This window comes from Knoellia koreensis (assembly GCF_013041615.1).
Lineage (GTDB): Bacteria > Actinomycetota > Actinomycetes > Actinomycetales > Dermatophilaceae > Pedococcus > Pedococcus koreensis.
This window is the reverse complement of the sequence record NZ_JABEPQ010000001.1, coordinates 709,483-821,609: the sequence shown is the minus strand read 5'-3', so window position 1 is coordinate 821,609 and position 112,127 is coordinate 709,483. Positions and strand designations below refer to the sequence as shown.

At 70.8% G+C, this 112,127-nt stretch carries 110 protein-coding genes, 4 tRNA genes and 1 pseudogene (2 of these 115 only partly in view); 64 read left to right on the top strand and 51 right to left on the bottom strand.

Going from position 1 to position 112,127, the window contains the following annotated elements; translation table 11 throughout:
- Positions 1-84: the 5' end (the start) of a septation protein SepH gene (gene sepH, locus HJG52_RS04110; RefSeq protein WP_171242245.1), read on the bottom strand. The gene continues 1,122 nt to the left of window position 1, outside the view; the window shows 84 of its 1,206 coding nt (coding positions 1-84); it begins with the start codon at positions 82-84; its stop codon lies off the left edge, out of view.
- Positions 85-195: 111 nt separating this feature from the next.
- Between sepH and HJG52_RS04105 the strand changes: the two genes are divergently transcribed.
- Genes HJG52_RS04105 through HJG52_RS04095 form a run of 3 tightly spaced genes read left to right on the top strand, consistent with a single transcriptional unit; the run spans position 196 to position 2,858 of the window.
- Positions 196-831 (top strand): trimeric intracellular cation channel family protein, encoded by a 636-nt coding sequence (locus tag HJG52_RS04105; RefSeq protein WP_171242244.1) that lies wholly within the window; start codon positions 196-198, stop codon positions 829-831.
- A 10-nt stretch (positions 832-841) separates the two neighbouring features.
- Positions 842-2,002: a ferrochelatase gene (locus HJG52_RS04100; protein ID WP_171242243.1), complete on the top strand. Its 1,161-nt coding sequence runs from the start codon at positions 842-844 to the stop codon at positions 2,000-2,002.
- A gap of 1 nt (position 2,003) precedes the next feature.
- Positions 2,004-2,858, top strand: coding sequence for an inositol monophosphatase family protein (locus tag HJG52_RS04095; RefSeq protein WP_346767558.1), 855 nt, complete (start codon positions 2,004-2,006; stop codon positions 2,856-2,858).
- 13 nt (positions 2,859-2,871) lie between these two features.
- On the opposite strand, the gene HJG52_RS04090 is transcribed toward HJG52_RS04095, so the two are convergent.
- Entirely contained in the window at positions 2,872-3,057 is a 186-nt protein-coding gene (locus tag HJG52_RS04090) for a hypothetical protein (protein WP_171242242.1), read from the bottom strand.
- 342 nt (positions 3,058-3,399) lie between these two features.
- On the opposite strand from HJG52_RS04090, the gene HJG52_RS04085 reads away from it, so the two are divergent.
- The 5 genes from HJG52_RS04085 to HJG52_RS04065 are packed head-to-tail and all read left to right on the top strand — an operon-like array spanning position 3,400 to position 6,176.
- Entirely contained in the window at positions 3,400-3,699 is a 300-nt protein-coding gene (locus HJG52_RS04085; protein ID WP_171242241.1) for a DUF4193 domain-containing protein, read from the top strand.
- A 39-nt stretch (positions 3,700-3,738) separates the two neighbouring features.
- On the top strand, positions 3,739-4,230 hold the full coding sequence (dut, locus tag HJG52_RS04080; RefSeq protein ID WP_171242240.1) for a dUTP diphosphatase: 492 nt from the start codon (positions 3,739-3,741) through the stop codon (positions 4,228-4,230).
- Positions 4,231-4,239: 9 nt separating this feature from the next.
- Positions 4,240-5,103 (top strand): DUF3710 domain-containing protein, encoded by an 864-nt coding sequence (locus HJG52_RS04075; protein ID WP_171242239.1) that lies wholly within the window; start codon positions 4,240-4,242, stop codon positions 5,101-5,103.
- A 7-nt stretch (positions 5,104-5,110) separates the two neighbouring features.
- On the top strand, positions 5,111-5,494 hold the full coding sequence (locus tag HJG52_RS04070) for an OB-fold nucleic acid binding domain-containing protein (protein WP_171242238.1): 384 nt from the start codon (positions 5,111-5,113) through the stop codon (positions 5,492-5,494).
- Entirely contained in the window at positions 5,484-6,176 is a 693-nt protein-coding gene (locus HJG52_RS04065; protein ID WP_171242237.1) for a DUF3159 domain-containing protein, read from the top strand. Before HJG52_RS04070 ends, HJG52_RS04065 begins: the two co-directional genes overlap by 11 nt.
- Here the strand turns inward: HJG52_RS04065 and HJG52_RS04060 are convergent.
- Together HJG52_RS04060 and HJG52_RS04055 are read right to left on the bottom strand one after the other, a co-directional pair.
- Positions 6,139-6,819 carry a potassium channel family protein gene (locus HJG52_RS04060; protein WP_171242236.1) on the bottom strand — a complete coding sequence of 227 codons (681 nt, stop codon included), beginning with the start codon at positions 6,817-6,819 and terminating at the stop codon, positions 6,139-6,141. The two genes, HJG52_RS04065 and HJG52_RS04060, sit on opposite strands and share 38 nt — an antisense overlap.
- A gap of 15 nt (positions 6,820-6,834) precedes the next feature.
- The gene (locus HJG52_RS04055; RefSeq protein ID WP_171242235.1) at positions 6,835-7,503 is read right to left on the bottom strand and encodes an NAD-binding protein; all 669 of its coding nucleotides are present in this window, start codon (positions 7,501-7,503) and stop codon (positions 6,835-6,837) included.
- Positions 7,504-7,594: 91 nt separating this feature from the next.
- Between HJG52_RS04055 and HJG52_RS04050 the strand changes: the two are divergent.
- The 3 genes and pseudogenes from HJG52_RS04050 to acnA all read left to right on the top strand — a co-directional run bounded on the left by HJG52_RS04050 (position 7,595) and on the right by acnA (position 13,848).
- A pseudogene (locus HJG52_RS04050) lies at positions 7,595-9,604 on the top strand (APC family permease).
- A complete protein-coding gene (locus HJG52_RS04045; protein ID WP_171242234.1) occupies positions 9,601-10,935 on the top strand; it encodes a class I SAM-dependent RNA methyltransferase in 1,335 nt (444 codons plus the stop codon). The pseudogene HJG52_RS04050 and the gene HJG52_RS04045 overlap by 4 nt, the downstream one beginning before the upstream one ends.
- Before the next feature lie 129 nt (positions 10,936-11,064).
- Positions 11,065-13,848, top strand: a complete 2,784-nt coding sequence (gene acnA, locus HJG52_RS04040; protein WP_171242233.1) for an aconitate hydratase AcnA — start codon at positions 11,065-11,067, stop codon at positions 13,846-13,848.
- 110 nt (positions 13,849-13,958) lie between these two features.
- On the opposite strand, the gene HJG52_RS04035 is transcribed toward acnA, so the two are convergent.
- The 5 genes from HJG52_RS04035 to HJG52_RS04015 form a co-directional block, all read right to left on the bottom strand.
- Entirely contained in the window at positions 13,959-14,330 is a 372-nt protein-coding gene (locus HJG52_RS04035) for a nucleoside triphosphate pyrophosphohydrolase (RefSeq protein ID WP_171242232.1), read from the bottom strand.
- Positions 14,331-14,469: 139 nt separating this feature from the next.
- Entirely contained in the window at positions 14,470-15,405 is a 936-nt protein-coding gene (locus HJG52_RS04030) for an SGNH/GDSL hydrolase family protein (RefSeq protein WP_171242231.1), read from the bottom strand.
- 265 nt (positions 15,406-15,670) lie between these two features.
- Positions 15,671-17,689 carry a vWA domain-containing protein gene (locus HJG52_RS04025; RefSeq protein WP_171242230.1) on the bottom strand — a complete coding sequence of 673 codons (2,019 nt, stop codon included), beginning with the start codon at positions 17,687-17,689 and terminating at the stop codon, positions 15,671-15,673.
- Positions 17,682-19,115, bottom strand: a complete 1,434-nt coding sequence (locus HJG52_RS04020; RefSeq protein WP_346767556.1) for a magnesium chelatase ATPase subunit I — start codon at positions 19,113-19,115, stop codon at positions 17,682-17,684. The genes HJG52_RS04025 and HJG52_RS04020 overlap by 8 nt, the downstream gene beginning before the upstream one ends.
- 43 nt (positions 19,116-19,158) lie before the next feature.
- A complete protein-coding gene (locus tag HJG52_RS04015) occupies positions 19,159-19,725 on the bottom strand; it encodes a DinB family protein (protein ID WP_171242229.1) in 567 nt (188 codons plus the stop codon).
- A 90-nt stretch (positions 19,726-19,815) separates the two neighbouring features.
- Between HJG52_RS04015 and HJG52_RS20565 the strand changes: the two genes are divergently transcribed.
- Positions 19,816-20,274, top strand: coding sequence for a hypothetical protein (locus HJG52_RS20565; RefSeq protein ID WP_240977161.1), 459 nt, complete (start codon positions 19,816-19,818; stop codon positions 20,272-20,274).
- 24 nt (positions 20,275-20,298) lie between these two features.
- On the opposite strand, the gene HJG52_RS04005 is transcribed toward HJG52_RS20565, so the two are convergent.
- The 4 genes from HJG52_RS04005 to HJG52_RS03990 form a co-directional block, all read right to left on the bottom strand.
- The gene (locus tag HJG52_RS04005) at positions 20,299-21,150 is read right to left on the bottom strand and encodes a carbohydrate ABC transporter permease (protein WP_171242228.1); all 852 of its coding nucleotides are present in this window, start codon (positions 21,148-21,150) and stop codon (positions 20,299-20,301) included.
- The gene (locus HJG52_RS04000; protein ID WP_240977160.1) at positions 21,147-22,220 is read right to left on the bottom strand and encodes a carbohydrate ABC transporter permease; all 1,074 of its coding nucleotides are present in this window, start codon (positions 22,218-22,220) and stop codon (positions 21,147-21,149) included. Before HJG52_RS04000 ends, HJG52_RS04005 begins: the two co-directional genes overlap by 4 nt.
- 121 nt (positions 22,221-22,341) lie before the next feature.
- Complete coding sequence (locus HJG52_RS03995) at positions 22,342-23,586, bottom strand: sugar ABC transporter substrate-binding protein (RefSeq protein WP_171242227.1); 1,245 nt, start codon at positions 23,584-23,586, stop codon at positions 22,342-22,344.
- On the bottom strand, positions 23,583-24,677 hold the full coding sequence (locus HJG52_RS03990; RefSeq protein WP_171242226.1) for a substrate-binding domain-containing protein: 1,095 nt from the start codon (positions 24,675-24,677) through the stop codon (positions 23,583-23,585). Before HJG52_RS03990 ends, HJG52_RS03995 begins: the two co-directional genes overlap by 4 nt.
- 180 nt (positions 24,678-24,857) lie before the next feature.
- On the opposite strand from HJG52_RS03990, the gene HJG52_RS03985 reads away from it, so the two are divergent.
- Together HJG52_RS03985 and dxs are read left to right on the top strand one after the other, a co-directional pair.
- Positions 24,858-26,918: an amylo-alpha-1,6-glucosidase gene (locus tag HJG52_RS03985; protein WP_171242225.1), complete on the top strand. Its 2,061-nt coding sequence runs from the start codon at positions 24,858-24,860 to the stop codon at positions 26,916-26,918.
- Positions 26,919-26,958: 40 nt separating this feature from the next.
- Positions 26,959-28,827 (top strand): 1-deoxy-D-xylulose-5-phosphate synthase, encoded by a 1,869-nt coding sequence (gene dxs, locus HJG52_RS03980; protein ID WP_171243060.1) that lies wholly within the window; start codon positions 26,959-26,961, stop codon positions 28,825-28,827.
- On the opposite strand, the gene HJG52_RS03975 is transcribed toward dxs, so the two are convergent.
- From HJG52_RS03975 to HJG52_RS03950, 6 genes are all read right to left on the bottom strand, one after another.
- Complete coding sequence (locus tag HJG52_RS03975; protein ID WP_240977159.1) at positions 28,799-30,733, bottom strand: helix-turn-helix domain-containing protein; 1,935 nt, start codon at positions 30,731-30,733, stop codon at positions 28,799-28,801. The genes dxs and HJG52_RS03975 overlap by 29 nt on opposite strands.
- Positions 30,718-31,494 carry a 3-hydroxybutyrate dehydrogenase gene (locus HJG52_RS03970; RefSeq protein WP_171242224.1) on the bottom strand — a complete coding sequence of 259 codons (777 nt, stop codon included), beginning with the start codon at positions 31,492-31,494 and terminating at the stop codon, positions 30,718-30,720. The genes HJG52_RS03975 and HJG52_RS03970 overlap by 16 nt, the downstream gene beginning before the upstream one ends.
- Before the next feature lie 257 nt (positions 31,495-31,751).
- Complete coding sequence (locus HJG52_RS03965; protein WP_171242223.1) at positions 31,752-33,857, bottom strand: 3-hydroxyacyl-CoA dehydrogenase NAD-binding domain-containing protein; 2,106 nt, start codon at positions 33,855-33,857, stop codon at positions 31,752-31,754.
- Positions 33,854-35,071 (bottom strand): acetyl-CoA C-acyltransferase, encoded by a 1,218-nt coding sequence (locus tag HJG52_RS03960; RefSeq protein WP_171242222.1) that lies wholly within the window; start codon positions 35,069-35,071, stop codon positions 33,854-33,856. The genes HJG52_RS03965 and HJG52_RS03960 overlap by 4 nt, the downstream gene beginning before the upstream one ends.
- Positions 35,072-35,201: 130 nt before the next feature.
- Complete coding sequence (locus HJG52_RS03955) at positions 35,202-36,485, bottom strand: ribonuclease D (RefSeq protein ID WP_430413323.1); 1,284 nt, start codon at positions 36,483-36,485, stop codon at positions 35,202-35,204.
- Between the two features lie 58 nt (positions 36,486-36,543).
- Positions 36,544-37,128 (bottom strand): DUF3000 family protein, encoded by a 585-nt coding sequence (locus HJG52_RS03950; protein WP_171242221.1) that lies wholly within the window; start codon positions 37,126-37,128, stop codon positions 36,544-36,546.
- Between the two features lie 83 nt (positions 37,129-37,211).
- Here HJG52_RS03950 and HJG52_RS03945 point away from each other — a divergent pair, with 83 nt between their 5' ends.
- On the top strand, positions 37,212-38,036 hold the full coding sequence (locus tag HJG52_RS03945; RefSeq protein ID WP_171242220.1) for an EamA family transporter: 825 nt from the start codon (positions 37,212-37,214) through the stop codon (positions 38,034-38,036).
- A 135-nt stretch (positions 38,037-38,171) separates the two neighbouring features.
- The gene (gene hemE, locus HJG52_RS03940) at positions 38,172-39,131 is read left to right on the top strand and encodes a uroporphyrinogen decarboxylase (protein WP_240977508.1); all 960 of its coding nucleotides are present in this window, start codon (positions 38,172-38,174) and stop codon (positions 39,129-39,131) included.
- Here the strand turns inward: hemE and HJG52_RS03935 are convergent.
- Positions 39,118-40,143 (bottom strand): DUF4349 domain-containing protein, encoded by a 1,026-nt coding sequence (locus tag HJG52_RS03935; RefSeq protein WP_171242218.1) that lies wholly within the window; start codon positions 40,141-40,143, stop codon positions 39,118-39,120. The genes hemE and HJG52_RS03935 overlap by 14 nt on opposite strands.
- Before the next feature lie 115 nt (positions 40,144-40,258).
- On the opposite strand from HJG52_RS03935, the gene hemG reads away from it, so the two are divergent.
- Genes hemG through HJG52_RS03920 form a run of 3 tightly spaced genes read left to right on the top strand, consistent with a single transcriptional unit; the run spans position 40,259 to position 42,883 of the window.
- On the top strand, positions 40,259-41,728 hold the full coding sequence (gene hemG / locus HJG52_RS03930; RefSeq protein ID WP_171242217.1) for a protoporphyrinogen oxidase: 1,470 nt from the start codon (positions 40,259-40,261) through the stop codon (positions 41,726-41,728).
- Between the two features lie 4 nt (positions 41,729-41,732).
- Positions 41,733-42,446, top strand: coding sequence for a hydrogen peroxide-dependent heme synthase (gene hemQ / locus HJG52_RS03925; protein ID WP_171242216.1), 714 nt, complete (start codon positions 41,733-41,735; stop codon positions 42,444-42,446).
- Positions 42,447-42,448: 2 nt separating this feature from the next.
- Entirely contained in the window at positions 42,449-42,883 is a 435-nt protein-coding gene (locus tag HJG52_RS03920; RefSeq protein ID WP_171242215.1) for a DUF1810 family protein, read from the top strand.
- A gap of 108 nt (positions 42,884-42,991) precedes the next feature.
- Here HJG52_RS03920 and msrB read toward each other — a convergent pair whose 3' ends face one another.
- A complete protein-coding gene (msrB, locus tag HJG52_RS03915; protein WP_171242214.1) occupies positions 42,992-43,411 on the bottom strand; it encodes a peptide-methionine (R)-S-oxide reductase MsrB in 420 nt (139 codons plus the stop codon).
- A 136-nt stretch (positions 43,412-43,547) separates the two neighbouring features.
- On the opposite strand from msrB, the gene HJG52_RS03910 reads away from it, so the two are divergent.
- Together HJG52_RS03910 and HJG52_RS03905 are read left to right on the top strand one after the other, a co-directional pair.
- Positions 43,548-45,725, top strand: a complete 2,178-nt coding sequence (locus tag HJG52_RS03910) for an ATP-dependent DNA ligase (protein ID WP_171242213.1) — start codon at positions 43,548-43,550, stop codon at positions 45,723-45,725.
- A complete protein-coding gene (locus tag HJG52_RS03905) occupies positions 45,725-46,897 on the top strand; it encodes an alpha/beta hydrolase family protein (protein ID WP_171242212.1) in 1,173 nt (390 codons plus the stop codon). The genes HJG52_RS03910 and HJG52_RS03905 overlap by 1 nt, the downstream gene beginning before the upstream one ends.
- A 19-nt stretch (positions 46,898-46,916) precedes the next feature.
- Here HJG52_RS03905 and HJG52_RS03900 read toward each other — a convergent pair whose 3' ends face one another.
- Positions 46,917-47,642 carry a dihydrofolate reductase family protein gene (locus HJG52_RS03900; protein WP_171242211.1) on the bottom strand — a complete coding sequence of 242 codons (726 nt, stop codon included), beginning with the start codon at positions 47,640-47,642 and terminating at the stop codon, positions 46,917-46,919.
- Here HJG52_RS03900 and zapE point away from each other — a divergent pair.
- The 3 genes from zapE (at position 47,641) to HJG52_RS03885 (ending at position 51,010) form a co-directional block, all read left to right on the top strand.
- Positions 47,641-48,687, top strand: a complete 1,047-nt coding sequence (gene zapE, locus HJG52_RS03895) for a cell division protein ZapE (protein WP_171242210.1) — start codon at positions 47,641-47,643, stop codon at positions 48,685-48,687. The two genes, HJG52_RS03900 and zapE, sit on opposite strands and share 2 nt — an antisense overlap.
- 12 nt (positions 48,688-48,699) lie before the next feature.
- Positions 48,700-49,650, top strand: a complete 951-nt coding sequence (locus HJG52_RS03890) for a polyphosphate kinase 2 family protein (protein ID WP_171242209.1) — start codon at positions 48,700-48,702, stop codon at positions 49,648-49,650.
- Positions 49,651-49,738: 88 nt separating this feature from the next.
- The gene (locus HJG52_RS03885) at positions 49,739-51,010 is read left to right on the top strand and encodes a hypothetical protein (RefSeq protein ID WP_171242208.1); all 1,272 of its coding nucleotides are present in this window, start codon (positions 49,739-49,741) and stop codon (positions 51,008-51,010) included.
- Between the two features lie 3 nt (positions 51,011-51,013).
- On the opposite strand, the gene HJG52_RS03880 is transcribed toward HJG52_RS03885, so the two are convergent.
- Positions 51,014-52,660, bottom strand: a complete 1,647-nt coding sequence (locus HJG52_RS03880) for an acyl-CoA dehydrogenase family protein (RefSeq protein WP_346767553.1) — start codon at positions 52,658-52,660, stop codon at positions 51,014-51,016.
- Positions 52,661-52,692: 32 nt separating this feature from the next.
- Between HJG52_RS03880 and HJG52_RS03875 the strand changes: the two genes are divergently transcribed.
- The 6 genes from HJG52_RS03875 to HJG52_RS03850 all read left to right on the top strand — a co-directional run bounded on the left by HJG52_RS03875 (position 52,693) and on the right by HJG52_RS03850 (position 54,980).
- Positions 52,693-53,868 (top strand): YihY/virulence factor BrkB family protein, encoded by a 1,176-nt coding sequence (locus HJG52_RS03875; RefSeq protein ID WP_346767552.1) that lies wholly within the window; start codon positions 52,693-52,695, stop codon positions 53,866-53,868.
- A gap of 60 nt (positions 53,869-53,928) precedes the next feature.
- Positions 53,929-54,001: transfer RNA gene (locus HJG52_RS03870), tRNA-Gly, on the top strand.
- A 22-nt stretch (positions 54,002-54,023) separates the two neighbouring features.
- A tRNA-Cys gene (locus HJG52_RS03865) sits at positions 54,024-54,094 on the top strand.
- 39 nt (positions 54,095-54,133) lie between these two features.
- Positions 54,134-54,208: transfer RNA gene (locus HJG52_RS03860), tRNA-Val, on the top strand.
- A gap of 102 nt (positions 54,209-54,310) precedes the next feature.
- Complete coding sequence (locus tag HJG52_RS03855) at positions 54,311-54,715, top strand: hypothetical protein (RefSeq protein ID WP_171242206.1); 405 nt, start codon at positions 54,311-54,313, stop codon at positions 54,713-54,715.
- A gap of 22 nt (positions 54,716-54,737) precedes the next feature.
- Complete coding sequence (locus tag HJG52_RS03850; RefSeq protein WP_171242205.1) at positions 54,738-54,980, top strand: hypothetical protein; 243 nt, start codon at positions 54,738-54,740, stop codon at positions 54,978-54,980.
- A gap of 150 nt (positions 54,981-55,130) precedes the next feature.
- On the opposite strand, the gene HJG52_RS03845 is transcribed toward HJG52_RS03850, so the two are convergent.
- The 11 genes from HJG52_RS03845 to HJG52_RS03795 all read right to left on the bottom strand — a co-directional run bounded on the left by HJG52_RS03845 (position 55,131) and on the right by HJG52_RS03795 (position 62,125).
- Positions 55,131-55,439, bottom strand: a complete 309-nt coding sequence (locus tag HJG52_RS03845) for an HNH endonuclease (protein WP_171242204.1) — start codon at positions 55,437-55,439, stop codon at positions 55,131-55,133.
- Between the two features lie 357 nt (positions 55,440-55,796).
- Complete coding sequence (locus tag HJG52_RS03840; protein ID WP_171242203.1) at positions 55,797-56,639, bottom strand: phage major capsid protein; 843 nt, start codon at positions 56,637-56,639, stop codon at positions 55,797-55,799.
- A 167-nt stretch (positions 56,640-56,806) separates the two neighbouring features.
- Positions 56,807-57,319 carry a hypothetical protein gene (locus HJG52_RS03835; RefSeq protein ID WP_171242202.1) on the bottom strand — a complete coding sequence of 171 codons (513 nt, stop codon included), beginning with the start codon at positions 57,317-57,319 and terminating at the stop codon, positions 56,807-56,809.
- A 774-nt stretch (positions 57,320-58,093) separates the two neighbouring features.
- Complete coding sequence (locus tag HJG52_RS03830) at positions 58,094-58,780, bottom strand: hypothetical protein (RefSeq protein ID WP_171242201.1); 687 nt, start codon at positions 58,778-58,780, stop codon at positions 58,094-58,096.
- A 2-nt stretch (positions 58,781-58,782) separates the two neighbouring features.
- Positions 58,783-59,223, bottom strand: coding sequence for a hypothetical protein (locus HJG52_RS03825; protein WP_171242200.1), 441 nt, complete (start codon positions 59,221-59,223; stop codon positions 58,783-58,785).
- Positions 59,220-59,468, bottom strand: coding sequence for a WhiB family transcriptional regulator (locus tag HJG52_RS21185; protein WP_171242199.1), 249 nt, complete (start codon positions 59,466-59,468; stop codon positions 59,220-59,222). Before HJG52_RS21185 ends, HJG52_RS03825 begins: the two co-directional genes overlap by 4 nt.
- Positions 59,465-59,677 carry a hypothetical protein gene (locus HJG52_RS03815; protein ID WP_171242198.1) on the bottom strand — a complete coding sequence of 71 codons (213 nt, stop codon included), beginning with the start codon at positions 59,675-59,677 and terminating at the stop codon, positions 59,465-59,467. Before HJG52_RS03815 ends, HJG52_RS21185 begins: the two co-directional genes overlap by 4 nt.
- Complete coding sequence (locus tag HJG52_RS03810) at positions 59,674-60,369, bottom strand: helix-turn-helix domain-containing protein (protein ID WP_171242197.1); 696 nt, start codon at positions 60,367-60,369, stop codon at positions 59,674-59,676. Before HJG52_RS03810 ends, HJG52_RS03815 begins: the two co-directional genes overlap by 4 nt.
- The gene (locus HJG52_RS03805; protein WP_171242196.1) at positions 60,366-60,584 is read right to left on the bottom strand and encodes an excisionase family DNA-binding protein; all 219 of its coding nucleotides are present in this window, start codon (positions 60,582-60,584) and stop codon (positions 60,366-60,368) included. Before HJG52_RS03805 ends, HJG52_RS03810 begins: the two co-directional genes overlap by 4 nt.
- Before the next feature lie 48 nt (positions 60,585-60,632).
- On the bottom strand, positions 60,633-61,007 hold the full coding sequence (locus HJG52_RS03800) for a hypothetical protein (protein WP_171242195.1): 375 nt from the start codon (positions 61,005-61,007) through the stop codon (positions 60,633-60,635).
- Positions 61,004-62,125 carry a tyrosine-type recombinase/integrase gene (locus tag HJG52_RS03795; RefSeq protein ID WP_171242194.1) on the bottom strand — a complete coding sequence of 374 codons (1,122 nt, stop codon included), beginning with the start codon at positions 62,123-62,125 and terminating at the stop codon, positions 61,004-61,006. Before HJG52_RS03795 ends, HJG52_RS03800 begins: the two co-directional genes overlap by 4 nt.
- Positions 62,126-62,466: 341 nt before the next feature.
- Here HJG52_RS03795 and HJG52_RS03790 point away from each other — a divergent pair, with 341 nt between their 5' ends.
- From HJG52_RS03790 to HJG52_RS03770, 5 genes are read left to right on the top strand one after another with little or no spacing between them, the layout of a single operon-like run.
- Positions 62,467-63,477, top strand: a complete 1,011-nt coding sequence (locus HJG52_RS03790; protein WP_171242193.1) for a zinc-dependent alcohol dehydrogenase — start codon at positions 62,467-62,469, stop codon at positions 63,475-63,477.
- Positions 63,455-63,853 carry a 6-pyruvoyl trahydropterin synthase family protein gene (locus HJG52_RS03785; protein ID WP_171242192.1) on the top strand — a complete coding sequence of 133 codons (399 nt, stop codon included), beginning with the start codon at positions 63,455-63,457 and terminating at the stop codon, positions 63,851-63,853. The genes HJG52_RS03790 and HJG52_RS03785 overlap by 23 nt, the downstream gene beginning before the upstream one ends.
- Positions 63,850-64,956 (top strand): glycosyltransferase, encoded by a 1,107-nt coding sequence (locus HJG52_RS03780; RefSeq protein WP_171242191.1) that lies wholly within the window; start codon positions 63,850-63,852, stop codon positions 64,954-64,956. The genes HJG52_RS03785 and HJG52_RS03780 overlap by 4 nt, the downstream gene beginning before the upstream one ends.
- Complete coding sequence (locus HJG52_RS03775) at positions 64,953-65,738, top strand: RibD family protein (RefSeq protein ID WP_171242190.1); 786 nt, start codon at positions 64,953-64,955, stop codon at positions 65,736-65,738. Before HJG52_RS03780 ends, HJG52_RS03775 begins: the two co-directional genes overlap by 4 nt.
- Positions 65,735-66,388, top strand: coding sequence for a GTP cyclohydrolase II (locus HJG52_RS03770; RefSeq protein ID WP_171242189.1), 654 nt, complete (start codon positions 65,735-65,737; stop codon positions 66,386-66,388). The genes HJG52_RS03775 and HJG52_RS03770 overlap by 4 nt, the downstream gene beginning before the upstream one ends.
- Before the next feature lie 54 nt (positions 66,389-66,442).
- Here HJG52_RS03770 and HJG52_RS03765 read toward each other — a convergent pair whose 3' ends face one another.
- Positions 66,443-67,198, bottom strand: coding sequence for a GAF and ANTAR domain-containing protein (locus tag HJG52_RS03765; protein ID WP_171242188.1), 756 nt, complete (start codon positions 67,196-67,198; stop codon positions 66,443-66,445).
- A 146-nt stretch (positions 67,199-67,344) separates the two neighbouring features.
- Between HJG52_RS03765 and HJG52_RS03760 the strand changes: the two genes are divergently transcribed.
- Positions 67,345-68,187, top strand: coding sequence for a DUF72 domain-containing protein (locus HJG52_RS03760; protein WP_171242187.1), 843 nt, complete (start codon positions 67,345-67,347; stop codon positions 68,185-68,187).
- On the opposite strand, the gene HJG52_RS03755 is transcribed toward HJG52_RS03760, so the two are convergent.
- On the bottom strand, positions 68,159-68,863 hold the full coding sequence (locus HJG52_RS03755; protein ID WP_171242186.1) for an ANTAR domain-containing protein: 705 nt from the start codon (positions 68,861-68,863) through the stop codon (positions 68,159-68,161). The two genes, HJG52_RS03760 and HJG52_RS03755, sit on opposite strands and share 29 nt — an antisense overlap.
- A 98-nt stretch (positions 68,864-68,961) precedes the next feature.
- Here HJG52_RS03755 and HJG52_RS03750 point away from each other — a divergent pair, with 98 nt between their 5' ends.
- Genes HJG52_RS03750 through HJG52_RS03720 form a run of 7 tightly spaced genes read left to right on the top strand, consistent with a single transcriptional unit; the run spans position 68,962 to position 74,964 of the window.
- Entirely contained in the window at positions 68,962-70,164 is a 1,203-nt protein-coding gene (locus HJG52_RS03750) for an alcohol dehydrogenase catalytic domain-containing protein (RefSeq protein ID WP_171242185.1), read from the top strand.
- Entirely contained in the window at positions 70,161-70,691 is a 531-nt protein-coding gene (locus HJG52_RS03745; protein ID WP_171242184.1) for a hypothetical protein, read from the top strand. The genes HJG52_RS03750 and HJG52_RS03745 overlap by 4 nt, the downstream gene beginning before the upstream one ends.
- A complete protein-coding gene (locus HJG52_RS03740) occupies positions 70,688-71,752 on the top strand; it encodes an NAD-dependent epimerase/dehydratase family protein (protein ID WP_171242183.1) in 1,065 nt (354 codons plus the stop codon). Before HJG52_RS03745 ends, HJG52_RS03740 begins: the two co-directional genes overlap by 4 nt.
- A 45-nt stretch (positions 71,753-71,797) precedes the next feature.
- On the top strand, positions 71,798-72,436 hold the full coding sequence (locus tag HJG52_RS03735) for a flavodoxin family protein (protein ID WP_171242182.1): 639 nt from the start codon (positions 71,798-71,800) through the stop codon (positions 72,434-72,436).
- 1 nt (position 72,437) lies between these two features.
- Positions 72,438-72,902, top strand: coding sequence for a hypothetical protein (locus HJG52_RS03730; protein ID WP_171242181.1), 465 nt, complete (start codon positions 72,438-72,440; stop codon positions 72,900-72,902).
- Positions 72,899-74,128 (top strand): divalent metal cation transporter, encoded by a 1,230-nt coding sequence (locus HJG52_RS03725; RefSeq protein WP_171242180.1) that lies wholly within the window; start codon positions 72,899-72,901, stop codon positions 74,126-74,128. Before HJG52_RS03730 ends, HJG52_RS03725 begins: the two co-directional genes overlap by 4 nt.
- On the top strand, positions 74,125-74,964 hold the full coding sequence (locus HJG52_RS03720) for a hypothetical protein (RefSeq protein WP_171242179.1): 840 nt from the start codon (positions 74,125-74,127) through the stop codon (positions 74,962-74,964). The genes HJG52_RS03725 and HJG52_RS03720 overlap by 4 nt, the downstream gene beginning before the upstream one ends.
- Positions 74,965-74,988: 24 nt before the next feature.
- Here HJG52_RS03720 and HJG52_RS03715 read toward each other — a convergent pair whose 3' ends face one another.
- Together HJG52_RS03715 and HJG52_RS03710 are read right to left on the bottom strand one after the other, a co-directional pair.
- A complete protein-coding gene (locus HJG52_RS03715; RefSeq protein ID WP_171242178.1) occupies positions 74,989-75,663 on the bottom strand; it encodes an HAD family hydrolase in 675 nt (224 codons plus the stop codon).
- 222 nt (positions 75,664-75,885) lie between these two features.
- Positions 75,886-76,593 (bottom strand): GAF and ANTAR domain-containing protein, encoded by a 708-nt coding sequence (locus tag HJG52_RS03710; RefSeq protein ID WP_171242177.1) that lies wholly within the window; start codon positions 76,591-76,593, stop codon positions 75,886-75,888.
- Positions 76,594-76,832: 239 nt separating this feature from the next.
- Between HJG52_RS03710 and HJG52_RS03705 the strand changes: the two genes are divergently transcribed.
- From HJG52_RS03705 to HJG52_RS03655, 11 genes are all read left to right on the top strand, one after another.
- Positions 76,833-77,168, top strand: a complete 336-nt coding sequence (locus HJG52_RS03705; RefSeq protein WP_171242176.1) for a WhiB family transcriptional regulator — start codon at positions 76,833-76,835, stop codon at positions 77,166-77,168.
- Positions 77,165-78,127 carry a TIGR03557 family F420-dependent LLM class oxidoreductase gene (locus HJG52_RS03700; protein ID WP_171242175.1) on the top strand — a complete coding sequence of 321 codons (963 nt, stop codon included), beginning with the start codon at positions 77,165-77,167 and terminating at the stop codon, positions 78,125-78,127. The genes HJG52_RS03705 and HJG52_RS03700 overlap by 4 nt, the downstream gene beginning before the upstream one ends.
- 90 nt (positions 78,128-78,217) lie before the next feature.
- Positions 78,218-79,609, top strand: a complete 1,392-nt coding sequence (locus HJG52_RS03695) for an extracellular solute-binding protein (RefSeq protein ID WP_171242174.1) — start codon at positions 78,218-78,220, stop codon at positions 79,607-79,609.
- The gene (locus HJG52_RS03690) at positions 79,602-80,609 is read left to right on the top strand and encodes a carbohydrate ABC transporter permease (RefSeq protein ID WP_346767551.1); all 1,008 of its coding nucleotides are present in this window, start codon (positions 79,602-79,604) and stop codon (positions 80,607-80,609) included. The genes HJG52_RS03695 and HJG52_RS03690 overlap by 8 nt, the downstream gene beginning before the upstream one ends.
- The gene (locus HJG52_RS03685) at positions 80,606-81,469 is read left to right on the top strand and encodes a carbohydrate ABC transporter permease (RefSeq protein ID WP_346767550.1); all 864 of its coding nucleotides are present in this window, start codon (positions 80,606-80,608) and stop codon (positions 81,467-81,469) included. Before HJG52_RS03690 ends, HJG52_RS03685 begins: the two co-directional genes overlap by 4 nt.
- A gap of 114 nt (positions 81,470-81,583) precedes the next feature.
- On the top strand, positions 81,584-82,369 hold the full coding sequence (locus tag HJG52_RS03680) for a sigma-70 family RNA polymerase sigma factor (protein WP_171242173.1): 786 nt from the start codon (positions 81,584-81,586) through the stop codon (positions 82,367-82,369).
- Positions 82,370-82,375: 6 nt separating this feature from the next.
- The gene (locus HJG52_RS20550) at positions 82,376-84,055 is read left to right on the top strand and encodes an alpha-amylase family glycosyl hydrolase (RefSeq protein WP_171242172.1); all 1,680 of its coding nucleotides are present in this window, start codon (positions 82,376-82,378) and stop codon (positions 84,053-84,055) included.
- Positions 84,052-85,059, top strand: coding sequence for an SDR family oxidoreductase (locus HJG52_RS03670; protein WP_171242171.1), 1,008 nt, complete (start codon positions 84,052-84,054; stop codon positions 85,057-85,059). Before HJG52_RS20550 ends, HJG52_RS03670 begins: the two co-directional genes overlap by 4 nt.
- On the top strand, positions 85,037-85,492 hold the full coding sequence (locus HJG52_RS03665; RefSeq protein WP_171242170.1) for an acyl-CoA thioesterase: 456 nt from the start codon (positions 85,037-85,039) through the stop codon (positions 85,490-85,492). The genes HJG52_RS03670 and HJG52_RS03665 overlap by 23 nt, the downstream gene beginning before the upstream one ends.
- On the top strand, positions 85,489-86,622 hold the full coding sequence (locus tag HJG52_RS03660; RefSeq protein WP_171242169.1) for a zinc-binding dehydrogenase: 1,134 nt from the start codon (positions 85,489-85,491) through the stop codon (positions 86,620-86,622). Before HJG52_RS03665 ends, HJG52_RS03660 begins: the two co-directional genes overlap by 4 nt.
- Positions 86,623-86,708: 86 nt before the next feature.
- Positions 86,709-87,251: a hemerythrin domain-containing protein gene (locus HJG52_RS03655; protein ID WP_171242168.1), complete on the top strand. Its 543-nt coding sequence runs from the start codon at positions 86,709-86,711 to the stop codon at positions 87,249-87,251.
- Between the two features lie 2 nt (positions 87,252-87,253).
- Here HJG52_RS03655 and helR read toward each other — a convergent pair whose 3' ends face one another.
- From helR to HJG52_RS03625, 6 genes are all read right to left on the bottom strand, one after another.
- Positions 87,254-89,437 (bottom strand): RNA polymerase recycling motor ATPase HelR, encoded by a 2,184-nt coding sequence (gene helR / locus HJG52_RS03650; protein ID WP_171242167.1) that lies wholly within the window; start codon positions 89,435-89,437, stop codon positions 87,254-87,256.
- 103 nt (positions 89,438-89,540) lie between these two features.
- Positions 89,541-90,374: an alpha/beta fold hydrolase gene (locus tag HJG52_RS03645; protein WP_171242166.1), complete on the bottom strand. Its 834-nt coding sequence runs from the start codon at positions 90,372-90,374 to the stop codon at positions 89,541-89,543.
- Between the two features lie 139 nt (positions 90,375-90,513).
- Positions 90,514-92,235 (bottom strand): helix-turn-helix domain-containing protein, encoded by a 1,722-nt coding sequence (locus tag HJG52_RS03640; protein WP_171242165.1) that lies wholly within the window; start codon positions 92,233-92,235, stop codon positions 90,514-90,516.
- Between the two features lie 31 nt (positions 92,236-92,266).
- Positions 92,267-93,658 (bottom strand): FAD-binding oxidoreductase, encoded by a 1,392-nt coding sequence (locus tag HJG52_RS03635; RefSeq protein WP_171242164.1) that lies wholly within the window; start codon positions 93,656-93,658, stop codon positions 92,267-92,269.
- Positions 93,655-94,947, bottom strand: coding sequence for an MFS transporter (locus HJG52_RS03630; protein WP_171242163.1), 1,293 nt, complete (start codon positions 94,945-94,947; stop codon positions 93,655-93,657). Before HJG52_RS03630 ends, HJG52_RS03635 begins: the two co-directional genes overlap by 4 nt.
- Positions 94,948-95,064: 117 nt before the next feature.
- Positions 95,065-96,039: a GlxA family transcriptional regulator gene (locus tag HJG52_RS03625; RefSeq protein ID WP_171242162.1), complete on the bottom strand. Its 975-nt coding sequence runs from the start codon at positions 96,037-96,039 to the stop codon at positions 95,065-95,067.
- Positions 96,040-96,155: 116 nt separating this feature from the next.
- Here HJG52_RS03625 and HJG52_RS03620 point away from each other — a divergent pair, with 116 nt between their 5' ends.
- Both HJG52_RS03620 and HJG52_RS03615 read left to right on the top strand, forming a co-directional pair.
- Entirely contained in the window at positions 96,156-96,581 is a 426-nt protein-coding gene (locus tag HJG52_RS03620; RefSeq protein WP_171242161.1) for a hypothetical protein, read from the top strand.
- Positions 96,582-96,585: 4 nt separating this feature from the next.
- Positions 96,586-97,755 carry an acyl-CoA dehydrogenase family protein gene (locus HJG52_RS03615; protein WP_171242160.1) on the top strand — a complete coding sequence of 390 codons (1,170 nt, stop codon included), beginning with the start codon at positions 96,586-96,588 and terminating at the stop codon, positions 97,753-97,755.
- Between the two features lie 24 nt (positions 97,756-97,779).
- Here HJG52_RS03615 and HJG52_RS03610 read toward each other — a convergent pair whose 3' ends face one another.
- From HJG52_RS03610 to HJG52_RS03590, 5 genes are all read right to left on the bottom strand, one after another.
- Positions 97,780-98,946 carry a DUF5005 domain-containing protein gene (locus tag HJG52_RS03610; RefSeq protein WP_171242159.1) on the bottom strand — a complete coding sequence of 389 codons (1,167 nt, stop codon included), beginning with the start codon at positions 98,944-98,946 and terminating at the stop codon, positions 97,780-97,782.
- Between the two features lie 37 nt (positions 98,947-98,983).
- The gene (locus HJG52_RS03605) at positions 98,984-99,412 is read right to left on the bottom strand and encodes an OsmC family protein (RefSeq protein WP_171242158.1); all 429 of its coding nucleotides are present in this window, start codon (positions 99,410-99,412) and stop codon (positions 98,984-98,986) included.
- A 183-nt stretch (positions 99,413-99,595) separates the two neighbouring features.
- Entirely contained in the window at positions 99,596-100,246 is a 651-nt protein-coding gene (locus tag HJG52_RS03600) for an FMN reductase (RefSeq protein WP_171242157.1), read from the bottom strand.
- Positions 100,243-101,400 (bottom strand): LLM class flavin-dependent oxidoreductase, encoded by a 1,158-nt coding sequence (locus tag HJG52_RS03595; RefSeq protein ID WP_171242156.1) that lies wholly within the window; start codon positions 101,398-101,400, stop codon positions 100,243-100,245. Before HJG52_RS03595 ends, HJG52_RS03600 begins: the two co-directional genes overlap by 4 nt.
- Positions 101,401-101,494: 94 nt before the next feature.
- The gene (locus HJG52_RS03590) at positions 101,495-102,640 is read right to left on the bottom strand and encodes a CapA family protein (RefSeq protein WP_171242155.1); all 1,146 of its coding nucleotides are present in this window, start codon (positions 102,638-102,640) and stop codon (positions 101,495-101,497) included.
- Positions 102,641-102,673: 33 nt separating this feature from the next.
- On the opposite strand from HJG52_RS03590, the gene HJG52_RS03585 reads away from it, so the two are divergent.
- The 4 genes from HJG52_RS03585 to HJG52_RS03570 all read left to right on the top strand — a co-directional run bounded on the left by HJG52_RS03585 (position 102,674) and on the right by HJG52_RS03570 (position 105,142).
- The gene (locus HJG52_RS03585; protein WP_171242154.1) at positions 102,674-103,714 is read left to right on the top strand and encodes a chorismate-binding protein; all 1,041 of its coding nucleotides are present in this window, start codon (positions 102,674-102,676) and stop codon (positions 103,712-103,714) included.
- Positions 103,711-104,559: an aminotransferase class IV gene (locus HJG52_RS03580; protein WP_171242153.1), complete on the top strand. Its 849-nt coding sequence runs from the start codon at positions 103,711-103,713 to the stop codon at positions 104,557-104,559. The genes HJG52_RS03585 and HJG52_RS03580 overlap by 4 nt, the downstream gene beginning before the upstream one ends.
- Entirely contained in the window at positions 104,556-105,005 is a 450-nt protein-coding gene (locus HJG52_RS03575) for a TIGR02611 family protein (protein WP_346767549.1), read from the top strand. Before HJG52_RS03580 ends, HJG52_RS03575 begins: the two co-directional genes overlap by 4 nt.
- 60 nt (positions 105,006-105,065) lie before the next feature.
- Positions 105,066-105,142, top strand: a tRNA-Val gene (locus tag HJG52_RS03570).
- A 12-nt stretch (positions 105,143-105,154) separates the two neighbouring features.
- Here the strand turns inward: HJG52_RS03570 and HJG52_RS03565 are convergent.
- Together HJG52_RS03565 and HJG52_RS03560 are read right to left on the bottom strand one after the other, a co-directional pair.
- Positions 105,155-105,544, bottom strand: coding sequence for a DUF488 domain-containing protein (locus tag HJG52_RS03565; protein WP_171242152.1), 390 nt, complete (start codon positions 105,542-105,544; stop codon positions 105,155-105,157).
- Positions 105,545-105,632: 88 nt separating this feature from the next.
- Positions 105,633-106,802 (bottom strand): RsbRD N-terminal domain-containing protein, encoded by a 1,170-nt coding sequence (locus HJG52_RS03560; RefSeq protein WP_171242151.1) that lies wholly within the window; start codon positions 106,800-106,802, stop codon positions 105,633-105,635.
- A gap of 136 nt (positions 106,803-106,938) precedes the next feature.
- On the opposite strand from HJG52_RS03560, the gene HJG52_RS03555 reads away from it, so the two are divergent.
- The 4 genes in view from HJG52_RS03555 to phaZ are tightly spaced (at most 13 nt apart) and all read left to right on the top strand, a layout consistent with a single transcriptional unit that may run on beyond the window.
- Positions 106,939-108,447 carry a long-chain-fatty-acid--CoA ligase gene (locus HJG52_RS03555; protein ID WP_171242150.1) on the top strand — a complete coding sequence of 503 codons (1,509 nt, stop codon included), beginning with the start codon at positions 106,939-106,941 and terminating at the stop codon, positions 108,445-108,447.
- Between the two features lie 2 nt (positions 108,448-108,449).
- A complete protein-coding gene (locus HJG52_RS03550) occupies positions 108,450-110,147 on the top strand; it encodes a PHA/PHB synthase family protein (RefSeq protein WP_171242149.1) in 1,698 nt (565 codons plus the stop codon).
- A gap of 13 nt (positions 110,148-110,160) precedes the next feature.
- On the top strand, positions 110,161-111,363 hold the full coding sequence (locus tag HJG52_RS03545) for an acyl-CoA dehydrogenase family protein (protein WP_171242148.1): 1,203 nt from the start codon (positions 110,161-110,163) through the stop codon (positions 111,361-111,363).
- Positions 111,360-112,127 carry the 5' portion of a poly(3-hydroxyalkanoate) depolymerase gene (phaZ, locus tag HJG52_RS03540; RefSeq protein WP_171242147.1) on the top strand. It continues 54 nt past the right edge of the window, so the window shows 768 of its 822 coding nt (coding positions 1-768); the start codon lies at positions 111,360-111,362; its stop codon lies off the right edge, out of view. Before HJG52_RS03545 ends, phaZ begins: the two co-directional genes overlap by 4 nt.

Genomic DNA, 112,127 nt, shown 5'->3' with positions numbered 1-112,127 from the left:
GATCCGGAAGCGCTCGCCCTCGGCATCGGCCAGCAACAGGTGCTGTCCGTCCTCGTGCACTCCGACCAGCCGCAGGTCTCGCATTACCTCTCCCAGAATTGCAGGTCAGCCCCGTCGGGCGTCCTGCGCCCGACTCTGCCATCCCCGAGGGCACGGAGAAAGCGACCACGCCGCACGGGTACTTTTGACCCTGCCATGCTCACCCTCGACACCCACCTGCAGCTGGTCCTCGACCTCGTCGGGGTGTTCGCGTTCGCGCTGTCGGGCGGGCTGGTCGCGGTGCGCAAGCGGCTCGACCTCTTCGGGGTGCTGGTCCTGGCCGCGGCCGCCGCGCTCGGCGGCGGTGTCATCCGGGACGTCCTCATCGGCCGGGTGCCGCCGGTGGGCGTCTCCGACTGGCGCCTGCTCAGCTGCGCGCTCGCTGCCGGTCTGGTCACCTTCTTCTTCCACCCGGGTGTCGAGCGGATCGGCCGGTTCGTGCGGGTCCTCGACGCCGCGGGCCTGGCGGTGTTCGCCATCGGCGGCTCGCTCACCTCACTCGGGGAGGGCATGGACGGCGTCACCTCGGTGCTCGTCGGGGTGGTCACCGCCATCGGCGGCGGCATGATCCGCGACGTCCTCGCCGGCCAGGTCCCCGAGGTGCTGCGCCGCGAGATGTACGCGCTGCCCGCGCTGCTCGGCTCGACCCTCGTCGTCCTCGCCCACCACTACGACGTCATCAACCCCGTCGTCGTGTGGGGCTGTGTCCTGCTCGTCTTCGCCGTCCGCATCATCGCGGTCGTGCTCGACCTCAACGCACCCAAGCCACTGCGCACCGGAGCCAACCCATGAGAGCCCACCGATGACCCAGCAACCCCAGCATCCCGAACAAGCCGAGCAGTCCGACCAGCCGGACGCAGGCCCGCTCGAGCCATACGACGGCATACTCCTGCTGTCGTTCGGTGGCCCCGAGAAGGCCGAGGACGTCCTGCCGTTCCTGCGCCGAGTGACGGCGGGGCGCGGCATTCCCGACGAGCGGCTCGAGCAGGTGGGGGAGCACTACTACGGCTTCGGCGGGCGCAGCCCGATCAACGACCAGAACCGCGCCCTCATCGCCGCACTGCGCGCCGAGCTCGACCGACGCGACATCTCGACGCCGATCATCTGGGGCAACCGCAACTTCACCCCGTTCACCGCGGAGGCGTTCGCCGAGGCGCAGGAGCGGGGGATGCGGCGCATCGTCACCGTCCTCACCAGCGCCTACCAGTCGTACTCCTCGTGCCGGCAGTACCGCGAGGACCTCGCGGCAGCGGACGCCGAGGTGTCCGAGCAGGGTCCCGCCATCGAGGTCGACAAGGTGCGCCCGTACGCGAACCACCCGGGTTTCTCGCGCACCAACACCCGGCTCGTCACCGAGGCGGTCCGCGGCCTGTTGCGCGAGGGCGTCGACCCGGCAACGGTACGCCTGCTGTGCGTCACCCACTCGATCCCGGACGCCATGGACGACACCTCCGGCCCGGGTGACGAGGACGGAAACGCCTACTCACGCCAGCACATCCAGCTCGGTGCCGCCATCACCGAGGAGGTCAACGCCACGCTCGACACGGACCTCGAGGGCGAGCTGGTCTTCTGCTCCCGCTCCGGCCCGCCGACCCAGCCCTGGCTCGAGCCGGACGTCAACGACCGGCTCGAGGAGCTCGCGGCCGACGGCGTGCAGACCGTCGTGCTGGCGCCGATCGGGTTCGTGTCCGACCACATGGAGGTCGTCTACGACCTCGACACCGAGGCCGCCGCCACCGCCGAGAAGCTCGGGCTGCGGCTGGTGCGGGTACCGACCGTCGGGGTGGACCCGGAGTTCGTGTCGGGTCTCGTCGACCTCCTGCTCGAGCGCGCCGCCGAGGCACGCGGGGAGGACCCGGTCCGCCCTGTCTGGCCCGGACGCACGGCGCCACCCTCGGTCTGCGCCCCTGGGTGCTGCCCCAACCTGCGCACCGCGCGCCCGGCGCTGTGCGGACGGGACTGACGTGGACGGCATACCCGACGACGCCCAGCTCGCCGAGCTCGAGCAGGTCGCCCTGACCGTCGCGGGCGAGGCCGGGCGCTTCGTCGTCGACGAACGACCCGACCACCTCGGCGTCGCCCGGACCAAGTCCTCCGCCACGGACGTCGTGACGGTCATGGACCAGGGCGCCCAGGACCTCATCCGCGCCCGGCTCCAGGGGCTGCGCCCTAGCGATGCCTTCCTCGGCGAGGAGGAGGGCGGCAGCGCCGGCGACTCCGGCCTCACCTGGGTGGTCGACCCCATCGACGGCACCGTCAACTACCTCTACCGCATCCCGTCGTATGCCGTGTCCGTGGCGGCCGTCGTCGGCGACCCACGGGTGCCCGGACAGTGGGCGCCGGTGGCGGGTGCGGTCGTCAACCCGGTCACCGGCGAGGTCTTCCACGCCCGGGTCGGAGGCGGAGCCTGGGTGAGTGGCGCCGACGGCAGGGAACGGCGCCTCGCGATGGCGCCGCCACCCGACCTGGACCAGGCCCTCGTGGGGACCGGCTTCGGGTATGCCGTGCAGCGTCGCCGTTGGCAGGCTGCGATGTTGCTCGAGGTGCTGCCCCAGGTCCGGGACATCCGCCGCATCGGCAGCGCCGCCCTTGACATCTGTGCGGTGGCGGCCGGGAACCTCGATGCCTACTACGAACGCGGCCTCAACCCGTGGGACATGGCAGCCGCGTGGCTGGTGCTGACCGAGGCCGGCGGGACGTTCACCGGTCTCGCAGGCGGCCCGCCGGAGGGAGCGATGGTCGTCGCCGCGGCCGAGCCGCTGCACGGCCAGCTCGAGGTGGTCCTGGGCGCCGCGGCCGACGCGGCAGGGCAGGAGTGAGGCGGGCCGGGCCTCAGGCGGCGGAGTAGTCGCGCAGGGCCGCGACCCGCAGCCCGTGCTCGTCGGCGAGCCGGGCGAGGTTCTCCAGCTCGGCCTCGTGGACCGAGACCAGGTAGTCGTCGCCGCTGCGGCGGGCCGCCTGGAGGCTCTCGGTCGCCCGCGCGGCGCGCTGGGAGATCTCGGAGTGGAACTCGGTCATGACTGCACCCCTCTCGGTGGTCCTCGGACACACCGCCCCCGGGTGGGGCCGCCGTCCGGAGCAAGGACTCTAACCACGCCAACGCAGCAGGGACCCCCTCGGATGCCCCGGATGGGTGAAATCTGGGTGAACGCAGACCATTCCTTGGTGCGTTGTCCACGGGTCGGTCCGGGGCCGGCTGGACCATTTGCCGACCCGGTGGTGACGCCGCGCGGAAGATGAGGCACAATCCCCGCCTGCGGTGGGCACAAAACCGCAGCCACCTGCGTTACACCGGCGAGTCCGCTCCCCGGCCAGCGGGGACCAGACGTTGATGAGAGAACAGGGAGAGCGACAGCGACCATGGCGACTGACTACGACGCGCCGCGCAAGACCGACGACGACCTGTCCGAGGACTCGCTGGAGGAGCTGAAGTCACGTCGCGTCGACAAGAGCGCAAGCAGCGTCGACGTCGACGAGACCGAGCAGGCCGAGGGCTTTGAGCTGCCCGGAGCCGATCTGTCCGGCGAGGAACTCTCGGTGCGGGTCATCCCGCGGCAGAACGACGAGTTCACGTGTTCCAAGTGCTTCCTGGTGCACCACCGCAGCCAGCTCGCGAGTGAGAAGGGCGGCGTGCTGGTCTGCCGGGAGTGCGCGGCCTAGGTGAACACCACCCCACGAGACGAGACGGGGCCAGTCCTGGTGACTGGCCCCGCTCGCGTTCCCGCCACCGTCGAGGTGGCACTGCGGCGACTCGACCCCGAGCTGCCCGTGCCGGCATACGCCCACGCCGGTGACGCGGGCGCGGACCTGCACGCCGCCACCGAGGTGACGCTGGGACCCGGCGAGCGGACCCTTGTCCCGACCGGCGTCGCGCTCGCGATCCCCGAGGGGTTCGTGGGGCTCGTGCACCCGCGGTCCGGGCTGGCCGCGCGGCACGGCATCAGCATCGTCAACGCGCCCGGCACGGTCGACGCCGGCTACCGGGGGGAGATCCTGGTCAACCTCGTCAACCTCGACCCGCGCGAGGCCTTCACGGTGCGCCGTGGCGACCGCATCGCCCAGCTGGTCGTCCAGGAGGTGGCCAGGGTGAGCTTTGTGGAGGTCGATTCGCTCGACGACACCCCGCGGGGGGACACTGGGCACGGAGCAAGTGGTGGTTTCGGCCAGCACACCGCGACGACAAAGGACTGACGACAAGCAGTGGCACTCTTTCGACGCAACAAGAACACCGAGCCGGACGTCCAGCAGGACACGGACCTGACCGGCGAGGCCGCCGAGGACACGACCGCGGACGTGACCGACACGGGTGAGGTGACCAACGCGGCTGACGAGACCGGCGACGACGCGGCCGCGGACCCGGAGCCCGGCACGCCCCGCGGGCGACGCGACGAGCTCGGTCCGTTCGACAGCTCGGAGGTGGACGGCGAGGACGGCCGGCTCGACCTGGGCGCCCTGCGCATCCAGGGCGTGCCCGGCATGGAGCTGCGGCTCGAGATCGACGAGAGCGCCGACCAGGTCGTCGGCGCCACCGCGGTCATCGGTGAGAGCGCCGTGCAGCTGCAGGCCTTCGCCGCCCCGAAGACCATGGGCATCTGGGACGACATCCGCGCCGAGATCGCCGAGTCGATCATCAGCCAGGGCGGTACCGCCGACGAGGCGCACGGCGAGCTGGGGCGTGAGCTGCGCACCCGGATGCCGTCGGCCGGCCCCGACGGGCGCACCGTGTTCGCCCCCGCCCGGTTCGCCGGGGTGGACGGCCCGCGCTGGTTCCTGCGCGCCGTCTTCTCCGGGCGCGCCGCGATCGACGACGACGCGGCCGCGCCCCTCGTGGAGTTCGTGCGTGGCACCGTCGTGGTGCGTGGCGAGGAGGCCATGGCGCCCCGCGAGATGCTCACCCTCACCCTGCCGCAGCAGGTGCAGGAGCAGGCCGACGAGGCTGGCGAGGGCACCGACGGCACCGACGGCACGGACCACACTGATGGCACGGACCACACCGGCAACCCCCGACGCGCTGATGACCTCAAGCCGTTCGAACGGGGCCCAGAGATCACCGAGGTCAGGTAGGCACGACATGTCGCACGACACCAAGACCCCACTGGGCAAGCTGGGGGAGCGACTCACCAAGTCCGTCACCCAGATCGAGGCCGACGAGCTCCAGGAGGACTCGGCCCGGATGGGGTGCACCCGCATGTGTGACCTCGTCGACCGGCAGGAGGCCACCGTCTCCGGCACCGTCAAGGCCGTCACGTTGCGCCCGCGCGTCAACGTGCCCGCCCTCGTGGTCGACCTCTACGACGGCAGCCGCACCATCAACCTCGTGTGGCTAGGCCGGCGCACCATCTCGGGGATCGAGCCCGGCACCTACGTGCGCGCCAACGGCCGGGTCACCTGGATCAAGGGCACCCCGACCATCTTCAACCCGGCATACGAGATCGTCCCGCTGCGTGCCCACTGACCAGCCGGCCGGCACGACCGTCGAGGAGGTCATCCGGCACCGGTTGTCGGCCGTCCTCGGCGGTTGGCGCGGCTCGCTGGAGACCGCGCTGCCGACCTTGGCGTTCGTCATCGCCTGGGTGTGGCGCGACGACCTGCGCACCGCCGTCGGTGCGGCTGTGGTCGCCACCGTGGTGCTCGCGGTCGTGCGCATCGCGCAGCGCCAGAGCGTCAAGTACGTGCTGCAGGCGGTGTTCCCGACGGCCATCGCCGCCTTCTTCGCGCTGCGTTCCGGCCGCGCGGAGGACGCGTTCCTGCCGGGCATCATCTGGAATGCCGTGATGGCTGCGGTCGCGGTCGTCTCCGTCGTCACCCGATGGCCGCTCGTGGGCTTCATGGTGGCGGCCGGCGACCCCGAGCTCGCCGAGGACCCGCTGGGGTGGCGGCGCGACCGCGGTCTGGTGCGCGTGTGCGTCCGGCTCACGCTCGTGCTGATCGCCGTGTTCGCCGTGCGGCTGGCGATCATGGTGCCGCTCTACCTCGCCGGTCAGGTGGCCGCGCTCGGCGTCGCCAAGGTCGTCCTCGGCTGGCCGCTGTGGCTCGCCGGGGTGGCGGTGATGGGGGTGCTGCTCGTCCGCGGGCGGACGCCGAGCGACCTCGCCGCGGCTAGTCCTGCGAGCGCGGCACCCGCTGACCCGGGCTGAGCATCGACTCGAGCTCGTCCTCGACGTCGGGCGTGCTGATGAACAGCAGCTCGTCGTGCGGCTCCAGTGAGTCGTCGCGGCTCGGGGCGATGGGGTGGTCCTCGCGGATGATGCCGACGAGGACGGTCTCGCCGGGGAAGTCGACGTCGCCGACGCGCTTGCCGGCATACGGGCTGTCGGCCGGCAGGGTGAGCTCGACCATGGTCGCCGCGCCCTGCTGGAACTGGAAGATGCGCACGAGGTCGCCGACGCTGACGGCCTCCTCGACGAGCGCGGTCATGAGCCGCGGCGTCGACACGGCGACGTCGACGCCCCAGGCCTCGTCGAACATCCACTCGTTCTTCGGGTTGTTGACGCGCGCCACGGTCCGGGGCACCCCGAACTCGGTCTTGGCGAGCAGCGAGACGACGAGGTTGACCTTGTCGTCACCGGTGGCGGCGACGACGACGTCACAGTCCTCGAGCCCGGCCTCGCGCAGCGAGGTGATCTCGCAGGCGTCCGCGAGCAGCCAGCTGGCGTCGGGGATGCGGCTCTGGATCTCCTTGCGCTCCTTGTCCATGAGGAGCACCTGGTGGCCGTTGTGCAGCAGCTCGCGGGCGATCGAACGGCCCACGCTGCCGGCCCCGGCGATGACGACACGCATTGAGGGTCCTCCTGGTCAGTGGTCGCTCGGGGCGGGCGGTGCGTCGAGGGTGCGTTCGACCCCGGCCAGCTCACCGGCGAGGGTCGCGAGGTGCACGAGGTCACCTTCCTGGAACACCGTGTCGGCGCCGGGCAGGATCGCCGCGCCGAGGCGGGTGAGGTACGCCGCGCGCGACCCGGTCGCTTCCTCGAGGTCGCTGATGCGCCGGCCGACCCAGCCCGGGTTGACGGGCACCTCGGCGATGACGACGTTGCCCGACGGGTCGACCAGCTCGGGCACGTGGCCCTGGGGCAGCAGCCGGCGCAGCATCTGGTCGGCGGTCCACTTGACCGTGGCCACCGTGGGGATGCCGAGCCGCTGGTAGACCTCGGCGCGGCCGGGGTCGTAGATGCGGGCCACGACGTGCTCGACGCCGAAGGTCTCGCGGGCGACCCGCGCGGCCAGGATGTTGGAGTTGTCACCGCTGGAGACGGCCGCGAACGCGTAGGCGTCGCGGATGCCGGCCTCCTCGAGGGTGTCGCGGTCGAAGCCGACCCCGGTGATGCGCCGGCCCTCGAAGGCCGAGCCGAGCCGGCGGAACGCCGACTCCTCCTGGTCGATGACGGCGACGTCGTGGCCCTGGGCCTCGAGGCTGAGGGCGAGCGACGAGCCGACGCGGCCGCAGCCCATGATCACGAAATGCACGACGCCGACGCTACACCGGCACCGTCCACCCGGTGGTGCTGGTCTCCGGGGTGGCGCGCAACACCCATCGGCGCGCCCTAGAGTGTTCGCCGTGTCTACCCCCGGACGCGTCCTCAAGCGTGTGCTCGTCGGACGTGCGATGCGCAGTGACCGCCTCGGCGAGACGCTGCTGCCCAAGAAGCTCGCGCTACCCATCTTCGCCAGCGACGCACTGTCGTCGGTGGCGTACGCGCCCGACGAGATCTTCCTGACCCTCGGCCTCGCCGGCGGGTTCCTCGCGCTGACGCACTCGTGGCAGATCGGCCTGTGCGTCGTCGCCGTCATGCTCGTCGTGGTCGCCTCCTACCGGCAGAACGTCCACGCCTACCCCTCCGGCGGTGGCGACTACGAGGTGGCCAACACCAACCTCGGCCCGAAGGCCGGCCTGACGGTGGCCTCTGCGCTGCTGGTCGACTACGTGCTGACCGTCGCGGTGTCGATCTCCTCCGGTGTGCAGAACGCCGCGGCGGCGCTGCCGTTCATCCGCGGGCACGAGGTGTGGGTGGCGGTCGCGCTGGTCGCGCTGCTCACCGCGATGAACCTGCGCGGCGTGCGCGAGTCCGGCCAGGCCTTCGCGATCCCGGTCTACCTCTTCATGCTCAGCGTCATCGGCATGGGTGTCGTCGGGCTCATCCGCGAGCTCGGCGGCAACCTGCCGCAGGCGGAGAGCGCGTCGCTGCGGCTGGCGCCCGAAGCGGGCTTCGAGTCACTCGGACAGTTCGCGATGATGTTCCTGCTGCTGCGCGCCTTCTCCTCCGGCTGTGCCGCGCTCACCGGTGTGGAGGCGATCTCCAACGGCGTCCCGGCCTTCCAGAAGCCCAAGTCCAAGAACGCCGCGACGACCCTGCTGATGATGGGCCTCATCGCCGTCACCATGCTCATGTCGATGCTGCTGCTCGCCAAGGCCACCGGCATCAAGTACGCCGAGGACCCGCAGAAGCAGCTGATCCAGGCCAACGGCAAACCGGTCCCGGCCGACTACGTCCAGGACACGATCATGGGCCAGGTCTCCAAGGCCGTGTTCCAGGGCTTCCAGCCCGGCGTGATCCTCGTGTCCATCGTGGCCGGCGTCATTCTCATCCTCGCCGCCAACACGGCATTCAACGGGTTCCCGGTGCTGGGCTCGATCCTGGCCAAGGATGGCTACCTGCCGCGCCAGCTGCACACCCGCGGTGACCGCCTCGCGTTCTCCAACGGCATCCTCATCCTCGCCGGTGCCGCCGCCTTCCTGATCATCCTGTACGACGCCCAGGTGACGAAGCTGATCCAGCTCTACATCGTCGGTGTCTTCGTGTCGTTCACGCTGAGCCAGATCGGCATGATCAAGCACTGGAACCGGCACCTGCGGCTGGAGCGGGACAAGTCCGAGCGGGCCCGGATGATGCGCAGCCGGGTCATCAACGCCGTGGGCGCGACGATGTCGGGCACGGTGCTCGTCGTGGTGCTGCTGACCAAGTTCGTCCACGGCGCCGGGTACGCCATCGCGGCGATGGTGGTGCTCTTCTTCATCATGCTGCGCATCCACAAGCACTACGACCGGGTGCGGGACGAGCTGCGGGTGAGCGAGGACGACGTCGAGCAGCAGCTGCTCCCCAGCCGGGTGCACGCCATCGTGCTGGTCTCCAAGATCCACAAGCCGACGCTGCGTGCGCTCGCCTACGCGCGCGCCACCCGCCCGAACCGGCTCGAGGCCGTCACGGTCAACGTCTAGCCCGACGAGACCAAGGCCCTGCAGGAGGAGTGGGACCGGCGTGAGATCCCGGTGCCGCTCAAGGTGCTCGACTCGCCGTACCGCGAGATCACGCGTCCGATCGTCGACTACGTGAAGTCGATCCGCTCTGGCCACCCGCGTGACGTCGTCATCGTCTACATCCCCGAGTACGTCCTCGGGAAGTGGTACGAGCAGGTGCTGCACAACCAGAGTGCGTTGCGGCTCAAGGGTCGTCTGCTCTTCACGCCGGGCGTGATGGTGGCAAGCGTGCCGTGGCAGCTCGAGTCCTCGGAGGGCCAGGAGGAGCGGTTCGACGGCCCCACGGCCGGCTCGGTCCGCCTGGGTCAGTGAGCGAGCTGCGGGTCGGCGACGAGGTCGAGCTCGACGTCGGACCGGTCGCCCACGGCGGCTTCTGCGTCGCGCGGCACGAGGGCCGGGTCGTCTTCGTCCGGCTGGCTCTGCCGGGGGAGCGGGTACTCGCCCGGGTGACCGAGGCGCGCGAGGGGCAGCGGTTCGTGCGCGCCGAGGCGGTCGAGGTGCTGACGCCGAGTCCGCACCGGGTGCCGCCCCCGTGTCGGTATGCCGTCCCGGGGCAGTGCGGTGGGTGCGACTTCCAGCAGGCCGACGTTGCGTACCAACGGGACCTGAAGGCGGCGGTGGTGCGCGAGCAGCTGGAGCGCTTGGCCGGGCTGCACCGCGACCTGGTGCACGGACTGGTCGTCGAGCCGCTGCCGGTGCCGGCCGAGGCGCAAGGTGAGATGCCGTCAGGCCTGGGGTGGCGTACGCGCGTCGAGTTCGCGGTCGACGAGGCCGGAGTGCCCGGTCTGCACCGGTACCGCTCGCACGAGGTGGTCCCCGTCGACACCTGTCTGATCGCCGACCCGCGGGTGCTGGCGACCGGCGTCCTCGGGCGCACGTGGCCGGGGGAGCGGGCCGTCGACGTGGTGGCGCCCTCCGTCGGCGAGGTCGTGGAGGTGCCGGTGCCGTCCGACCCCGGCGCACCCGTTGCATCGCCGACGGTGACGGAAGCCGTTGCTGCGCAAGGCTTCTCGGGAAACTTCGAGGTGTCGGCGCGCGGTTTCTGGCAGGTGCACCCGGGCGCCGCAGCGACCTTCGTCGACGTCGTCCTCGAGCTGCTGGACCCACAACCGGGCGAGACGGCCCTCGACCTGTATGCCGGCGTGGGCCTCTTCGCGGCCGCCCTCGCCTCCCGCGTTGGTGAGACCGGTCGCGTCGTCGCGGTGGAGTCCGACGCGTCGGCGACGCGAGCCGCGGAGGGCAACCTCGCGGCATACCCGTCGACGCTTGTCGTGGGGGCACGCGTCGATGACGCCTTCGGCGTCGCCCGGCCCGCGCGCAAGGGGGCCGCACGCCAGCGTGCCACCAGGCAGCGCAAGCTGCGTCGTAACCCGCTCCTGCCGCCCACTGCCGACGTCGTCGTCCTCGACCCGCCGCGCACCGGTGCCGGTCGGGGCGTGTGCGGCCAGGTGGCGGGGCTGGGGGCCCGGGCCATCGCCTACGTCGCCTGCGACCCGGCAGCGCTGGCCCGCGACACGGCATACCTGCGCGAACGCGGTTATGCGCTGCGCGCCCTGCGCGCGTTCGACGCGTTCCCCATGACCCACCACGTCGAGTGCATCGCGCTCTTCGCGCCGGGCGACCCCCCGGAAGACGGGGCCTGACGGGTTTCGCTCGGGCGTGGGGTGGAGCAGGATCGAAGGCAGCGGCGGTCCTCGCGACGTGATATCTTGACGTCAAGATAAATCGTGACGGACGAAGACGTCGGACCCGAGCATCGAAGGAGCCCGCAAGTGGCCAGCACGAACAGCTTCAACGCCCACGGTGAGCTGAAGGTCGGTGACAACTCCTACGAGATCTACCGGCTGTCGGCGGTCGAGGGCAGCGACACCCTCCCGTACAGCCTCAAGGTCTTGTTGGAGAACCTGTTGCGCACCGAGGACGGCGCCAACATCACCAAGGACCACATCAGCGCGCTCGGGTCGTGGAAGGCCGACGCCGAGCCCGACACGGAGATCCAGTTCACGCCGGCGCGCGTGATCATGCAGGACTTCACCGGTGTGCCCTGTGTCGTCGACCTCGCCACCATGCGCGAGGCCGTGGCCGACCTCGGCGGTGACCCGAGCAAGATCAACCCGCTCAGCCCGGCCGAGCTCGTCATCGACCACTCGGTGATCATCGACGTCTTCGGTCGCCCGGATGCGTTCGAGCGCAACGTCCAGATCGAGTACGAGCGCAACGGCGAGCGGTACCAGTTCCTGCGCTGGGGCCAGGGCGCGTTCGACGACTTCAAGGTCGTGCCGCCCGGCACCGGCATCGTCCACCAGGTCAACATCGAGCACCTCGCGCGCGTGGTCTTCGACCGCGACGGGGTGGCCTACCCCGACACCTGCGTCGGCACCGACTCGCACACGACGATGGTCAACGGCCTCGGTGTGCTGGGCTGGGGCGTCGGCGGCATCGAGGCCGAGGCGGCCATGCTCGGCCAGCCGGTGTCGATGCTCATCCCGCGGGTCGTCGGCTTCAAGCTCTCCGGCCAGATCCCTTCTGGCGCAACGGCAACCGACGTCGTGCTGACGATCACCGAGATGCTGCGCGAGCACGGTGTGGTCGGCAAGTTCGTCGAGTTCTACGGCGAGGGCGTGGCGGCGGTGCCGCTGGCCAACCGCGCGACCATCGGCAACATGAGCCCGGAGTTCGGGTCGACCTGTGCGATCTTCCCGATCGACGACGTGACGCTCGACTACCTGCGCCTCACCGGCCGGTCCGACGAGCAGGTCGCGCTGGTCGAGGCCTACGCCAAGGAGCAGGGCATGTGGCTCGACCCCTCCAAGGAGGCGCGCTACAGCGAGTACCTCGAGCTCGACCTGTCCACGGTCGTCCCGTCGATCGCCGGCCCCAAGCGTCCGCAGGACCGCATCGAGCTGGCCGGCGCCAAGGAGTCGTTCCGCAAGGTGCTGCCGACGTACGTCGCGCACGACGAGGGTGCCGACGGCGACGCGTCGTCGTTCCCGGCCAGCGACCCGACCCCGCAGGGCAGCCCGGACGGTCTCAACGGCGGCACCAAGCCCGCCGAGGAGGGTGACGGCAATGGCCGCCCGAGCAAGAAGGTGACCGTCACGAACGCCGACGGTGCGTCGTTCGAGATCGACCACGGCATCGTGTCGATCGCCTCGATCACGTCGTGCACCAACACCTCCAACCCGTCGGTCATGATGGCCGCGGCCATGCTGGCCAAGAACGCCGTGGACCGCGGGCTCACTGTGGCGCCGTGGGTGAAGACCTCGATGGCGCCCGGGTCGAAGGTCGTCACCGGCTACTACGACAAGGCCGGCATGTGGCCCTACCTCGAGAAGCTCGGCTTCCACCTGGTGGGTTACGGCTGCACCACCTGCATCGGCAACTCCGGCCCGCTGAACGAGGAGATTTCGGCGGCGATCCAGGAGAACGACCTGGCCGTGACGTCGGTCCTCTCGGGCAACCGCAACTTCGAGGGTCGCATCAACCCCGACGTGAAGATGAACTACCTTGCGTCGCCGCCGCTGGTCATCGCCTATGCCCTCGCCGGGACGATGGACTTCGACTTCGAGAACGAGCCGCTGGGACAGGGCACCGACGGCACGGACGTCTTCCTGCGCGACATCTGGCCCTCGCCAGACGACGTGGAGCGCACCATCGCCTCCTCGATCAACCAGGAGATGTTCACCCAGGACTACGCCGACGTGTTCGCCGGCGACCAGCGCTGGCAGTCGCTGCCGACGCCGGAGGGCAACACCTTCGAGTGGGCCGACGACTCGACCTACGTGCGCAAGCCCCCGTACTTCGAGGGCATGGGTATGGAGCCGGCTCCGGTCGAGGACATCTCGGGCGCGCGGGTCCTGGCCAAGCTGGGTGACTCGGTCACGACCGACCACATCAGCCCGGCCGGCTCGATCAAGGCCGACAGCCCGGCCGGCAAGTACCTCGCCGAGCACGGCGTCGACCGCAAGGACTTCAACTCCTACGGCTCGCGTCGTGGCAACCACGAGGTCATGATCCGCGGCACCTTCGCCAACATCCGCCTCAAGAACCAGCTGCTCGACGGCGTCGAGGGCGGGTTCACGCGGGACTTCACCAAGGGCGGTGAGCAGACGACGATCTACGACGCGGCGGAGGCCTACCGCGCCGCCGGCACGCCGCTGGTGATCCTGTCGGGCAAGGAGTACGGCTCGGGCTCGTCGCGTGACTGGGCGGCCAAGGGCACGCGCCTGCTGGGCGTCCGCGCCGTCATCGCCGAGAGTTACGAGCGCATCCACCGCTCGAACCTCATCGGCATGGGCGTCATCCCGCTGCAGTACCCGCAGGGCCAGAACGCCGACTCGCTGGGCCTCGACGGCACCGAGACGTTCTCGATCACCGGGATCACCGAGCTCAACGAGGGCCGGACGCCGAAGACGGTCAAGGTCACCGCGACCAAGGACGGCGGCGAGACCGTGGAGTTCGACGCGGTGGTCCGCATCGACACCCCCGGAGAGGCCGACTACTACCGCAACGGCGGCATCCTGCAGTACGTGCTCCGTTCGCTCGTCGCGAGCTGAGTCCGCTTCTGCTGCATGGGGTTTCGTCCCCACACGACAACTGAGGGGTATGCCGCGTGGTCACCACGCGGCATACCCCTTTCGTCGCGATCGGGGCCGGATCGGCCGGCTCAGGCGGGGACGGGCTCCTGCTCGTCGGTCTCGCGGAGGTCCGAGTCGTCGGAGGTGGTCACGAGGAAGACCCGCTCGTCGAAACCGCCACGAACGGTGCGCTTGAACTGCGCGGCCAGCGACACGTCGTCGAGGGAGAAGTCGAGCTCGGTGAGGAGGCTGGTGAGGACCTCCCACACGTCGGCCAGCTCGGGCAGCCGCTCGGCTTCGGTGGCATCACGCAGCTCCTGGGCCTCCTCGACGAGCTTGGCGAGCAGCGCGGTGCGGTACTCGTCGGGGGAGAGGCTGCGGGTGATCGGCTCGCTGCCGCGGGACCGGATGAGCTGCGGCACCCGGTCGCGGACGAGCTTGTGGTGTTCGACAACGGACATGTCGGACACCCTATGACCAGCGCAGAAGGCTCGCTTCGGCGGCTGTGACGGGTGGGGCTGCTGGGCGTCGACGGCAGTCGGTTCGAGGTAATAGTGCGCCGGAATCGGGGGCGCTATTACCTCGAACCGCGGGGGAGGGTCAGCGCAGCAGGTCCTCGACGAGGCCGGCCACGGCGACCTGCTCGTTCGCGAAGGGGTGGTAGTTCTGCGCCCGGCTGGGATCGGTGTACTGGCCGTTGATCCACGGGTCGGTCGAGCAGATGTCGTGGTCCCGGCTCGCCGACCACACGTCGACGTAGTCCGCCTGGTTGCTCATGGCCGCCTGACGCAGGGCGTCGGTGAGGCGCTTGTTGACCTGGACGGCATACCGGACGTCGCCGTCGGCCAGGGGCAGGCGGTCGGGGCAGGTGCCCTGGCGCGGCGCGATCTGCGGGTAACCGACGACGACGATGCGAGCGTTCGGCGATCGCTCGCGGATGGCGGCGACGACTGCCGAGACACGTTCGCGCGTCTGCTGGACGTCGGCGAGCAGCCGGTCGCGGCCGTCACTGCGCATCTCGTCGCGGCAGGGCGTGCCCGTCGGGTCGGAGGCACGTAGCGTCGGGCAGTAGCCGACGAGCGTCCCGAAGACGGTGAAGTCGTTCCCGCCGATGCTGACGGTCACGAGGTCGACATCGGGTGTCAGTGCGTCGAACTGCGGTGCCACGCCGGGGAGCTGGGACTGGGTCATGTCCTTGGTCTGCGCCCCGCTGCAGCTGCGGTCGACGAACGTGGTGATGTCGAGCGCCTTCGCGACGAGGGACGGGTAGTTGTTCGTCGAGCGGTAGCAGCCGCCGGCGATGTCCAGCTGCGGCACGAGCGGCGCGGCGGTGTAGGAGTCGCCGAGGGCGACATAGTGCTCGTATGCCGCGGGCTCGCCTGCGTGCCCGCGCGTGGCCGCGGCGTTGGTGGCCTTTGCCGGAGCCGAGTCGCCTTGTGCCGCAACGGATGCGGCGGTGGGACCGGTCACCAGGACGGCGGCCGCCCACAGGGCGGTGGTCAGCGCGCGGGTCCAGCGGCGCGGCGCGGTGCTCATCATCGAACTCCCTCGGGCAGGCGGCCAAGTGGTCGGTTCCACACTATGCAGCGGCGCAAGCCCTTGCCGATCGACTGCGACAGTGGTGCACTCGTACTAGTACAAATGAATGAGCCGGGAGAGCGAGACCGACCCAAGAGCTGGGAGCAGACCCCCGTGATGCTCCCTATCGGGCCCGGTCCGGTGCCGCGTCCCTGCCTCCTGCTCTGAGGCGTACTTCCCTCACAGGCGCGCGCACCGGGCCGTGCCCCTGATCGTGGTGCCCTCAGCCGGCCCAGAAGCCGCGCGTGCCGAACAGGTCGCCGAAGTGCTCCCGGTACGAGCCGCCCGCGCCCCGCGACCCCAGGTAGCTGCCGACGACCGCCGCCCCGAGGTCGTCGAGCTCGGGTGCGACGACGCGCCCCTGCACGCGGCGTGCCATCGACTCGATGAACCGCGCCAGGCCGGGGTCCTCACCGAGCCGGAAGAACGTCGCCTGTGCACCCATCCGGGCCACGGCGTCCAGCTCGCGCACGGTGTAGGCGATGGTCAGCGGGTGCGGTGGGTAGTCGAAGTAGACATCGCCGTCGGGTTCGAGGTGTGCCGTCGGCTCGCCATCGGTGACCACGAGCAGCACCGGCTGCGCGGTCGGGTGCTTGCGAAAGTGCCTCTGCGCCAACAACAACGCGTGGTGCAGGTTCGTGCCCTTCGCCCACTCCGCCTCCAGCGCGGTGAGCTGCTCGATCTCCATGACCTCGGCGTGGCGCCCGAACCCGATGAGCTGGAGGTGGTCGCCGCGGAACCGCGTCTGCACCAGGTGGTGCAGCGCCAGTGAGGTGCGTTTCATGGGCACCCACCGCCCGTCCATGGCCATCGAGAACGACGTGTCGACCAGCAGCGCGACCGCGGCCTGGAAGCGTGCCTCGGTCTCCTGCACCTCGACGTCGCGGATGTCGAGGCGTAAGCCGTGTCGCGTGTCCGCGCCCTCGCTCGCCGAGCGCAGGACGGCGTTGGTGACGGTGCGGGTCACGTCCCACGGCTGGGTGTCGCCGAACTGCCACTCGCGGGTGGCGCCGCTCGGTTCGGCTGCGGCTCCGGCCTGGCGGGTGTCGCGTTGTCCCTGGCGCCCGCTCAGCCGCTCGGCGACGTCCCTCAGGAGGGCCCGGCCCAGCTGACGCATTGCCTTGGGGGACAGACGAAGCTGACCGTCGGACGTGCGCCCGAGGTGCCCCGAGTCCCGCAGCGCGCGCTCCAGCTCGTTCAGCGTGCGTGCATCGACGGCGGCGTCCTCCCCGACGAGGCGGGCAAGGGCGTCGAGGTCGATGTCGTCCATCCGGGCGCCGGGGTAGGCCTGCGACAGCTGCTCGCTCAGCTGGTCGAGCGATGCCAGCTCCTGGAACGCCCCGGTGCCGTCCCCGAGCCCGAGACCCTCGGAGCCGCCGAACTGCTCCGACCCGCCCCAGTCCTCGCCGGGTCGCAACGCCTGCAGGTTCGAGTCGAGCTCGGACAGTGCCTCCATCAGCGCAGGACTGCCAAAGGCCTGTGCCGACAACGACATGAGCTCCTCACGCTGCTCCGGAGTCATCGAGTTGAGCATGCGCTGCGCGGCGGCGGACCGGGCGGCCAGGCTGTCGATGAGCTCGTCGACGTCCTGCGGGTTCTCGGGAAAGAAGTCCCCGTGCTTGTCCATGAACTCGCGGAACTGCTCGGCCGTGTCGTCCCCTCGCCGGTGTGCCGCGAGCAGGTCGTTGAGGTCCGCGAGCATCTGCTGGACCGCGGCACGGTCCTCGTCGCTCGCGTTCTCGAGCGCCTGCTTCATGCCGGCGAACCGCTGGTCCAGCGCCTCCCGCCCGAGCAGGTCCTTGATCCGTTCGTAGTCCGCTCGCGCCGACGACGACCGCCACTGGTAGCCGGACAGCTCGCTCACCGCACCGGCAGTCGACGGCGGCAGGTTCTCGATCTGCATCTCGGCGAACCGCGCCTCGTCGTCGAGGTCGCGGGCCAGCTGCTTGCGCTCCTCGAGCACCGCCCGATCGAGGAGCTCACGCACCTCACGCATGGTGCCGTCGAGCGAATGCCGTTGCAGCAGCTCCTGTTTGCGCTGCGCCACCCGCGCCGCGAGGTCGTCGAGGCCACGCTGGTCACGACCGCCGCGGCGCAGGTACTCGCGCAACGCGTGCTCGGCCGAGTAGCCCGCCATGACGTCCTCACCAATCGCGTCGAGGGCGTCGGCGAGGTCGACCGGCGGCGCGAGGGGGTCGGGGCCACCGGTGTAGCGCGCATATCGGGAGCGGTGCTCAGCCATAGACCGTCTCTCCGTCGGCGCTGTCCTTGTCGATGCGGCGGGCGAGGTAGAGCGCCTCGAGGGCGAGCTCGATGGCGCCTGCGCGCGTGCCGTCGGTCGTCGCACCGAGCCGGTCGGTGACCTGGTCGTAGAGGTCGGACTCGCCCAGCACGGGCAGGCCGGCCAGCACGTCCCGTGCCGTGACCTGCTCACCCGTGGTGACCGTCGCGCCCTCCTCGAGGGCGGAGACCAGCAGCGCCAGGTCGATGCCGCCGAGGTGGCTGCGGGCGGTCTCCGCAATCGCCGTGCGCAGCAGGTGGGTGAGGATGTCCTGCTCGCGGCCTTCCTCGCCGGTCTCGAACTCGATCTTGCCGCCGAGCACCTCGACAGCACTGTCGAGGTCGACGACGCGGGCGACAGCCTCGTCCTCACCCTGGCGCGTGGCGCGGTGAAGTGCAGCAGCAGCAACGGTTTCCGCGCCGGCAATGGCGAAACGCGCCGAGACACCCGATCGCTGGTCGACCGACGACGACTCGCGCAACCCGCGGGTGAACCGGGCCAGGATCTCGACCAGGTGGTCGGGCAGCTCGGCGACGAGGTCGGCCTCCTGCCGGATCACGGCCATCTCCGCCTCGAGCTCGCGTGGGTAGTGGGTGCGGATCTCGGCGCCGAAGCGGTCCTGGAGCGGGGTGATGATGCGCCCGCGGTTGGTGTAGTCCTCGGGGTTGGCGCTGGCGACGACGAGGACGTCGAGCGGCAGCCGCAGCACGTAGCCGCGGATCTGGATGTCGCGCTCCTCCATGACGTTGAGCATTGCGACCTGGATGCGCTCGGCGAGGTCGGGCAGCTCGTTGATGGCGACGATTCCCCTGTGGCTGCGGGGAATCAGCCCGAAGTGAATGGTCTCGGGGTCACCCAGCGAGCGACCCTCGGCGACCTTCATGGGGTCGACGTCACCGACGAGGTCGGCGACCGAGGTGTCCGGGGTGGCGAGCTTCTCGGCATACCGGTCGTCGCGGTGGCGCCACGTCACCGGGAGGTCGTCGCCGAGCTCGGCCACCCGCCGGACCGACTCGGGGGTGATGGGGGAGTAGGGGTGCTCGCCGAGCTCGGAGCCGTCGATGACGGGCGTCCACTCGTCGAGCAGCCCGACGAGGCTGCGCAGCAGCCGGGTCTTGCCCTGGCCGCGCTCACCGAGCAGGACGATGTCGTGACCGGCCAGCAGGGCGCGCTCGAGCTGGGGGATCACCGTGTCCTCGAAGCCGTGCAGGCCCGGCCACGGGTCCTCGCCGGCGGCGAGCTTCGCGACGAGGTTGTCGCGGATCTCCTGCCGCAGCGGCTTGCTCTCGTGGCCGGACTCGCGCAGCTGGCCGAGGGTCCGGGGGTCGGGGGGAGAGGACTGGGAAGTGGTGGAGGTGGACGTGGTCTCGGGTGCGGGGTGCGTCACCAAATCACGCTAACTCCGTTGCCGCGATTTGGGTATGCCGGGGTCAGCCCATGGTCTTCTGGCCGTCGATCGCCTCGCGGATGATGTCGGCGTGGCCGGCGTGCTGGCTGGTCTCGGCGACGATGTGCATGGCCGCCCGGCGCACCGACCACTGCTGGCCCGGCGCGAACCACGGGGCCTTCGGCAAGTCGTACCGCGTGTCGAGGTCGAGGGTGGCCACGAGCCAGTCGGTCTCCTCGCCCACCTGCGCGTACTCGGCCAGGAGCGCCTCGAGCGTCTCGTCCTCGAGCATCCGGTGGGAGTCCTGGAACGCCGCGATCTCCGCGGGCGGGTTGGACCAGTCGATGGACTCCCAGTCGATGTCGGGTGCGCTGCCCGCGCCCTCGCGCATGAAGGTCGCCCACTGCCGCTCGGTCTGGGCGACGTGCTTGATGAGCCCGCCGACGGTCAGCTCGCTCACGGTCGAGCGGGTGCGGGCCTGGTCATCGGTGAGGCCGGCGGCCGTGGTGCGCAGGAAGTCGCGGTGCCGGCGCAACGTCTCGACGAGGTCGGCGCGCTCAGTGGTGAGGCTCTGGTCGGACGGGGTCTGGGCGGTGGGGTTCGTCGTCATGCCACCGACGATAGGAGCCGTTCCGGTCAGGTCCTGACCGGATTCCGAAGCAGTTCACCCGAGGGGCCGCGATGGCCTAATATCGAACGCATGTTCGACGCTCGGCCCGGCACCGCAACCGGGTCGAGCGCGCCCCGAGGTGACCACGGGAGCCGGCCCCGCGGCATACCCGATCGTCCGCGGGCCGCGGCCGTCCCGCCCGGCTGGCCACCGCTCGTGCCGCCCCCGGAGCAGGAGGGCTGGCAGGTGCCGGCGGTCTCGTGGCTGCTCGACTTCTGCCCGGCCGACTACCGGCGGTATGCCGCGTGGCGGCGGCACCCGATCGCGTTGGCCTGGTTGGCGACTCGCCACATCGACGCGCAGCTGGTCGCGATGCGGCAGGCCTACCGCGAGGTGCGCGTCGAGCTCGGCGACCACCTCGGTGCCGAGGCGCTGGCCGAGGTGCTGCGCGACCTCGAGGCCGAGGGGGTGCGGCTGCTCGCCGCCCGGCGCAGCGCCGGGTTGCTCCACGACGCCCTCCAGGGCAGGCGCTACGTACCCCGGCTGTGACGCCAGGCGACCGAGGAGGTCACGTCAGCCCTTGACGCCGCCCTCGTTGGCGCCACGGATGAAGTAGCGCTGGAGGGCGAAGAAGATCACCGCAACCGGGATCGTCGTGAGCAGGGCGGCGCCGAGCTTGAGCGGGTACTGCGTGCCGGTGCCGAGCTGGCCGCTGACGAGGCTGGCGAGACCCGTCACGAGGGTCTTGTGCTCCAGGGACTGGGTGGTCACGAGGAAGTGCGTGAACTCGTTCCACGACCCCTGGAACGACAGGATCGTCAGGGTGATCAGCGCCGGTCGCGCCATCGGCAGCACCACCGACCAGAAGGTGCGGAAGATGGACGCGCCGTCCATGCGGGCCGCCTCCTCGATGGAGACTGGCACCGAGTCGAAGAACTGCTTCATGATGAAGACGCCCGCGCCGTCGACGATCAGGGGCAGGATCATCGCGGTGTAGGTGTCGTAGATCCCGAGGTAGTTCACCATGAGGAACTTGGGGATCAACAGCGCGACGCTGGGCACGCTCATCACCGCGAGGAGCGCGGCGAAGACGAAGCCTCGGCCGCGAAAACGCAAGCGGGACAACGCATATCCGGCGAGGCTGTCGAGGAAGACTCGCGCGACCGTCACCACCACGGCGATGACGACCGAGTTCTTCATCCAGGTGAGGAACGGCACGGACGCCGAGCCCTGGCCGAAGATCTGCTTCCACGCGTGCAGGTCGAACGGGTTCGGGATGAGCGACAACGGGTGGGCGGCGGCGTCGGGGTCGGTCTTGAACGACGTCGCGATCTGGATGAAGAACGGGTAGATGAACAGGATCGCGAAGAGCACCAGCGCCACGTAGAGGACGACCTGCTTGACGGGGGAGACGCGGCGGTTCATCGGGTGACCGCCTTCCGCCGGCGCAGGAGTGGTCGGCGCTCGTCCTTGTCGGAGAGAGCCCAGCGCTGGATGCGGGTGAGGACGACGATGATCGCGAAGACGACGAACGCCATGGCCGCACCCGAGCCGTACTTGAAGTTGCCGAAGCTCTGCTGGTAGCTGAGGTAGGCCGGGGTCAGCGTCGTGCCGTCCGGGTTGCCCTTGCCCATGACGTAGATCTGGTCGAACACCTGCCACGTGCCGATGAGGCCGAGGGTGATGACGAGGAAGAGCGTGGGCCGGATCATCGGGATCGTCACGTGGCGCAGCTTCTGCCAGCCGCTCGTGCCGTCGAGCGCGGCCGCCTCGTCGACCTCGACCGGCAGGTCCTGCAGTGCCGCGATGAACATCAGCATGAACGTGCCCGAGGTCGTCCAGACGACGAGGAAGATGATGACCGTCAGCGCCACCGACGGGCCCGAGAACCAGTCCCACAGCGTGCGCCCGAGGACCTCACCCTGCGCCCACGACGGGTTGTCGACGCCGACGGCACCCAACAGCAGGTGGACCAGGCCGCGGGAGTCGCTGAACCAGTTGGGCTGCCCGAGGCCGATCGCCCCGAGGAGCGCGTTGACGGCACCGGTGGAGGAGAACAGGAAGAGGAAGACCGTCGAGATCGCGATCGAGCTCGTGACCGACGGGAAGTAGAAGGCGGTGCGGAAGAAGCCCTTGGCCTTGAGCATCTTGGTGTTGACCAGCAGCGCCAGGCCGAGCGCGAGTGCGGTCTGCAGCGGCACGACGAACAGCACGTACCAGAACGTGTTGCCGATCGACTGCATGAAGTTCGAGCGGGTCAGGCCGTCCTTGGCGAACAGGTCGGTGTAGTTGCGCACCCCCACGAACTGCGCGCCCGGGCCGCCCTGGAACGGGTTCACCGAGCCGTTCCAGTTGGTGAGGCTCACCCACAGGGCCATGACGACCGGGATGACGAGGAACAGGCCGAGGATGATGATCATCGGGCTGACGAACAGCCATCCGGCGATGCCCTCGCGGCCGCGAATTCCCTTGCCACCGGGGGTGGTTCTCCTCATCACTTCTCCTGGGTATGCCGGGTGGGTCTGCCGGGTGGGTAGGCCGGGTGGGAGCGGACGGCGTGCGAGATGAGGGTCGTTCGCACGCCGCCCGCGATCGGGGGGAGTCGGGCCGGACGGGTCAGCCGGCGAGTGCGGCGGTGCCGTTCTTCTGCAGGTCGGACAGCCATGCCTTCGGGTCGCCGGAGGTGCCGGTCATGGTCCCGAGCTGGCTGTTGAACTTGCCGATGACCTCGTCGAGGCCGGCGAGGTTGACCGGTCCCTGCCCGTAGGCCGCGCCGTCCACGAAGGCCTTGCTGTCCGGGTACTTCTCACCGAACTGCTTGAGGCCCTCGGTCGTCGACGGCATGACGCCGAACGCGTCGGCGAACTTCATCTGCTGCTCGGGCGTGATGAGTGACTTCACCAGCTCGACGGCCTGCGCCTGGTTGGGCGACTTGGCTGCGATGCCCCAGCAGTTGGTGAACGTCAGGGTGCCCTTGCCGGCCGGGCCGGCCGGCAGCTCGACGGTCTTGTACTTGATGTTGGGGAAGTCCTTCATGCCACCGGCGATCCAGTTGCCCTCGATGGTCATGGCGGCCAGGCCCTTGCCGAACGCCTCGCCACCCCAGCCCGCGGCCGGCTTGGTCTGGGTGTTGAACTTGAGGGACCCGTCCTTCATCATCTTCTGCACCTCCTGCAGGCCCTGGAGGTTGCCGGCGGCGTCGGCGCTCATCTTGCCGTCGGTGACGACCCAGCCGCCGGCCTGCTTCATGAACGCGCCGGAGCGGTTGATGTCGTTGCCGATGACCAGGCCGGTGACGTTGCCCGAGGTGAGCTTCTTGGCGACGGTCTCGAGGCCGGCCCAGTCCTTGGGGATGTCGGCGTCGGTGAGTCCGGCCTTCTTCCACAGGTCGGTGTTGATCTGCAGCCCGAGCGTCGAGGAGTCCTTCGGCGCGCAGTAGAACTTGCCGTCGTAGGTGAACGACTGCACGAGCGAGTCGACGAACCCGGCGTCCTTGACCTGGTCGCCATAGGCGAAGAGGTTGCCCGCCTTGGCATAGGTGCCGATCTTCGAGGCGTCGGTGTAGAAGAGGTCGGGCGGGCTCGAGCTGGCGAACGCCTGGCCGAGCTGCTGCCCGAGGTCGGAGGCCGCGATGACCTCGACGGTGTTGCCGGTCTTCTTCGCCCAGGCCGAGGTGGCCTCCTTGACCGCGGCCGTCTCGGCGTCACCGGAGCTGCCGATCATCATGGTCAGCTTGACCGGACCGCTCTTGGAGTTCTGGGTGGCCGAGTTGCTGCTGAAGCCGCCGCCTCCGCCACAGGCACTCAGGGCGAGTGCGGAGGTGGCCGCCAGGGCGACGGCGAGGATGGGGGTGCGCCTCATGATGTGCTGCTCCTTCGGGTGGTGCGTCCGGTGGGGGTGCCGGACGGCTCTGGTGTGCTGCTCGCACGGATGGTCAGGGTGGGTGGCAGGAGGGCGGTCCTCTCGGCGTGGCCGTCGCCCTCGTCGTCCGTGGCCGCGGCGCCGGGTATGCCGTGTGGCCGGCTCTGGTGGCCGCTGGCGAGGATGCGCCAGGCGGCCTCCGCCGCGGGCCGCAGCGGCTGTCTCAGGCTGGTGAGGGAGAGGGCCTCGGCCACGTCGGTGTCGTCGAAGCCGACGACGCCGATGTCGGTGCCGAGCCGCAGGTCGTGGTTGCGGATCGCGCGGATTGCGCCGAGGGCCAACAGATCCGATGCGCAGACGATGGCGCCGCGGCCCTTCAGCCCGCGCAGCAGCCGCTCGGCCGCGGCAGTGGCCTGCGAGAGGTCCTGCACCGACTCGACGGCCATCGACGCATCGGCGTCGTGGCCCGAGGCGGTCAGCCCGTCGAGCCACCCGGCGCGGCGGTCGTCACCGACGGGGGAGCCGTCGGGCCAGCCGAGCCAGGCGACCCGCTCGTACCCCTGCGACAGCAGGTGCTCGACACCGAGGCGCACGCCGGCGCGGCCGTCGACGTCGACCCAGCCGTCGAGGTCGGGCCGGTCCCAGATCCGCCCGAACGTCACGAACGGCACGCCCTGCTCGAGGAGCCAGTCGGGCCGCGGATCACCGTGGCGGGTGTCGCCGAGGACGAAGCCGTCGACGAGGCCGGTGCCGAGGAGCCGGTCGTAGCCCTCGATCAGCCGGTCGAGCTCGGGGGCGAAGGTCACGAGGTGGGCGGCGTGGTCCGGAGCGGCCGCGGTCATCTCGACGAGGAAGCCGTCGAGGATGTGCCCCATGCGCCCGGCGCCGGAGGGGTTGACCTCGAAGCCGTACGCGCTGGCCCGCCGGCGGCGCAGCTGCTGGGCTGCCACGTTCGGGGCGAAGCCGAGGTCGTTGATGGCGGCGTGGACCTTCTCCAGGGTCTCGGCCGCGAGCAGGTGCGGCTTGTTGAGCGCGTTGCTCACCGTCTGGCGGGAGACGCCGGCCGCCGCGGCGACGTCGACGATCGTCACCCGATCGCCCTGCCGTGCCGGTCTCGTCGCCACGTTCGCTCCCTTGCGAAGTGCTGGTCAGTGGTGGGACGGTTGCCCGAACCACCGGATTTGAACGTTCAAATCGTGTCCACCGGAAGAATGGCCCAGCCGGGACCACCCGTCAAGCATTCCGTCGTCAGTGTCGAAGGAGCCGCCCTCATGGCCAGTCCGTACCGCCAACCGTGGTTGCACGACCTGGCCACCACGGTGCGGGGCAACGTGACCCTGCTCTCCGCGCAGGACGGGCAGGTCCGGACGGGCACGGCCCAGGGCCTCTACGTCGACGACGAACGCGTGCTCAGCCGGCTGGTCGTGACGGTCAGCGGTGTCGAGCCCAGCGCCGTGGGCGGGCAGGCGCGTGCCGGTCGTGCGCAGTTCCTCTCCTCGGCGAGGGACCTCGGCGACCCCGGTGCCGACCCGACGGTCGAGGTGCAGCGCTCCCGCGAGCTGGTTGACGGCGGCCTGGCCGAGACGGTGCGGGTCGTGTCGCGCGCGGCGACGCCGGTGACGGGGGTGCTGCGGGTCGAGCTCGGCGCCGACGGTGCCGACATCGCCACGGTCAAGTCGGGCCGCCTCGACGGACCGCTGCTCCCCGTGGGCGCGGAGGGAGGGGGCCTGCGGATCGACACGCCACGGCACACGGTGAGCATCCGGGTCGACGCGTCGACGACCTGTGACGGTGGCGTGGGAAAGGCCGAGCAGGCCTTCGAGCTGGCGCCCGGTGGCGCGCTCGAGCTCACCGTCTCCGTCGAGACCACCCGGCGCCAGACGAGCGCGCTCGACGCGGACCCCGGGCTCGACGCCGTCGCATGGGACGACGTCGCGGTCGAGGCCGACGACCCGCGTCTCGGACCGCTCGTGACCGAGTCGCTGGCCGACCTGAGGCACCTGCTGCTGCGTGACCCCATGGGTCCGGACGACGTGTTCGCTGCTGCCGGAACCCCTTGGTACCTCACGCTTTTCGGTCGTGACTCGATCTGGGCCGCGCGGCTGACCCTGCCCTTCGGCACCGAGCTCGCCGCCGGCACGCTGCGCGCCCTCGCGCGACGTCAGGGCACCAAGGACGACACCGAGACGGCCGAACAGCCCGGCAAGATCGCGCACGAGGTGCGCCGCACGGCATACGGGGCGCCCGGCGAGACCATGCAGCTCCCGCCGCTCTACTACGGCACCGTCGACGCGACGGCGCTGTGGGTCTGTCTCCTCGTCGACGCCTGGCGCTGGGGCCTGCCCGAGGACCAGGTGCGCGCGCTGCTCCCCAACCTCGAGGCGGCACTCGGTTGGCTCACGGGGCCCGGCCGACCCGATTCCGACGGGCTGCTGAAGTACATCGACACCAGCGGTCACGGCCTCGCCAACCAGGGCTGGAAGGACTCCGGCGACTCCATGCGCATGCGGGACGGCCGCGTCGCCGAGGCGCCCATCGCGCTCGTCGAGGCCCAGGCGTATGCCGTGGAGGCGCTCTCCGGCGCGGCTGACCTCCTCGACGCACTGGGCGTCGAAGGGGCTGCCCGCTGGCGAGCCGAGGCGCAGGACGTCACCGAGCGGATCCGCGACCGCTTCTGGGTCGAGGACGCCGACGGTCGCTACCTCGCGATGGCGCTCGACGGTGGGGCTGCGCCGGTCGACGGCGTGGGCTCGAACATGGGCCACGTCCTCGGCACCGGCGCGCTGACACCCGACGAGGCCAAGGTCGTCGCGGACCGGCTCACCTCGCCCGGGCTGCTCGACCGGTTCGGCATCCGCACGATGTCGACGGACACCGGCGGGTTCAACCCGATCGGCTACCACACCGGGTCGATCTGGACCCACGACACGGCCATCGCCGCGATCGGCCTGTCCCGTGAGGGTCTCGGCGACCTCGCCGGCGCTGTCGCACAGACCCTCGTCGCCTCCGGCGCGGCATTCGACCGCCGCTGGCCCGAGCTCTACTCCGGCACGCCGCTCATCGACGCCCCGGCGCCGTACCCCGCCTCGTGCCGGCCCCAGGCCTGGTCGGCGGCGTCGGTCGGTGCCCTCCTGACCTCTGCGCTCGGCCTCGAGGCGGACTTCCCCGGTGGCCGGCTCATGGTGCGGCCACCGGCGACGGCACCCTTCGGCGCGTTGAGCGTGCGTGGGCTGCGGTGGGGGACCGTGCCGTTCGAGGTCGTGGTCGACCAGGCCGGGAAGGTGGAGGTCAGCGGCCTGCCCGACTCGGTGTCGGTGGTCCACTCCGCTTAGACTCAGGCAGTTGCCTGACCCGGCGAAAGGACGCATCCCGGTGGCACTGCTCGAGACCATCACGAGCCCGGCCGACCTCAAGGCGCTCAGCCCTGCGCAGCTCACGGAGCTGGCCGAGGAGGTTCGCACGTTCCTCGTGGCCGAGGTGTCCAAGACCGGCGGCCACCTGGGCCCCAACCTCGGCGTCGTCGAGCTGACCATCGCGCTGCACCGCGTCTTCGACAGCCCGAACGACACGATCGTCTTCGACACGGGCCACCAGTCCTACGTGCACAAGCTGCTCACCGGACGGCACGACTTCAGCCGGCTCAAGAAGTCCGGCGGCCTGTCCGGCTACCCGAGCCGTTCGGAGTCCGACCACGACGTCGTCGAGAACTCGCACGCCTCCACGGCCCTGTCGTGGGCCGACGGCATCGCCAAGGCGAGGCGCCTGCGCGGCGAGCGTGGGCGGCATACCGTCGCGGTCATCGGTGACGGGGCACTCACCGGCGGCATGGCCTGGGAGGCGATCAACAACATCGCCGCCGACAAGGACCTGCCCCTGACCATCGTCGTCAACGACAACGAGCGGTCCTACGCGCCCACCATCGGCGGGCTCGCCGACCACCTGGCGACACTGCGCACGACCCGCGGCTACGAGCGCTTCCTCGACTGGGGCAAGAACACCCTTTCGCGCACGCCGGTCGTGGGTGGGGCGATGTACGAGACCCTGCACGGGATGAAGAAGGGCCTCAAGGACATCGTTGCGCCGCAAGGGATGTTCGAGGACCTGGGCCTGAAGTACCTCGGACCGGTCGACGGCCACGACGAGCAGGCGCTCGAGCAGGCGCTGCGACGTGCGCGGTCCTTCGGCGGCCCGGTCCTGGTCCACGTCATCACCCAGAAGGGGCGCGGGTACCAGCACGCCCTCGACGACCTCAACGACCACATGCACGGCATCGGCAAGATCAACCCCGAGACGGGGCTGCCGTTCGAGGTGTCGGGTCGCATCTGGACCGACGAGTTCAACGACGAGATGGTGCAGGTCGGTAAGGAGCGCGACGACGTCGTCGCGCTGACGGCCGCCATGCTCATCCCCGTCGGGCTCGACGGCTTCGCCGCGGCCTACCCCGACCGGGTCTTCGACGTCGGCATCGCCGAGCAGCACGCCGTGACGATGGCCAGCGGGCTCGCGTTCGCTGGGCTCCACCCCGTGGTTGCGGTCTACGCGACGTTCCTCAACCGGGCGTTCGACCAGCTGCTCATGGACTGCGCGCTGCACAAGGCGGGCGTGACCTTCGTACTCGACCGGGCGGGTGTCACAGGCTCGGATGGCCCGTCGCACAACGGGATGTGGGACATGACGATCTCCTCGATCGTGCCCGGGCTGCGGCTCGCAGCCCCCCGGGACGGGCAGCAGGTGCGGGTGCAGCTGCGCGAGGCGCTCGAGGTGTCCGACGGCCCGACGGTGCTGCGCTTCCCCAAGGGTGACGTGGGTCCGGCGGTGCCCGCCCTGCGGCAGGCCGGCACGGTCGACGTGCTGCACGAGACGTCGCCGGACTCGTGCGACCTGCTGGTGGTCGGCGTCGGGTCGTTCGCGTCGATGGCGGTCGATGTCGCGGCCAAGCTCGAGGCGCAGGGCCACTCCGTCACGGCGGTCGACCCGCGGTGGGTGCTGCCGGTGAGCGACGACCTCGTCGAGCTGACCCGGTCGGCCGGCGCGGTCGCGGTCGTCGAGGACAACCTCGAGAGCGGTGGCATCGGCGCGGCCGTCACCCTCGCGCTGCGCCAGGCGGGCATCGACGTGCCGGTGCACGTGCACGGCATACCGAAGCGGTTCCTCGACCACGCGTCGCGCGGCGAGGTGCTCGAGGAGATCGGCCTGACGGCCGACGCGGTGGCTACGTCGCTGGAGTCGCGCCTTCGCTGAGGCGCAGGAGCCGCAGCGCCAGCTGGAGCTCGAGCGAGGCGTCGGGCTGGTGCCAGTCGCTGCCCAGCAGCGAGGAGATGCGTTCGAGCCGCTGGCTCACGGTGTTGACGTGGACGTGCAGCGTCGTCGCCGCGTGCCGGGGGCTGGCGCCGGCGTCGAAGTAGGCGCGCAACGTCTTGACCAGCTCGGAGCCGCGACGCTCGTCGTAGTCGAGCAGGGGCCCGAGCTGGCTGCGGATGTAGTCGCCGATGTTGGGCTCCGAGCCGACCACCAGCCCGGCGAAGCCCAGGTGGGTGGCGCTGGCGCCCTGACCGCTGAGGCCGAGGGCGGTCATGGCGCCCACGGTGCGGACCGCCTCGTGCCAGACCGCCGGCACGTCCTCGAGGAGGGTGACCGGTCCGGCCGCACCCACCGTGACGGTGCCGAGCGAGGTGAGGCGGCGGGCCAGCTCGGCGGCTGCGCCCTGAGGTTCGGTGGAGGGAAGGAGCGCCACGACATGACCGTCGTTCTCACCGACCACCGAACCCGGCCCCGCGGCGGCATGGGCAGCGAGCAGCAACGTGCGGCGAGGAGTGGCGTCGTCGGCGTGGGCGACGAGGACGACGTGCGGTGCGGTGGGGTCGATGCCCTGCGAGCGGGCCCGCGCGGCCAGGGTCTGTGGCTCACCGCGGCCCCCGACGAGGTCGGACACCAGGTCGGTGCGCACCCGCTGCTCCGCCTCCGCCGCAGTGCGCTCGAACAGCAGCACGAGGGCGCTCACCACCGCGGCCCGCTCGACCGTGCGCTGGTCGGCGTCGTCGAGCCGGCCCACCCCGCCGAGGGCGAGCACGCCAAGGGCAGTCTGTGGCGCCTTGACGCCGACCGCCCACACGTCGCGGGTCGGGTCGTGTGCCAGGCGGCCGGTGCCCCCCGGCTCGCGGGCGATGGGTGAGGTGGCCAGGGCGGACGCCTCGTCGTCGCTGAGGGGTACGGACCCGTGGCTGCTGAGCAGCTCGCCCTCGGAGCCGACCAGCACGACCCAGCCGCCGAGCAGGTCGCCCAGGGCCTTGGTGATGTCGTCGACGCCACCGCCGGCCAGGACCAGCTCGGCGAACCGGTCGTGCGCGGCGGCCGCCCGCTCGACGCCAAGGGTGTGGCGGCGCACCTCCTCGGCGGTCCGGGTCTGCACGATCGACACGGCGGCCAGCGCTGCGAGCGAGCCGAGCAACGCGACCTGGTCAGCGGAGAAGGGCCGCGGGCTGCGGTTGGCCGCGAAGAGCACCCCGACGAACTGGTCCTCGACGAGCAGGGGTGTGCCGCAGATGGAGATGAGCCCCTCGTCGCCGACGGCGTGGTCGATGGCGCCGGTGTGCTGGAAACGTTCGTCGTTGGGGTAGTCGGGGCTCCAGTAGGGCTTGTGGGTCTTGGCGACGAGGCCGCCCAGCCCGTCGCCGCGGGTCAGCCGCAGCGCCTGGAAGTCCGCGCTCACCGAGCCGTCGGTGGCGCGCATGTAGGTGTCGCCGGCGACCGGGTCGTAGAGGGTGAGGTAGCTGACGTCGGTGCCCAGCAGGGCCCGCGCCCGGCGCACGATCGCGTCGAGCACCCCGCTGGGGTCGCGCAGGGCGGCGAGGTCGCGGGCGGTGTCGACGAGCGCCGTCAGCTCGGCCTCGCGGCGACCGCGGGAGTCGAAGGCAGCCCGGATCCGCAACGCCAGGCTGCGGGCCTCGGAGTCCTCCACCGCACCGAGCTCGGAGGCGGGCGAGTTCTCGGCCAGCATGCGCAGCAGTCGCAGGGCGAGGTCGTCGTCGTCCATCGCAGGCGATCCTAGGCGGCTCGCGGGAGTCGTGGGGCGGTCGGCGGAGGCGGTCTCGTCGACCCCCGTGTCGCCGTACCAGTCCAGGTCGGTGCCGGTCAGTGGGCCGTCCATCCGCCATCCATGGAGAACGACGACCCGGTCACCGACTCCGCCGCCGGGCTGCACAGGAAGGCCACGAGCTCAGCCACCTCGGCCGGCTCGACCAGCCGCTTGCGCGCCACCGGCGCGAGCATGACCTGCTCGACGACCTGGTCCTCGTCGATGCCGTGCGTGCGGGCCTGGTCGGCAATCTGCTTCTCCACCAAGGGAGTTCGCACGTATGCCGGGTTGACGCAGTTGCTCGTGACGCCGTGCTCGCCACCCTCGAGGGCGGTCACCTTCGACAGCCCCTCGAGGCCGTGCTTGGCCGCGACGTAGGCGGACTTGTAGGCGCTGGCGCGCAGGCCGTGGACGCTCGAGACGTTGATGATGCGGCCCCACTCCTGGGCGTACATGTGGGGGAGCGTGCGCCGGACGAGGCGGAAGGGCGAGGTCAGCATGAGCCGGATGATGAGGTCCCAGGTGTCGGTCGGGAACTCCTCGATCGGGCTGACGTGCTGGATGCCCGCGTTGTTGACGAGCACGTCCGCGTCGGTTGGCAGGGCGTCGACCGCATCGAGGTCGGCCAGGTCCGTCACGAGGGGGACCACGCTCGATGCGCCACCCAGCCGCGCACCCAGCTCGTCGAGGGCCGCGGAGTCGCGGTCGACGGCGTACACCTTGGCGCCCGCGGCGGCGAGCCGGTCGACGCAGGCGGCCCCGATGCCGCTGGCGGCCCCCGTGACGAGCGCGGTGCGTCCGGACAGGTCGAGCAGCGCGGGCGTCATCGGCATGACGGCGAGACTAGGTCTGGCGCCCACCGGCAGGCATGTGGCGCCGGACCACAGTTGCCCCCGAACCTGTGGTGTGCGGACGGACCAGTCTGCGGTCGTCCACCACTCGTTAGGGCACGCTCGGCACGGAGGCGTCAGATGACGTGGGTATGCCGCGTGGCCGGCAACGAGTGGGGCGCGCCTCCACTCGTTGCCGGCCGGTCGGCATACCGGCGCCGGATCGCGGCCGGATGCCGCCCCAGCGGCACCGAGTCGCGTCAGGCGGGGACGCTGGCCACACCCGGCGGCAGGAACCGCTGGCCGGTGACCTTCTCGGACACACCCTCACGGTCGAGCAGCGGGGTGAGGCCGCCGTTCCAGAACTGGAACCCGGCACCGGTGATCATCGCCAGGTCGAGGTCCATCGGGGCCTGCGCGACGCCCTCGTCGAGCATCCGGCGTGCCTCGTCGGCGAGGACACCGAGCACCCGCTCGCGGACCTCCTCCGTGGTCAGCACCACCGGGTCGGCCGGCTTGTCGAACAGCGCCTCGACCTCGGGGTCGACGACCGGCTTGCCCTCGGGCCAGATGTAGATCGCCGGCTTCTTGGCGGCCACCAGCTTGCGCAGGTTCTCCGACACGTAGAAGCGGTCGGGGAAGGCCTTGGCCAGCGTCTCGTTGTTGTGCAACGCGATCGCCGGGCCGACGAGACCGAGCAGGACGTACGGCGGCATCGGCGCGAGACCGGCGAACGCCCTGTCCGCGACCTCGATCGGCGTCCCCTCGTCGACGACCTTCGCGACCTCGCCCATGAACCGGCCGAGGAGCCGGTTGACGATGAAGCTGGGGGAGTCCTTGACGAGGATCGTCGTCTTCTTCAGGCCCTTGCCGGTGGCGAAAGCCGTTGCGAGAGTAGCGTCGTCGGTCTGCTCGCCCTTGATGATCTCGAGCAGGGGCATGACCGCCACCGGGTTGAAGAAGTGGAAGCCCACGACCCGCTCGGGGTGCTCCAGGTCGGACGCCATCTCGGTGATCGACAGCGAGCTCGTGTTGGTCGCCAGGACCGCAGTCGGCTCGACCACTGCTTCCACTTCCTGCCAGACCTGCTTCTTGACCGACATCTCCTCGAAGACCGCTTCGAGCACGAAGTCGGCGTCCGCAAACCCGTCCTTGGACGTCGCGCCGGTCACCAGGCCCTTGAGCCGGTTGGCCTTGTCGGCGCCGAGACGGCCCTTGGCGAGCAGCTTGTCGACCTCGCCGTGGACGTAGCCCACGCCCTTGGCGACGCGCTCCTCGTCGAGGTCGGTCATCACGACCGGCACCTCGAGGTTCTTGGCGAACAGCAGCGCGAGCTGGCTCGCCATGAGCCCGGCGCCGACGATGCCGACCTTGGTGACCTTGCGCGCCAGCGCCTTGTCGGGCGCGCCGGCAGGGCGCTTGGCCCGCCGCTGCACGAGGTCGAACGAGTACAGGCCTGCGCGCAGCTCGTCACCCATGACCAGGTCGGCGAGCACCTCGTCCTCCGCCGCGAAACCCTCGTCCCGCGAAGCCGTGCGCGCGGCCGAGACCAGCTTCAGCGCGGCATACGGACCGGGCGCCTGCCCGCCCGTCTTGAGGTCGACGACCCCCTTGGCCGTCTTCACGGCCGCCTCCCACGACGCCTCGTCGCGGTCGACCTCGGGCCGCTGCACCGTGGTGTCACCCTTGACGACGCCTGCGGCCCACAGCAGCGACTCCTCGAGGAAGTCGGCAGGCTCGAACATCGCGTCGGCGATCCCGAGCTCGAACGCCTGCGGCCCCTTGAGCATGCGGTTCATGTTCATGGGGTTGTCGATGATGACCTTGAGCGCGTTCTGCACGCCGACGAGGTTCGGCAGCAGCCAGCAGCCGCCCCACCCGGGCACAAGGCCGAGGAACGTCTCGGGCAGCGCCAGCGCGGGCACGCCCGCGGAGATGGTGCGGTAGTCGGCCGCCAGCGCGATCTCGACGCCGCCACCCATCGCGGCACCGTTGACGAACGCGAAGGTCGGCACCGGTAAGTCCATGATGGCGCCGAATGCCGCGTGGCCGGCTCGGGCGACCTCGAGCGCCTGCTCGCGGGTGTGCGCCTGCGACACGGCCTTGAGGTCGGCACCGACGGCGAAGATGAACGGCTTGCCGGTGATGCCGACGGCCTGGATCTCACCGGCCTCGGCACGCTTGCGCAGGTCGGCGACGACCGTGCTGAGCCCCTCGATGGTGGCCGGACCGAACGTGTTCGGCTTGGTGTGGTCGAACCCGTTGTCGAGGGTGATGAGGGCAAGGGTGCCCGCGCCTCCCGGCAGCGCGATGTCGCGCACGGGCGTGTGGGTCACGACCTCTTCGAACGTCTTCTCGTCGCTCATGCGGCGACCTCCTTGCCGTAGTCGGCGTGGTGGGGGTTCTCCCAGATCACCGCGCCACCCATGCCGATACCGATGCACATCGCGGTCATGCCGTAACGCACCTCGGGGTGCTCCTCGAACTGGCGCGCCAGCTGCGTCATGAGCCGCACACCGGACGACGCCAGCGGGTGGCCGGTGGCGATGGCGCCGCCGTACTTGTTGACCCGCTCGTCGTCGTCGGCGATGCCGAAGTGGTCGAGGAAGGCGAGCACCTGCACGGCGAACGCCTCGTTCAGCTCGAACAGCCCGATGTCGTCGATCGACAGCCCGGCCTTGCCGAGCGCCTTCTCCGCCGCGGGGATCGGGCCCACACCCATCACCTCCGGCTCGACGCCGACGAACGCGAAGTCCACGAGCCGCATCCGCACCGGCAGCCCGAGCTCCTCGGCGGTCTCGGCGGAGGCGAGGATGCACGCGGTGGCGCCGTCGTTGAGCCCGGCCGCGTTGCCCGCGGTCACGTTGCCGTGCGGGCGGAACGGCGTCTTGAGCGCGGCGAGGTCGTCCATCGTGGTGCCGGGTCGCGGCGGCTCGTCCTGCGTCGCGAGGCCCCAACCCTGCTCCTGGTGGCGCGTCGCCACGGGCACGAGGTCGGGCTGCACCTGGTTGTTCGCATACGCCTTCGCGAGCTTCTCCTGGCTCGACACGGCATACGCGTCACTGCGCTCCTTGGTGATCTCGGGGAACCGGTCGTGCAGGTTCTCCGCCGTCGAGCCCATGACGAGTGCGGACGGGTCGACGAGCTTCTCGGCGACGATCCGCGGGTTGGGGTCGACGCCCTCACCCATGGGGTGCCGGCCCATGTGCTCGACACCACCGGCGATGGCGATGTCGATGGCACCAAAGGCGATCGAGCTCGCGGTCGTCGTCACCGCGGTCATCGCGCCGGCGCACATGCGGTCGATCGAGTAGCCGGGTGTGGTCTTCGGCAGGCCCGACAGCAGGGCCGCGATGCGACCCAGCGTGAGCCCCTGGTCGCCGATCTGGGTCGTGGCCGCGATCGCGACCTCCTCGACCCGCTCCGGCGGCAGCTCGGGGTGGCGGCGCATGAGCTCACGGATGCATTTGATGACGAGGTCGTCGGCGCGGGTCTGGGCGTAGATGCCCTTGTCCCCGGCCTTGCCGAACGGCGTGCGAACGCCGTCGACGAACACGACCTCACGCAGAGTGCGGGGCACGGATGGCCTCCCTTGTGGGGTGTGGGTGAGACACCGGTATGCCGGTGCGTACGCCTGCGATGCTACCCGCGAGTAACCGTGTCGGTCACCGGGGCCCCGGCGTGAGAGCCGTCACCGCGGCCGCGGCCCGTCAGGCGTCGGTGTCCGGGTGGTCGGCGAACGCCTTGGCGAGCAGGGGCGCGACGATCCGGGTCTGCCAGCCGCGGGCACCCAGGCCGCGCAACGCGGTGGTGAAACCCCCCTCGGACCGGTCCGACGGTGGTGTCCACACGACGCGGCGCAACGGCTCGGGCGACATGACGTTCTCGACCGGGATGTCGTGCTCGGCCGCGAAGGCGGTGAGGCCCGCCCGGGTGTCGGCGAGCCGGGCTGCCGCGACCGGGTCGCGCTCGGCCCAGGCGCGTGCGGGCGGCGGCCCGTCCGAACGCAGGGTCATCGGCGGCAGCTCGTCCTCGGCCAGGGCATTGGCGCGCGACACCGCCGACAACCACTGCCGCTGGTAGCGGCGGATCGACCGGTGGCCACCGGGCAGCTGGTCGGGGCTGCGTGGCCCAGCCATGGCGATCTCGACGAGCACCGCGTCGGGCAGGACCCGGCCGGGGGACACGTCGCGGTCGCGGGCGATGGCGTCGCGTGCCTCCCACAGCTCGCGGACGACGGCGACGGTGCGGCGGTGACGCACCTTGTGCATGCCGGAGGTCCGGCGCCACGGGTCGACGCGCGGAGCCGGGCCGGTGAAGTCGAGCAGCGCCTCGAACTCCTCACGCGCCCAGCCGTCCTTGCCCTGCTTGGCCAGGTCGACACCCATGAGGTTGCGCAGCTCGACCAGCACCTCGACGTCGAGCGCGGCATACCGCAGCCACGGTTCGGGCAGGGGGCGCGTCGACCAGTCGACGGCGGAGTGCTCCTTGGCGAGCGAGAGCCCGAGGTAGTGCTCGACCACCGCGGCGAGTCCGACGCGCGGCAGGCCGAGCAGCCGACCGGCGAGCTCGGTGTCGAACAGCTGCCGGGGGCGCAGGCCCACCTCCGCGAGGCACGGCAGGTCCTGGGTCGCGGCATGCAGGATCCACTCGGCGTTGCCAATAGCATCGTCGAGCGGCGTCAGGTCGGGCACCGCGATCGGGTCGATGAGCCAGGTCCCCGAGCCGTCGCGGCGCACCTGCACGAGGTAGGCCCGCTGGCCGTAGCGGTAACCGCTGGCGCGTTCGGCGTCGAGGGCCACCGGACCCTCGCCGGCCCGGATCGCCGCCGCGGCCTCGTCGAGGCCGCGTTCGCTGTCGATCACGGGCGGCACGCCGTCCGCAGGCATGTCGAGGGGGATGAGCTGGACCGCGGGCGTCGCGTCGACGTCCTCGTCCGCGGTGGGAGTGTCGACGAGCGGCCCGGCCTCGAGCTCGTCGTCGGTGTCGGTCACCGTTCCAACCTATCTGGTTCCCGGTTGCAACCACCGGGATCCAGCGCCGCACGCAGGGTCAGCGCCGTGGCCCCGGCAGGGCGATGACACCCTCGGGCAGCGGCGGCAGCCCGGCGATGGTGCACAGCAGGTCGGACCAGGCCAGGAGGTGGTCACCGACGTTGCCGGACACCGGGGTCCACGACGCGCGCACCTCCATCTCGACGCTCGCGGGACGGTCCGCCAGGCCGGCGAAGCTCTCCGACACGACCCGCGTGACCGTGCCCGCCTCGGCGGTGTAACCCACGTGGTGCCCGTCCAGCGCGTCGGTCAGCCAGGACCACCCGACCGCGCCGAGCATCGGGTCGCTGGCGAGCTCCGGCTCGAGCTCGGCGCGCGCGAACGTCACTGCCCGCCAGGCGCCGTCCCACGGGTCCGGGATCGAGGGGTCGTGCAGCAGCACGAACCGTCCCGACGCCAGCTCGTCCTCGTCCGCGGCGGCGCCCACGACCTCGGCCGTGAGCGCCACGGCATACGGGGCGATCCGTTGCGGTGCGGGCACCTCGGTGAGCCGGATCTCGGGGCGCAACCGCGCTCCACGCAGATCGGTCAACGCCTGCGTGAACTCGGGGGAGTGGTCTCCAGGGACCGTTCGGCTGCCCACCAGACGAGGGTATGCCGGGTGGCGCGTTATCACGGTGAACGCCGCGCCGCGCGGGGTGTCGCGTCCAGCTAGCGTTGCCTCCCGTGGTCGCCCTGCTCGCTCTCGCGTCCAGCGCCTGTTGGGGGACGTCGGACTTCTTCGCCGGCCTGTTCTCGCGCCGCCGCCCGCCGCTCGCGGTGGTCGGCTGGACCCAGTCGCTGGCCTTCGCCGTCGTGTCGGGCGTCGTGCTCTTCCGGCTGGGTGACGTGCCGTGGACGGGGTGGCCGCTGTGGTCGGTCGCGGCGGGGCTGTCCGGCCTCACGGGTCTCGTCTGCTTCTACACCGCGCTCGCGACCGGGACCATGGGGGTCGTCGCACCGATCGCGGCGCTGGGCGTGGCCGTGCCGGTGCTGCTCGGCGTCGCGACGGGTGACGAGCCGGCCGCCTGGACCTGGGTCGGGATGGTGGTCGCGATCGTCGGGGTGACGCTGGCCTCCGGCCCCGAGCTGTCGGGAGCGGTGTCGGCCCGGCCGGTGGTGCTGGCCGGTGTCGCCGCGGTCGGGTTCGGGTTCGCCCTCTTCTGCATCGACCGGGGCGCCCAGACCTCGACGTTGATGACCCTGTGGGGCATGCGCGGGACGTCGTTCGTCCTCTTCGCGACCTTGGCCCTGGCGCTGCGTCGCACGGGTGGGGTGGTGGCCCGAGAGGTGCCGGCACTGACCCTCATCGGCTGTGCCGACATGGCGGCCAACTTCCTCTTCGGGCTCGCCAGCAGCCGGGGGCAGGTCAGCGTGGCCAGCGTCCTCGCCTCGCTCTACCCGGTGGTCACGATCGTGCTCGCGCGGTTGGTCCTCGGCGAGCGGCTGCGGGTCGTGCAGCAGGTGGGGGCTGTGCTGTCGCTCGTCGGTGCCGCGGTGATCGCGCTCTGAGGGACGTGCGACGCGGATGCGCGGACGGAGCGCGGCCCGGTGCGTGCGACACTTGCCGCCGTGACCTCCCCGCACGACTCGACCCTCGTCCGCGCTGCCCGCCGTGAGCCGGTGACGCACACCCCGGTGTGGTTCATGCGCCAAGCCGGGCGCTCGCTGCCCGAGTACCGCGAGGCCCGTGCCGACACCGAGATGCTCGAGGCCTGCCGCACCCCGGACCTCGTCACGGAGATCACGCTCCAGCCGGTGCGCCGTCACGGCGTCGACGCGGCGATCTTCTTCTCCGACATCGTGGTTCCGCTCGCGGCGGTCGGGGTCGACCTCGAGATCAAGGCCGGCGTCGGCCCGGTGATCGCCCAGCCCGTCCGCTCGCGCGCCGACCTCGATCGGCTGCCCGAGCTCACCCCCGACCTCGTGCCCTACATCACCGAGGCCGTGCAGCAGCTCGTCGGCGAGCTGGGAGCGACGCCACTGATCGGTTTCGCCGGGGCCCCGTTCACCTTGGCCAGCTACCTCGTCGAGGGCGGACCGAGCAAGAACCACGAGCACACCAAGGCCCTGATGTACGGCGACCCCCAGCTCTGGAACGACCTGTGCGCCCGGCTCGCCCAGATCTCCGGCGCCTTCCTCGACGTCCAGGCCGCCGCCGGTGCGTCAGCCGTGCAGCTGTTCGACTCCTGGGTCGGCGCCCTCCCGCGCGCCGACTACGAACGCTTCGTCCAGCCCCACTCGGCCGCCGCGCTCGCGGCCGTGGAGGCACGCGGCATACCCACCATCCACTTCGGGGTCGGCACCGGCGAGCTGCTCCCGGCCATGGGCGCCGCGGGCGCCGACGTCGTGGGCGTCGACTACCGCGTGTCCCTCACCGACGCGATCTCCCGCCTCGGCGATAGGTATGCCGTGCAGGGCAACCTCGACCCGGCGCTCCTCTTTGCGCCGTGGGAACCGTTGGCGGCCAAGGTGCGCAGCATCGTGGCCGAGGGGAAGACGGCACCGGGGCACATCTTCAACCTCGGCCACGGCGTGCTGCCGACCACCGACCCCGGGGTGCTCACCCGCGTGGTCGAGCTGGTCCACGAGGTCAGCCAGCGCTAGGCGTCGCGTTCGCTGCCGGCGCGGTGCGGGCCGGGCGGTGGCGCCGCCACCACAACCACGCCGGGACGCCGACGAGCGCGAACAGCACGGCGAACGGCAGCAACGCGCCGAGGATGGTCAGCACCACCTGGACCGAGGCGGTGAAGGCCTTCCAACCGCCCTTGAGGCCGGCGAGGAACCCGGCGTCGTCGGTGGTGCCGGCGGGGGCGATGACCTCGGGACGCGTCGTCAGGCTCACCTGCACCGGCGACATCGCGACGCTGTCCTTGAGGGCGGCGAGCTGCGCCTCCATCGACTCCAGGTCGGCCTGGCGACGCGTCAGCTCGGCCTCGAGGGCGACGGTCTGGTTGAGGTCCTTGGCGTTCGCGAGGTAGCCCCGAACCCGCTCGATGCTGACGCGCATGGTCTCCAGCCGGGACTGCGTGTCGACGATCTGGCTGCCGACGTCTTCGCTCGAGCTGGTCGACCGGATCACCTTCCCGACCGAGCCGAGGTCGGCGACCACGGCGTCGAGCTTGCTCGACGGCACGGACACGGTGATCTCGCCGTAGGTCGTCGCAGTCAGCTGGCTGCTGTCGGCGAGGGGCGCGTCCTTGTCGGCTGTGCCGATGTTCTCGGCGAGGACGATGCCGTCGGCGGCGATGGTGGTGGACCGGACCTTGGCAACCGCCTCGTTGATGTTCTTCACCTCGAGTGCGACCGAGGCGCGGCGGGCCAGCTGCTGTTGGGCGGCCCGCAGGCTGGCGGGGCTCACGGCGTTCGAGCCGGGCTTGGCCGTGGAGGACTGCGAGCCACTGGCGTTGCCGCCACCTGATTCCGGTGCGGCCGGTGCACCCTGCTCGGTGGCTGCCAAACCGTTGGGGTTCTTGGCATCTGGGGCGCGGGCGGCCGAGTCGGACGCGACGGTCCCGGCGGAGCTGTCGTTGACCGAGCCCCCACAAGCGGTGAGGGCCAGGAGTGCGGCGGCTGCGGTGGAGACGAGGACGATGCTGCGGGCGTGCGGACGTTTCATGACTGGCTCCCTGGCTGGCTGCGAGATCTGCTGGACACCGCTGCGACTCGGTCAGTGGAGCCGACGTTCCCACCCGGTGGTGTCGAAACAGTCACGGTCTTGAAACAGTGGACGCATGAATGGGTCACGGGTCGTCGTCATCGGCGGAGGGATCGCCGGGCTTGCCTGCGCCTGGGAGCTTTCGCGTGCGGATGCGGACATCACGGTGACCGTGTTGGACGCCGCCGACCGGCCCGGGGGCAAGCTGCGGCGCGAGCCGGTGGCCGGAATCGCGATCGACGTCGGCGCCGAGTCGGTCCTGGCGCGTCGGCCGGAGGCAGTGTCGTTGATCGACGAGGCCGGGCTGGGCGACGCGATGGTGCACCCCGCGCCCGTCGGGGCCTCGATCTGGAGCAGGGGAGCGCTGCACGCGATGCCCCGGGGCACGCTGATGGGGATCCCGGCGGACCCGGCGTCGGCCGCGGGCATCCTCGTCCCGGCCGAGGTCGAGCGCGCTGAACACGAAACTCCTTGGCACACAGGCGATTTCACCGATGTCTCGGTTGGCGAATACGTCGGGCGACGCCTCGGTGACGCCGTGGTCGACCGTCTCGTCGAGCCGTTGCTCGGCGGTGTCTACGCCGGGCAGGCGCGGTCGCTGTCGCTCCAGGCCTGCCTGCCACAGGTGTATGCCGCGGCGCAGGCGGGCGAGTCGCTCACAACCGCGGCGCGTGTCGTTGCTTCGGCGGCTGCCGCGTCGTCCGCCGCCAGGGACGGCGCCCCGGCCCCGGTGTTCGCCGGTGTCGACGGTGGCATCGGGAGGCTGGCCGAGGCGCTGGCTGAGCAGCTGCGCGCGGCTGGCGTGACGATCCGCAGCGGCACCATCGCCCGTGAGCTCCATCGGACGCCGGCCGGAGACGGTGTGGCAGGGGCAGGCTGGTCGGTCGTCGTGGGACCGCGTCCCAGCCCGGAGCGCATCGACGCCGACGCGGTGGTCCTGGCCGTCCCGGCGACGCCGACGAGCAAGCTGTTGGCACCGCTGCTGCCCGAGGTGGCGCGCGAGCTGGCCGACATCCCGTACGCCTCGATGGCCATCATCTCGCTGGCCGTGGCCCGCGACCCGGGCGCGGATCCCGTTGCGACACTGCCCGGTTCGGGCTTCCTCGTTCCGGCCGTCGACGGCCGCACCATCAAGGCGAGCACCTTCAGCTCGAGCAAATGGGGCTGGGTCGCCGACGCGGCCGATGACCTGTTGTTCCTGCGCGCCTCGGTGGGTCGCTACGAGGAGACCTCGGACCTGCACCGACCGGACGACGAGCTCGTCGCCATCGCGGTGGCCGAGGTCAGCGAGGCACTGGGCGGCCAGCTGCCACGAGTCGTGGACGCGCACGTGCAACGGTGGGGCGGTGCGCTGCCGCAGTACACCGTCGGGCACGTCGACCGGGTGGACCGCATCCTGCGCGGGGTGCAGGGTGAGCCGGGGCTGGAAGTCGCCGGCGCGGCATACCAGGGGGTTGGCGTCCCCGCCTGCATCGCGAGCGGGCGCGCGGCGGCCGCGGGCGTCCTGACCCACCTGCGCGACGGGCGCACGGGCGAGCGACAATGAGAACATGAGCGCTCCACACCCCGGCAACCCCAACGCAGCCCGCATCCGCGAGATCAACGAGACGATCCGGTACGCCCTGTGGTCGGTGTTCGAGGTGACGGCGCCGCTCGGCGACGACCGCGACGTCATGGCCAAGGAGGTCGACGAGCTGTTCGCCTCGCTGGAGGAGCAGGGTGTCGTGACGCGCGGCGTCTACGACCTCGGTGGCATGCGCGCGGGCGCCGACTTCATGGTCTGGTGGCACGCCGAGAAGATGGAAGACCTGCAGGCCGCCTACCGCGCGCTGCTGCGCACCGGTCTCGGCTCGCTGCTCGAGTGCACCTGGTCGGCGGCGGCGCTGCACCGCCCGGCCGAGTTCAACAAGAGCCACATCCCGGCGTTCCTCGCCGACGAGCAGCCGGGTGAGTGGCTGTGCGTCTACCCGTTCGTCCGGTCCTACGAGTGGTACCTCCTGCCCGACGCCGAGCGGCGCGACATGCTGCGCGAGCACGGGCAGCAGGCGCGTGACTTCCCCGACGTGCGGGCCAACACGATCTCCAGCTTCGCGCTGAACGACTACGAGTGGGTCCTGGCGTTCGAGGCGCCGGAGCTGCACCGCATCGTCGACCTCATGCGCGAGCTGCGCGCGTCCGGCGCGCGGCGGCACGTGCGCGAGGAGATCCCCTTCCACACCGGTCGGCGAGTCGCTGTCGCCGACCTCGTCCAGGCGCTGCGCTGACCGTGGCCGGCCCCGCGGACCTGTCCCACTTCGTCGCCGCGCAGGACGCAGGCGACACGTATGCCGCGGCTCTCGCCGAACTGCGCTCCGGGCGCAAGCGCAGCCACTGGATGTGGTTCGTCTTCCCGCAGGTCGCCGGGCTGGGCCGCTCGGACATGGCGCAGCGGTACGCGCTGAGCGGTGTGCAGGGGGCGCGCGACTACCTCGCCCACCCGGTGCTCGGCCCGCGGCTCCTGGAGTGCGCGCAGGCGCTGGCCGACCTCGGCGCGGGCGATGCCGAGGCCGTCATGGGTGGCATCGACGCGGTCAAGCTGCGTTCGTCGATGACGTTGTTCGCCCACGCGGCCGAGCACGACGACGACCGGGCCGTGTTCCGCTCCGTGCTCGACCAGTACTTCGGTGGCCAGGAGGACCCGGCGACGATCGTCCGGTTGTGACGCCGAACGACCGTCAGCCACGGCGACTTCACTCGGGGACTGTGAGGTTCGCTCGGTCTACTAACGCGAGCGAAGCCAGCTTTCCCGCATGACGCGTAAAAGCTGAGGTCAGGGCTTGGGGCGCAGGGTGAGGCTGATGCTGTTGATGCAGAACCGCTGGTCGGTCGGGGTGTCGTAGCCCTCGCCCTCGAAGACGTGCCCGAGGTGGCTGCCACAGTTGGCGCAGCGGACCTCGACCCGCTTCATGCCGAGGCTGTTGTCCTCGATGTACTCGACGGTGTCGCCGGCGAGCGGGGTGTAGAAGGACGGCCAGCCGCAGTGGCTGTCGAACTTGGTGTCCGAGGTGAACAGCTCGGCGCCGCAGGCGCGACAGGCGTAGACGCCCTCGGTCTTGGTGTCGGTGTACTCGCCGACGAACGGCCGCTCGGTGCCGGCCTGACGCAGCACCTGGTACTCCGCCGGCGACAGCTCCTCGCGCCACTGGTCGTCGGTCTTGGTCACGGCGTACTCGCGGTCGGTGCTCTTCATGCTCACGGTTCGTTGCCTTCCTGGACTCAGATGGCCCGGTTCGGTGGGTGGGCACTTCTTGGTGGCACTGGCTGCAACGCTACGCGCGCCGGAAATGGTCCCGTGACGCCGGACACGTCCGACTAGGCTCGCGATCATGGCAGCGAAGGCGACCGAGATCGAGGTTCCCGGCGGCCCCGACGGCTCCCGGCAGGTGCGGATCTCGAGCCCGGACCGGCTGATCTGGCCCGACGACGAGGCCACGCCGGGCGGTGTCACCAAGCTCCAGCTCGCGCAGTATGCCGTGGACGTCACCGACGGTCTCATGCGCGCCCTCGTGCACCGCCCGGTCACGCTCCAGCGGTTCCCCGAGGGCATCACGGGTGAGGAGTTCTGGACCAAGAACCCGCCCAAGGGCATGCCTTCGTTCGTCGAGCCGGTGATGTGCACCTACCCCAGCGGGCGCAAGCACCTCCAGGTCGTCGTCGACGAACCGGCCACCGCCGTCTGGGCGGTGCAGATGAACACCGTCACCTTTCACCCCTGGCCCGTGCGGACCGACAACGTCGACAACCCGGACGAGCTGCGGATCGACCTCGACCCCCAACCGGGGCGCGACTTCAAGGACGCGGTCGAGGCGGCATACGCCCTGCGCGAGGTGCTCGCCGAGATCGGGCTCACGGGGTGGGCCAAGACGTCCGGCAACCGGGGCGTCCACGTCTTCGTGCGGGTGGCGCCGACGCACGAGTTCCTCGACGTGCGCCACGGCGTCATCGGCATCGCGCGCGAGCTCGAGCGTCGCCTGCCCGACCTCGTCACCACGAGCTGGTGGAAGGAGGAGCGGGGCGAGCGCGTCTTCGTCGACTTCAACCAGGCGTGTCGTGACCGCACCATCGCGTCTGCCTACAGCCCGCGCCCCCTGCCGGGTGCGCCGGTGAGTATGCCGGTGAGCTGGGAGGCGTTGCGCGACGTCACCCCTGCGGACTTCACCGTCCGGACGGTGCCGGGGATCCTCGCATCCGACGGCGACGCGTGGGCGGGGATGGACGAGGCCGTCGGTGACGTGTCGACGGCGATTGTCTTGTGGGACAAGGACGTCCACGAGCGCGGGCTGGGTGAGCTGAACTTCCCGCCGGACTACCCGAAGATGCCGGGAGAACCGCCGCGGGTGCAGCCGAGCAAGCGCCGCAAGGACAAGACCGACGATGAGTACATGACGCCGAAGGCCGACCGCGACGCCGACCTGCGCAAGCTGTGGGGCCCGGTCGTGCCGCCGGTGCCACCGATGCTGGCCAAGCCGGTCAAGGCGATCCCGCGCGACGGCGAGCACCTCTTCGAGCCGAAGTGGGACGGTTTCCGGTCGATCATCTTCCGCTCGGGTGACGAGGTCGAGATCGGCAGCCGCAACGAGAAGCCGATGACGCGCTACTTCCCGGAGGTGGTCGAGGCGGTCAAGGCCAACTTCCCCGACCAGGCCGTCATCGACGGCGAGATCGTCCTCATCAGTCCCGAGACGGGGGACCGGCTCGACTTCGACGCGCTCCAGCAGCGCATCCACCCCGCGGCCAGCCGGGTCAAGAAGCTGGCGGTCGAGACACCGGCCAGCTTCGTGGCCTTCGACCTCCTGTCCCTCGGCGGCGACGACCTCATGGGGCTGCCGTTCGAGCAGCGGCGCGAGGCACTGGAGACCGCGTTGGCCGACGCGCAGGCACCGGTGTTCCTCACCCGCGCCACCCGCGACCCCGACGTGGCGCAGGAGTGGTTCGAGCAGTTCGAGGGGGCCGGGCTCGACGGCGTCATCGCCAAGCCCCTCGACATCGCCTACGTCCCCGACAAGCGACTCATGCTCAAGATCAAGCACGAGCGCACGGCCGACTGCGTGGTCGCGGGTTACCGCACCCACAAGAGCGGCCCCGACGCGATCGGGTCGCTGCTGCTCGGCCTCTACACCGACGACGGCACGCTCCAGAGCGTCGGCGTCATCGGGGCCTTCCCGATGGCCCGCCGCAAGGAGCTCTTCGAGGAGCTCCAGCCGCTCGTCACCGACTTCAGCGACCACCCGTGGGCGTGGGCCGAGCCGGAGATGGGCAGCCGCACCCCGACCAGCGGTGCCGGCAGCCGCTGGAACGCGGGCAAGGACCTGTCGTTCACGCCGCTGCGGCCCGAGCGGGTGGTCGAGGTCCGCTACGACCACATGGAGGGCATCCGGTTCCGCCACACCGCGCAGTTCGCGCGCTGGCGCCCCGACCGTGACCCGCGGTCGTGCACCTACGAGCAGCTCGAGGAACCGGTCAGCTTCGACCTCGCCGAGGTGCTCGGCGACGGGGAGCAGTGATGGGCACGCCCCAGCGGGTAGCGGCGCGCAAGGCGGCCGCAGCCGGCGCCATCGCCGGTGGTGCCCTGGCCGCGACGGCGGCGGCCAGCAGCCTCGGCGCCGCGGCATACTTCGCCCGTCGGGTCCTCACCCCTGACCGGCGACGTCCGGACGACACCTCGATCCTCACCGTCGAGCGGGACACCGTCACCCTCGACGTCACGCCCGAGACCGTCGTGCCGGGGCGCTACGGCCTCTGGCTCGACCGCGAGCACGGTCACGTGCGCCTCGGTGACATCGTCGACCTCGATGAGTCGAAGGGCCGCGTGCGGCGGGAGGTGCTCGGGCTCGACTTCGGCCACCTGGCACCGGGATTCGGCCGCTGGAACCCCTATTACTATGCCTCTCCGCCGGACCGTTCGCTGGGCCTGCCGACGCAGTACGTCGACGTCGACACCGAGCTGGGGACGATGCCGGCCTGGGTCGTTCCGGCGGCGGTGCCGAGCGACCGCTGGGCCGTGCTGGTGCACGGACGCGGTGCCCGGCGGCACGAGACGCTGCGGGCGATCCGGCCGCTGCACGAGCTCGGCATCACGGTGCTGGTTCCCAGCTACCGCAACGACCTCGGCGCCCGCAGCGGACCCGACGGGCGCTACAACCTCGGCCTGTCGGAGTGGCGCGACGTCGAGGACGCGATGCGGTATGCCGTGTCGGCAGGAGCGCGCGACCTCACCCTCGTGGGGTGGTCGATGGGTGGTGCGATCGTGCTCCAGACCCTGGCCCGCTCGCACCTCGCCGACCGGGTCACCGAGGTGGTGCTCGACGCGCCGGTGATCGACTGGGCCGACGTCCTCACCCACCACGCGGCGCTCAACGGGGTGCCGGCGCCCATCGGTGGGCTCAGCCGGGCGCTCATGGGGCGCCGGTCGGCACGGCGTCTGGTCGGCGTGCACGAGGCCGTCGACGTGGCCCAGACCGACTGGGTGGCGCGGGCGGGGGAGCTGCGCCACCGGACGCTGCTCATCCACTCGCTCGACGACGAGTTCGTGCCCGTCGGACCCTCGCTGGCCCTGGCCGCGGCCCGACCGGACCTCGTGGAGATGCCCCGCTGGGACACCGCGCGGCACTGCAAGGAGTGGAACGTCGACGCGGTGCGGTGGGACCGCGAGGTGAGCGAGTTCCTGGCGCGATGATCGTCGCGGCCGGGCTTGATCAGCGCCGCACGAACCAGCGGCCCATGACCGTGCCGTCCTCCTCGACGAGGACGGTCGGGTCCAGGTCGAGGGTGAGGTCACCGGCCCGCACGATCCGCTGGTGGGTGCCGCCGACGATCCGTGGCGCCCACGAGAGGTCAACCTCGTCGACGATGCCGGCCTCGAGCATGCAGCCGAAGAGTGTGGGTCCGCCTTCGGACAGGATGTCGCGAAAACCTCTGTCCTCCAGCTGCTTTCGCATGATGGCGAGGTCCACTGCCTCATCGCCCGCGATGACCACGTGCTCGTCACCGAGCACGTCGCGCGCCCGGCCGAGGGCGGCGGTGTCGGCCTGGGCTCGCGTCACGAGCAGGGCCGACCCCGGTGGCGACGTCATCGCGGCGATGGTCGGCGGCAGCTCACCCGCGTGGCTCACCACGACGAACGGCGGCGCCTGCGGGTCCTCGTCCCGCAGCACCGGGTACTGCTCGGCGCGCACCGTGCCGGCCCCGACCACCACGACGTCGGCGAGGTCGCGCAGCATGCGGAACACGCGCCCGTCGGCCTCGGTGTTGATGCTGCCGGAGCGCCCGTCGTCGCCGGTGACCGCACCGTCCAACGTCGCCACGAAGTTGACCCGCAGCCACGCGCGGTCCGGCGGCGCGGCATACGCCTCTCTCAGCTGCGCGTCGTCGAGCTCGCTGCCGAGGGCGGGGGAACCGTCTGGCCCCAGGAGGATGCGCATGGCGGCAGTGTGCCGCACTCGGGCCGTCATTACGCTGCACAGCGTGCCCGGCTCCATCACCGAACGCTCGCCCCGACTCGACCGCGACCGCCTCGTCCGCGAGCTGGTGCCGCCGCCGCGCTTCGACGCCGAGCGGTTCGGCACCTACCGGCCGGGCCCCGAGCACCCGAGCCAGGCCGCCGCCGTGGCACGCCTCGAGGAGTATGCCGATGGGCTGGGTCCGCGCCCGGGGCGCCGATGGGGGTTTGGCCGCGCGAAGGCGACCGAGGCGAAGGGGATCTACCTCGACGGCGGGTTCGGCGTGGGCAAGACGCACCTGCTGGCGTCGCTGTGGCACGCGGCGGAGGGGACGAAGGCGTTCGGAACGTTCGTCGAGTACACGAATCTCGTGGGGGCACTGGGGTTCCAGCCCACCGTCGACGCGCTGAGCACGCACCAGCTGGTGTGCATCGACGAGTTCGAGCTGGACGACCCCGGTGACACGGTGCTGATGGCCACCCTGCTGGGCCGGCTGACGGAGGCAGGTGTGTCCCTGGCTGCGACGTCGAACACGCTGCCGGACGCCTTGGGGGAAGGACGGTTCGCGGCCGAGGACTTCCTGCGCGAGATCCAGGCGTTGTCGTCGCGGTTCGAGGTGCTGACGATCGACGGGCCCGACTACCGCCACACCGACGCGCTGGGCAGTCCGGCACCCCTTTCGGAGGAGGAGGTCGTGGCCGCCACGGCAGCCGACTCGGCGCTGCTCGACCACTTCGTCGACGTGACCCGACACCTGTCCACCGTGCATCCGAGCCGCTACCGGGCGATGCTCGACGGCGTCACCGCAGTGGGGTGGACCCACGTGCGACCGGTGACCGACCAGGCCGTCGCGCTGCGGCTCGTGGTGCTCGTCGACCGGCTCTACGACGCCAAGATCCCGGTCTTCGCGAGCGGGACACCGCTGCACGAGATCTTCTCACCGGAGATGCTGGCCGGGGGGTACCGCAAGAAGTACTACCGGGCCATCTCGCGGCTCACGTCGCTCGCGGCACACGGCAACCGGTGATTGGATGCCCTCATGGCCAAGAAGGGCAAGGGCAAGGACAAGCTGAAGAAGCCTGACAAGCTGAAGAAGTCCAAGGACGACAAGGCGGGCAAGGCGTCGAAGAAGTCGAAGGCCGTCAAGGCGTCCGCACCCGCGTCGTTCATCGACGCGCTCCGGGTCGACGACGGCTTCGTGCTGGCGGACCTGGACCCGCGCTCCACACCGGGGTTCGACGGCGACAAGGCCGACGGTGAGGCCGCGCTGGCGGCCCGGGCCGGTGAGATCGGCGACCTCCAGGAGCGGCTGTACGCCGAGTCCAAGGGCGGCGGCAACCGCTCGTTGCTGTTGGTGGTGCAGGGAATGGACACCTCCGGCAAGGGCGGCATCATGCGCCACGTCGTGGGGCAGATGGACCCGCAGGGCGTGAAGTACACGGCGTTCAAGGCGCCGAGTGCCGAGGAGAAGCGGCACCCCTTCCTGTGGCGCATCCGCAACGCCCTGCCGAACCCCGGCCAGATCGGCGTCTTCGACCGGTCGCAGTACGAGGACGTCCTCATCGTGCGCGTCCACGACCTGGTCCCGCGCGCGACGTGGTCACGCCGGTACGGCCAGATCAACAACTTCGAGGCCAAGGCGGTCGAGGACGGCACCACGATCATCAAGGTCATGCTGCACATCTCCTCCGACGAGCAGAAGGCCCGGCTCGGGGAGCGGCTCGACCGGCCTGACAAGTACTGGAAGTTCAACCCCGGCGACATCGACGAGCGCGAGCGCTGGCCGGACTACCAGGAGGCCTACCAGGCCGTGCTCGACCGGACGTCGACCGACGAGGCCCCGTGGTTCGTCGTCCCGGCCGACCGCAAGTGGTACGCCCGGCTGGCGGTGCAGAACCTCGTGCTCGAGCACCTCGAACGGATGGACCCGCAGTGGCCGCCGGCCGACTTCGACGTGGCCGAGCAGCAGCAGCGTCTCGCCGAGACCTGAGCTCCACGCCGGCGCGATCACCGCCCGCGTCTCGGCCCCCTGTGGATAACCCACCGGGCCCGACCGGCTCTCTCGCCAGACTCGAGGCATGACCTCGACGTTCTTGCCGCGCCGTTCAGTGCGCGCAATCCCGCTGGCGCTGGTTGGTGTTCTCGTCTTGACGGCGTGTTCGGGCCAGCCGGACGTCACGCGCACGTCCACGTCCACGCCCAAGCCCACGACCGCGGCATACCCGCAGCCCACCGTGCGGCTCGACCGGGATCAGGCGCGTGTGGTTGCGTGGCTCGGGCTGAGGATGGCCGACGGTGACCTGAACCCGAAACAGCAGTCCGGATTCGACAGCGTCTCCTTGTGCAGTTCCGATGGCGGCTTCTCCCCGAGTGACGCACGATCGTGGCTGGTGCAGTCGGAGGCGTTGCAGTACAGCACCCCGGACGCACCGGTCCAGGGCGAGGTCAAAGGGGTGGCCCGCTCGGTTTCGGCGGTCATGCTCCTCGACCCGTCGCCGTCGGCGGCGAAGTTCATGGACGAGCGCATCCAGGCGTGGCAGAAGTGCAAGGACCAGGGCGACCTGAAGCGGACGGCCATCAAGGTGTCTGCGCCCGGCTCGTCCGCAACCATGGGGCAGCTGGAGCAGGCGGACGGTGACGCCATCACGAGGTACCAGGCCATCACTGCAGCGCGGGTCCAGAACGTCGTGGTGCTCTGCAGCGCGTTGGGGCCGTCGTCCAAGGCGGTGCAGACGTCCGCAACCGGTTGCGTCGCGGACGCCGCCCGCGCTGTGCCGGTGGTGGCTGATCCGGCGGGGTCACGAGGTCTGCTCGCAGCCAAGGCGTTGTTGGCCCGAGTCACTGGCAAGGGGTGGACCACGCGGCCCGCTCACGCCCCCTCTTCGGCCTGTCCCCGCTCTGACCGCCCGACGTTCGCCCCAGCCAGGGCTGCTGCCCTGTGGGTCGAACGCAGCGTGAAGCAGAAGGGCGTGACGGGCGCGCCCGAGCCAGTCGGAGTCGTCGACCTTGAACTCGCTCCTGATGCCGCGGCTGCCAAGGCCCGTGCGACGGGGATCCGCAAGGTCATGGCGGCGTGCAGCGGCAGGTTCACGAAGAAGTACCCCACGATGTCTGTGCCCGGCGAGGTGCTGCCGGTGAAGACTGCCGACCTGGGCGACGGTGGGTTCATCCTCGTCTGGCGGCTGAACTGGCCTGGGCAGAAGCCTGAGTACCTCGCCGAGGCAGTCTTCAGCTCGGGTGCGGCTGTCGTGCAGGCAAGTGGGTTCGGTGGCAAGTCAGCCACCGACGTCCAACGCGATGTCGCCGAACTGGCCCGAGCCGTTTCGAGGCACGCTGCACAGACTGGCTGAAGGTCAGCGGACCCACGCGCGGTCGATGATCGTGCGGGCGCTGGTCGCGGTGAGGCCGGCGTCGAGGGTGCCGAACGTCGCGCCGTGGTCGCCGCCGAGCCGTGAGGCGATGAACGCCTCGGCGACGGCGTCGGGCGCGTGCCGCACGAGCAGGGAAGCCTGGAGGGTCGTCGCGAGGTGCTCGACGATGCGTCGGGCACCGGCTACCCCCTCCGGTTGCGTGGCGAGAGCGACGAGCTCGTCGACCTGGTCGATCGCACGGTCGAGGACCGCGCTGTGGCCGACGCCGAGCTGGACCTCCTTGCGGAACGCCTCGACCGCCAGCGGTTCGCGTCCGATGGCCCGCAGCACGTCGAGGGCGTTGACGTTGCCCGAGCCTTCCCAGATCGAGTTGAGGGGCGCCTCGCGGTAGAGCCTCGCCAAGCCGTTCTCCTCGACGTATCCGTTGCCGCCCAAGCACTCCAGCGCCTCCGCGACCATCGGCGCGGTGCGCTTGCACACCCAGTACTTGCCCACGCCGACCCCGAGCCGCGACAGCGCCGTGTCACCCTCGTCGACCGCGTGGGCCAGCCGCAGGCCGAGCGTCGTGGCCGCCTCGACCTCGAGGGCCAGGTCGGCGAGCACGTTCTGCATGAGCGGCTGGTCGACGAGCAGCGCACCGAAGGCGGAGCGGTGCCGCGCGTGGTGGATGGCGCGCACGAGTGCCGCCCGCATCGTGGCTGCGGAGCCGAGGATGCAGTCGAGCCGGGTGGACGCCACCATGTCGAGGATCGTGCGTATGCCGCGTCCCTCGTCGCCGACGAGCGCGCCCCACGTGCCGTCGAGCTCGACCTCGGAGCTGGCGTTGGACCGGTTGCCGAGCTTGTCCTTCAACCGTTGCAGCGCAAAGAGATTGCGCGACCCGTCGTCGAGGATGCGAGGCACGAGGAAGCAGCCGACCCCTGCGTCGGTCTGCGCGAGGACGAGGAACGCGTCGCTCATCGGCGCCGAGCAGAACCACTTGTGGCCCGTGAGGCGGTAGGTCGCGCCGCCCTCGATCGGGCCATCCGGAATGGCCACGGCGCGCGTCGTGTTGGCGCGCACGTCCGACCCGCCCTGCTTCTCGGTCATGCCCATCCCGGCGATGACGCCGCCCTTGGACGAGAGCGGGCGCAGGCCGAAGTCGTAGGTGCGAGAGGCGAGTCCGGGGACCCAGCGATCAGCCAAGGCGGGCGTCGACGCCAGCGCCGGCGCCGCGGCATACGACATCGAGATGGGGCACCCGTGCCCCTGTTCGTTCTCCGACCACGCCATGAACCCGGCCGCGCGGCGCACGTGGTCGCCGCTGCCCGGGGCGGCGAGCCAGGGCGTGGCGGTGAGTCCGGCGCCGACGCCGACCCGCATGAGCTCGTGCCAGGCGGGGTGGAACTCGACTTCGTCGATGCGTTCGCCGCGAGGGGAGTGGGTGCGCAGCCGCGGCCCGAACTCGTTGGCCTGCACGGCCCATTCGCGCGCCTCGTCGCTCCCTGCCCGCTCACCCAGGGCGACGACCTCGTCGTATGCCGCGTCGCCCGCCCAACGTCGAAGTCCTTCCGCGAGAGCGGGGTTGGCGGTGACGGTGTTGGTCTCGGGCAGGGGTGGGACCTGGTTGGTGACGGCGTGGGTGGGCACGATCGCACTGTAGGCCGGGATACCGTGAACGCGTGACATTCCGGGCCCGGGTGCGACGCGAGCTGCTGCGCGTCCCTGGTGCGCTGCCCTTCGCACGACTGGTGATCGAGACGATCCGGGTGTGCATGAAGTACCGCGTGACGGGGTTGGCGTCGGAGGCCGGCTTCTTCATGCTGCTGTCCCTGCCACCGTTGGTGCTGGGACTCTTCGGCGGCGTCGGTTACGTCGGCAGCTGGCTCGGGCGGAACATCCAGACCAGCTTGCTGGACGGCATCCAGCGATTCGCGGAGCAGTTTCTCGTCGGGTCCATCGTGGACACCACCATCGTCCCCACGGCTCGCGACGTGCTCCAGAACGGACGGTTCGACCTCATCTCGATCGGGTTCGTGCTGTCCATCTGGTCGGGGTCACGTGCACTCAACGTGTTCGTCGACACGATCTCGATCATGTACGGCCAGTCCGGCGTGCGGGGGATCGTGCAGACTCGGGCGCTCTCCCTCAGCCTCTACTTCCTGTCGCTGGTCGTGGGCGTGCTCATCGTGCCGCTCGTCGTGATCGGCCCGACGTGGCTGTCGGGGCTGTTGCCGCAGGATCTGCGCTTCCTCGCGCTGCTCTACTGGCCGGTCGTTGTGCTGCTCACGGTGGCGAGCGTGACGACGCTGTTCCACATCTCCACCCCGCGGCAGACGCCGTGGCGTCGTGACATCCCCGGCGCGGCCCTGACGCTGGCGATCTGGGTGCTGGCGTCGTTCGTCCTGCGCGGCACCATCTCGGCGTCGCTGGGCGACCAGTCGACGTCGATCTACGGGCCGCTGTCCACGCCGATCGTGCTGCTGATCTGGCTCTACGCCCTGGCCATCGCCATCCTCATCGGTGCCGCGCTCAACGCCGCGATCCGCAAGCTCTACCCGGTCGAGGAGCGGCCGACGCTGCGCGTGCAGACGATGGAGTGGGTCAAGGGCAAGGTCGCCGAGGCGCGGGACAACGGCACGGCGGACGAGAACGACGCACGGGACCGCGACGACGAGGCGGCCGTCGCAGCACGACTGGACGACGCCGAGCACCTGCTCAGCACCTCGATGGAGGGCCTGCGACTTGAGGCGCACCGGCCGCTCACCCCGCTCCGGGAGGAGGGGGAGGACCCGTCGGAGGGCGAACGAATGACACGCGTGAGAGCCGATTTGGAGACGAGTCGCCGGATCGGATAATGTCTGTCCGCACGCGCAGGCGGGTGAAAGCCCACCTCAGACACCAATAGCGCGTGTAATGCGGATGTAGCTCAGTTGGTAGAGCGCAACCTTGCCAAGGTTGAGGTCGCCGGTTCGAGCCCGGTCATCCGCTCGGAGGGTTTGACCGCCTTCACGGTGGAGTGGCCGAGAGGCGAGGCAGCGGCCTGCAAAGCCGCGTACACGGGTTCAAATCCCGTCTCCACCTCGACCGGCTCTGCCAGCATGTGGAGTCGCAACCCGACTAGGGCGATTGGCGCAGTGGTAGCGCGCTTCCTTGACACGGAAGAGGTCACTGGTTCAAACCCAGTATCGCCCACCAGCACGAAAAGGCCCCTGACCAGCGGAAACGCCAGTCAGGGGCCTTCGTCTTTCCCGGCGCGTGTCGGATACGTGTCGGACGGTGGCCCGGAAGGAGACCACCATGGCATTCCGAGCAATCGCGACGGGGGCACTGACCCTCGTCGCGGCGGGAGCACTTGGAGGCGGGTTCGCGCTCGCGCTGAGCCACCACGACGAACCGCAGACGACCGAGCTGCGCCAGGTCGTCGCCACCACACCAGCCACCACCAGCGCCACGACGACAGTCACGCCGCAGCCGTCGAGCACCACCACGGCGACACCTCAGCGGCCGCGCACCACGACGGCTCGAAAGGTCGCGCCGGCACCAGCCGACACGTCGTCACCGGCCACCAGCGACACGTCGCCTCAGCCGGCCAGCACGACGGCTCAGCCCGTCAGCACCACCCGACCGCCGCAGCCGCCGCCCGTCATCCCCGGCAACGCGCCGAACATCTGCGGCACCACCGCCTGCACCCCAACCAAGTAAGCCAACCGGAAAGGAACGCACCATGAGCACGACCAGCACCCTCAGCGAGGACATGACGTTCGTCGACAGCACCGACACCACCAACCTCGGAGACGCGCCCCACGGTGCCGTCCTGATCCGCCTGAGCGACGCCGACCACATCGAGATCGAGCGGCCGAACGACACCAGCGCTGTGATGGTCCTTACCCGCGCGATCGAGACGCTAGAGGCGGTCCGGCACGAGCTGCGCTGTGGGTTCTCCTGCCGCGACCTCCACGACAACTGACCGCACCAACCACCTGAGCCCCCGCGCCGGCACGACGGTCGGGGGCTCAGTGCCGCCCCCGGGAAGAGGAAAAAAAATGGATGGGGGGCGATCGCTATGCCAGAGATGCGACGCCGGAGCCTTGAAGGGGGTCCCTCCCCCGGGGGCTTGTCACCATGTGCGCCAGGTCTCGTACCGTCGCGGTTCGGTCGTCGGGCGGGGCTGTTCCCTCACGGTGCTGCGCTTGCCCTTGCTGCGGTTGCACCCGTAGCAGGCGAGCACGAGGTTGGACTCGTCGAACTCCAGTTGCGGGTGGGTGGCGACGGGCAGAACGTGGTCGATCTCGATCGCGTCCACCTCGCCGCGTGCGGCGGTCTGGCGTAGTGCGCGACCGCACCAGTGGCAGGTGTGGTCGCGCGCCCGGAGGAGGCGGGTGCGCAGGCGCTTCCACTGCGCGGTGCCGGTCCTGCTGGTCGACATCGGGGGCTGTCCTTCCTGAGAAAAAAAGGGGTGGCTCCCTCTCGTGTCGCTATGCCAGAGATGCGACGCCGAGGGGGTGGTGGGGGTGGGGTGGCCCCGGGTCGGTCAGGGGATGGACGCGCCGTGCGCGAATCCCCGTGCGACCAGGCAGGGCTGGCACGGTCGGACCGTTGGGCTGAACACGCCTGCGAGTGAGAGATCTCGCCAGGTGGTGCCGGGGATGGTGCCGACCTGTGTTGCCTCGCTCGTGGGTGCCGTGGTGCCGCACCAGCACTGGACGGTTGCCTCGTCCGACTGGTGCGGCATCCCGACGTGCACCCGGGTCGCCACCTTGAGTAGCGGCTCGGCGTCCACGGGTCAGGCGAGGGTGACGGCGACCTTGACCACGCGGGCCGGGTCGACGAGCTTCTGCCCGAACCGGAACGTGGCTCGCACGCCGAGGCTGTCGCTGGCGAAGAACGCGTGCTCGGACAGGGCGAGCTTGACCTCGCCGTAGGCGGACAGGACCGCGGTCTTGTCGATGACGAGCAGGTCGCCGGACGGCATCGCGTTGGACACCTTGACCGGGATGCCGAGGAGCTGCCGGGTGGCGGCGTCGGTGCCGGCGCCGAGGAGCGAGGCGTTGGAGCCGGTCTGCGTCTTCAGCTTGGACAGTGCGGCCCACGCGTCGGGTGCGGCGATGATGTTCGTCGCTGCACCGTTGGCGCCCTCGATCGTGGCGACCGCGTCGGCCAGCTCGTCGAGGTCGGCGGCGATGGCGCCGCCATCGGTGGGGGCCAGGTTCAGCAGGCCGGCAGGTGGGGTCACGGCGGGTGCCACTGGTGCGGGCTGCGCGAGGAACGCGCCGTTGGCCTTGCGCAGCAGTGCCCGCTGCACGCTGCTGGACAGAATGTCGGCTGCGTCCCCGGTCTCCCACTGCTCGCGGCTGACGCGGGCGAGGACGGCGACCTTGCCGGTGTTGACCACGACCTCTGACATGTCCGGGTCGGCCTCGGTGATCGCGGCTCCTTCGGGCACGAACGCGGCGTCGTCGTCGAAGTCGACGAACGGGACGCGGACGGCGGGCTCGTCGCCGTCGACGAAACCGGCCTTGGTCGAGCTGGTGATGATGAGTGCCTCGGGCAGGATCTCGGCGGCGGGGAATCCCTTGACGTCGAGGTGCATTCCCTCGGGGGTGGTGCTGGTCTTCACGGCGGTCATGTTGTGACGCCTTTCCGGCGGCCACAGATAAGGCCACCACGAGAACGGTTGGTGTGTTCTGCGCGGTGGCCCCTGGCCTTACCGTGCTGCCCCGCTGGGGCTGGCGGTGGAGCGAGTGCGGCGCTGCCGTGGCTCTCGCTCCACCGCCAGTCTAGGGCATTCGGGTGTCAGACCGGCTCAGGTTTGAACGCGTCGGCCCATCCAGTCGTGGGCTGCGTCGTCGGGATAGACCCTTCGCCGGGCACGGTGAGCGGGTGCGGCTTGAGCTTCACGCCGAGCGAGGACGCCGCTGCCTCACACGCGGCGACGACCTTGGCGTGGTCCACCCGGCCGGCGTCGTCGAGCAGGTCCGCCACGGCAGAGCCGTTGGCCCACAACGCGTCGGGCTTCTCCAGCCGGCCTCCGGACCGGTCGGTGGCGATGCGCTCGACGGTGGCGCGCTGCTCGGCCTCCAGACGTTCGCGGAGCTGGTCGCGCTCGGCCTCGACGTCACGCAGTTGACGCCGGTACTTGGCTGCCTCGCGCCCCTGGGCTTTGACGTCGCCCTGCTCACCCTCTTCCGTGGCTTGCCCGGACGTCGTCTCCTGCGCGGGCTGTGTCTGCTGCTCGCCCGGTTGCGGCTCGGCTGGTGCGCCCTCCTCGGGCTCCTGCGGCTTGTCGTTCTCGACCTTGCTGGTCATTGCTTCCCTTCTTCCTTCGGGGTGGTGCCGGCTCGTCGAGCTCGGCCAGAACTTCGGGGTGGATCACCGCGGCGACGGCCTCGACGTGGGCGCACGCGCTGTCGGGGCACGTGCACTCCCACCCGACGCGGGAGTTCGCGTAGACGCGCCATCCGTCAACCTCGGCCTGCACGTGCGCCGGGTCCCACACCCACCCGGGACGCTCGGGCCGGAATCGGCGGTGCCAGCCGGACAGGCGACGGATGCGGACCGTGCCAGGCGGGGTCGGGTCCGGGGAGTTCCCGCGGCGCCGTTCGCGCTCGGCCTCGAGCTGTTCAGGCGTCGGCTGCGCGCCGCGCTGCTCGAGCCACCGCCTCAGCTTCTCCTCCCGCACGGCCTGCTTTGCCGGCGATCGCGGTCCCGTGAACAGCACGTGGTCGGGCACCTGGGCCAGCAGCGACGTCAAGGTGTTGCTCACCGCGACGCCTCCTGCTCCCATACCCTCTGGAGGTCTTCGACGGTGTGCCCGGCTTCCTTGCAGGCGTCGCACATAAGGCTCACCCCAGCGATGCTGGTGCAATCGGGCCAAGCGCACTCGCGGGCCGCGAGCGTCGACGTTGCCGACTCCGTCTTGGGTGACGTGTCGGCCGAGTGTGGCGGCTCCGCGATCTGTGGTGCCTGCGCCGGCGCAGCGGTGTCTTCGCAGAGCCATGGTGAGCCGTTTACGCGTGGGGCGTTGGTCGGCAGTACGGGTGGCGGTGTGGTGTTGGTCAGGTCTGACATGGTTGCCTCCTTCTAGCGGAACCACATGACTGAGCCGCTGACTTCGGCAGTGTTGGCCGGGTTGGCAGCCCACGAGGCGAAATTGGTTGCGGCGGCAATCTGTACGGGGATGGTCGAGCCGGCGTCGAGGTCGGATAGGACGACGGAGAACGGCGACACGTTGGTGCCGCTCCCTCCGCTGCCACTGACGGCCAGCGGGAGCGCGAAACCGTTGAAGCCGGAGATGTTCGCTTGCCCGTAGAGGTAGTCACCACCGGCCCCGTCGTAGCCACCGGTCGTGCGTGGGTTGATCGCGTAAACGCGGGTGGCGATGGAGATGGCGGCGCGGCTGAAGCCGGGAGGTACCACGAGGTTGGTGGTGCGAATGTTCGTCAGTGCCGTCGTGAGGGAGAAGCCCTGCAGGAAGTCGAAGATCGCACCGACACCTACAGGGTTCGTGAGCGCGTCGTTACCGATCGACCCCGGCCGCAGGATCAGCTCACCGAGAGCCGCGCGGGCGGCGTTGAGCGCCCACCCCTTCGTACCGGCATCGGCCGCGTCAATGTCGCCGTCGAAGTCGTCCGACTCGATGCCGTTGTTCGCGGTCGGGTGAAACCCTGTGCCGAAGAACGGGTTCCGCGACCGCAATGTGCGAACCTCAGACTCCAGCGCCTCGATGCGCCGCCGCAGCGACGGGAACGGGTCCGGTTGCGTGGCCACAGTCACACCCCCAACACGTCAGCGACGTCCCACTTCACCTGCTCGCGACCGCCGTCGTCCGGCACGGCCACCTCAGTTCTGGTCATGCGATTTCTCCTGTCTCCGCGCTCTTGGGCGCGGGTTTGGCTGTGCGGCAACGGGTTCGCGTTGCCGCTGGTTGGTGTCAATCCGTCGTTGACGGTGTTTCGACGTTGGGGGCGATCCGGCATCCGAGTGCCGGTCACGGTCTGTTCGAGCGGCAGCGGCGCGGCACGGCGCACACAGTCCGGTGTGCAGATGAAGTGCTCACACAACGGGCAGCGCCCACCCAGGTCACGGACGATCCGAGCCAGACCGGGCACCGGACGGCCACGCCGCGAGCGCCAATCCGTCGACGAGGACCTGCGCGACGGCTCCGGTTCTGGCGCGCTCGCCCACCACGCCGGGTCGATGTGCGCGCTCACGATGCCCTCCGTCGAGTCGTCGGCAGACGGCGCCAGGCGCCACCCCACACACCGCCATGCGCATCGAGCTCGACTGCTGCGGCGGCGCACAGCTCGATCAGCTCGCAGCAGCGGCAGTGGTATGCCGCGAACTCGGCATCCTCAGTGCGGTCTGACGTCCACTCGGGGCGCCCGGTGCACGGCACCGGACGGCCAGCCTCGGCCAGGTCGATCACGGCGGCGTCCAGCCGCTCGACGGCGCTCACGATGCGGCCCCCGGATGAGGGAACGTGGCGTCGTAGCTGCCGTCAGGTCGTGGCGTCAGGAAACCGGATTCCACGAGCTGGCGCGTCGAGTCGAGCAGTTCGGGAACGGTGAGGCCGCAGCGGGAGGCAGCCTCGTCGACGGTCATGCGCGTCACGTCGCCTGGGCCGAAGTGGATTGTGACGACTCGCGTGAAGGCCGGCCGCGTCATGACTGCCGCCTCTGCTTCGCGATCTTGTTGCGGATTGCTTTCGGGTGCTGCCGGTCCTCCCACATGCCGGCGGCGGTCGAATATTCGTCACCGCACAGCCCGCCGAGTTCTTCCTCCAAGTAGGCCTCGAACGCGTCGTAGTCGTCTTCGAGCTGCGCCCAATCGCGCGGGGTCGACGTCAGTCGGCCCACTGCCTGTGAAGGCCCGCTCGTCAGAGCGGAATCTGCAGGGGTTCCCGTCTTCTGCAGGGGTTCCGTAGGGGTTGGGTCGCCACTGTGACGGTCTTTCTTGACACGGTGACGCTCATTCCCCGGAATGTCCGACACTGTGACGGCCATTCCCGACGCATGAGGACTCACTGAGCGCTCACGGACGGGGCAGACGAGACGGAGGTTGTACTCGGCGGCGCGCCCTCCGTCTCGTCCCGACCTGGCCGGCCGGGTGAGCTGCATCCACCCGAGGCGGACAAGCGTGGCCGTCGACCGCTCCCACGTCCGGGTGCTCAGGTCAGTGAGGAACGCGCCACGCTTCGTGGTGACCCACACGTTCCTGCCGTGGGGCTTGGCGTGAGAGGCGAAGCACAGCGCGACCAGCCTCTCCGACGAGGTGAGCCCGCTCGTCCAGATGAGGTCGCGCCAGTCGTTGCGGATGTCGTTCGATGACGTGCGGACCTCGACTGCAGCGGTCGTCACGCGGCACCGCCGGCGGCCGGGATCGGCACGAGCAGGTCGTCGAGCTGGTCGAGGTCGACGCGGATAAGGCGCGGCCCCATGCGGAAACCCGTGAGGGAGCCGTCTGCGATCCGTCGACGGATCGTGCGTGGGTGGACCCCGGCATAACGTGCCGCGTCAGCAATGGCGACGAGGCGTCGACCGGCTGGAGCGTTGGGTGACTTCGGCCGAGACAAGAAAAGCACCTCCGGGAGCAGGACAAACCTGCACCTTCCAGGGTGCTCTTACGCGGCCAACAATGCCCTAAGTCCTCGCATGGTCAAACTCGACACGCCGTGTCCAGCCATGCCCTTGAGGATCACCCGGAGGCGATCCGACCGCACCGACACAGGTGAGTGTTCGCACGCCGGGCAGGTGAAGACATAGCCCCAACGGACGCTCTCGCCGCGCTCCTCCATCGCGAGCAGATCCTTGACCTTGCGCTCGCCCAACGGCTCGTTGTCGGCGCCGCGAACGAAGTCACGCGACCCATCAGGAAAGAGGAGCGGCACGGGATCCTCGCGGCCCTCGATCGTGACGAGGGGGAACGCGCGCACGAGGACGACCCTGCCCTCATGCGACGGGTCGTCGCATACGAGCTTGATGCGCGGCGAGGTCATTTCGACGCCTCGGCCATCTTCGAGAGCAGCGCCGCGATCTGCGCGTCCCGCTCCTGGGCGGCGTGCTGGTAGCGCAGCGCAGCCTGGGGCGTGGAGTGCCCCAGCCGCCCCATGAGCTCGGCCAGCGTCGCGCCCGTCTGAGCGGCCAACACAGCGCCGGTGTGGCGAAGGTCGTGCCACCGCAGGTCCGGCCGGCCAGCAGCCTTACGCGCCGGATAGAACACGCGGTAGAGCGTCGACGGGGCTATGTGCGACTCACCGTCTGCGGCAGGGAAGAGCAGCGCATCCCGGCCTCGCATCGGCATCGAGTCGAGGTGCGCTTTCAGCATAGGGATCAGGTGCGGAGGGATCGCGACATCGCGGGTTCCCGCTTCGGACTTGGGGGAGCCGATCACCTTCTGGCCGTCCGCTCGGACGACGCCACGGCGGACGCGGATGACCCCGGCCTTCAGGTCGAGGTCGCGCCTTCGCAGTTCGGTGACTTCACCGAACCGGAGTGCGCACCAGCTCGAGAGCATCACCATGGGGCGGTACTTGACGGGCATCGCGGCCGTCAAGGTCTCCAGCTCGGGCAGCGTGGCTGGCTTGATCTTCCGTGTCCGTCGCGCGGTGCCGGCGCCGCGGATGTGCGCTGGGTTGGCGGGGATCTTCTCGTCGGTCACAGCCGTCCCGAGGATGGTGCGCAGCAGCCCATAGGCGTGCGAGCGCAGGACCGGCTTGGACCGATCGAGGTCGGCATGCCACTCGCGCACCGACTCGCTCGTGATGCCCTTGAGAGGCACCTGGGCGAACGTCGGCAGGATGTGTCGATCGAGGAGCGACCGGTAGTGCGACGCCGTGCGCGGCTTCAACTCGCGCCGTGCCATCCACCGCTCGGCATACTCACCGAACGTCGTCGCCTTCGAGCGGGCGCGCGCCTTGGGGGAGGACCACAGTCCAGCGCTGATCAGCCGTCGCTCGTCGACCAGCCAAGCCTCGGCGTCGCCGGTCGTCTCGAACGTGGCGGGGCCGTTGTGCAACTGGCCGTCAGGGCCGGTGTAGCGGGCGCGGAGACGACCGCTCGGAAGCCTTGTGATCTGGCCGAATCCGCGCTTCGCCGCGGCCCTCTTGTGCGCCACTGGTCCTCACCCTGATTCGCATTCCGTGTCGGATACGTGTCGGATGAGAGTCTAAACGTGTCCGCTTGTGTCTGTCAGTGACACGCGCTAATGTGACGAATACCCGCAGGACAGAAGGCATTTCAGCAGGTCGGGCACAGATTCCGCCAAGCGGATGGAATCAGGTTCAAACCCAGTATCGCCCACCAGCACGAAACGGCCCCTGGCCAGCGGACACGCAGGTCAGGGGCCGTTTGCGTGGATGCAGGGGCAACCCACGGACCGTCACGCGGTTTGGGGAGCCGTTCCTCGGGTACGTCACCGGTGTGAGCGACAACGGTCACCCGTCCCGGCCTGCCCGGATGACGACGCGCGCCCTGTGGGTGGACCGTCCCCTGCATGCGCAGATCAGGGCCACCGACCTGCCCCGGCCAGGACCGGGCGAGGTGCTCGTGCGCAGCCTGCACTCGGGTGTCAGCCGGGGGACCGAGACGCTCGTCTTCCGGGGCGAGGTGCCGCCCAGCCAGTATGCCGCGATGCGGGCACCGCACCAGGAGGGCGACTTCCCGGGGCCGGTCAAGTACGGCTACCTCACGGTGGGCGTGGTCGAGGAGGGGCCGAAGGAGCTGCGGGGTCGCACCGTCTTCAGCCTCCACCCGCACCAGACGCGGTTCGTCGTGCCCGCCGACCAGGTCACGGTCGTCCCCGACGGCGTGCCACCACGCCGCGCGGTGCTCGCCGGGACCGTCGAGACGGCGCTCAACGCAGTGTGGGACGCGCCCGTCCTTGTCGGCGACCGACTCGCCGTCGTCGGGGCAGGCATGGTCGGTTGTTCGGTCGCCCGGCTCGCGGCCTCCGTCCCCGGCACCCAGGTGACCCTCGTCGACGTCGACGAGACTCGCAGCGACGTGGCCGCAGACCTCGGGGTCGGGTTCGTCGCGGCCTCGGCCGCGCGGGCCGTGCTCGCCGACCTCGACACCGTCGTGCACACCAGCGCCACGTCCGAGGGACTCCAGCTCGCGCTCGACCTCCTGCGACCGGAGGGGACCGCCCTCGAGCTGAGCTGGTACGGCATACGCGACGTCACCGTCTCGCTTGGCGGTGCCTTCCACTCCGGACGGCTCGCCATCCGCGCCAGCCAGGTCGGCTCCGTCGCACCGGCCCGGCGCGACAGCCGCACCACCGCGGACCGCCTGGTCCTTGCCTTGGAACTGTTGCGGGACAACGCATTCGACGCGCTCCTCACCGGCCGCTCCACCTTTGACGAGCTGCCGGACGTGCTGGCCCGCCTCAGCGACGGCACCCTGCCGGCCCTGTGCCACGTGATCGACCACCCCGAAGGAGACGCAGATGTTCAGCGTGACCGTGCGTGACCACATGATGGTGGCGCACAGCTTCCACGGAGAGGCGTTCGGGCCGGCCCAGCGCCTCCACGGGGCGACCTTTGTCGTCGACGCGACCTTCCACCGGTCCGACCTCGACGCCGACGGCGTCGTCGTCGACATCGGCCTGGCGAGCGAGGCCCTGCACGAGGTCGTGAGCGCCCTCACCTACCGCAACCTCGACGAGGAGCCGGAGTTCGCCGGAGTCAACACCACCACCGAGGTGCTGGCGCGGCACGTCGCGGACCGGCTGGCAAGTCTCGTCGAGGAGGGTCGGCTCGGGGCATCGGCACGCGAGGTCGAGACCTTGGGCGTGCGTCTCGCCGAGTCCCACATCGCCTGGGCGAGCTACGAGCGACGCCTGTGAACGAGCTGCACCTCGTGCTGCCCGGCTGGGTCGACGACCCGGACCGGCCCAGCGGGGGGAGCCGTTACGACCGGCTCCTCGCCACCGCCCTGGTCGGCCTCGGCTGGCATGTCCACGACCACGGCGTCCCCGGCCCATGGCCCACCCGCACCGGACCCGGCCTTGCCGCGCTCACGGCCACCCTGCACGAAATCCCTGACGGGGCAACGGTTATCGTCGATGGTGCAGTGGCCTCGGGTGCCGACGACGTCCTCCTGCCCCTCGCCTCACGGCTGACCATCACGCTCCTCGTCCACCTGCCCTTCGGCCTGGTGCCCGACGCAGACCAGGGAGTGGCCATGCGCGAGGGGCGGGTGCTACGGGCCGTGGACGGCGTCGTCACCACCAGCCGCTGGGCGGCCGACCAGGTCGTGTCCGGCTACGGCGTCGACCCGGCGCGCGTCTGGGTCGCGACACCGGGGGCGGACCGTGCCGCCCTCACGGCCGGCACCAGCGCCGGCACCAACCTCCTGTGTGTCGCAGCCGTCACCCCGCTCAAGGGCCACGACATCCTCCTCGCCGCCCTGCGCGGCCTCTCCGACCTCGACTGGACCTGCACCTGCGTCGGGCCCCTCGACGTGGCGCCGGCGTGGTGGGCGGCGGTGCGTCAGGGCGTCGTCGAAACCCACCTCACCCGACGGGTCGCCTTCACCGGCCCGCTCTCGCCGGAGGCGCTCGACGTCAGGTATGCCGCGGCCGACCTTCTCGTGGTGCCGTCCCGGCACGAGACCTACGGGATGGTCGTGAGCGAGGCACTCGCCCGCGGCATACCCGTCATCGCGCCCGACGTGGGAGGGGTGCCCGAGGCGCTCGGTGACCACGGGCCCGCCGGCGCCGGCGTGCTCGTGCCGCCGGGCGACCCCGCGGCCCTGGCCACGGCGCTGCGGCGCTGGCTGACCGAGCCCGGCCACCGTTCGCGCCTGCGGGCCGGGGCGCGGCGTCGGCGGTCCGAGCTGGCCGGGTGGGACGCCACTGCAGAGGCAGTGCTGTCGGCGGTGACGGGTGAGCCGCGGCTCGCGCGGGTAGGGGAGCTGTCAACGGGGAACGAAGGAGCACGGGCATGACGACGAGTGCCACGACGGCGAGCGCAGACCCGTCCGTGGGGACGATCCCGGACGAGGCGCGGACACAGACGGCGGCGCAGCGGCCCTACACGGTGCTGAGCTGCTGCATGAGCATCGACGGTTACCTCGACGACGCCGGACCGGAGCGGCTGCTGCTGTCCAACACCGCAGACTTCGACCGGGTCGACGCCGAACGGGCCGACAGCGACGCGATCCTCGTGGGCGCCGAGACGATCCGGCGTGACAACCCCCGCCTGGTGGTGCGTTCGGCCGGGCGCCGCGCCGCCCGGCTCGCGCAGGGCCGTGGCGCCTCGCCGGTCAAGGTCGCCGTCACCCGCAGCGGGCGCCTCGACCCGGGGGCCGCGTTCTTCACCGAGGGCGATGCGCAACGACTCGTCTACTGCCCGAGCACAGCGGTGAAAAGCGCCCGGGAGCGGCTGGCCAGCGTGGCCACCGTCGTCGACGCCGGTGCGGACGGGGCGCTCGGTGCGGTGCTCGCCGACCTCGCCCGACGGGGCGCCGCCCGAGTGCTCGTGGAGGGCGGGTCGAGTGTCGTGACCCAGGTGCTTCAGTCGGGCCTGGCGGACGAGCTCCAGCTGGCCGTGGCGCCACTGTTCGTGGGCGACTCCAGCGCCCCGCGCCTCGTGGCTGACGGCGCCTTCCCGTGGACCGCCGACCGACGCGCGACGCTGGCCTCGGTCCACCAGGTTGGTGACGTCGCCCTCCTGCGGTACGCCCTGTCGGACCGGTTCGTGCCGTCCGCGGACGGGGGTGGCGCATGAGCACCCGCCCACCCGCAGCGAGCCTGCGCAGCCAGGTCGAGGTGCCGGTCTCCCCGCGCGGCCACGATGGCACCATCGCGCGGTTCTTCACCTTCGACGGCCTCATCGATGGGCGCGACCACGTCGCCTTGGGTTTTGGCCGGCCCACCGGAATCCCTTTGGTACGAGTGCATTCCGAGTGCCTCACCGGTGACGTCTTCGGCAGCCAGCGGTGCGACTGCGGGCCGCAGCTCAACGAGGCGGTCTGCGAGCTGGACCGGCACGGCGGCTACCTGCTCTACCTGCGCCAGGAGGGCCGGGGCATCGGCCTCGCGGCCAAGCTCGACGCCTACACCCTGCAGGACGCCGGGCTCGACACCTACGAGGCCAACGTCGCCCTCGGGTACGCCGAGGACCAGCGCGACTACACCGTCGCTGCGCAGATGCTCGAGGCGTTGCAGGTCAGCCGGATCGACCTGCTGAGCAACAACCCGGACAAGGCGCGCCAGCTGCGCGGACTCGGGGTGTCGGTGCGGCGCGTCATCCCCACAGGCGTGCACTTGTCCGTTGCCAACGCGGCATACCTCGCGGCCAAGGTGACGCACACCGCGCACACCATCGCCCTCCCGGCGACCGCGACCATGGACCTCGGTGAGGGAGACGCCAGCTGAACCGGGGCTCCACGCCCAGCGCCCACCACCCCGCGCCCACTCCGCCGGCTCGGATCAGCCGCCCTCGGACGACGACGCCGGGTCCTTCTCCCTCGTGGTCGGCAGCGCACCCGTCTCCTGCACCTCGGCCGCGAGGTCGCGCAGCTTGCGGTTGAGGTCCTGGCTGGCCCGCCGCAGGATGTCGAACGCCTCGTCGGAGGTGACGAGCTTGCGGGCCATGATGATGCCAATGGCCGTGCCGATCTGGCGGCTGCTCGACAACGCCTTGTGGAAGTTGGCCGCGTCCTGCTCACGCAGGGTCTGCTCGACGGCCAGGGCGGCGTAGGGGGCGAAGATGGAGGCGACGCCGACGTCGAGCTCGGTGAACGCGTTGCGGCCCCGGGAGTAGAAGTTCATCGCGGCCTGGTCCTCCGCCGCCAGCGCCAGGCGCACCGAGAGCATGCTCTGCACACCGGTCTCCTCGGCACACCGGGGACCGAACACCGGCCAGCGTTCGTCCTTGTCCAGGTCACCGGTGATGGCGACCATGTCGGTCTCGGAGGCGTCGAGGCAGGGCCCCTCGTGAACGGCATACTGCAGCTCGTCGACCTGTTGGGGGAGCTCGCCCGTGGTGGTCATGGTCCGGGGGGCGTGCCCCGGGCGTAGGAGGGTCACGCCGCAGTGCTCCGTGTTGGGGATGGACCGCGTGGCGAACCGCACCACACGCTGGGGGTCGAGCCCGGTGTCGTCGTCCCTCATCAGGGCCGCGCTGAGGTCGGCGAACTGCGTTCCGAGCAGCGCCATGTGGGCATCACTGGGACTGCTGGCCATGCTCGGTGCTCCGTCCCTCGCGCCGGATACGGCTGCGCCGTTGCTCGACTCGCCGTCCCCTGCACCCCTGAGCGTAGCCCCCTTCGGCGGGACCGCACCCGGGGTCGGCAGCGCATTCTCGGTCGGCTGCGGGGTAGGGGGACGCCGTGTCAGCGCGCAGCCCTGGACCGGGCACACGGGTGGGGACCTCGGGCTGGGCCTATGCGTCCTGGCGCGGTGACTTCTTTCCGCCCGGGCTGCGGCACCGCGACGAGCTCGCCCACCTCGGCGACCGCGTGACATCGCTCGAGGTCAACGCGACCTTCTACTCCCTGCAGCGGGCCTCGTCGTTCCAGAAGTGGGCGCAGCAGGTCCGCCCGCAGGTGGACTTCGCCCTGAAGGGCAGCCGCTACATCACCCACCTGCTGCGCCTGGGCAAGGTCGAGCAGGCCCTGGCGAACTTCTGGGCGTCCGGTCCGCTGCTGCTCGGACCCCGGCTCGGGCCTGTCCTGTGGCAGCTGCCCGCATCTCTTGAGTTCGACCGAGAAGGGGTCGGGGCGTTCCTGGACCTGTTGCCGCACACCACGATTCGCGCTGCAGCCCTGGCGGGACGCCATGATGCACGCGTGAAGGAGCCGGTGACCGACGCCACCGGCGACCACCGCATCCGGCACGCCCTCGAGCCAAGGCACCCGAGCTTCGACACCCCGGCTGCGAGGCGGCTGCTGCGTGAGCACGGCGTGGCCACGGTCCTCAGCGACGGCGCCGGGCTGCTGCGGGTCGACGCGGACACCGCGGACTTCCGTTACGTGCGCCTGCACGGGCGCCCCGACCTCTACCGCAGTGGGTATGCCGGGTCGCTGGACCAGTGGGCACGTCGAGTTCGCGGGTGGTTGACCGACCACGAGTCGGTCCACGTGTACTTCGACAACGACGCCGAGGGGCACGCGCCCCACGACGCGGTTGCGCTGCTCGAGCGACTCAGCTCTGACGGCCGTGACGCTCCGTGAGATCGCGAGCCACCACGGCCAAGCGTTCGCCCGTGGTGCGGGACACCTCCTCGAGCAGGGCCATGGCTCGCTCCTCGGGGATGCGGTGGCTGGCCATGAGCAGCCCCACGGCCTTGCCGACCTCGCGGTCGTCGTCGAGACCGCGGCGCAGGTCATCGGCGGTGTCCCGGCGACCGGCCGCGGTGAGCGCGACCGACACGAAGGAGGCGATGAGCGCGCCCTGGTCGGCCACGTCTGTGGTGAGCACGCCCGGGCGGTCGGAGAAGATGTCGAGCGCCGACTGCTGGCCGGTGTCCGTCAGCAGGCGGTAGCCCAGCATGCCCCGCACGGGGGTGCGTCCCAGGACGAGCCGCTGGAGCCGCGGCCACGGGGTGTTGCGGGCGATGTCAGGGTCGCGCTGGACGGCATCCGCCTCGATGGCGTCGAGGCACGGCCCCTCCTGGGCCTCGGTCTCCAGGGCGTCCATGTGCAGGGCGACTTCGTCCGTCGCGGCTCGGGTGAGCAGGGAGCGGTCGGGCATCAGCGTGGAGATGCACACGTGGTCGGCGCCAGGGAGGAGACGAGCCGTGAGGTGCACGGCGTCGTCCAGCACGTCCTGCGTGGAGTCGCCGCCGTAGATCCGGTCCGCCAGCTCACTGAAGACGGTGCGGATCAAGGGGGTGGGGGATGACGTCATGCGTCAATGGTGCGTCACGGTCACGACATTCGCGTGCATGGCCCCCTCCGTGGACGGGTACGCAGAGGAACAGACCCCCACCACTCGAGGAGCTGACCGTGAGAGCCGTGACCTGGCAGGGCCGCCGCGACGTGCGAGTCGAGGACGTTCCCGACCCCGTCATCGAGCAGCCGACCGACGCAATCGTGCGCGTGACCAGCACCAACATCTGCGGGTCCGACCTGCATCTCTACGAGGTTCTCGGTGCCTTCATGACACCCGGTGACGTGCTCGGTCACGAGGCCATGGGTGTGGTGGAGGAGGTGGGCGGCGACACGGGTGAGCTGCGCCGCGGTGACCGGGTGGTCGTTCCCTTCCAGGTCTGCTGCGGTCACTGCTGGATGTGTGAGCAGGGCCTGGGAAGCCAGTGCGAGACCACGCAGGTGCGCGAATACAACACGGGCGCAGCGCTTTTCGGCTACTCCAAGCTCTACGGCGAGATACCTGGCGGGCAGGCGGAGTACCTGCGGGTGCCGCAGGCGCAGTACACCCACGTGGTCGTGCCGGAGGGCCCGCCGGACGACCGTTTCGTCTTCCTCTCCGACGTCCTTCCGACCGCGTGGCAGGGCGTGGAGTATGCCGCGTGCCCACGGGAGGGGACCCTGCTCGTCCTGGGCCTCGGCCCGATCGGCGACATGGCCTGCCGCATCGCCCGCCACCGGGGCGTCGAGCACGTCATCGGCGTGGACCGGGTGCCCGAGCGCCTCGCCCGGGCCCGGGCCCGCGGTGTGGACGTCATCGACCTCGACTCCGTCGACTCGGTGGGTGACATGGTGCGAGACCTCACCCATGGTCGGGGAGCCGACGCGGTCATCGACGCCGTGGGCATGGAGGCGCACGGGAGCCCCGGTGCCAAGGTGGCGCAGCGTGCGGCCGGCCTGTTGCCGGATGCGGTGGGGGAGAAGCTCATGCAGCACGCTGGTGTCGACCGGCTGGCCGCACTGAGCACCGCCATCGACGCCGTCCGGCGGGGCGGCACCATCTCGATCTCCGGCGTCTACGGCGGGCAGACCGATCCGATGCCGATGCTCACGCTCTTCGACAAGCAGGTGCAGCTACGTATGGGCCAGGCCAACGTCAAGCGCTGGGTTCCGCAGATCGTGCCGCTGCTCACCGATGCCGACCCGCTCGGTGTCGACGACTTCGCCTCCCACCACCTGCCGCTGGAGGAGGCGGCCATGGCGTATGAGAAGTTCCAGGCCAAGAGCGACGGCTTCGTCAAGGTCGTCCTGCGTCCCGGCGCAGCGCCGCAGCCGGCATGAGCGCCGGCCAAGAGGTCCGGCGCCCACCGGACTCGCTGGCTCGATACCTGCGCAACCACTACAGCGCGTCCAGGGGCGGACTCGACCTCTTCCGCAGGTCAGCCCAGGGCCAGAGCGACGCCCACGTGCGCCGTGAGCTCACCGCCCTCGCCGACCAGGAGGCGGAGGACCGAGCGGCCCTGCTCGCCGTCATGGTGAGCCTCGGCATCGAGCGGTCGGCGTGGCAGGAGCGCCTTGTCGCGCTGGCCGAGCGGGCGGGACGACTGAAGCCCAACGGTTCCCTGCTCCAGCGGTCTCGCCTCTCCGACTACCTGGAGCTCGAGGCGCTCAGCGCGGCGGTGCAGGCCAAGGCGCTGGTGTGGGAGTCGTTGCGCACCCTCGCCGACCTGGACGCCCGCCTTCCGGCGGCCCACCTCGACCGCCTGCTCCAGCGGGCGCACGACCAGCGGCAACGGCTGGAGGAGATGCGGCTCGCCATGGCCCCAGACGTGCTGCTGCCGGACCGCACGGTCGAGGACCGGCCGTGATCGTCGCCGTGACCGGCGCCACCGGCAACATCGGTTCCGTCGTCACCCGCCAGCTCCTCGATCGTGGGCACGAGGTGCGCGGCGTCGCCCGCCGGGTGCCCGGTGCCTCCACGGACGACACCCTGCGTTGGTATGCCGTCGACCTGAGCAAGAGGGGCGCGCAGGGCGCGCTCCGGCCCGTCCTCGCCGGCGCCGACGCTGTCGTGCACACGGCGTGGGGCTTCCAGCCGACGCGCGACACGGCATACCTCGAAGCCCTGGACATCGGCGGCACCGACGCCGTCCTCCGGGCGGCGCGCGCCGAAGGCGTGCACCACCTCGTGCACGTCTCGTCCGTCGGCGTCTACTCGCCCGGGCGTGGTGCGGGACCCGTCGACGAGACATGGCCCAGGGGCGGCACGGCCGACCTCACCTACAGCCGCGACAAGGCGGCCGCCGAACAGCTGCTCGACGCCCACGAGGCCGAGGGCGACAGCGGCCCGGTCGTGACGAGGGTCCGTCCGTCGCTGTTCGCGCGCGGCGACATCGGCGGCGCACTCGACCGCTACACCCTGCCGAGCCTGCTGCCCGCACAGCTGGTCGCCCACCTGCCCCTGCTGCCTCTGGACCGGGACTTCCGGGTGCAGGTGACGCACACCGAGGACATCGCCGCCGGGATCGTGTCTGCCGTGGAGGGCGTTGTGCCCGGCCCGTTCAACCTCGCTGCCGAACCGGTGCTGACCAGGGCCGACGTCGCCCGGGCGCTGGACGCCACACCGGTGCACCTGCCGTGGCAGGCCCTGCGCCTGCTCGCCGCGCTGGCCTGGCGACTGCGCCTGCAGCCGGTCGACCCCGGGTGGCTCGACATGGCGTGGGATGTCCCGGTGCTCTCGAGCGAGCGGGCACGGCGCGAGCTCGAGTGGTCGCCGCGGCACGATCCGCGGGACGTGCTCACCCAGGCCGTCGCAGGCATGGCTGCCCAGACGGGGACCGAGACGGCTGCCTTGCGACCGCGTCGCTGGACGGAGCAGCTGGTCAACCTGCTCCGGCACGGACCGGTCTCACGCCGCCCGATGGCCTGAGCGTCGCAGCGGTTTGGAGCGCCGCCGTGCGGGTACGTCATCGGTATGACTCCGACCTCCCAGGACGCCGAGGACCAACCGCTCCGGGCGCTGGCCCTCACGTGCTCTCTCAAACCGTCGCCTGCGCCGTCGAGCACCGAGCTGCTGGCCCGGCAGGTCCTCGACGCTCTCGGCGGTCACGGGGTCACTTGCAGCGTGGTGCGGGCCGTGGACTACGACATCAGGCCCGGCGTCGAGAAGGACATGGGGGATGGCGACGCCTGGCCACAGCTGCGGGCCCAGCTGCTCGAGTCAGACATCCTCGTGCTCGCCACCCCCACGTGGCTCGGCCAGCACTCCAGCGTCGCCCAACGCATCCTCGAACGGCTCGACGCGGAGCTGTCGGAGACCGACGACCAGGGACGCCCGCTGACCTTCGGGAAGGTGGCGGTCGCCGTCGTCGTCGGCAACGAGGACGGGGCCCACCACATCACCGGAATTCTCTACCAGTCGCTGAGCGACGTGGGGTTCACCATTCCTGCGCAGGGCGTTACTTACTGGAATGGTGTGGCCATGGGCAAGACCGACTACCAGGACCTCGACCGCACACCGAAGTCGACGGCAGGCACGACAGCGACCGCAGCGGCGAACGCCGCACACCTGGCGCGGTTGCTCAGGGGGAACTCCTACCCGGCGATCGCCTGACATGGGCGACGTGAATGCGTCACGGCGCGCGGCACTCGGGCTCGTCGTCCTGGCGGTGGCCAGCCCCGCGCTCGTGGCCTGCGGCAGTCCCGGCGACCTCGCGGCATACCGCGAGGAGGCGTCGACCTCGGTGGCGGGGGCGACGAGCAACCTGGCCACGATCCAACTGGCACTCCAGGAGTGGGCCGGAGGGCGGTCGCCGAGTCCGGCCACCTCGGTCCTCGTCGGGGACGCCGACACCGCGATGTCAGGGGTGGTCGACGGATTCGCCGCACTCGACCCACCGGAACCGCGCGCCGATTCCGTGCGCGCGCGAGTGCTGCCCGTCCTCGACCGTGCCGAGCAGGCCGCGGCATCGGGACGGATCGCGTTGTCCCGCAACGATGTCGACGCAGCCAAACAGGCCACGCAGCAGATGTCCTCCGTGCTCGACGACCTCGATGCGACGGCGGTGACGCTGCGGTGAAGCGCCTCTTCGCGGTTGCCTTGGGCATCCTCACCGCGATCGGCGGCTTCGTCGACATCGGTGACCTCGTCACCAACGCGCTGGTCGGGGCCCGGTTCGGAATGAGCCTCGCGTGGGTCGTGCTCGTCGGGGTCGTGGGGATCTGCGTCTTTGCCGAGATGAGTGGTCGCGTCGCTGCCGTGAGCGGGCGGGCGACCTTCGACCTCGTCCGTGAGCGCCTCGGGCCGCGGGCCGGCCTGCTCAACCTCGTCGGCTCGATGGCGGTCACCTTCCTCACCCTCACCGCCGAGATCGGGGGCGTCGCCCTGGCCCTGGAGCTCGCGACGAGCGTGAGCCACCTCCTGTGGGTGCCCGTCGTCGGTGTCGCCGTGTGGCTGGTGCTGTGGCGGGTGAAGTTCGCGGTGCTGGAGAACGTGTTCGGGCTGGCCGGTCTTGCGCTCGTCGTCTTCGCGGTCGCCCTGTGGAAGCTGGGACCGGACTGGGGCGGGCTCGCCTCTGCCGCAATGCATCCCAGCGTGCCCGTGACTGAGGACTGGGCCGTCTACGCCTACTACGCCGTAGCGCTCTTCGGAGCCGCCATGACGCCCTACGAGGTCTTCTTCTTCTCCTCGGGCGGGATCGAGGAGCACTGGACTCCGCGCGAGCTCGGCACCATGCGCGCCAACGTCTTCATCGGCTTCCCGCTGGGTGGGCTGCTGTCACTGTCGATCGCGGCGGTCGCTGCCACCGTGCTCCTACCGCGGGGCATCGAGGTCGAGACCCTGGGCCAGGTGGCGCTGCCTGTCGTGGTGGCAGGCGGCAAGCTCGCCCTCGCGTTTGCGTTGCTGGGCTTCTTCGCCGCAACCTTCGGCGCGGCCTGCGAGACCGGGCTGTCGGTCGGCTACAGCATCGCGCAGTACTTCGGCTGGCAGTGGGGCAAGTTCGTCGAGCCGTTGCGGGCCGCGCGGTTCCACGTCGTGGTGGTGTTGTCGTGCATCGCGGCGGTCGGCATCCTGCTCACCACCGTCGACCCGGTCATGGTCACCGAGTACAGCGTCGTGTTCAGCGCCATAGCCCTGCCGCTGACCTACCTGCCGATCCTCGTCGTGGCCAACGACCGCACCTACATGGGGCGACACGTCAACGGGTGGCTCGCCAACAGCCTCGGCACCGTCTACCTCGTCCTCGTGGTCGTCGCGTCCGTGGCGGCGATCCCGCTCATGGTCATCACCGGAGCCGGGCAGTGACGCCGGCGACGGGCGGCTGGGAGGTCGACGCCGACCGGTTCGGTGTGGTGCTGCGCCTGCTCGACCACCAGATCGTGGGGGAGCAGGGACAGCTGCTGGGCAACGTCGACGACCTCGCGCTCGAGGAGACCCCCGAGGGACTGTTCGTCGTGGGGTTCCTCAGCGGGCCGGCAGCCCTGGGTGGCCGTCTCGGCGGGTGGGGTGGGCGGCTGCTCGGTGACGCCTGGCGACGGCTGCGCACCGAGCCGGAACCGCGCCAGCTGGTGGTCCCGCTCGAGCGCGTCGTGCGGCTCGACTCCGCGGTACGCGTCGACACGCGGGCAGGCCGCATCCTGGCGCAGGAGCAGCGGTTGGAGCTGTGGTTGCGAAGGCACGTGCTGGCGCGCATCCCCGGTGCCATGGGTGGCGAGTCCGACCCGGACCGTCCCGACCGCCCGGACCTGCGTCCGGCCGACGGCATCGGGGTCCCCCTGCGCGACGGGCAGCACACGGTGAGCGAGCTGCTGGCGCTGCGGGCTCTGACGTCCGACGGCGGCGCGCTGGGTGAGGTCATCGAGGTGACCGCTGAACGTGTCGGTGGGCGCGAGCACGGACACGGCGACGGGCTCGGCCCGTTGCGGGTGCTCGACGTCATCTGTTCACCGCGCCACCTCGGCCAGGAGCTCGGCTACACCCTCACGCCCCAGGGGCCGCGACTGGTGCGTTGGCTGTTGCGGGCCTGTCACCGCAGCGACCGGCACCTGCACCTCGGTGACGTCGCCGAGATCGACTGGGAGCGGGGAGAGCTGCGGGCGGGGGAGTATGCCGTGCTGCGGCACCCGCACGACGTGGACTGACGGCCTGGTCGCCGTCAGTGGGGCTCACCCGACGAGGCGGGCGAGCGGCGTCCGCGCGAACGCGGCGAGCAGGGCCAGTGGGTCGGCCCCGACGTGGACCGCGCCGGCGTCCTGCAGTTCGGCGCGGCTGTAGCCGCCGGACTCGACCCCGACGAACTCGACACCGATCGAGCTGGCGGCCTCGGCGTCCCACACCGAGTCGCCCACGGCCACCGTGCGGTCCGGGTCCAGGCCCGCTTGGTCGATCGCCGCGGCGAGGATGTCCGGGCTGGGCTTGGACTGCTCGGCGTCCTGCGACGACGTCGCCGCGGTGACGAACGCGTCGGCTCCGAGGGCTCGGCGCATGGCGTCGAGGTCCTTGGCGCTGGACGACGATGCCAGCACGACCGCCATGCCGCGGCCGGCGCAGTGTGCGAGCAGGGAGCGGGCACCGGGCAGTGGCACCACGTCGTCGTACCACTGCTCGAAGCGGCCGTCGTGCCCATCGGTGATGGACTGCACGACCGACGGGTCGAGGTCGGCCCCGAGGACGTGGCCCACCAGTAGGTCGGCGCCCATGCCGACCGCGCGGTGCACGCGCGCCATGGGTGGGTGGAAGCCCGCCTCGGCAAGAGCCTGCGCCCAGCAGATCGTGTGGATGTAGGTCGTGTCGACGAGGGTGCCGTCGACGTCGAAAAGAACTCCGGACCGGGCGCTCATGGATCCCCTCGGCTGGCGGCGAATGCGGTTGGACACCAAGGAGTTACCCCCTCGCCTGCAGCGCAACCGGCAAAACTCGGGGGAATGAGCGCTGGAGCGGCCGGGTAGGTGTGGGCTGGTCGCCCCCTGACGAGACAACCGGGAGCGCGCCGGAGGGTCGGGGCGGTTGAGCCAGCAGCCGCCCCGATCCGCCGGGGGGTGGGACCGTGAACGCGGGCTGCGTCAGAGGGTGCCGGTGTAGACAACCTCGTCGGCGATGTCCGCGAGCTTGCGGTTGGTCTGCTGGCTGCGCTGGCGGAGCAGGTCGAACGCACCCTGCTCGTCGACCCGGCGCTCATGCATGAGGATGCCGATGGCCGTGCCGATGCGCCTGCTGTTGCGCAGGGCGATCTCCAGGTTGTCGGCGCGCTCCTGCTCCTCGGCGGCCTGGAGGGCCACGGCGGCGTGGGCGGCGAAGACCCCGGCGACCACCACGTCACGTTCGTCGAAGGCCTGCGGCCGCGCGGCATACACGTTGAGCAACCCGATCGACCCGTCGCGCACGAAGAGCCGGTTGGACAGCATGCTGCGCACGTGGGCCTCGTCGGCGGCCCGTCGGCCGAAGTCGGGCCAGCGGGGCTCGGCGGCGAGGTCCTCGCTCACCAGCGACTCGTGGGCGACGCGGTCGACGGAAGGACCCTCGCCCGTCTCGAGCTGGAGCCGGTCGACGAGCTCGGGCACGTCGCTGGTGGCAGCCACGGTCCGGAAGGCCGCACCCCGCCTGATCGCCACCGAGGCGTGGTCGGCGTCGATGACCTTCACGGCGAGCTCGCACACCGTCTGCAGGGTGCCGAGCCGACCGCTCTCGGCCTGCAGCACCCGAGCCAGCTCGGCGAACTCACGCGCCAAGCCCGGTCCGGCGACTTCACCCGAGGGTCCAGTGGGGTTCATCGAGGTTGCTCCGAAGGAACGACGGCTCGCCCAGTCCGGCACGTGGTTTGGCCGCTGACGCTCCCGCGGGGAGGACTCTACTGTCCTGATTGCCCGAGCCACCAACCGGCCCTGTGGCCGTGCGCGTGGTCGTCCACATTCCCTCGCGAGACACACGTTTGGGGAGCGTGGCGGTGGGGCACGTCATCGGTTGACGGCTGAACCCCATGCCCTCGGCACGCACCCCGAAGGGGGATGACATGCGCAAGCCAGTACGACTGCCCAAGCCGCTGATCGACGAGTACGAGTGGCAGGACCACGCCCTGTGCCGCGCGTTGCCGGTGGAGGAGTTCTTCGACATGGAGAACTCCCGCGGTGGGCGGCGCGAGCGCCAGGAACGCGCCGCCAAGGAGGTGTGCCACCGCTGTCCGGTGATCCAGCAGTGCCTGCGGCACGCGCTCGCCGCCGAGGACTACGGCGTGTGGGGCGGCACCACCGCCCATGAGCGCGCTGAGATCCGCGCCGGGGTGGCCCCGTTCCCCGTGTTCGCCCCGGCACCCGCCCTGACGCCGACCCCGTTGGAGGCGGCTTCGTGACGCGGTTCGGCTATTTCCTGTCCAGCGAGGAGTACTTGCCGCACCAGCTGGTCGAGCAGGCAGTGCTGGCGCAGGAGGCCGGTTTCGAGGCGCTGTGCATCAGCGACCACTACCACCCGTGGAACGACGCGCAGGGCCAGAGTCCCTTCGTGTGGTCGGTGATCGGTGCCCTGTCGCAGGCCTGTTCGCTGCCCGTGCTCACCGCCGTGACGTGCCCGACCGTGCGGGTCCACCCTGCGGTCGTGGCGCAGGCCGCCGCCACCTCCTCGGTGATGCTCGACGGCCGCTTCGTGCTGGGCGTCGGGTCGGGCGAGGCGCTCAACGAGCACATCCTCGGTGGCCCGTGGCCCCATGCGGCCGAGCGGCTGGAGATGCTCGAGGAAGCGGTCGGGGTGATCCGTGAGCTGTTCGGCGGAGAGGTCGTGTCGCACCGGGGCAGGCACTACACCGTGGACACGGCCCGGCTCTACACACTCGACCAGGCACCGCCTGTCTACGTGTCCGCCTTCGGGCCCAGGGCGCTCGAGGTCGCCATCCGGATCGGGGACGGCTTCATCACGACCCAGCCCGACGCCGAGTCGGTTCGCGCGTTCCGTGCGGCCAAGGGCGCGGACGCCCCTGCCGTCGCGATGACCAAGGTGGCCTGGGCGCCCACGAAGGAAGAGGGCGTCGAGACGGCGCACCGGCTGTGGGCCAACCAGGGCCTGCCCGGGGAGCTCGCCCAGGTGCTGCCCTCGCCCCAGCACTTCGAGCAGGCCTCGACCCTGGTGACCCGGGAGTCGACGGCCTCGTCCGTCGCCGCCGGGAACGACGTCAAGGACCACGTCGAGGCCATCGCGCCCTTCGTGGAGGCGGGTTTCGACACCGTCTACGTCGCCAACATGGGCCCGGCGTACGCCGACATGATCGACTTCTATGGGCGTGAGGTGCTGCCGGAGCTGACGAGCGCCCCTTCCTGACTTCTCCACCGAGAACCGTTTCTCCGGCTGACGGGCGGGTAAACGCTTCTCGGCGCCGCCACCGTGGCAGGGCGCCGGGAGGTGGAGCTCATGTCTCGACGCAGCACGACCACGGCAGCACTCGCCCTGGCGGGGGTCCTGACCCTCACCGCGTGCGCGGGGGTCGGGTCGAAGGATTCGGGCGGCGGCGACGACGGCAGTTCGGGAGGCTCGTCGGGAGGTGCCATGAGCGGTATGCCGTCGGGTCGCCTGTCGATCATGGGTTTCGGCGGCGAGGACGAGGTGGGCCAGTCGCGCATCGCCGCCTTCAAGGCGGCATACCCCAAGGTGGAGGTGGCCCAGAACAAGGGCGAGTTCGACGCGCAGCAGTTCCTCACCGCGCTCTCGAGCGGCAACCCACCCGACCTGGTCTACATGGACCGCCAGCTCATCGGTACCTACGCAGCCAAAGGCGTGGTGCAACCGCTGACCGACTGCGTCAAGGGCCAGTCGATCGACATGGGGCAGTACCGCCCGGCCGCGGTGCAGTCAGTGACGTTCAAGGACACCGTCTACGGGATCCCTGAGTTCTACATCGTCGCGGTCAACCTGGTCGACGCCAAGTCGCTCAAGGCGGCCGGCATCGACCCCGCGCAGATCCAGACCAAGGACTGGAACGCGTTGGAGCAGACCGCAAAGAAGCTCTACGAGCAGTCCGGCAGCAAGATCAAGCGCGTCGGCTACGACCCGAAGCTGCCCGACTCGTTCCCCCTCTGGGCGCAGATCAACGGAGCCACCCTGGTCAAGGACGACGGCTCCCCGAACCTCAACGACCCCAAGGCGGTCGAAGCCCTCGACTACGCGGTGAAGCTCGTCAAGGACCAGGGCGGCTGGACCAACTTCAAGGCGTTCCGCGACTCCTTCGACATCTTCGGTGACACCAACCCGCTCACCAAGGGCACGATCACGGCCTTCCCCATGGAGAACTGGTACGTCAACGTGCTGCGCGACTCCATCCCCGCAGGGCTCCAGCTCGCGGCCACGCCCGTCACCAACCGAGAGGGCGCCCAGGTCAGCACCCTCGGCGGCTCGACCTGGGCCATCCCCAAGGGTGCCAAGAATCCCAAGGCAGCCTGTGCGTGGATGAAGACGATGACGTCGACGGACACGTGGATGAAGGCAGCCGAGGCTCGGATGGCCAAGGTCAAGCAGGACAAGAGCTTCTTCACCGGCCTGTTCACCGCCAACAAGGCGGCCGACGACCAGATCCGCGACAAGTACCTCACCACTGCTCCCAACCCCGGCTTCGACCAGGCCATCAAGACGTTCTACGGCACGCTCGACAAGGCGACGGCCCTCAACCCCTCCCCGGCCGGCGCCGAGATCGACGCGGCGTGGAAGAGCGCCGTCGCGCGTGCGCTGGGTGGTCAGCCAGCACAACAGGCACTCGACCGCGCCCAGGAGGAGGCCAAGACCGCGTTCGACAAGGCCAACCGTGGGTGAGCTGCTGGCGCCGCGCGAGTCGCTCGGCGAAGCGCATGGTCGCTCGCGCGCCTCGTTACCGCTCCCGGGCAGGCTGGCTGCGCGCGGTGGTCGTCGAGGGCAGTCCAACCAGGCGCGGGAGACGCGCGCGGCGTGGATGTTCATTGCGCCGTGGGTGGTCGGGTTCCTCGTCTTCACGGCCGGCCCGATGCTGGCCAGCCTCGTCCTGTCGTTCACGGACTACTCCCTGGTGGGGCAGACACGCGGCGTCGGCGCCGACAACTACCGCCAGCTGCTCGAGGACCCCCGCGTCGCGCAGTCCCTCCTCAACACCTTCGTGTATGCCGCGTTGTTCGTCCCCGTCGGGACGTGCGTCGCGCTCGGGCTGGCGATGCTGCTGGCGCGCGTGGGCCGCGCGAGTGGCTTCTTCCGGACAGCGTTCTACCTGCCCGAGATGACGCCGGCAGTCGCGGCCGCAGCCCTGTTCCTGTTGCTGCTCAACGGGCAGACGGGCCTGGTCAACACCGTGCTCGGCTGGTTCGGCATCGACGGCCCCAACTGGACCACCGACCCCAACTGGCTCAAGCCGTCCCTGGCGATGGTGAGCCTGTGGTCAATGGGCGGCACGATCGTCATCTACCTGGCCGCGATCAAGAACGTGCCGCGGCAGCTCTACGAGGCGGCGCAGCTCGACGGGGCGGGGCCGGTGCGGCGGTTCTTCCACGTCACGTTGCCGATGATCTCGGGCGCGGTGTTCTTCACCGTCATCACGAACACCATTGCGGCGCTTCAGATGTTCGACCAGGCGTACACGATGTTCTATGGGCCGCAGCAGAAGGCGACGGCCTCCGACGAGTCCCTCGTCTTCATGGTCTACCTGTTCCAGAACGCGTTCCAGTACTTCAAGATGGGCTACGCGTCGGCGATGGCGTGGCTGCTGTTCGTCATCATCCTGCTCATCACGCTCGTGCAGCTGCGTGTCGGCAACCGGTTCGTCCACTACGAAGGGGACCAGCGGTGAGCGGGCCCGGTCTGGCACCGAGCCCGCGACTCGCGCCCCGGCTGGCTCACGCGGCATACCTCGTCGTGCTCCTCGCGGCGACGGCCGCGTTCGTCTATCCGTTGCTGTGGTTGGTGAGCGCGTCCCTCAAGCCGAAGTCGGAGGTCTTCGACAACCGGCTGATCCCCCGGCACGTGCAGTGGTCGAACTTCGTCGAGGTGTGGCAGGCCGGACCGGTGCTGCGCTGGCTCCTCAACTCGGTCACGGTCGGCATCATGGCGGCGACGGCCGTGACCATCTCGAGTGCGCTCGTGGCGTTCGGGTTCGCCTACTTCCGGTTCCGGTTCCGCGGGCTGCTGTTCGGGCTGGTGCTGTCCACGATGATGCTGCCGGGCGCGGTGACGATGATCCCGGTCTACCTGATCTGGAACCGCATCGGCCTCGTCGACACCCAGGTGCCGCTCTGGGGCCAGAACCTCTTCGGGACGGCGTTCTACATCTTCCTGCTGCGCCAGTTCTTCTTGGGCGTGCCACGCGAGCTGTTCGAGGCAGCGCGGGTCGATGGGTGCGGCTACTTCGGGCTGTTCCGGCGGATCGCGCTGCCGCTGTGCCGCCCCGCGCTGGTCATCGTCTTCGTCTTCGAGCTCAAGGCGAGCTGGTCGGACCTCATGAAGCCGTTGATCTACCTGCAGACGCCGGAGTACTTCACCATGCCCCGCGGGCTCAAGCAGATCATCGACTCCTATGCCCTGAGCGGGGAGTACCACTGGGAGATCGCGATGGCGGCCACGTTGATCGCGACGCTGCCCATGATCATCGCGTTCGCCTTCGCGCAACGGCACATCCTCGACGGGATCGCCACGTCGGCGAGGCAGGGCTGAGGACAAAGTTCGCTGCACGGGTTGCGAGGTCCGATTCGTCGTGTTTGTCTGAGGGAACCACGTGGTGACAGGTCCAAAAGCGGGGCCCGATCCTCTTCCGAGAAGGACGACGACATGGAGCCCCGCACGACTTTTGCTGACCCCTCTGCCCTCACCTCGACCGACCGAGTCGAGCAGTTGCTCGACGAGCTGGGCCGGTGCAAGCGATCCGCAGCGCGGCGCGCGCTCGAGCAGGAGCTCGTGACGCTCACCCTCGACATGGCCGACAGCGCGGCGCGCCGGTACCGCGGTCGCGGCATCGACCAGGACGACCTCACCCAGGTGGCCCGGTTGGCCCTGGTCAAGGCGATTCGCGGCTACAACAGCGACAAGGGGAACGCGTTCGCGGCATACGCCGTCCCCACCGTGCTGGGTGAGCTCAAGCGACACTTCCGCGACCACGGCTGGGCCGTGCGACCGCCGCGACGGCTGCAGGAGGCGCGTGCCGCCATCGCGACCACGCACGAGCGGCTGCGGCATGAGCTGATGCGCGAGCCCACCGAGGCCGAGATCGCCGCCGCTGTCGGTGCGACGCCGTCCCTGCTGGACTCTGCTCGAACCGCGACCCGGGTCTACCGCACGACCTCGCTGGAGTCCGGTGGCGCCGACGGCCTGCCGCTGCAGGTGCCGGACGAGCGCGACGAGATGGAGGCGGTCGTGACCCGCCACGCGCTGCACTCCGCCCTGCTGCAGCTGACCGACCGCGAGCAGCGGATCCTGCACCTGCGGTTCGTGGAGGAGCGGACCCAGGCCGAGATCGGGGCCGAGATCGGGGTGAGCCAGATGCAGGTCTCGCGACTGCTGACCGGCATCCTCGAGCGACTGCGCCACACCCTCGTCGACACCGAGGAGGCGGCCTGAGATCCCATGGCGGACAAGGCAGTCAGCGATGCTTGGTGGCGCAACACGGTCTGGTACGCACTCGACGTCAAGACCTACAGCGACTCCGACGGTGACGGCTGGGGCGACTTCACCGGGCTGACCCGGCGGATGTCGTACCTGCGCGAGCTGGGCATCGGCTGCCTGTGGCTCACGCCGTTCCACCCGTCGCCGATGAGGGACGACGGGTACGACGTGGCCGACTACTACGGGGTCGATCCCAGGCTCGGCACGGCCGGCGACCTGGTGGAGATGGTGCGCACGGCGCACGACCACGGCATACGCGTCGTCATGGACCTCGTCGTCAACCACACGAGCGACGAGCACCCGTGGTTCCGCGAAGCCCGGTCCGACGCGCGCAGCCCGCGGCGCGGCTACTACGTCTGGTCGCGCGAGCAGCCACCCCCGAGCGACCGACCGGAGCCGATCTTCCCGGGAGAGCAGAAGGAGACGTGGACCTTCGACGAGGAGGCCGGGGAGTGGTACTTCCACCGGTACCACGACTTCCAGCCCGACCTCGCGTTCGGGACCCCGCAGGTGCACGACGAGATCCACAAGGTCATCGGGTTCTGGCTCGAGCTGGGGCTCGACGGTTTCCGCGTCGACTCCCTGCCGTTCCTCATCGACAAGCCCGGCCGCGGTGACGACGGCCGGCGACGCCACCGCGACCTGCGCACGGTCCGCGACTTCCTCAGCCGGCGCCGCGGCGACGCGGTGCTGCTCGGCGAGGCCAACCTGCCGCCGGACGAGCAGCGGGCGTTCTTCGGCGACCCCAACTGTCCACACGACGAGTCGGAGGTGCAGCTGCTGTTCGACTTCGCGGTGCAGGGCGCCGTGTGGCTGGGGCTGGCGCAGGGGAGTGCGGCACCCCTTGAGCGGGCCATCCGGGCACGCCCCGACGTGCCGGACTCCTGCTCGTATGCCGTGTTCGCCCGTACCCACGACGAGCTCACCCTCGAACAGGTGCTCACCGCCGACGAGGTCGAGCAGGTGCGGGCGGTGTTCGCGCCCGACGGGGTGGGGTGGATCTACGGGCGCGGGCTGCGACGTCGCCTCGCATCGCTGCTGCGCCACGACGACGACCGCATCCGACTGGTGCACTCACTCGTCCACGCGATCCCCGGGGTTCCCGTGCTGCAGTACGGCGACGAGGTCGGGCTGGCCGACGACCTGGAGCTGCCGGGCCGGCTCGCGACTCGGGTGCCGATGCGGTGGACGGAGGAGGATGACGGGGGCTTCTCCGACGCGTCGCCGCACCGCTGGGCGAGGCGTGCCGGGAATGTCCGGGAGGGCGCGTCGGTCGCCGCCCAGCGGCACGTGGCCGGTTCGTTGCTGGAGGCCACCCGTCAGCTGGTCCACGTCCGACGCGAGTGCGCGGAGATCGGGTTCGGCGCCACAGAGGTGCTGCCGACGGCCGAGGACTCGGTGCTCGGCCTGCGTTCGACCTGGCTCGGGCAGCGAGTCGTGACGTTCCACAACGTGTCCGAGCGGAGGGTTCCCGACGCCTCGGCGGGGGTCGACCTGGACTCCGAGACCGTCGTCGACCTGCTCAGCCCCGGGGGCGAGGCCAAGGCAAGTCCGAGCCGGATCCCGTTGGAACCGTGGGGATATCGGTGGTTGCGGCTCGACGCCTCCGACGCGACGGACGTTGCCGGGGTGGGCGTGTGAGCCCCCGCAAGGTGGTCGTCGTGACCGGTGCCAGCGCAGGCGTCGGCAGGGCGACCGCGGTCGAGTTCGCCCGGACGGGTGCAGCGGTGGCGCTGTTGGCACGGGGAGTCGAGGGACTGGACGGCGCGGCCGGCGAGGTCCGGGACGCCGGTGGCACGGCGCTGCCGATCAGCGTCGACGTCGCCGATGCGGACGCCGTCGAGGCGGCCGCGCAGCGCGTGGAACGCGAGCTCGGACCGGTGGACGTGTGGGTCAACGTGGCCTTCGCGTCGGTATTCGCGCCGTTCACCCAGGTCACGCCGGAGGAGTTCCGCCGGGCGACCGAGGTCACCTACCTCGGGTTCGTCTGGGGCACCCGAGAAGCGTTGCGGCACATGGTCCCTCGCGATCGCGGGGTCATCGTTCAGGTCGGTTCGGCCCTGGCCTACCGCGGGATCCCACTGCAGAGCGTCTACTGCGGCGCCAAGCACGCCATCCAGGGCTTCACCGAGTCAGTGCGGTGCGAGCTCCTGCACGACCGCTCCCACGTGCGCATCACGATGGTGCAGATGCCGGCCCTGAACACTCCCCAGTTCGACTGGGTGCTCAACCGCCTCCCGCGGCGCCCGCAGCCGGTGCCGCCGATCTTCCAGCCCGAGGTGGCAGCCCGTGCGATCCGGCGCAGCGCCGAGCACCCGCGTCGGCGCGAGCGGTGGGTCGGGGCGCCAACCGTCGGCACCCTCGTCGCGAACGCCGTGGCACCCGGGCTGCTCGACCGCTACCTCGCCCACTCGGCATACGACTCCCAGCAGCGGCCGACCGGCACGGGAGGCGACCTCGCGCCCCCGAACCTGTGGCAGGCACGCGACGGAGCGCTGGGTCACGACCACGGCACCCACGGGTCGTTCGACGACGTGGCGAAGGGCGAGAGCGGGCAGCAACGGCTCGCGTGGGGCGTGCAGGGTGTCCTCTCGGGCGTGCGGCGTGGGCTTGAATGGGCCCATGGCAGGCGACGACACGGCTGAGCGCGGCGACTACCCCTACTGGTCGGACGTGCCAACTCGCTGGAACGACAACGACATCTACGGGCACGTCAACAACACGGTCCACTACGCGGCGATGGACACCGTCATCAACCGGTGGATGATCCAGGAGGGCATCCTCGACCTCGGCGGTGGCGACACGATCGGTCTGTGCGTCGAGTCCGGGTGCCGTTACCTGGCGTCGATGGAGTATCCCGACGTCATGGCCGTGGGCCTGCGGATCGCCAAGCTGGGCACGAGCAGCGTCGTCTGGGAGGCCGCCATCGTGCGCGCGAGTGACGGCACGACGGTGGCGCAGGGGCGGTTCGTGCACGTCTTCGTCGACCGGGAGTCGCGGCGGCCGGCGCCGCTGACCGACACGGCACGGGCTGCCTTCTCGGCCCTGCTCCGTGGCGCGGGCGAGGGGGCGTCGTGAGCGTCGTCGCGAAGGCTGCGGTCCTCACGACGATCGGGGCGCAGTCACCGTATGCCGCGTCCTCGCCGCTGTCTGTGGAGGAGCTCGAGCTGCGCGACCCGGGGCCGGGCGAGGTGTTGGTTCGCGTTGGTGCCGCAGGGATCTGCCACTCCGACCTGTCGGTCGTCGACGGTGTGCGGCCACGGCCCGTGCCGATGGTGCTGGGGCACGAGGCGGCTGGCGTGGTCGAGGCCGTGGGTCCCGGTGTCACCCACGTGGGGCCGGGCGAGCACGTCGTGTTCTCCTTCGTGCCCGCGTGCGGCGACTGCGTGCCGTGCCTGTCGGGCCGGCCCGCCCTGTGCGAACGAGGTGCCGCGTCCAATACCGCCGGAACGCTGTTGTCCGGCGAGCGGCCGTTCACACGGCTGGACGGCACCGCCGTCAACCACCACCTTGGCGTCTCGGCGTTCTCCGAGCGCACCGTGGCGGCCGCCGCCTCGGTCGTGCCGGTCGAGGAAGACCTGCCGTGGGAGCACGCTGCGTTGTTCGGGTGCGCGCTGCTCACCGGGGTGGGAGCCGTTCTCAACACCGCCCGGGTCGAACCGGGCAGTACGGCGGTGGTCGTCGGTCTTGGCGGTGTCGGCCTCGCCGCCGTCATGGGCGCCCGGCTGGCGGGGTGCCGTCGTGTGGTCGCCGTCGACCTCGACCCGGCCAAGTTCGACCTCGCCGTAGCGGTCGGCGCGACCGATGTCGTGCAGTCCGGCGACGACGCCGTGGCGCAGGTGCGCGAGCGGACGGGTGGGGGAGCCGACTACGCGTTCGAGGCGGCCGGCCACCCGAGCGCCCTCGCGCTGGCCTATGCGGCGACGGGTCGGGGTGGCACGACCGTCGGGATCGGCCTGCCACACCCCGACCAGTCGTTCGCGCTCCCGGCGCTGAGCCTCGTCGCCGAGGAGCGCCGCCTGATCGGGTCGTACATGGGGTCGGCGGTGCCGCGACGCGACATCCCGCGCTACGTCGGCCTGTTTCGCGACGGGCGTATGCCGGTCGACCGGCTGGCAGGGGCGACCTACCCCCTGGAGCGGGTCAACGACGCGATGGATGCCCTTGCCAGTGGGGCCGTCGCGCGCCAGCTGCTCGTGATGGACTGAGGGCACAGCGGCATCGGGGACCACGTCGTTTCGCCGCACTGGGGCGGGGTAGTAGCCGGTTGACACTGTCGACCTGAGGGATGGCGATGACCCCGCAGAAGAAGCTGCTCGGTGAGGAGCTCGAGGCGCAACACCAGCGGATCGAGACGATGGCCCAGATGGTGCGGGACGCCAGCGGTGAGGAACGGGAGCAGGCGTTCCTCGCGCTGCGCCGCTACCTCGCCGCTCACGAAGCGGTCGAGCAGTCGGTCATGCACCCCACCTTCCGTGCGCTGGGGCGTGACGACGGTGCCGCCGACGCCCGTGTCGGTGAGGAGGACGCCGCTGCCGAGGCGGTCGCCGCGCTGGAGGAGCTCGACGTCGACGGCGACGAGTTCACCCGGGACTTCGAGGCCTTCGCGCAGGACGTGCACGACCACGCCGAGCGCGAGGAACACGACGAGCTGCCGAGCTTTGCCAGCCGCATGTCCGACGAGGACGCCGACGAGATCGTCGCCGCCCTGCGCCAGGTCGAGTCGATCGCGGGTGCGGAGGCGTTGTCAGCCGGTGCCGGGGCCGCCCGTTTCGCCGACATGCTCGAGGCCGCGCGTGCCGAGTTCGACCAGCGCTGGGACGCGGTCAGCCACTGACGTCAGCCGCTGAGGATGACCAGGCGTTGGGTGGCGCGCGTCATCGCAACGTAGCGGTCGACGGCGCCCTCGATTCCCTCGCCCCAGGTCTCGGGCGAGACCAGCACGACGAGGTCGAACTCGAGCCCCTTGGCCAGTTCCGGGCTGAGCGACTGGACCCGCTCCCGCGGTTGGAACGTCGGGTCGCCGATGACGCACGCCACCCCTTCGCCGTCGTGGTGTTCCTCGAGCCAGGCGTCGACGACCCGCTGGAGCTCGGCCACGGGGGCGTGGATGACAGGTATGCCGTTCTCGCGGATCGACGTGGGCACGTTGGCGTCGGGGATGGCGGCCCGGATGACGGGTTCGGCCTCGGCCATGACCTCGGCGGGGGTGCGGTAGTTGATCGACAGCGACGACTCCCGCACCCGGTCGAGGCCAACCCGGCCGAGCCGCTCCTGCCACGACTCGGTGAAGCCGTGTCGGGCCTGCGCGCGGTCACCGACGATGGTGAAGCTGCGAGAAGGGTTGCGCAGCAACAACATCTGCCATTGGGCATCGGTCAGCTCCTGGGCCTCGTCGACGACGATGTGCGCGAACGGCCCGGCCAGCCGGTCGACGTCGGTCGCCGGCGCGGCCGACTCGTCGTCGAGAGCGTTCTGGAGGTCGGCGCCGCGGAGCATCTTCATGAGCTGCATCTCGCTGTCGTCGCCGGCGATCGCGTCGTCGACCACGGCTGAGCGGTACTCGCGCTCGGCGGCGAGGCGCTCCTCGCGACGGCGTGCCCTCCTGGACGAGTCGGGGTCACCGAGGCGGTGGCGGGCCGCGTCGAGGAAGGGCAGGTCGGCGTCGGTCCACGCCTGCGCCTCCCGTCGTTGCATCAGGCGCACCTCGGCGACCTCGAGCCACGGTGCGCACAACCGCAGGTAGGCAGGCACAGACCACAGGTCGGCGACGAGGTCGGTGGGCTCGATGAGCGGCCACGCCTCGTTGAGGACGACCTGCAGCTCCGCGTTGCGCTGCAACGACTTTCGCACCCGGTCCGCCGACACGTCCTCATCGTCGCCGACCTCCTCGGACAACCGCTCGACGACGATGGCGACGACCTCCTCGAGGATCTCGTCGCGTGCCTCGTTGTGCGGCATACCGGGCGCAGGTGCCGCGAAGGCGGCCTCCCAGTCCGCACGGCCGAGCCGCACCTCACCATCGGAGGTGGCCACGTCGAGGGCGACGGTCGGCGGCTGTTCGTAGAACCGCACGGCCGCGTCGATGATGTCGACCACGCGGGCGTTCGCCTTGAGCGCCGCGACGGCGGCGTCCTCCTCCGGCACGGCCGCGGCGCCCTCAGGCACCAGGTCGCGGACCGTGCACGTCTGCACGCCTTCCTCGCCAAGGCTGGGCAGCACGTCGGAGACGTAGTTGAGGTACGGCTGGTGGGGGCCGACGAACAGCACGCCGCCGCGACGGTGCCCCAGCCGGGGGTCGGCATAGAGCAGGTATGCCGTGCGGTGCAGCGCCACGACGGTCTTGCCGGTTCCGGGCCCACCGTCGACCACCAGCGGGCCGCGCGAGCTGGCGCGGATGATGGCGTCCTGGTCGGTGGCGATGGTGCCGAGCACGTCGCGCATCCGCGGCGACCGGCTGGCGCCGAGGCTGGCGATGAAGGACGACTCGTCGTCGAGGGCGGCGTTGCCCTCCAGGCCCTCTGCGGTGAAGGCCTCGTCCCAGTAGTCGACGACCCGCCCCAGTCGCCAGCGGTAGCGCCGTCGACTGGCCAGGCCCATCGGGTCGGCGTGCGTGGCGGCGAAGAACGGCTCTGCGGCGGGTGATCGCCAGTCGACCAGCAGGGGCTCGCCGTCGGTGTCGCTGAGGCCGAGCCGTCCGACGTAGACCGGCAGGGCGCCGTCGTCGGGGACCATGCGACCGAGGCACAGGTCGAGGCCGAACCGTCGCAGGGTGCGCAGCCGCGCGGTGACGCGGTGGACGTCCAGGTCGCGGTCGAGCGCCTCCTGGCCGGCCCGGACCGGCGCCCTGCGCTGGTCGTCGAGGTGGGTGGTCAGCTGGGTGATGGTTGCTTTCAGGGAGCGGGTGATACGGGCGAACTGCTCCTCGTCGCCGGCGATGAGGGCCGGGTCGGACTTGGCCGTGAGGGAGTCGGGAAGGTCGAACGCGCTGGTGGTGGTCTCGGGTTCGCGAGGTCCGCGCAAGGGGTGACATCCGTTTCGTCGCAGGGGGTTTGGCGTAGAGCGAAACGCTCCGGCCCGAGATTCTGCGGTACCACCGGGGCCTTGCCGCAAGCCCCCACCCGCGCTATACCTTGGTAGTGGAGGGGGTCGCCGACACCTCGGTGAGGAAGTCGAGCAACACCTCGTGGAACCGGTCCGGCTGGTCGAAGGTGATCGCGTGGCCGCTGTCCTCGATCACGACCGCCCGTCCCTGTGGGTTCTGCGCCACGGCTGCGTCGGCGTGCTCACAGGACCAGATCTGGCTGTCGCGCGCCGCCATCATGAGCAGCGGCCGGGGGAAGCGGCGCACCACGTCGCGCCAATCCGCCAGCGCATGGTCTTGAAGCAGGGCAAGGGTTTCCGGCGCGGTGGCGTCTCGGAATGCCGGTGGTGCGCCGAGCCGCTGCACGATCCGCGCCATGCCCGGCATGATCGGGTCAACGGTCCGACCGCGACCCGTCTGCGGCACGCCGTCGGCGAAGTAGGTCCCTGCGTTGTCCGCGTCGTACCCGTAGAAGCCGTACGGCCACTCGTCGGTGTTGAGCATCTTCGGGGTCTGGTCCACCACGACTGCGGCGCGCACCCGCCCCGGTCCGAACTGGTCGACGTAGGCCCAGATCGTGTTGCCGCCCATGGAGGCCCCGACGAGGACCACGTCGTCGAGCCCGAGGTGCTCGAGCAGCTCACCAAGGTCGCGGCCGTGCCGCGCCATGCGCTGCCCGTGCATGGTCGTCTCGGACTCTCCGTGTGAGCGCCGGTCGAACGTGATGGCCCGGTAGCCCGCCGCGAGCAGCTCGTCGACGGTGAGGACCCATGCGGTCGCCGGGGCCGTGTACCCGTGGACGAGGACAACCGGCGTGCCCTGGCCCTCGTCGGTGTAGCTGAGCGTCACGTCGTCCGTGGTCCGGAAGGTCGGCATGGCTTCCTCTCGTCGCGCCTTCGTTGTCGCGTCGACGCTAGCCGCGCCGGGCCTCGGCGCCGACGGAGGAACCCTCCGGTTCGCCCCTGAGTGGGTGGAGGTCCTGCCCGTATGCCGCCGTGTCTCGGTGGCGCGTACGTCACGTCCGTGTGGCGGTCATCAGCCGGTGCAGGCGCAGGGCCACCTGGAGGTCGAGGGCGCGGTCGGGATCCTTCCACGACGGCCCGAGCACCTCGGTGACCCGGTCGAGCCGCTGGTAGAGCGTGTTGGCGTGGATGTGCAGCACCTCGCAGGTACGGGCGTGGTGGCGGGCGTGGGCGAGGTAGGCCTCCAAGGTCGGGACCAGGTCGCGACCCCGGCTGCGGTCGTGCTCGAGCAGCGGCCCGACGGTGGCGCGGACGAACGCGGCCAGCTCGGAGCGGCCAGCCGTGCCGAAGACCGACCCGTAGATGCCTATCTCCTCGGTGCCCACGCAGTCGCCATCCCGGTCGAGGGCGAGCAGGACCGTCGTGGCCTGGGTCGCGCCCTTGTGGGCCGCGCGGATTCCGGCGACCCCGCCCGATGCGCCCGCGACCCCGGTCGTCGTCACCCCGGCGCCCCCGACAGTCAACCGGCGCGCCAGGACGACCAGGTCGGCGGACTCGATGTGTGGCGCGAACACCACGTAGCGGCCGTCGTGCTCTCCCGACCAGCCGCTCACCTCGCCCGCCATCCGGGTGGCCAGTGTTGCCGCGTTCCCCGGGTCGCCGCGTCCGGGGTCGACGACGGCGACCGCGGAGACGGCGTGCGGGTCGATGCCGAGCGCGCGGGCCCGTCGGGTCAGGCTGGCGTCGTCGGCCCGCGACCCGAGGAGGGCGTGCACGAACTCACCGCGCGATCGCAGCTCAGCCTCGGTCACCGCTCGCTCCGAGGCGATGACGACCGCCACGGATGAGGCAGCAATCTGGAGCAGCCGCAGCAGCTCACCGTCGTCGGTGGGCCCGGCGGAGCAGACCAGGTCTGCGACGTGGCCGGTCGGGAGGGTCACGGGCACCGCGATTGGCTCGCCGCCGGCGGGTACGGCACCTGGCTGGTCGCCCTGGTCAGCGAGGCCGCCGGCGAGCACCGCACCGGCGGAGTCCCTGACCTCGACGGCCCGGCCGGTGGCGCCCCCGAGGATGCTCGTCACGGCACCCAGACCGGTGCCCTCGATGACGACTCGGCCAAGGGCGTCGCGCAGGTCGGCTGCGCGCTGGCGCTGGTCGAGCACGTGCCGCAGCGCGGCGTTGGACTCGCGCAGCTCCACGGCGGCGGTCCGCTCGCGCTCGAACAGGTCCGCCGTGCGCAGGGCGAGGGCCGCGTGCGCCGCCAGTCCCGCCAGCAGCTCGGTCTCGTGGTCGGTGAACCGGCGGTTGCGGCGCTCGGCGGCGAGCAGGACCCCGAGAGTGTCGTCTCCGACCACCAGCGGAACCCCGAGGATGCCGCCGAGCTGCTCGCTGGCGGCCGCGGAGGCGATGACGTCGCGGCGCGGGAACCGGGTGTCGTCGAGGTAGCTCTCGCTCCACCATGGCCGGCCGGTGCGGAGGACCTCGCCGCCGAGCCCCTCGCCGGGCGCCAGCTCGATGCCCCGTAGCACCGACCCCATGGACCCGTCGACCACGTCGATCCGGAGCCGGTCCTCGTGCAGCAGCATGATGTAGGCGACGTCGACGGCCAGCAGCCGCCGGGCCTGCCGGGCAACCTCGTCGAGCACCTCACGGGTGTCGTGGAGCGCGGCCAGCCGGCGGGCGAGGTCGTTGAGGACGGCCAGCTCGTCGGCGCGGCGCCGCAGCTCCTCCCACGAGTCCGGACGCGCGCCGTCCCTCCCTGTTTCGACGCTCATCCCGCCATTGTCACCCCGCTGGGGGCCTCGATCACGCGATGACCTTGCCCGGGTTGAGGATCCCGTGCGGGTCGAGGGCGCGGCGGACCGCGCGGTGCAGGTCTGCGACGGCTGGCGAGATCTCCGCCGCGAGCCCGTCGCGCTTGAGCAGCCCGACCCCGTGCTCGCCGGTGACCGTACCCCCGCAGTCGAGGGCCGCGGTGATGATCTCGGCGAAGGCTGCTTGCGCGCGACTGCGCGCCGCCTCGTCACCGGGCGGGGTGACCAGCAGGGGGTGGAGGTTGCCGTCCGCCGCGTGGGCGATGTTGGCGACGAGGACGTCGTGCTCCGCGCCGATGGCTTGGATGCGGGCGAGCATGTGCGGTACCTGGGTCACGGGGACGCACACGTCCTCGGTGAGCACGGGCCCGAGCCGCTCCAGCGCAGGGTAGGCCAGGCGGCGGGCCGCGAACATCGCGTCGGACTCGGCCTCGTCGTCGGACCGCGCGGCATACGAGGCCCCGGCCTGCTCGAAGCAGCCCTGGACCCGCGCCGCCTCCTGGACCCCGGCGTCACCCGGCGCGTCGACGCGGGCGAGCAGGATCGCCTCGCAGTCAGCCTCGATGCCGAGCTGTTTCCACTCGTTGACCGCGTCGAGGCAGTAGCGGTCCAGCAGCTCCAGGGCGGAGGGGACGACGCCCGAGCGGGCGACGGCGGCGACCGCCTCCCCGGCAGCGACGAGCGAGCCGAAGAACCCGACGACCGTGTGCTCCGGCGCCCGCGCCGGACGAAGCCGCACGGTCACCTCGGTGACCACCCCCAAGGTGCCCTCCGACCCGGTGAGCAGCCCGGCGAGGTCGTAGCCTGCGACGCCCTTGGCGGTGGGGGTGCCGAGCCGCACGACGTCGCCGGATCCGGTGACGACCTCGAGAGCGAGCACGTAGTCACCGGTCACGCCGTACTTCACGCAGCAGACACCGCCGGCGTTGGTGGCCACGTTGCCGCCGATGGTCGACCAGGGTGAGCTGGCGGGGTCCGGTGGGTACCAGAGGCCCTGCTCGGCCACCGCGGCGCGCAGGTGGTCGTTCACCACCCCGGGCTGGACGACCGCCAGCCGCTCGACGGGGTCGATCCGCACGATCGTGGTCATGCGTTCGAGGCTGACGACGACGCAGCCCTCGATCGCGTTCGCGCCGCCCGACAGGCCGGTGCCGGCACCGCGCGGCACGAGCGGCACGTCGTGCTCGATGCACCAGCGCACGACGGTCGCCACCTGGTCAGCGGTCGCGGGGCGCACGACGGCCAGGGGCCGACCGCTGGGTGCCCACTCGGCCTCGTCGTGGCGGTAACGCTCGATCGACTCGGCGGCGGTCAGCACCACCCCGTCGGGCAAGGCCGCGATCAGCGAGTCGGCGGCCGTCCTGACCGACACGGCCTGGGTCATCGCACGCTCTTCACCGGACGGATCGCCAGGGCGCCGAGCATCACGAAGACGATTCCGGAGACGAACAGGACGGGGTAGCCGCCGGTCAGCGTGACGAGCCCGGCCGCGATGGAGGGGCTCAGGGCCTGCGGGACGGTGGTGGCCAGGCCGAGGATGGCCAGGTCGCGCCCGGCGCTGCTGGCGCCGCGCAGCCGGGCGGGCAGCACCTCGGTCATGAGGGCGAGGTCGATGGAGATGTAGACGCCGAACCCGAGGCCCAGGAGGAACGCGTAGGCCAGCACGCCGGTCGTGGTGGGCACGAAGAGCGGGATCGCGAGGGCGACCGACATGAGCACCGACGACCACACAATGAACGGCTTGCGGCGACCGACCCGGTCGGAGAGCCAGCCGCTGCCGACGGCCGAGATCAGGACGCCGACGAGCAGGACCATGCCCATCGTGGCTGCGAAGGTGTTGGACTCGGCGTCCCCCAGTCCGATGTAGTCGCGCAGGATGTACAGGCCGTAGGTCTGGGCACCGTAGAAGCCGATCACCATGAGGAACCGCGACCCGAACGCCCACGCGAAGTCCGGGTGCTGGCGCGGGTCCACCCAGAAGCCGCGAAGGAACGACCGCGGCGTGAGCGTCTCGCGCTGGAGGCCGGTGCTGGGGCTGTCGCGGTTGAGCAGCACGAACCCCAGGGTCACCACGATCACGAGAACACCCAGGACGGTGTAGGGCAGAATGCCCCGGTCCGCGGTGGTGCCGGCCACGAGTGCCCCCACGGCGTTCCCGATGGTGATGCCGACCCCGATCATCGAGGAGACCGCGCCACGCCGGTTCGCGGGGTAGCGGTCTGGCACGAGTGCGGTGGCCGCCGCCTGCAGGGCGTTGACACCGACCTGGACGACGAGCCAGATCAGCGCGACGGTGACGATCGAGCTGGCCAGGGGCAGGCCGATGAGCACCCCGCCGGCGAGTAGAGCGCCACCCACCATCCAGGGCGTGCGTCGTCCGAAGCGGGACCGTGTGGCGTCCGACAGCGCGCCGGCGAGCGGCTGGGCGATGATGGTGGCGGCGAACGCGACCGTGGTCACGAAGGCCAGGTTGCCGACCTTGTGAGCCTGGTCGAGGGCTGCCACGAGGTTGGGCAGCAGGATCCCGTTGCCGCCGGAGTTGATCGCGAGGATGGCCACGTACACGAGCAGCAGGCCGACCGACATCCGTCGCAGGCCGCGGGTCGGGGTGGCCGGCTCGGCCTGGGTCGGCGACGGAGTTGGCAGGGGGGTGGGGATCTCGGACAGGGCCATCGCGAACACTCCTGGGCTTGGTGGCGGCGGCGCTGCCGCCCGGTGCTGCGACGGTAGGCCGCGCTCACCCCGGCCGGGATGGACGTTCTCTCCGCACTCTCTGGCCGTGGGTGGAGGTCAGGTCCACGCGGGTCGGGCGCTGGTGTGCGTCCGGCGAAAGCTGCGCGGGCTGACGCCATACCGCGTGACGAACGCCTGGCGCAGCGTCTCGGCCGAGCTGAACCCGCACCTGGCTGCCACCTGCGACAGCGTGAGGTCCGTGGTCGTCAACAGGCTCGCGGCCACCTCGAGCCGGACCCGCCGGATCGCTGCCGCCGGTGACTCACCCAGGTGGTCGTGGAACAGGCGGGTCAGCTGGCGCACGCTCACCCCGACCTGCGCGGCCACCGTCGTCGTGCGCAGGTCTCCACCGGGGTCGGCCACCGCGTGGTCCATCACCTGGCGAAGCACGACGTGGTCGGGCCGGCGCGCGCGGGTGAACATGCTCATCTGGGCCTGGTTGCCGGGCCGCTGGAGGTAGGTCACCAGGCCCATCGACACCCGCCGCGCCAGCTCGGCGCCGTGGTCCTCTTCCACGAATGCCAGCGTGAGGTCGAGCGACGACGTGACACCGCCCGCCGTGGCGATCTTCCCGTCGCGCACGAAGATCGGCGCCGCGTCGACGTCGACGGCGGGGAAGCGCTGGGCCAGGTCCGCGGCATACCACCAGTGGGTCGTCGCCCGGCGACCGTCGAGCAGGCCGGTGGCCGCGAGCACCGTGGCCCCCGTGCAGACCGAGCCCACTCGTCTCGCCCCCTCGCCAAGCCGGCGGAGGTGACGCAGCAGGGCCTTGTCCTCAGCCGCCCGCACGTGGCCCAGGCCGCCGCTGACGACGAGCGTGTCGGCGTGCTGCACGGCACTGAGCCGGGCGTGGGCGCGCAGCCGCACGCCCGAGTCGCAGCGCACGTCACCGCCCGCGACGCTCGCCACGATGACGCGGTATGCCGGGTGGGCGTCCAGGCGGGTCGCGAGGTCAAGCGTGGAGGTCACCGACGCGATGTCGAGCAGCTCCGAGCCGTCATAGGCGACGACCACGACGTCGTGGGTCTGCATGGAGTCGAGACTAGGGGCGTGAGGGCGAGGCCGGAAGGACGAGATCCCCAGCATTTCGGCCACGACCCCAGCCGAACCATTGCCCTCCGGCGCGCGCCCGGCCGACCCTCGCCTGCATGACCAACCACCACGGGATTCGCACCTTCGTCCTCCACGTCTTCGAGATGCTGTTGGTGATGGCGATCGGCATGGGCGTCTTCAGCGCCCTCGCAGCGTTCCTCTTCTCGGTCGCCGGCAGCAGCCTCATGGGGCAGCCGGGCTGGCTGCGGGTCGCCCTCATGGGCGTGAACATGACCGTGCCGATGGTGCTGTGGATGCTGCTGCGCGGTCACACCGCAGCCCAGAACGCCGAGATGGCGGCGTCGATGGTGGTCCCCAGCGCCGTTGCCGCTCTCTTCGTCGCAGCCGGAACCTTCAGCACCGCAACTGGTTTCGTCGTCCAGCACGTCGTCATGGTGCCAGCCATGATCGGCGTGATGCTGCTGCGGTACGACGAGTACTCCCACCACGAGACCCACCACGGAGCCGTTCTGGGAGGCTAGGTGCATGCCCACGCAGACGCCGCTCGAGCTGTTCGCCACCGACGACCTCATCGACGAGGACGACCGCGCCATCCGCGACACGGTCAGGCGGTGGGTCGACGACCGGGTGCGCCCGGAGATCGCGGGCTGGTTCGAGGCGGGCAGCATCCCGGCGCGCGAGCTGGCCAAGGAGCTCGGCTCGCTGGGGGTGCTCGGCATGCACCTGCACGGGTATGGCACCGCCGGCACGAGCGCGACGGCATACGGCCTCGTCTGCATGGAGCTCGAGGCGGGCGACTCCGGCATCCGCTCACTCGTGTCGGTGCAGGGCTCCCTGGCGATGTACGCGATCTACGCCCACGGTTCACAGGAGCAGAAGGAGCAGTGGCTGCCGGCCATGGCCGCCGGTGAGGCGATCGGGTGCTTCGGCCTCACCGAGCCGGACTTCGGCTCGAACCCGGCCGGCATGCGCACCCGGGCGCGCCGCGACGGCGACGACTGGGTGCTGAACGGCACCAAGATGTGGATCACCAACGGGTCGGTGGCCGATGTGGCCGTCGTGTGGGCGCAGACCGACGACGGCATCCGCGGGTTCGTCGTTCCCACGGACAGCAAAGGCTTTTCGGCCCCCGAGATCAAACGCAAGCTGTCGCTGCGGGCATCGGTGACGGCCGAGCTCGTCCTCGACGACGTGCGCCTGCCGGCCGACGCGGTGCTGCCGGGCGCCCAAGGCCTGTCGGGGCCGTTGTCGTGCCTCACCGAAGCCCGCTTCGGCATCGTCTTCGGATCCGTGGGCGCGGCCCGCGACAGCCTCGAGACGGCGATCGCGTATGCCGGGTCGCGCGAGATCTTCGACCGCCCGTTGGGTGGGTTCCAGGCGACGCAGCTCAAGCTGGCCGACATGACGGTCGAGCTCGGCAAGGCGATGCTGCTGGCCCTGCACCTCGGGCGACGCAAGGATGCCGGCACCATCACGGCCCAGCAGGTCAGCCTCGGCAAGCTCAACAACGTGCGTGAGGCCATCGCGATCGCCCGCGAGTGCCGCACCATCCTCGGTGCAGCGGGCATCACCGGGGAGTACCCCGTGATGCGGCACGCCAACAACCTCGAGTCGGTGCTCACCTACGAGGGCACGACCGAGGTGCACCAGCTCGTCATCGGCAAGGCGTTGACCGGGCTCGACGCCTTCCGCTGAGCGGTCCCGCCGCGGGAAACAGGTTCAGGGCCGGTCGATCTCGGCGAAGACGGGGCGGCCGAGGGTCGGCTGCGACAGCAGGCGCGCGAAGTCGGTCGTGTTGCGGGAGATCGAGATGAGCAGCTTGCCATCCTCGAGCTCGATCGACGGGTGCGCCAGGGGCGCGTACTGGAGAGCGCCCTCTCCGTCCTCGAAGGCTGCCCGGACACCCCGCGTCGCGGTCCACGGTCCCGTGGGCGACGTCGAGGTCCAGGCGTAGACGGTGTCACCGAGGTCGCCGTCGCGCTTGCTGACGATGACGAACCGGCCATTGACCGCATCGACGGACAGGGTCTGCGAGACCCCGCCGCGCGCGGGCAGGATCTCGCGAGCCTGCGCGTAGTCGGGGACCCAGGCACGGCCGTCCCAGAACCGCCAGGTGTTCCGGTCACGCGCCTGGGCCTCGGGAGCTCGTGCCACATAGAGGGCTCGCCCGTACGACGTCCGGGTCGGCAGACGGGTGCCGTAGAGGTAGATCCAGCCGTCCTGCACGGTCATGGCCGAGCCCCAATTGACCTGGGCGCCGTCCGTCGAGTCGGGCGTGAGGTCGAGCTGGTAGGCAAGCTCCGGAGCCCTGGTGCCGCCGCCAGCCGGGAGCGCGAAAACCGTTGCGGTGCTTCCCAGGTAGGTGAAGTCGAAGGGCCCGCCGGTTCCCCGACGGATGCGTCCCGACACCACGAGCAGCCCCGTCTGGTTGCCGTCCTTGACGACGCCCACCGACATCGGCCAGTGGACGACGCCGTCGGCACGGTCGGGGATGACCGGACCGTGGTCACGGGTCTCGACCTGCGACGCGCAGAGGCCGGAGCTCACGAGCATGGAGTTGGCCACCACCCGCGGGAAGACCCGTGAGGACCGCACCGTGTCGCCGAACACCCACACGATCCGCTGGTCGGGCAGCCGCGCGCTGGCGCCGATGTCGCCGGCCTGCCACAGCGGCAGGTCCAGCCCGGCCACGACCCGGTTGAGCTCGGCCACGGTCACCGGTGGCGGTGCGGTTCCGGCGGGTGCCGGGCAGGTGGGCGTCAGGCGCGGGTATGCCGTCGTCGGGCTCGCCGTCGGGGCGCCGTCACCACCCGAGCACGCGGCCAGTGCCGCGACGAGCACGAGCGATGCCGCGACACCGGCGAGGCGTGGCCCGGCGCGCAGCATGCGCCCATCGTAGGGTCCGTGGGGTCAGGGCAAGGCGTCAGCCGTCGAAGGACACCTTCAGGGTCATGGGGACGGACTTGAGGGCCTGGCTGACAGGGCAGTTCTCCTTGGCCTCGTTGGCAGCCGCCTCGAACTGCTCGGCCGTGATGCCGGGCACGGAACCCTTGGTGGACAAGGCGATTCCCGTGATGCCGGTGCCGGGCTGGAACGTCACCTCAGCCGTGGTGTCGATCGACGTCGGGGGAGTGCCGGCCTGCGCGAGCCCGTGCGAGAGCGCCATCGAGAAGCAGGTCGAGTGCGCCGCGGCGATGAGCTCCTCCGGGCTGGTCTTCCCGTTCGGCTCCTCGGCCCGCGACGGCCACGACACGGCATACGTGCCGATCCCGGACGACGCGAGGGTGACCTCGCCGCTGCCCTCCATGAGGGAGCCTTCCCAGTGGGCGTTGGCGGTGCGGGTGGTGGCCATGTGGGGCTCCTTGGGTGGGTGGCTGGGGCGCAAACCACTTTCACCGGTATGCCGCCGCGTGGCAACCGGGCAGCCGACGGGCCCGCCGGGATCACCCGACGGGCCCGCCTTCCCCACCACAGGGATTCCGAGTCGAGTGCCTGAGAACTACCCAGGGGTCGGGCTCAGGCACTCGACCTCGGTCTAGGCGCCGCGCAGCAGCTCCTCGAAACCGGCCGGGACGGTGAAGTCGTCGGTGCGGTTCCGGGTGCCGGCTCGGCCGGCCACGAGGTCGGCGAGCTCGGAGGCGGCGACGGTGATGCGCCGGTCCAGCCCGGAGCTCGCGCCGGAGTCACCGGTGCCGCCGATGGCGCCCCAGTCCTCCGAAGCCGCGAACACTGCGGTCGGAACGGTGACTGCCTTGAGGTAGGCGAACAGGGGACGCATGGCGTGCTCGAGGACGAGCGAGTGCCGAGCGGTGCCGGCCGTCGCGCCCATCAGCACCGGGGTGCCACGCAGCGCGCCCTCGTCGAGCACGTCGATGAACGACTTGAACAGGCCGCTGTAGGACGCCTGGTAGATCGGTGTCACGGCGATGACCGCGTCCGCCGAGGCGACGGAGTCGAGCGCCTCACGCAGCGCACCCGTGGCGAACCCGGTCAGCACCGCGCCGGCCAGGGCCTGCGCGTGGTCGCGCAGGTCGATGACCTCGACCGTGCTGTCGACGCCCCGCTCGAGGGCGGCATCCCGGGTGGCCCCGGCCAGCCGGTCGGCCAGGAGCCTGGTCGACGACGGCTGGCCGGTGCCAGCCTGGATGACGACGATGCGACGAACGTCGTTGCTGCCGTTGGTCATCGCACTGCCTCCTTGGTGTCCTTCTCCGCCGTGAGTCCGGTGACGTCGTCGACGCCGTGGACGGTGAGGTCACGGGCGCCGCCGGCCGCCGCCACACGCGAGGCGTGGGTCGGGGCGTCGGGCACGTGCTCGGGCTTGCGCGCCGCGGCGATCTTGCGAAGCTCCGGCACGACCTGGGTGCCGAGGATCTCGAGCTGCTCGAGGACCGTCTTCTGCGGCAGGCCCGCGTGGTCGATGAGGAAGAGCTGGCGCTGGTAGTCGCCCACGTCGTCCGCCATCGCGGCATACCGCTCGATCACCTGCTGGGGCGAGCCCACGGTGAGCGGGGTCTCCCGGCTGAAGTCCTCCAGCGACGGGCCGTGGCCGTAGACGGGTGCGTTGTCGAAGTAGGGGCGGAACTCACGCACCGCGTCCTGGCTGTTCGCCCGCATGAACACCTGACCACCGAGGCCGACGATGGCCTGGTCGGCCCGGCCGTGGCCGTAGTGCTCGAAGCGACGCCGGTAGAGCTGCACCATCTGCTTGGTGTGGCTCATCGGCCAGAAGATGTTGTTGTGGAAGAAGCCGTCGCCGTAGTAGGCCGCCTGCTCGGCGATCTCGGGGCTGCGGATCGACCCGTGCCACACGAACGGCGCGACACCGTCGAGCGGGCGCGGCGTCGAGGTGAACGACTGGAGCGGGCTGCGGAACTTGCCCGACCAGGTGACGTTGTCCTCGGTCCACAGGCGGCGCAGCAGCGCGTAGTTCTCGATCGCCAGCGGGATGCCCTCGCGGATGTCCTTGCCGAACCACGGGTAGACCGGGCCGGTGTTGCCGCGACCGAGCATGAGGTCGACCCTGCCGTCGGCGAGGTGCTGCACGTAGGCGTAGTCCTCGGCGAGGCGCACCGGGTCGTTCGTGGTGATGAGGGTCGTCGCGGTCGACAGGATGATGTTCTTGGTCTGGGCGGCGATGTTGCCGAGCAGCACCGGCGGGTTGGCCGGCGCGGCGAACGGCGGGTTGTGGTGCTCACCGACGGCGACCACGTCGAGGCCGAGCTGGTCGGCGTGGATGGCGAGCTCGACCATGTTCTTGATCCGCTCGTTCTCGCTGGGGGTCCTGCCGGTGGTGGGGTCCTGGGTGACGTCCCCGACGGTGAAGATTCCGAACTGCATGGTGCTCGCGCTCCTCGCGTTCCCTGGTGGTGGTCCGCTCCGACCTCCCTAGGTCGTTGCGATTTCAACTACCTTAACCGGGGTGGGGCGTGGACTATTCCGCGGGCTTCGCGGCGAGCCCGGTGCAGGGCCGGGCGTCGTTCCAGAGGCCGAGCAGGCGTGCGCTGTCGGCCGCACCGGGCACGCGGGGTATGCCGTCCGTGCCGATGAGCATGGGCGTCCACCGAGCTTTCGTGACGACACCGGCTGCCGGTCGCTGAGCGGCCTTCGCGGCCTTCACATCGACCGACAGGGTGAGGACGCCGGAGCGGGAGTCGGGCTCCTTGCTGCGCCACCAGACGAAGTTGCCGAGGCCATAGTCGACGTAGGCGCGCCCAAGCCAGCCGGCGCCGTTGACCCGGTGGGAGTGCCCGCCGACGATGATGTCCGCGCCGGCCGCCTCGAGTGCCTGCGCGGTCTGGGTCGACAGGGCGTCGGGACACTTCTGGTAGTCGGTGCCCCAGTGCAGGAACACGACGACGAGGTCGTACTTCGCGGCCGCTGCGCGCACCGCCGCGGCGATCCGGGTCGATGGCGTGCTCGACGCGACCCCGCCCTTGCCGGGGCCGGCCGCGTAGCGCGCCAACGTCATCTCCCAGACCTGGTCGGCCCCGAACACCGCGACCTCGAGGCCTTTGGCCTCGAGCACCGCCGGCGCGAACGCCTCGTCCTCGTCGGCGCCGATCCCGACGATCGGGATCGGGCTGGTCTTCTTGGCCGCGAGGGTGTCCTGCAGCCCCACGGGCCCGTAGTCGACGCCATGGTTGTTGGCCATGCTCACCGCGTCGATGCCGGCACCCTTGACCGTCTCGAGTGCTGACGCTGGCGCACGGAAGTGGAACTCCTTGCCGATCTTCGTGCCCCGCTGCGTGATCGCCGTCTCAAGGTTGGCCATGGACAGGTCAGCGGCGCCCAGGGTCGACCTCAGCTCGGCCAGCCCTTCCGGGTCGCGGGCCAGCGGCGCGAGGTAGTCCTCGAAGTGGATGTCGCCCGCGAACGCCATCGTCAGCGTGCCGGGGTCGCTTGGCGGCGCAGTCGTCGTGGCCGCGGTCGTGGTCGCCGGTGCGGTCGGGGACGGGGCGGCTGCCTGGGTGGTTGGCCGCGAGGTGGCGCTCGGCGGCGCACTGCCAACGCTGTCGCCGCCCGAGCAGCCCGCGAGGAGGACCAGCGCCGCGAGGACGACGGGACCCGTGTGGCGCATGCGCGGAGTCTATGTCGGCCTAGGATCGCGGCCGTGGAGGCGTCAGTCCGTGGGCACGCGCGGTTCGGGTCACTGCTCGCCACCGACCCGGTCGAGGTGCGCCACGACCTCGCCGACCTGCCCGGTGGCTTCTGGGCCGTCGTCGTCACCTTCGAGGGCGCCGTCACCGCCGTGCGCTTCCGGACGGTCGACCGGTATGCCGCGGAGGCGGCGCCGGGCGCTCCCTCACCGAAGTGGTCGCCGCTGGAAGGGGAGTGGGGCACGAGCCTGGACCACGCGGCATACCTCGACGGCGTCCGGGAGGTCCGGCGGCGCATCGCCGCCGGCACCGTGTATCAGGTGAACCTCTGCCGGGTCCTGAGCCACGAGCTGACCGACGATGCGGACCTCGACGGCCTCGCCGCCCTCCTGGGGGCCGGCAACCCGGCGCCCCACGCCGGCCGGATCCACGTGCCCGAAGCCGGGCTCGACGTGGTGTCGGCGAGTCCGGAGGCGTACCTGCTGCGCGCCGGCAACCGCCTCGAGTCGCGGCCCATCAAGGGGACGGCGAGCAGCCCGGAGACGATGCTGCCCAAGGACTATGCGGAGAACGTCATGATCGTCGACCTCGTCCGCAACGACCTGTCGCACGTGTGCCGCGAGGGGACGGTGCGGGTCGACCGGCTGTGCGGGATCGAGCGGCATCCCGGGCTGGTGCACCTCGTGTCGGATGTGGTCGGGGAGCTGCGTCCCGGCGTCGACTGGCCGGAGATCATGGCGGCGACGTTTCCTCCAGGGTCGGTCTCTGGTGCGCCGAAACACACTGCGCTACAAGCGATCTCGGACCTCGAACCCGTGCCGCGAGGACCCTACTGCGGCGCGATCGGCTGGATCGACGCCGACGACGGGCGCGCGGAACTCGCCGTGGGCATCCGCACGTTCTGGGCAGAGAAGGACGCGAGCGGCCGCCGGTGGCTGCGCTTCGGCACGGGCGCCGGCATCACCTGGGGGTCGGACCCCGAGCAGGAATGGGGGGAGACTCAGGTGAAATCCGGACGTCTCGTCGGACTGGCATCTGGAAGGGTGGAGACATGAGCGACAACGAGCCGAGAGTGTGGGTCAACGGTCGGCTGACCGGGGTGGACGAGCCGTCGATCGCGGCGCTCGACCACGGCGTTACCGTGGGTGACGGCGCGTTCGAGACGGCCAAGATCGACCGGGGGCAGGTGTTCGCCGCCACGCGCCACGCGCGCCGGCTCGACCGGACGCTGTCCGGGCTCGGGCTGCCGGCGGCCGACCACGACTACATCGCCGAGGGCGCCAAGGCGGTCCTCGAGGCCGGTCCGCAGATCGAGTTCGGGCGGTTGCGCTACTCCGTGACCGGTGGGGCCGGGCCGCTGGGGTCGGACCGCGACGACAGCCCGCTGACCTACATCGTCACCGCCGCCGCCCAGCCGCGACCGCCGCAGAGCGCGTCGGTCGCCGTGGTGCCGTGGGTGCGCAACGAACGGTCCGCGGTGGCCGGGCTCAAGACGACGTCGTATGCCGAGAACGTCGTCGCGCTGGCCTACGCCAAGGAGCGCGGGGCGATCGAGGCGGTCTTCGCCAACACCCGCGGCGAGCTGTGCGAGTGCACCGGGTCCAACATCTTCGTCGTCTCCGGCGGGGTGCTGCTGACGCCGCCACTGGAGTCGGGGTGCCTCGCCGGCATCACCCGCGAGGTCGTCGTCGAGTGGTGCCGCGAGGACGGCATGGACGTGCGCGAGCAGACCCTGCCGGTCGAGGTGCTGCGTGAGGCCGACGAGGTGTTCATCACGAGCTCGACCAAGGACGTGCTGGGCATCCATGCGGTGGACGACCGGGCGCTCGAGGTGGGGCCGGTGACGAAGCGGGCCGCCGAGGTTTTCGCGCGGTTCTCGGCGGAGCGGATGGATCCGTGACCCAGGCGGACAAGGCCAATACGGAGGCCAAGGACCGCTCCCAGGACGACGACTGGGCGTGGCGGCGCAAGATCCGCGAGCACCCCACGATGTACCCGGTGTACCGCGTCGCCGTCATCGTCCTGGGTTTCGTCGTCACGATCGGTGGGCTGGCGCTGGTGCCGCTGCCAGGACCCGGCTGGCTCATCGTGTTCGCGGGCATCGCGATCCTCGCCTCGGAGTTCGAACCGGCCGAGCGCCTGCTCCACTGGGGCAAGGCGAGGCTCAAGGACTGGACCGACTGGCTCGAGCCCAAGCCGCTGTGGGTCAAGGGCCTCGTCGGCCTGGCCACGCTGGCCCTCGTGCTCGCGGTCTTCTGGGCGCTCTTCGCCGTGAGCGGTGTGCCCACGTGGTTCCCCGACTTCGCCGAGGACCGTCTCGTGCAACTGCCGGGCCTCGCCCGCTGACCCGGATTTCGTGTCCGGGCGCGGGTCCGGCTATTCTTCGGCAGGCCCGCAAGGGCAGCTGGACGTGTAGCTCAGTTGGTTAGAGCGTTCGCTTCACACGCGAGAGGCCAGGGGTTCGAGTCCCTTCACGTCCACCACAGGTTCCCTCCTCAGCCGGTCGACCCGGTTGGCCCGGACGTCCCGTCGAGGACGTCGCGGAGCACGGCAGCCTCGCTGATGTCAGCGGCCTTGGACGCCGTGATGAGGGTGAGCGGACCCTTGGCGGCCATCGCCCGCAGCTGGTCGAGCGCCTGAGCACGCTCGGGGTCCTGCAGCTCTGCCCGGTACCGCTTCTGGAACTCGGGCCATTTCGCCGGGTCGTGCTCGTACCACTTGCGCAGCTCGGTCGACGGCGACACGTTCTTCAGCCACTCGGTGAGATCCGCCTTCTCCTTGCTCACCCCGCGCGGCCAGAGCCGGTCGACCAGGACCCGCTGGCCGTCTGACTTCTCGGCCGGGTCGTACGCCCGCCGCACCTGCACGACATACCTCGTCGTCATGGGACTCATCATGCGCGCCCAAGACCCGCCAGGCACGTCGGCGAAGTCTCGGCGGACACCAGTCAGCGTCTGATGCGATCGCCGCCTCCTAACCCAGGTCGAGCATGCGGGCTGCCCGCAACGCCACGTCGAGCTCCGTGAGCTGGCTCGGACGGGCGACATCGCGGCCGGTCAGGTCCTGGATCCTGCCCAGCCGGTAGCGCACCGTGTTGCGGTGCACGTGCAGCCGCTCGGCGGCCGTGGCGGTCGAGCCGTCGGCGTCGATCCACGCCCGGGCTGTCGAGAGCAGCACCTCGCGGTCGTCGGACGGCAGCCGCAAGACCCCGTCGAGGACGGCACGGGCGAACACGGCCGACTGCTCGGGGGTGCTGGCGAGCACCAGGTCCAGCGCCCCCGCGTCGTAACGGGTGACACCGGAAGGTGCTGCGCCACAGGCGATTCCAGCCTGTCGGCGCGCAGCAGGGGCATGGTCGAGCCCGTCGAACGGCGCGCTGACACCGACGCGCCCCATGGCCAGGGGAGCCAGCAGCTCGACCAGCAGGGCCTCGTCGGCGTCGCGGCGCAGCGCCACCACCCCGTCCTGGTGGTCGTGCTCCATCCGCCACGCCGAGTCCAGACCGCGCCCGGCCAGCACCCGTTCCGCCCCGGGCAGCGCCTCGGTGCCGGGTGGCCGGCACAGGGCCGTGACCACGACGAACCGGCCGTCCCGGTCGAACGGCAGTGCTGCCGCGGTCGCCCAGAGGTCGGCGTCGGCGGTCACCTCGCCGTCGAGGACGGTGCCGACGATGGCGGCGCGCAGCTGGGCATCGCGCCGCGCCCGTTCGGCGCTGGTCGCCCGGTAGGCGTCGGTCACGTGGGTGGCGAGGTCGTCGCTCACCGACCAGATGTCGGCCGCGGCCCGCAGCAGCGCGTCGTGCGCCTCCGGCGACGCCTGTTCCACCAACAGCTCCCACACGAAACGGCCGCCGATGCGAAAGGCCGTGAGCACCGCGGCATACGGCACGCTCGCCTCGGCTCGCGCGGCCCCCGTGGCTCGGGGGGCCTCGAGGGTGACCGACGGCTCGCCGGCCAGCTCGCCGAGCACGTACCGCATGTTGTCCGCGCACGAGGCGTAGAGGTCCTCGAGGCTGACGGCGTCCCCGGCGGCGTAGAGGGGGATCTCGGCGAGGATCCGCTCGGCCATGCGGTGGCCGAGCCGGGTCGCGTCGGGCAGCAACCGACGGCTCAGGTCCCTGACCTCCGGCGCAACCTCGGGCACGGGAACACGCTATCGCGGGGCGTTGTGCCGCGGCACAACCGATGGCGGTCCAAGTCGGTGCTCGCGGACGATGACCCGGTATGCCGTGTGGGCGGACTCTGGAGGGGAACCTCACCCGAGCCGCCAGGAGCCATCCATGAACCTCGCCAGCCTCTTCACCAGCACCGCCGCTGCCCAGCCCGAGCGGGTCGCCCTGCACCTGCACGGCGCGGGCGACACGACCTACGGCCAGCTCGACGACGCCAGCGCCCGCTTCGCCGGCTTGCTCGCCGGGCTGGGCGTCGCACCCGGGGACCGCGTCGGACTCATGCTCCCCAACACCCCCGACTTCCCGGTCGCCTACTACGGCATCCTGCGCCTCGGCGCCGTCGTCGTTCCGATGAACCCGCTGCTCAAGGCGCGCGAGGTCGCCTACTACCTCGGCGACTCGGGCGCGCGCGTCATCGTGACCGGGCCGATGAGTCGGTCCGAGGTCGAGGAGGGTGCGGCCCAGGTCGACGGTGTCGAGGTCGTTGTGGCCGAGCCGGAGACGCTGCCGGCGCTGCTGTCCGAGCAGACCCCGGCCACCGTCGTGGTCGAGCGCGCCGAGGACGACACCGCAGTCCTGCTCTACACCTCCGGCACGACCGGCCGGCCCAAGGGCGCCGAGCTCACGCACGCGAACCTCGTGAACAACGTGCGCATCACCCAGTCCGACCTCATCCAGCTCGCGGCCGACGACGCGATCTTCGGCGGCCTCCCGCTCTTCCACGCGTTCGGGCAGACCTGCACGCTCAACACCGCGATGGCGGCGGGTGCCCGGCTGCTGTTGCTGCCGCGCTTCGACGCCCGCGCCGCGGCGAGCCTGCTCGCCGATCAGGGTGCCACCGTCTTCGCCGGTGTGCCGACGATGTATGCCGCGTTGCTGGGTCTGGGTGACGACGCACCGTCGCTGCCCGGGCTGCGGGTGTGCGTCTCCGGTGGCGCGGCGATGCCGGTCGAGGTGCTGCACCGGTTCGAGGAGCGGTTCGACACGGTCGTGCTGGAGGGTTACGGCCTGTCGGAGACCTCGCCGGTGGCGTCGTTCAACCTCCCGGACCGCGAGCGGCGGGCCGGGTCGATCGGCCTGCCGGTGACGGGGGTCGAGATGCGGATCGTCGACGCCGACGGTGAGCCGGTCGAGACCGGCGCCGTCGGGGAGGTGGCGATCCGTGGTCACAACGTCATGAAGGGCTACTGGAACAAGCCCACCGAGACCGCTGCGGTGCTGTCCGACGACGGCTGGTTCCGCACCGGCGACATGGGCCGGGTCGACGACGACGGCTACTTCTACATCGTTGACCGGCTCAAGGACCTCGTCATCCGTGGCGGCTTCAACGTCTACCCGCGCGAGATCGAGGAGGTCCTCTACGAGCACCCGCAGGTCGCCGAGGCCGCCGTGATCGGCGTGCCGCACCCGACGCTGGGCGAGGAGGTCGCCGCCGCCGTGGCACTGCGTCCCGGGTCGACGGTGACCGAGGACGAGCTGCGCGACTACGTCAAGGGCCAGGTCGCGGCCTACAAGTATCCGCGGCTGGTGTGGTTCGTCGACGAGCTGCCCAAGGGCGCCACCGGCAAGATCCTCAAGCGCGAGATCGTGCCGCCCACGACCGGTGCGGAGGCCTGACGATGACTGCCACGACGCACGCCCCCGACGAGACGGCCAACGTCTCCGTCGCCCTCGACCACCTGCTCGTGCAGGCGGCCATCGGGCCGGCCCGCCGGTTCGCGCCGGACGGCTCGACCGCCCGCTGGGCGCTGTCGCTGCTGCGCCACCCACGGCAGACGGCCACCCGGCTGGTCGAGCTCGGTGTGGAGTCCGGCCGGATCGTCGCCGGGGCCTCCCCGCTGGCGCCGGACAAGCGCGACCGGCGCTTCGCCGACGCGGCCTGGTCGGACAACCCGGTGCTCCACCGGCTGCTCCAGCTCTACCTCGCCAGCGGGCGCACCGTCGAGCAGCTCGTCGCGAACTCCGACCTGTCCGACCGCGACCGTCAGCGGGTGAAGTTCCTCCTCGAGAACGTCGTCGAGGCCGCGTCACCGAGCAACGTGCCGCTCGTCAACCCCGAGTCGGCCAAGACGGTCGTCGACACCGCAGGACTCAGCCTCCTGCGCGGCGGCAGCCAGCTCGTCAAGGACCTGGCCTCGGCGCCCCGCATCCCCGAGATGGTCGACACCTCGTCCTTCGAGGTGGGGGAGAACATCGCCGCGAGCGAGGGGGCCGTGGTGCTGCGCACCGAGGTCTTCGAGCTGATCCAGTACGCGCCGACGACCAAGGAGGTCAACGAGATCCCGCTGCTGATCGTGCCGCCGACGATCAACAAGTTCTACGCGATCGACCTGGCCCCCGGTCGGAGCCTCGTGGAGTATGCCGTGGGGCAGGGACGGACGACGTTCGTCATGTCGTGGCGCAACCCCGACGCCCGGCACGCCGAGTGGGACTTCGACACCTACGTGCGGGCCATCCTCGACGCCCTCGACGCCGTCGAGGAAGTGAGCGGCAGCACCGCCTCGATGCTCGGGGGCATCTGTTCGGGAGGGATCCTCGCAACGATCACCGCGGCATACCTTGCGGGCATCGGCCGCCAGGACCGGCTCGCCGGCCTGCTCCTCGCGGTCACCGTCATCGACAACGCGGACGCCGGGACGCTGTCGGCGCTCATGGACGCCGACCTGGCGCAGAAGGCCAAGGCGAAGTCGGCGCGCGCGGGCTACCTCGACGGCAGGGCGCTCGCGGAGGTGTTCGCGTGGCTGCGGCCGAGTGACCTGGTGTGGAACTACTGGGTCAACAACTACCTGCTGGGCAAGCGGCCGCCGGCCTTCGACATCCTCTTCTGGAACGCCGACACCACGCGGATGGCGGCCGGGCTGCACGCCGACTTCGTCGACCTGGCGATGGAGAACAAGCTCACCAAGCCCGGTGCGCTCACGGTGCTGGGACAGCCGATCGACCTCGGCGCGATCACCGTCGATGCCTACATCGTCGCCGGGATCGCCGACCACATCACGCCGTGGCAGAACTGCTACCGCACGACGCAGCTGCTCGGTGGCAAGAGCCGGTTCGTGCTCTCGACGAGCGGTCACATCGCCGCCCTGGTCAACCCGCCCGGCAACCCGCGCTCGAGCTTCCACACGAACGACGACCAGGGGCCCGACGCCAAGGCCTGGCTGCGCGACGCGACGCTGCACGAGGGCACCTGGTGGGCGGACGTGTCGGCCTGGCTCGACGAACGCAGCGGCGGGCGCAAGCGCGCGCCGAAGAAGCTCGGCTCCACCCGGTTGCAGCCCCTCGCGGAGGCACCCGGCACCTATGTCTTCGACCACTGAAAGCGAGCACGTCATGACCGACCGCACCGCACCGTTCCCGCACCTGGGCCGCTCGCGCGGCACCGACTTCTTCCGGATCGCCGACCAGCTCACCGACGAGGAGCTCGGCTACTGGAACACCGCCCGCCGGTTCGTCGACGACGAGGTCCTGCCCGTCATCGCCGACTACTGGGAGCGCGCCGGGTTCCCCCGTGACCTGGTCCGGCGGCTCGGTGAGCTGGGACTCGTCGGCGACGGCATCGAAGGCTACGGCTGCCCGTCGATGAGCCCCATCGCGACCGGCCTCGTCCACATGGAGCTCAACCGGGGCGACGGCAGCCTCGGCACCTTCCTCGGCGTGCAGGCCGGGCTGGCGATGCAGTCGATCGCGATGCTCGGTTCGGAGGAGCAGAAGCAGCGCTGGCTGCCGGCGCTCGCGAAGGTCGAGGCCTTCGGGGCGTTCGCGCTCACCGAGCCGACCCACGGGTCGGACTCGGTCTCGCTCGAGACCACGGCCCGGCGCGAGGGCGACGAGTGGGTGATCGACGGCGTCAAGAAGTGGATCGGCAACGGCAGCATCGCCGACGTCGTCGTGCTGTGGGCCCGTGACGACGAGGACAAGAAGGTCAAGGGCTTCCTGGTCGACCCGGCCTCGGAGGGGTTCACGGCCGAGCGGATCGACGGCAAGGGCTCGTTGCGGTCGGTGTGGCAGGCGCAGCTGACGCTCTCCGGCGTACGCGTCGCGGAGACCGACCGGCTGCCCGGCGCGAACTCGTTCGCCGACACGGCGCGCGTCCTCGCGGGTACGCGCAACGCGGTCGCCTGGGGGGCGCTGGGACACGCCACCGCGGCCTACGACATCGCCATGGACTACTGCTCCACGCGGGAGCAGTTCGGCAAGCCGCTCGTCTCCTTCCAGATCGTGCAGGAGCGGCTCGTGAAGATGCTGGCCGAGGTGTGCTCGATGCAGCTCTACTGCCTGCGCCTCGGCCGCCTCATCGAGGAGGGTGCGCTCACCGACACGATCGCCGCCCTCGCCAAGATGAACAACACACGTCGCGCCCGCGAGGTCATTGCGGAGGGGCGAGACCTGTTGGGCGGCAACGGGATCCTGCTCGACTTCCACGTGATGCGGCACATGGCCGACATGGAGGCGCTGCACACCTACGAGGGCACGGAGACGATCCAGACGCTCATCGTGGGCCGTGACATCACGGGTGTGGGTGCGTTCGTGTGAGCGGTGTCCCTGTCGTTCGCACCGTCACCGTCCACGGCCAGCGCCTGCGGGTGTCGGTGCGCCCCGGCACCGGGTCAGGTCCACCGCTGTTGCTGTGCAACGGGATCGGCGCGAGCCTGGAGCTCCTCGACCCCTTTGTCGACGCCCTGGACCCGCAGATCGAGGTGGTGCGCTTCGACGTGCCGGGGGTGGGTGGCTCACCTGACCCGGCGACCCCTTACCGGTTCGTGACCCTGGCGCGACTGGTCACCCAGCTGATGAGCCAGCTCGGCCATGAGACCTTCGACGTGCTCGGCATCTCGTGGGGTGGGGGACTGGCCCAGCAGCTCGCCCTGCAGTACCCGCGCCGGGTGCGACGTCTCGTCCTCGTGGCGACCGGAACGGGGTCGCTCATGGTGCCCGCCGGTCCGCGTGTGCTGTGGACGATGGCGACCCCTCGGCGCTACCGCGACCCGGAGTTCGCCGAGCAGGTCGGCGGCCTGCTCTACGGCGGCTCGCTGCGGGACGACCCGACCGCGGTGCGGCACCTCCTGCACGACCGGTCACGGGTGGGCAGCCGCCGGGGCTACCTCCTTCAGCTGCTTGCGGGCGCGGGTTGGACGAGCCTGCCCTTCCTGCCACTGCTGCGACAGCCGACGCTCGTCCTCGCCGGTCGCGACGACCCCCTCATCCCCGTCGCCAACGCACGCATCCTGGGGCGCCTCATCCCGCGCGCCCGGGTCGAGCTCTACGACGACGGCCACCTCGCCCTCGTCACCCGCGCC

Bases quoted from the DNA above. Each gene is read 5' to 3' on its own strand.
- HJG52_RS04105 (WP_171242244.1), top strand. From the start codon at position 196: ATGCTCACCCTCGACACCCACCTGCAGCTGGTCCTCGACCTCGTCGGG.
- HJG52_RS04100 (WP_171242243.1), top strand. From the start codon at position 842: ATGACCCAGCAACCCCAGCATCCCGAACAAGCCGAGCAGTCCGACCAG.
- HJG52_RS04090 (WP_171242242.1), bottom strand. From the start codon at position 3,057: ATGACCGAGTTCCACTCCGAGATCTCCCAGCGCGCCGCGCGGGCGACC.
- HJG52_RS04085 (WP_171242241.1), top strand. From the start codon at position 3,400: ATGGCGACTGACTACGACGCGCCGCGCAAGACCGACGACGACCTGTCC.
- HJG52_RS04070 (WP_171242238.1), top strand. From the start codon at position 5,111: ATGTCGCACGACACCAAGACCCCACTGGGCAAGCTGGGGGAGCGACTC.
- HJG52_RS04060 (WP_171242236.1), bottom strand. From the start codon at position 6,819: ATGCGTGTCGTCATCGCCGGGGCCGGCAGCGTGGGCCGTTCGATCGCC.
- HJG52_RS04035 (WP_171242232.1), bottom strand. From the start codon at position 14,330: ATGTCCGTTGTCGAACACCACAAGCTCGTCCGCGACCGGGTGCCGCAG.
- HJG52_RS04030 (WP_171242231.1), bottom strand. From the start codon at position 15,405: ATGAGCACCGCGCCGCGCCGCTGGACCCGCGCGCTGACCACCGCCCTG.
- HJG52_RS04025 (WP_171242230.1), bottom strand. From the start codon at position 17,689: ATGGCTGAGCACCGCTCCCGATATGCGCGCTACACCGGTGGCCCCGAC.
- HJG52_RS04015 (WP_171242229.1), bottom strand. From the start codon at position 19,725: ATGACGACGAACCCCACCGCCCAGACCCCGTCCGACCAGAGCCTCACC.
- HJG52_RS20565 (WP_240977161.1), top strand. From the start codon at position 19,816: ATGTTCGACGCTCGGCCCGGCACCGCAACCGGGTCGAGCGCGCCCCGA.
- HJG52_RS04005 (WP_171242228.1), bottom strand. From the start codon at position 21,150: ATGAACCGCCGCGTCTCCCCCGTCAAGCAGGTCGTCCTCTACGTGGCG.
- HJG52_RS04000 (WP_240977160.1), bottom strand. From the start codon at position 22,220: ATGAGGAGAACCACCCCCGGTGGCAAGGGAATTCGCGGCCGCGAGGGC.
- HJG52_RS03995 (WP_171242227.1), bottom strand. From the start codon at position 23,586: ATGAGGCGCACCCCCATCCTCGCCGTCGCCCTGGCGGCCACCTCCGCA.
- HJG52_RS03985 (WP_171242225.1), top strand. From the start codon at position 24,858: ATGGCCAGTCCGTACCGCCAACCGTGGTTGCACGACCTGGCCACCACG.
- HJG52_RS03975 (WP_240977159.1), bottom strand. From the start codon at position 30,733: ATGGACGGCCCACTGACCGGCACCGACCTGGACTGGTACGGCGACACG.
- HJG52_RS03970 (WP_171242224.1), bottom strand. From the start codon at position 31,494: ATGCCGATGACGCCCGCGCTGCTCGACCTGTCCGGACGCACCGCGCTC.
- HJG52_RS03965 (WP_171242223.1), bottom strand. From the start codon at position 33,857: ATGAGCGACGAGAAGACGTTCGAAGAGGTCGTGACCCACACGCCCGTG.
- hemE (WP_240977508.1), top strand. From the start codon at position 38,172: ATGCGCCAAGCCGGGCGCTCGCTGCCCGAGTACCGCGAGGCCCGTGCC.
- HJG52_RS03935 (WP_171242218.1), bottom strand. From the start codon at position 40,143: ATGAAACGTCCGCACGCCCGCAGCATCGTCCTCGTCTCCACCGCAGCC.
- hemG (WP_171242217.1), top strand. From the start codon at position 40,259: ATGAATGGGTCACGGGTCGTCGTCATCGGCGGAGGGATCGCCGGGCTT.
- hemQ (WP_171242216.1), top strand. From the start codon at position 41,733: ATGAGCGCTCCACACCCCGGCAACCCCAACGCAGCCCGCATCCGCGAG.
- msrB (WP_171242214.1), bottom strand. From the start codon at position 43,411: ATGAAGAGCACCGACCGCGAGTACGCCGTGACCAAGACCGACGACCAG.
- HJG52_RS03910 (WP_171242213.1), top strand. From the start codon at position 43,548: ATGGCAGCGAAGGCGACCGAGATCGAGGTTCCCGGCGGCCCCGACGGC.
- HJG52_RS03905 (WP_171242212.1), top strand. From the start codon at position 45,725: ATGGGCACGCCCCAGCGGGTAGCGGCGCGCAAGGCGGCCGCAGCCGGC.
- zapE (WP_171242210.1), top strand. From the start codon at position 47,641: ATGGCGGCAGTGTGCCGCACTCGGGCCGTCATTACGCTGCACAGCGTG.
- HJG52_RS03900 (WP_171242211.1), bottom strand. From the start codon at position 47,642: ATGCGCATCCTCCTGGGGCCAGACGGTTCCCCCGCCCTCGGCAGCGAG.
- HJG52_RS03890 (WP_171242209.1), top strand. From the start codon at position 48,700: ATGGCCAAGAAGGGCAAGGGCAAGGACAAGCTGAAGAAGCCTGACAAG.
- HJG52_RS03885 (WP_171242208.1), top strand. From the start codon at position 49,739: ATGACCTCGACGTTCTTGCCGCGCCGTTCAGTGCGCGCAATCCCGCTG.
- HJG52_RS03855 (WP_171242206.1), top strand. From the start codon at position 54,311: ATGGCATTCCGAGCAATCGCGACGGGGGCACTGACCCTCGTCGCGGCG.
- HJG52_RS03850 (WP_171242205.1), top strand. From the start codon at position 54,738: ATGAGCACGACCAGCACCCTCAGCGAGGACATGACGTTCGTCGACAGC.
- HJG52_RS03845 (WP_171242204.1), bottom strand. From the start codon at position 55,439: ATGTCGACCAGCAGGACCGGCACCGCGCAGTGGAAGCGCCTGCGCACC.
- HJG52_RS03840 (WP_171242203.1), bottom strand. From the start codon at position 56,639: ATGACCGCCGTGAAGACCAGCACCACCCCCGAGGGAATGCACCTCGAC.
- HJG52_RS03835 (WP_171242202.1), bottom strand. From the start codon at position 57,319: ATGACCAGCAAGGTCGAGAACGACAAGCCGCAGGAGCCCGAGGAGGGC.
- HJG52_RS03815 (WP_171242198.1), bottom strand. From the start codon at position 59,677: ATGACGCGGCCGGCCTTCACGCGAGTCGTCACAATCCACTTCGGCCCA.
- HJG52_RS03800 (WP_171242195.1), bottom strand. From the start codon at position 61,007: ATGACCTCGCCGCGCATCAAGCTCGTATGCGACGACCCGTCGCATGAG.
- HJG52_RS03790 (WP_171242193.1), top strand. From the start codon at position 62,467: ATGACGACGCGCGCCCTGTGGGTGGACCGTCCCCTGCATGCGCAGATC.
- HJG52_RS03785 (WP_171242192.1), top strand. From the start codon at position 63,455: ATGTTCAGCGTGACCGTGCGTGACCACATGATGGTGGCGCACAGCTTC.
- HJG52_RS03775 (WP_171242190.1), top strand. From the start codon at position 64,953: ATGACGACGAGTGCCACGACGGCGAGCGCAGACCCGTCCGTGGGGACG.
- HJG52_RS03770 (WP_171242189.1), top strand. From the start codon at position 65,735: ATGAGCACCCGCCCACCCGCAGCGAGCCTGCGCAGCCAGGTCGAGGTG.
- HJG52_RS03765 (WP_171242188.1), bottom strand. From the start codon at position 67,198: ATGGCCAGCAGTCCCAGTGATGCCCACATGGCGCTGCTCGGAACGCAG.
- HJG52_RS03755 (WP_171242186.1), bottom strand. From the start codon at position 68,863: ATGACGTCATCCCCCACCCCCTTGATCCGCACCGTCTTCAGTGAGCTG.
- HJG52_RS03745 (WP_171242184.1), top strand. From the start codon at position 70,161: ATGAGCGCCGGCCAAGAGGTCCGGCGCCCACCGGACTCGCTGGCTCGA.
- HJG52_RS03735 (WP_171242182.1), top strand. From the start codon at position 71,798: ATGACTCCGACCTCCCAGGACGCCGAGGACCAACCGCTCCGGGCGCTG.
- HJG52_RS03730 (WP_171242181.1), top strand. From the start codon at position 72,438: ATGGGCGACGTGAATGCGTCACGGCGCGCGGCACTCGGGCTCGTCGTC.
- HJG52_RS03715 (WP_171242178.1), bottom strand. From the start codon at position 75,663: ATGAGCGCCCGGTCCGGAGTTCTTTTCGACGTCGACGGCACCCTCGTC.
- HJG52_RS03710 (WP_171242177.1), bottom strand. From the start codon at position 76,593: ATGAACCCCACTGGACCCTCGGGTGAAGTCGCCGGACCGGGCTTGGCG.
- HJG52_RS03705 (WP_171242176.1), top strand. From the start codon at position 76,833: ATGCGCAAGCCAGTACGACTGCCCAAGCCGCTGATCGACGAGTACGAG.
- HJG52_RS03695 (WP_171242174.1), top strand. From the start codon at position 78,218: ATGTCTCGACGCAGCACGACCACGGCAGCACTCGCCCTGGCGGGGGTC.
- HJG52_RS03680 (WP_171242173.1), top strand. From the start codon at position 81,584: ATGGAGCCCCGCACGACTTTTGCTGACCCCTCTGCCCTCACCTCGACC.
- HJG52_RS20550 (WP_171242172.1), top strand. From the start codon at position 82,376: ATGGCGGACAAGGCAGTCAGCGATGCTTGGTGGCGCAACACGGTCTGG.
- HJG52_RS03665 (WP_171242170.1), top strand. From the start codon at position 85,037: ATGGCAGGCGACGACACGGCTGAGCGCGGCGACTACCCCTACTGGTCG.
- HJG52_RS03655 (WP_171242168.1), top strand. From the start codon at position 86,709: ATGACCCCGCAGAAGAAGCTGCTCGGTGAGGAGCTCGAGGCGCAACAC.
- HJG52_RS03645 (WP_171242166.1), bottom strand. From the start codon at position 90,374: ATGCCGACCTTCCGGACCACGGACGACGTGACGCTCAGCTACACCGAC.
- HJG52_RS03640 (WP_171242165.1), bottom strand. From the start codon at position 92,235: ATGAGCGTCGAAACAGGGAGGGACGGCGCGCGTCCGGACTCGTGGGAG.
- HJG52_RS03635 (WP_171242164.1), bottom strand. From the start codon at position 93,658: ATGACCCAGGCCGTGTCGGTCAGGACGGCCGCCGACTCGCTGATCGCG.
- HJG52_RS03630 (WP_171242163.1), bottom strand. From the start codon at position 94,947: ATGGCCCTGTCCGAGATCCCCACCCCCCTGCCAACTCCGTCGCCGACC.
- HJG52_RS03625 (WP_171242162.1), bottom strand. From the start codon at position 96,039: ATGCAGACCCACGACGTCGTGGTCGTCGCCTATGACGGCTCGGAGCTG.
- HJG52_RS03620 (WP_171242161.1), top strand. From the start codon at position 96,156: ATGACCAACCACCACGGGATTCGCACCTTCGTCCTCCACGTCTTCGAG.
- HJG52_RS03615 (WP_171242160.1), top strand. From the start codon at position 96,586: ATGCCCACGCAGACGCCGCTCGAGCTGTTCGCCACCGACGACCTCATC.
- HJG52_RS03610 (WP_171242159.1), bottom strand. From the start codon at position 98,946: ATGCTGCGCGCCGGGCCACGCCTCGCCGGTGTCGCGGCATCGCTCGTG.
- HJG52_RS03605 (WP_171242158.1), bottom strand. From the start codon at position 99,412: ATGGCCACCACCCGCACCGCCAACGCCCACTGGGAAGGCTCCCTCATG.
- HJG52_RS03600 (WP_171242157.1), bottom strand. From the start codon at position 100,246: ATGACCAACGGCAGCAACGACGTTCGTCGCATCGTCGTCATCCAGGCT.
- HJG52_RS03595 (WP_171242156.1), bottom strand. From the start codon at position 101,400: ATGCAGTTCGGAATCTTCACCGTCGGGGACGTCACCCAGGACCCCACC.
- HJG52_RS03590 (WP_171242155.1), bottom strand. From the start codon at position 102,640: ATGCGCCACACGGGTCCCGTCGTCCTCGCGGCGCTGGTCCTCCTCGCG.
- HJG52_RS03580 (WP_171242153.1), top strand. From the start codon at position 103,711: ATGAGCGACAACGAGCCGAGAGTGTGGGTCAACGGTCGGCTGACCGGG.
- HJG52_RS03565 (WP_171242152.1), bottom strand. From the start codon at position 105,544: ATGACGACGAGGTATGTCGTGCAGGTGCGGCGGGCGTACGACCCGGCC.
- HJG52_RS03555 (WP_171242150.1), top strand. From the start codon at position 106,939: ATGAACCTCGCCAGCCTCTTCACCAGCACCGCCGCTGCCCAGCCCGAG.
- HJG52_RS03550 (WP_171242149.1), top strand. From the start codon at position 108,450: ATGACTGCCACGACGCACGCCCCCGACGAGACGGCCAACGTCTCCGTC.
- HJG52_RS03545 (WP_171242148.1), top strand. From the start codon at position 110,161: ATGACCGACCGCACCGCACCGTTCCCGCACCTGGGCCGCTCGCGCGGC.